At 30.1% G+C, this 112,898-nt stretch carries 139 protein-coding genes, 9 tRNA genes and 1 pseudogene (2 of these 149 running past the window's edge); 87 read left to right on the top strand and 62 right to left on the bottom strand.

The window, feature by feature from the left end; genetic code table 11:
- The 13 genes from B6F84_RS07800 to B6F84_RS07860 all read left to right on the top strand — a co-directional run.
- Positions 1-107 carry the 3' end of a 50S ribosomal protein L32e gene (locus tag B6F84_RS07800; RefSeq protein ID WP_148691721.1) on the top strand. 292 nt of this gene lie to the left of the window's left edge, so the window shows 107 of its 399 coding nt (coding positions 293-399); its start codon lies beyond the left edge, outside the window; the stop codon is at positions 105-107.
- A gap of 5 nt (positions 108-112) precedes the next feature.
- A complete protein-coding gene (locus B6F84_RS07805; RefSeq protein WP_148691722.1) occupies positions 113-568 on the top strand; it encodes a 50S ribosomal protein L19e in 456 nt (151 codons plus the stop codon).
- A 5-nt stretch (positions 569-573) separates the two neighbouring features.
- Entirely contained in the window at positions 574-1,164 is a 591-nt protein-coding gene (locus tag B6F84_RS07810) for a 50S ribosomal protein L18 (protein WP_148691723.1), read from the top strand.
- A 2-nt stretch (positions 1,165-1,166) separates the two neighbouring features.
- Positions 1,167-1,811: a 30S ribosomal protein S5 gene (locus B6F84_RS07815; RefSeq protein ID WP_148691724.1), complete on the top strand. Its 645-nt coding sequence runs from the start codon at positions 1,167-1,169 to the stop codon at positions 1,809-1,811.
- Positions 1,812-1,817: 6 nt separating this feature from the next.
- Positions 1,818-2,288: a 50S ribosomal protein L30 gene (locus B6F84_RS07820; protein ID WP_148691725.1), complete on the top strand. Its 471-nt coding sequence runs from the start codon at positions 1,818-1,820 to the stop codon at positions 2,286-2,288.
- 1 nt (position 2,289) lies between these two features.
- Positions 2,290-2,724 (top strand): uL15 family ribosomal protein, encoded by a 435-nt coding sequence (locus tag B6F84_RS07825; protein WP_148691726.1) that lies wholly within the window; start codon positions 2,290-2,292, stop codon positions 2,722-2,724.
- Positions 2,725-2,741: 17 nt separating this feature from the next.
- Positions 2,742-4,127: a preprotein translocase subunit SecY gene (gene secY / locus B6F84_RS07830; protein ID WP_148691727.1), complete on the top strand. Its 1,386-nt coding sequence runs from the start codon at positions 2,742-2,744 to the stop codon at positions 4,125-4,127.
- Between the two features lie 2 nt (positions 4,128-4,129).
- Entirely contained in the window at positions 4,130-4,717 is a 588-nt protein-coding gene (locus B6F84_RS07835) for an adenylate kinase (protein ID WP_148691728.1), read from the top strand.
- Positions 4,718-5,193: 476 nt separating this feature from the next.
- Complete coding sequence (locus tag B6F84_RS07840) at positions 5,194-5,457, top strand: 50S ribosomal protein L34e (RefSeq protein WP_148691729.1); 264 nt, start codon at positions 5,194-5,196, stop codon at positions 5,455-5,457.
- On the top strand, positions 5,454-5,987 hold the full coding sequence (gene cmk, locus B6F84_RS07845; RefSeq protein WP_148691730.1) for a (d)CMP kinase: 534 nt from the start codon (positions 5,454-5,456) through the stop codon (positions 5,985-5,987). The genes B6F84_RS07840 and cmk overlap by 4 nt, the downstream gene beginning before the upstream one ends.
- Before the next feature lie 67 nt (positions 5,988-6,054).
- A complete protein-coding gene (cedA1, locus tag B6F84_RS07850) occupies positions 6,055-6,291 on the top strand; it encodes a DNA import protein CedA1 (RefSeq protein ID WP_148691731.1) in 237 nt (78 codons plus the stop codon).
- A 4-nt stretch (positions 6,292-6,295) separates the two neighbouring features.
- Positions 6,296-7,078, top strand: coding sequence for a DNA import protein CedA (gene cedA / locus B6F84_RS07855; protein WP_148691732.1), 783 nt, complete (start codon positions 6,296-6,298; stop codon positions 7,076-7,078).
- A gap of 276 nt (positions 7,079-7,354) precedes the next feature.
- A complete protein-coding gene (locus B6F84_RS07860; protein WP_148691733.1) occupies positions 7,355-7,771 on the top strand; it encodes an archease in 417 nt (138 codons plus the stop codon).
- Here the strand turns inward: B6F84_RS07860 and B6F84_RS07865 are convergent.
- Positions 7,768-8,097 (bottom strand): hypothetical protein, encoded by a 330-nt coding sequence (locus B6F84_RS07865; RefSeq protein ID WP_148691734.1) that lies wholly within the window; start codon positions 8,095-8,097, stop codon positions 7,768-7,770. The genes B6F84_RS07860 and B6F84_RS07865 overlap by 4 nt on opposite strands.
- 179 nt (positions 8,098-8,276) lie before the next feature.
- Here B6F84_RS07865 and B6F84_RS07870 point away from each other — a divergent pair.
- Both B6F84_RS07870 and B6F84_RS07875 read left to right on the top strand, forming a co-directional pair.
- Positions 8,277-8,350: transfer RNA gene (locus tag B6F84_RS07870), tRNA-Phe, on the top strand.
- A gap of 847 nt (positions 8,351-9,197) precedes the next feature.
- Positions 9,198-9,815: a hypothetical protein gene (locus tag B6F84_RS07875; protein ID WP_148691735.1), complete on the top strand. Its 618-nt coding sequence runs from the start codon at positions 9,198-9,200 to the stop codon at positions 9,813-9,815.
- A 670-nt stretch (positions 9,816-10,485) separates the two neighbouring features.
- Here the strand turns inward: B6F84_RS07875 and B6F84_RS07880 are convergent.
- Positions 10,486-10,562 (bottom strand) — tRNA-Gly (locus B6F84_RS07880).
- A gap of 238 nt (positions 10,563-10,800) precedes the next feature.
- On the opposite strand from B6F84_RS07880, the gene B6F84_RS07885 reads away from it, so the two are divergent.
- Positions 10,801-11,295, top strand: a complete 495-nt coding sequence (locus tag B6F84_RS07885; protein WP_148691736.1) for a zinc ribbon domain-containing protein — start codon at positions 10,801-10,803, stop codon at positions 11,293-11,295.
- Positions 11,296-11,313: 18 nt separating this feature from the next.
- Here the strand turns inward: B6F84_RS07885 and B6F84_RS07890 are convergent, their stop codons facing one another.
- A complete protein-coding gene (locus B6F84_RS07890) occupies positions 11,314-11,853 on the bottom strand; it encodes a hypothetical protein (protein ID WP_148691737.1) in 540 nt (179 codons plus the stop codon).
- 118 nt (positions 11,854-11,971) lie between these two features.
- On the opposite strand from B6F84_RS07890, the gene B6F84_RS07895 reads away from it, so the two are divergent.
- The 4 genes from B6F84_RS07895 to B6F84_RS07910 are packed head-to-tail and all read left to right on the top strand — an operon-like array spanning position 11,972 to position 15,047.
- Complete coding sequence (locus tag B6F84_RS07895; protein ID WP_148691738.1) at positions 11,972-12,871, top strand: DUF1464 family protein; 900 nt, start codon at positions 11,972-11,974, stop codon at positions 12,869-12,871.
- The gene (locus B6F84_RS07900; RefSeq protein WP_148691739.1) at positions 12,835-13,740 is read left to right on the top strand and encodes a nucleotidyltransferase domain-containing protein; all 906 of its coding nucleotides are present in this window, start codon (positions 12,835-12,837) and stop codon (positions 13,738-13,740) included. The genes B6F84_RS07895 and B6F84_RS07900 overlap by 37 nt, the downstream gene beginning before the upstream one ends.
- On the top strand, positions 13,712-14,614 hold the full coding sequence (locus B6F84_RS07905) for a triphosphoribosyl-dephospho-CoA synthase (RefSeq protein WP_187152658.1): 903 nt from the start codon (positions 13,712-13,714) through the stop codon (positions 14,612-14,614). The genes B6F84_RS07900 and B6F84_RS07905 overlap by 29 nt, the downstream gene beginning before the upstream one ends.
- On the top strand, positions 14,553-15,047 hold the full coding sequence (locus B6F84_RS07910; RefSeq protein WP_236748922.1) for a hypothetical protein: 495 nt from the start codon (positions 14,553-14,555) through the stop codon (positions 15,045-15,047). Before B6F84_RS07905 ends, B6F84_RS07910 begins: the two co-directional genes overlap by 62 nt.
- Here the strand turns inward: B6F84_RS07910 and rimI are convergent.
- Positions 15,027-15,530: a ribosomal protein S18-alanine N-acetyltransferase gene (rimI, locus tag B6F84_RS07915; protein WP_148691741.1), complete on the bottom strand. Its 504-nt coding sequence runs from the start codon at positions 15,528-15,530 to the stop codon at positions 15,027-15,029. The genes B6F84_RS07910 and rimI overlap by 21 nt on opposite strands.
- Positions 15,531-15,562: 32 nt before the next feature.
- Here rimI and coaBC point away from each other — a divergent pair, with 32 nt between their 5' ends.
- The 3 genes from coaBC (at position 15,563) to B6F84_RS07930 (ending at position 17,608) form a co-directional block, all read left to right on the top strand.
- Entirely contained in the window at positions 15,563-16,813 is a 1,251-nt protein-coding gene (gene coaBC / locus B6F84_RS07920; protein WP_236748923.1) for a bifunctional phosphopantothenoylcysteine decarboxylase/phosphopantothenate--cysteine ligase CoaBC, read from the top strand.
- Positions 16,814-17,087: 274 nt separating this feature from the next.
- Positions 17,088-17,161: transfer RNA gene (locus B6F84_RS07925), tRNA-His, on the top strand.
- A gap of 373 nt (positions 17,162-17,534) precedes the next feature.
- A tRNA-Met gene (locus tag B6F84_RS07930) sits at positions 17,535-17,608 on the top strand.
- Here B6F84_RS07930 and B6F84_RS07935 read toward each other — a convergent pair.
- Positions 17,606-18,022, bottom strand: coding sequence for a hypothetical protein (locus B6F84_RS07935; protein WP_148691742.1), 417 nt, complete (start codon positions 18,020-18,022; stop codon positions 17,606-17,608). The two genes, B6F84_RS07930 and B6F84_RS07935, sit on opposite strands and share 3 nt — an antisense overlap.
- Positions 18,023-18,194: 172 nt before the next feature.
- On the opposite strand from B6F84_RS07935, the gene glmM reads away from it, so the two are divergent.
- Genes glmM through B6F84_RS07950 form a run of 3 tightly spaced genes read left to right on the top strand, consistent with a single transcriptional unit; the run spans position 18,195 to position 20,405 of the window.
- On the top strand, positions 18,195-19,562 hold the full coding sequence (gene glmM, locus B6F84_RS07940) for a phosphoglucosamine mutase (protein WP_148691743.1): 1,368 nt from the start codon (positions 18,195-18,197) through the stop codon (positions 19,560-19,562).
- On the top strand, positions 19,559-19,939 hold the full coding sequence (locus tag B6F84_RS07945) for a Trm112 family protein (RefSeq protein WP_148691744.1): 381 nt from the start codon (positions 19,559-19,561) through the stop codon (positions 19,937-19,939). Before glmM ends, B6F84_RS07945 begins: the two co-directional genes overlap by 4 nt.
- Positions 19,940-19,991: 52 nt before the next feature.
- Positions 19,992-20,405, top strand: coding sequence for a DUF2153 domain-containing protein (locus B6F84_RS07950; RefSeq protein WP_148691745.1), 414 nt, complete (start codon positions 19,992-19,994; stop codon positions 20,403-20,405).
- Positions 20,406-20,447: 42 nt separating this feature from the next.
- Here B6F84_RS07950 and B6F84_RS07955 read toward each other — a convergent pair whose 3' ends face one another.
- Positions 20,448-20,930, bottom strand: a complete 483-nt coding sequence (locus B6F84_RS07955; protein ID WP_148691746.1) for a hypothetical protein — start codon at positions 20,928-20,930, stop codon at positions 20,448-20,450.
- A 14-nt stretch (positions 20,931-20,944) separates the two neighbouring features.
- Complete coding sequence (locus B6F84_RS07960) at positions 20,945-21,622, bottom strand: orotidine 5'-phosphate decarboxylase / HUMPS family protein (RefSeq protein ID WP_148691747.1); 678 nt, start codon at positions 21,620-21,622, stop codon at positions 20,945-20,947.
- An 89-nt stretch (positions 21,623-21,711) separates the two neighbouring features.
- Between B6F84_RS07960 and B6F84_RS07965 the strand changes: the two genes are divergently transcribed.
- Positions 21,712-23,304, top strand: coding sequence for a CTP synthase (locus B6F84_RS07965; protein WP_148691748.1), 1,593 nt, complete (start codon positions 21,712-21,714; stop codon positions 23,302-23,304).
- Here the strand turns inward: B6F84_RS07965 and B6F84_RS07970 are convergent.
- Positions 23,269-23,583: an ArsR/SmtB family transcription factor gene (locus B6F84_RS07970; protein ID WP_148691749.1), complete on the bottom strand. Its 315-nt coding sequence runs from the start codon at positions 23,581-23,583 to the stop codon at positions 23,269-23,271. The genes B6F84_RS07965 and B6F84_RS07970 overlap by 36 nt on opposite strands.
- A 106-nt stretch (positions 23,584-23,689) precedes the next feature.
- Here B6F84_RS07970 and B6F84_RS07975 point away from each other — a divergent pair, with 106 nt between their 5' ends.
- Both B6F84_RS07975 and B6F84_RS07980 read left to right on the top strand, forming a co-directional pair.
- A complete protein-coding gene (locus B6F84_RS07975; protein WP_148691750.1) occupies positions 23,690-23,953 on the top strand; it encodes a U6 snRNA-associated Sm-like protein LSm6 in 264 nt (87 codons plus the stop codon).
- Positions 23,954-23,984: 31 nt separating this feature from the next.
- Positions 23,985-25,199, top strand: a complete 1,215-nt coding sequence (locus B6F84_RS07980) for a methionine adenosyltransferase (protein ID WP_148691751.1) — start codon at positions 23,985-23,987, stop codon at positions 25,197-25,199.
- On the opposite strand, the gene B6F84_RS07985 is transcribed toward B6F84_RS07980, so the two are convergent.
- The 3 genes from B6F84_RS07985 to B6F84_RS07995 are packed head-to-tail and all read right to left on the bottom strand — an operon-like array spanning position 25,173 to position 29,633.
- Entirely contained in the window at positions 25,173-27,005 is a 1,833-nt protein-coding gene (locus B6F84_RS07985; RefSeq protein ID WP_148691752.1) for a DUF460 domain-containing protein, read from the bottom strand. The two genes, B6F84_RS07980 and B6F84_RS07985, sit on opposite strands and share 27 nt — an antisense overlap.
- Positions 27,002-27,868, bottom strand: coding sequence for an RIO1 family regulatory kinase/ATPase domain-containing protein (locus B6F84_RS07990; protein ID WP_148691753.1), 867 nt, complete (start codon positions 27,866-27,868; stop codon positions 27,002-27,004). Before B6F84_RS07990 ends, B6F84_RS07985 begins: the two co-directional genes overlap by 4 nt.
- Positions 27,869-27,899: 31 nt before the next feature.
- The gene (locus B6F84_RS07995; protein ID WP_148691754.1) at positions 27,900-29,633 is read right to left on the bottom strand and encodes an Rqc2 family fibronectin-binding protein; all 1,734 of its coding nucleotides are present in this window, start codon (positions 29,631-29,633) and stop codon (positions 27,900-27,902) included.
- 48 nt (positions 29,634-29,681) lie between these two features.
- On the opposite strand from B6F84_RS07995, the gene B6F84_RS08000 reads away from it, so the two are divergent.
- Genes B6F84_RS08000 through B6F84_RS08020 form a run of 5 tightly spaced genes read left to right on the top strand, consistent with a single transcriptional unit; the run spans position 29,682 to position 32,517 of the window.
- On the top strand, positions 29,682-29,930 hold the full coding sequence (locus tag B6F84_RS08000) for a hypothetical protein (protein ID WP_148691755.1): 249 nt from the start codon (positions 29,682-29,684) through the stop codon (positions 29,928-29,930).
- A gap of 3 nt (positions 29,931-29,933) precedes the next feature.
- A complete protein-coding gene (locus tag B6F84_RS08005) occupies positions 29,934-30,473 on the top strand; it encodes a Mut7-C RNAse domain-containing protein (RefSeq protein ID WP_148691756.1) in 540 nt (179 codons plus the stop codon).
- Positions 30,370-31,038 carry a TIGR00296 family protein gene (locus B6F84_RS08010; protein WP_148691757.1) on the top strand — a complete coding sequence of 223 codons (669 nt, stop codon included), beginning with the start codon at positions 30,370-30,372 and terminating at the stop codon, positions 31,036-31,038. The genes B6F84_RS08005 and B6F84_RS08010 overlap by 104 nt, the downstream gene beginning before the upstream one ends.
- Positions 31,039-31,077: 39 nt before the next feature.
- Positions 31,078-31,779 (top strand): protein disulfide oxidoreductase, encoded by a 702-nt coding sequence (gene pdo, locus B6F84_RS08015; RefSeq protein WP_148691758.1) that lies wholly within the window; start codon positions 31,078-31,080, stop codon positions 31,777-31,779.
- A gap of 57 nt (positions 31,780-31,836) precedes the next feature.
- Positions 31,837-32,517 carry a CopG family transcriptional regulator gene (locus B6F84_RS08020; protein WP_148691759.1) on the top strand — a complete coding sequence of 227 codons (681 nt, stop codon included), beginning with the start codon at positions 31,837-31,839 and terminating at the stop codon, positions 32,515-32,517.
- On the opposite strand, the gene dcd is transcribed toward B6F84_RS08020, so the two are convergent.
- Positions 32,489-33,022, bottom strand: a complete 534-nt coding sequence (dcd, locus tag B6F84_RS08025) for a dCTP deaminase (RefSeq protein WP_148691760.1) — start codon at positions 33,020-33,022, stop codon at positions 32,489-32,491. The genes B6F84_RS08020 and dcd overlap by 29 nt on opposite strands.
- A 146-nt stretch (positions 33,023-33,168) precedes the next feature.
- Between dcd and B6F84_RS08030 the strand changes: the two genes are divergently transcribed.
- A complete protein-coding gene (locus tag B6F84_RS08030) occupies positions 33,169-34,968 on the top strand; it encodes an ATP-dependent DNA ligase (protein ID WP_148691761.1) in 1,800 nt (599 codons plus the stop codon).
- A gap of 32 nt (positions 34,969-35,000) precedes the next feature.
- A complete protein-coding gene (locus B6F84_RS08035) occupies positions 35,001-35,984 on the top strand; it encodes an MBL fold metallo-hydrolase (protein WP_148691762.1) in 984 nt (327 codons plus the stop codon).
- Positions 35,985-35,987: 3 nt separating this feature from the next.
- Here B6F84_RS08035 and B6F84_RS08040 read toward each other — a convergent pair whose 3' ends face one another.
- Genes B6F84_RS08040 through B6F84_RS08110 form a run of 15 tightly spaced genes read right to left on the bottom strand, consistent with a single transcriptional unit; the run spans position 35,988 to position 50,180 of the window.
- Entirely contained in the window at positions 35,988-37,094 is a 1,107-nt protein-coding gene (locus B6F84_RS08040) for an NAD(P)/FAD-dependent oxidoreductase (protein WP_148691763.1), read from the bottom strand.
- Between the two features lie 6 nt (positions 37,095-37,100).
- Positions 37,101-38,492: a bacterioferritin-associated ferredoxin gene (locus B6F84_RS08045; RefSeq protein WP_222703205.1), complete on the bottom strand. Its 1,392-nt coding sequence runs from the start codon at positions 38,490-38,492 to the stop codon at positions 37,101-37,103.
- Positions 38,461-40,083 (bottom strand): alkaline phosphatase family protein, encoded by a 1,623-nt coding sequence (locus B6F84_RS08050; RefSeq protein WP_148691764.1) that lies wholly within the window; start codon positions 40,081-40,083, stop codon positions 38,461-38,463. The genes B6F84_RS08045 and B6F84_RS08050 overlap by 32 nt, the downstream gene beginning before the upstream one ends.
- Positions 40,084-40,095: 12 nt before the next feature.
- Entirely contained in the window at positions 40,096-40,350 is a 255-nt protein-coding gene (locus B6F84_RS08055) for a hypothetical protein (protein WP_148691765.1), read from the bottom strand.
- A gap of 6 nt (positions 40,351-40,356) precedes the next feature.
- Entirely contained in the window at positions 40,357-41,025 is a 669-nt protein-coding gene (locus tag B6F84_RS08060; protein WP_148691766.1) for a uroporphyrinogen-III synthase, read from the bottom strand.
- On the bottom strand, positions 41,006-41,893 hold the full coding sequence (hemC, locus tag B6F84_RS08065) for a hydroxymethylbilane synthase (protein ID WP_148691767.1): 888 nt from the start codon (positions 41,891-41,893) through the stop codon (positions 41,006-41,008). The genes B6F84_RS08060 and hemC overlap by 20 nt, the downstream gene beginning before the upstream one ends.
- The gene (hemL, locus tag B6F84_RS08070; RefSeq protein WP_148691768.1) at positions 41,893-43,167 is read right to left on the bottom strand and encodes a glutamate-1-semialdehyde 2,1-aminomutase; all 1,275 of its coding nucleotides are present in this window, start codon (positions 43,165-43,167) and stop codon (positions 41,893-41,895) included. Before hemL ends, hemC begins: the two co-directional genes overlap by 1 nt.
- A complete protein-coding gene (gene hemB / locus B6F84_RS08075) occupies positions 43,140-44,150 on the bottom strand; it encodes a porphobilinogen synthase (protein ID WP_148692875.1) in 1,011 nt (336 codons plus the stop codon). Before hemB ends, hemL begins: the two co-directional genes overlap by 28 nt.
- Entirely contained in the window at positions 44,074-45,327 is a 1,254-nt protein-coding gene (locus tag B6F84_RS08080; RefSeq protein ID WP_148691769.1) for a glutamyl-tRNA reductase, read from the bottom strand. The genes hemB and B6F84_RS08080 overlap by 77 nt, the downstream gene beginning before the upstream one ends.
- A complete protein-coding gene (locus B6F84_RS08085) occupies positions 45,311-45,979 on the bottom strand; it encodes a precorrin-2 dehydrogenase/sirohydrochlorin ferrochelatase family protein (RefSeq protein ID WP_236748924.1) in 669 nt (222 codons plus the stop codon). Before B6F84_RS08085 ends, B6F84_RS08080 begins: the two co-directional genes overlap by 17 nt.
- Before the next feature lie 46 nt (positions 45,980-46,025).
- Positions 46,026-47,081: a flap endonuclease-1 gene (gene fen, locus B6F84_RS08090; RefSeq protein ID WP_148691770.1), complete on the bottom strand. Its 1,056-nt coding sequence runs from the start codon at positions 47,079-47,081 to the stop codon at positions 46,026-46,028.
- Positions 47,082-47,101: 20 nt separating this feature from the next.
- Positions 47,102-47,338, bottom strand: a complete 237-nt coding sequence (locus B6F84_RS08095; RefSeq protein WP_148691771.1) for a hypothetical protein — start codon at positions 47,336-47,338, stop codon at positions 47,102-47,104.
- Positions 47,339-47,343: 5 nt separating this feature from the next.
- On the bottom strand, positions 47,344-49,644 hold the full coding sequence (locus tag B6F84_RS08100) for a CDC48 family AAA ATPase (RefSeq protein WP_148691772.1): 2,301 nt from the start codon (positions 49,642-49,644) through the stop codon (positions 47,344-47,346).
- A gap of 52 nt (positions 49,645-49,696) precedes the next feature.
- Entirely contained in the window at positions 49,697-49,972 is a 276-nt protein-coding gene (locus B6F84_RS08105; protein WP_148691773.1) for an elongation factor 1-beta, read from the bottom strand.
- Between the two features lie 10 nt (positions 49,973-49,982).
- Entirely contained in the window at positions 49,983-50,180 is a 198-nt protein-coding gene (locus tag B6F84_RS08110) for a zinc finger domain-containing protein (protein ID WP_148691774.1), read from the bottom strand.
- Positions 50,181-50,240: 60 nt separating this feature from the next.
- Here B6F84_RS08110 and pth2 point away from each other — a divergent pair, with 60 nt between their 5' ends.
- Positions 50,241-50,600 (top strand): peptidyl-tRNA hydrolase Pth2, encoded by a 360-nt coding sequence (pth2, locus tag B6F84_RS08115; RefSeq protein WP_148691775.1) that lies wholly within the window; start codon positions 50,241-50,243, stop codon positions 50,598-50,600.
- A complete protein-coding gene (truD, locus tag B6F84_RS08120; protein WP_148691776.1) occupies positions 50,591-51,697 on the top strand; it encodes a tRNA pseudouridine(13) synthase TruD in 1,107 nt (368 codons plus the stop codon). Before pth2 ends, truD begins: the two co-directional genes overlap by 10 nt.
- Here truD and aspS read toward each other — a convergent pair.
- Both aspS and B6F84_RS08130 read right to left on the bottom strand, forming a co-directional pair.
- On the bottom strand, positions 51,694-52,983 hold the full coding sequence (aspS, locus tag B6F84_RS08125) for an aspartate--tRNA(Asn) ligase (RefSeq protein WP_148691777.1): 1,290 nt from the start codon (positions 52,981-52,983) through the stop codon (positions 51,694-51,696). The two genes, truD and aspS, sit on opposite strands and share 4 nt — an antisense overlap.
- On the bottom strand, positions 52,984-53,490 hold the full coding sequence (locus B6F84_RS08130; protein WP_148691778.1) for a transcription elongation factor NusA: 507 nt from the start codon (positions 53,488-53,490) through the stop codon (positions 52,984-52,986).
- Positions 53,491-53,559: 69 nt separating this feature from the next.
- On the opposite strand from B6F84_RS08130, the gene B6F84_RS08135 reads away from it, so the two are divergent.
- Positions 53,560-53,730 carry a 50S ribosomal protein L40e gene (locus B6F84_RS08135; protein WP_110380245.1) on the top strand — a complete coding sequence of 57 codons (171 nt, stop codon included), beginning with the start codon at positions 53,560-53,562 and terminating at the stop codon, positions 53,728-53,730.
- Here B6F84_RS08135 and B6F84_RS08140 read toward each other — a convergent pair.
- A complete protein-coding gene (locus tag B6F84_RS08140; protein WP_148691779.1) occupies positions 53,717-54,280 on the bottom strand; it encodes a nucleotidyltransferase in 564 nt (187 codons plus the stop codon). The two genes, B6F84_RS08135 and B6F84_RS08140, sit on opposite strands and share 14 nt — an antisense overlap.
- Positions 54,281-54,343: 63 nt before the next feature.
- Between B6F84_RS08140 and B6F84_RS08145 the strand changes: the two genes are divergently transcribed.
- Both B6F84_RS08145 and B6F84_RS08150 read left to right on the top strand, forming a co-directional pair.
- Positions 54,344-54,455 (top strand) — tRNA-Cys (locus B6F84_RS08145).
- A gap of 45 nt (positions 54,456-54,500) precedes the next feature.
- Complete coding sequence (locus tag B6F84_RS08150; protein WP_148691780.1) at positions 54,501-56,123, top strand: thiamine pyrophosphate-binding protein; 1,623 nt, start codon at positions 54,501-54,503, stop codon at positions 56,121-56,123.
- Between the two features lie 588 nt (positions 56,124-56,711).
- On the opposite strand, the gene B6F84_RS08155 is transcribed toward B6F84_RS08150, so the two are convergent.
- The 3 genes from B6F84_RS08155 to ahcY form a co-directional block, all read right to left on the bottom strand.
- On the bottom strand, positions 56,712-58,133 hold the full coding sequence (locus B6F84_RS08155) for a hypothetical protein (protein ID WP_148691781.1): 1,422 nt from the start codon (positions 58,131-58,133) through the stop codon (positions 56,712-56,714).
- Positions 58,134-58,341: 208 nt separating this feature from the next.
- Positions 58,342-58,439, bottom strand: a tRNA-Ile gene (locus tag B6F84_RS08160).
- 48 nt (positions 58,440-58,487) lie between these two features.
- Complete coding sequence (gene ahcY, locus B6F84_RS08165; protein WP_148691782.1) at positions 58,488-59,738, bottom strand: adenosylhomocysteinase; 1,251 nt, start codon at positions 59,736-59,738, stop codon at positions 58,488-58,490.
- Between the two features lie 99 nt (positions 59,739-59,837).
- On the opposite strand from ahcY, the gene B6F84_RS08170 reads away from it, so the two are divergent.
- On the top strand, positions 59,838-60,536 hold the full coding sequence (locus B6F84_RS08170) for an FKBP-type peptidyl-prolyl cis-trans isomerase (protein WP_148691783.1): 699 nt from the start codon (positions 59,838-59,840) through the stop codon (positions 60,534-60,536).
- Here B6F84_RS08170 and B6F84_RS08175 read toward each other — a convergent pair.
- Positions 60,526-61,572: an NAD(P)-dependent glycerol-1-phosphate dehydrogenase gene (locus B6F84_RS08175; protein ID WP_148691784.1), complete on the bottom strand. Its 1,047-nt coding sequence runs from the start codon at positions 61,570-61,572 to the stop codon at positions 60,526-60,528. The genes B6F84_RS08170 and B6F84_RS08175 overlap by 11 nt on opposite strands.
- 83 nt (positions 61,573-61,655) lie before the next feature.
- Between B6F84_RS08175 and B6F84_RS08180 the strand changes: the two genes are divergently transcribed.
- Positions 61,656-63,572, top strand: a complete 1,917-nt coding sequence (locus B6F84_RS08180) for a beta-CASP ribonuclease aCPSF1 (RefSeq protein WP_148691785.1) — start codon at positions 61,656-61,658, stop codon at positions 63,570-63,572.
- 38 nt (positions 63,573-63,610) lie between these two features.
- A tRNA-Val gene (locus tag B6F84_RS08185) sits at positions 63,611-63,685 on the top strand.
- Here the strand turns inward: B6F84_RS08185 and B6F84_RS08190 are convergent.
- Together B6F84_RS08190 and B6F84_RS14265 are read right to left on the bottom strand one after the other, a co-directional pair.
- A complete protein-coding gene (locus tag B6F84_RS08190; RefSeq protein WP_187152659.1) occupies positions 63,667-63,873 on the bottom strand; it encodes a putative integrase in 207 nt (68 codons plus the stop codon). The two genes, B6F84_RS08185 and B6F84_RS08190, sit on opposite strands and share 19 nt — an antisense overlap.
- Before the next feature lie 229 nt (positions 63,874-64,102).
- Complete coding sequence (locus B6F84_RS14265; protein ID WP_148691786.1) at positions 64,103-64,279, bottom strand: putative integrase; 177 nt, start codon at positions 64,277-64,279, stop codon at positions 64,103-64,105.
- A 94-nt stretch (positions 64,280-64,373) separates the two neighbouring features.
- Between B6F84_RS14265 and B6F84_RS08200 the strand changes: the two genes are divergently transcribed.
- On the top strand, positions 64,374-64,655 hold the full coding sequence (locus tag B6F84_RS08200; RefSeq protein WP_148691787.1) for a hypothetical protein: 282 nt from the start codon (positions 64,374-64,376) through the stop codon (positions 64,653-64,655).
- Positions 64,642-65,439, top strand: a complete 798-nt coding sequence (locus B6F84_RS08205; protein ID WP_148691788.1) for a carbohydrate kinase family protein — start codon at positions 64,642-64,644, stop codon at positions 65,437-65,439. Before B6F84_RS08200 ends, B6F84_RS08205 begins: the two co-directional genes overlap by 14 nt.
- Here B6F84_RS08205 and B6F84_RS08210 read toward each other — a convergent pair.
- Together B6F84_RS08210 and B6F84_RS08215 are read right to left on the bottom strand one after the other, a co-directional pair.
- Positions 65,393-66,256, bottom strand: coding sequence for a hypothetical protein (locus tag B6F84_RS08210; RefSeq protein ID WP_148691789.1), 864 nt, complete (start codon positions 66,254-66,256; stop codon positions 65,393-65,395). The genes B6F84_RS08205 and B6F84_RS08210 overlap by 47 nt on opposite strands.
- 25 nt (positions 66,257-66,281) lie before the next feature.
- Positions 66,282-66,593, bottom strand: a complete 312-nt coding sequence (locus B6F84_RS08215) for a hypothetical protein (RefSeq protein WP_148691790.1) — start codon at positions 66,591-66,593, stop codon at positions 66,282-66,284.
- 67 nt (positions 66,594-66,660) lie between these two features.
- Here B6F84_RS08215 and B6F84_RS08220 point away from each other — a divergent pair, with 67 nt between their 5' ends.
- Positions 66,661-66,903: a hypothetical protein gene (locus B6F84_RS08220; RefSeq protein WP_148691791.1), complete on the top strand. Its 243-nt coding sequence runs from the start codon at positions 66,661-66,663 to the stop codon at positions 66,901-66,903.
- A 193-nt stretch (positions 66,904-67,096) separates the two neighbouring features.
- Positions 67,097-67,171 (top strand) — tRNA-Val (locus tag B6F84_RS08225).
- Here B6F84_RS08225 and B6F84_RS08230 read toward each other — a convergent pair.
- Complete coding sequence (locus B6F84_RS08230) at positions 67,131-67,364, bottom strand: putative integrase (protein ID WP_148692876.1); 234 nt, start codon at positions 67,362-67,364, stop codon at positions 67,131-67,133. The genes B6F84_RS08225 and B6F84_RS08230 overlap by 41 nt on opposite strands.
- Positions 67,365-67,680: 316 nt before the next feature.
- Here B6F84_RS08230 and hxlB point away from each other — a divergent pair, with 316 nt between their 5' ends.
- Together hxlB and cedB are read left to right on the top strand one after the other, a co-directional pair.
- Positions 67,681-68,268: a 6-phospho-3-hexuloisomerase gene (gene hxlB, locus B6F84_RS08235; protein WP_148691792.1), complete on the top strand. Its 588-nt coding sequence runs from the start codon at positions 67,681-67,683 to the stop codon at positions 68,266-68,268.
- Positions 68,269-68,308: 40 nt separating this feature from the next.
- On the top strand, positions 68,309-70,099 hold the full coding sequence (gene cedB, locus B6F84_RS08240) for a DNA import protein CedB (protein WP_148691793.1): 1,791 nt from the start codon (positions 68,309-68,311) through the stop codon (positions 70,097-70,099).
- On the opposite strand, the gene B6F84_RS08245 is transcribed toward cedB, so the two are convergent.
- A complete protein-coding gene (locus B6F84_RS08245; protein ID WP_148691794.1) occupies positions 70,091-70,513 on the bottom strand; it encodes a hypothetical protein in 423 nt (140 codons plus the stop codon). The genes cedB and B6F84_RS08245 overlap by 9 nt on opposite strands.
- A gap of 56 nt (positions 70,514-70,569) precedes the next feature.
- Between B6F84_RS08245 and argC the strand changes: the two genes are divergently transcribed.
- The 12 genes from argC to B6F84_RS08305 all read left to right on the top strand — a co-directional run bounded on the left by argC (position 70,570) and on the right by B6F84_RS08305 (position 78,622).
- Positions 70,570-71,619: an N-acetyl-gamma-glutamyl-phosphate reductase gene (gene argC / locus B6F84_RS08250; protein ID WP_148691795.1), complete on the top strand. Its 1,050-nt coding sequence runs from the start codon at positions 70,570-70,572 to the stop codon at positions 71,617-71,619.
- Positions 71,619-72,413 (top strand): [LysW]-aminoadipate/[LysW]-glutamate kinase, encoded by a 795-nt coding sequence (locus B6F84_RS08255; RefSeq protein ID WP_148691796.1) that lies wholly within the window; start codon positions 71,619-71,621, stop codon positions 72,411-72,413. The genes argC and B6F84_RS08255 overlap by 1 nt, the downstream gene beginning before the upstream one ends.
- A complete protein-coding gene (gene lysM / locus B6F84_RS08260; protein ID WP_148691797.1) occupies positions 72,406-72,831 on the top strand; it encodes an HTH-type transcriptional regulator LysM in 426 nt (141 codons plus the stop codon). The genes B6F84_RS08255 and lysM overlap by 8 nt, the downstream gene beginning before the upstream one ends.
- A gap of 66 nt (positions 72,832-72,897) precedes the next feature.
- On the top strand, positions 72,898-73,068 hold the full coding sequence (gene lysW/argW, locus B6F84_RS08265) for an alpha-aminoadipate/glutamate carrier protein LysW (RefSeq protein WP_148691798.1): 171 nt from the start codon (positions 72,898-72,900) through the stop codon (positions 73,066-73,068).
- Positions 73,065-73,916, top strand: a complete 852-nt coding sequence (gene lysX, locus B6F84_RS08270) for a lysine biosynthesis protein LysX (RefSeq protein ID WP_148691799.1) — start codon at positions 73,065-73,067, stop codon at positions 73,914-73,916. Before lysW/argW ends, lysX begins: the two co-directional genes overlap by 4 nt.
- Positions 73,913-75,076 carry a [LysW]-aminoadipate semialdehyde/glutamate semialdehyde transaminase gene (gene lysJ / locus B6F84_RS08275; RefSeq protein WP_148691800.1) on the top strand — a complete coding sequence of 388 codons (1,164 nt, stop codon included), beginning with the start codon at positions 73,913-73,915 and terminating at the stop codon, positions 75,074-75,076. Before lysX ends, lysJ begins: the two co-directional genes overlap by 4 nt.
- Complete coding sequence (locus B6F84_RS08280) at positions 75,024-76,067, top strand: N-acetyl-lysine deacetylase (protein WP_148691801.1); 1,044 nt, start codon at positions 75,024-75,026, stop codon at positions 76,065-76,067. The genes lysJ and B6F84_RS08280 overlap by 53 nt, the downstream gene beginning before the upstream one ends.
- Positions 76,049-76,822: a polyprenyl diphosphate synthase gene (gene uppS / locus B6F84_RS08285; protein ID WP_148691802.1), complete on the top strand. Its 774-nt coding sequence runs from the start codon at positions 76,049-76,051 to the stop codon at positions 76,820-76,822. The genes B6F84_RS08280 and uppS overlap by 19 nt, the downstream gene beginning before the upstream one ends.
- A gap of 41 nt (positions 76,823-76,863) precedes the next feature.
- A complete protein-coding gene (locus B6F84_RS08290; protein ID WP_148691803.1) occupies positions 76,864-77,250 on the top strand; it encodes a 30S ribosomal protein S8e in 387 nt (128 codons plus the stop codon).
- The gene (locus B6F84_RS08295) at positions 77,247-77,519 is read left to right on the top strand and encodes a signal recognition particle subunit SRP19/SEC65 family protein (protein WP_148691804.1); all 273 of its coding nucleotides are present in this window, start codon (positions 77,247-77,249) and stop codon (positions 77,517-77,519) included. Before B6F84_RS08290 ends, B6F84_RS08295 begins: the two co-directional genes overlap by 4 nt.
- Positions 77,520-77,553: 34 nt before the next feature.
- Positions 77,554-77,644, top strand: a tRNA-Lys gene (locus tag B6F84_RS08300).
- A 135-nt stretch (positions 77,645-77,779) separates the two neighbouring features.
- Positions 77,780-78,622 carry a CBS domain-containing protein gene (locus tag B6F84_RS08305; RefSeq protein WP_148691805.1) on the top strand — a complete coding sequence of 281 codons (843 nt, stop codon included), beginning with the start codon at positions 77,780-77,782 and terminating at the stop codon, positions 78,620-78,622.
- Here the strand turns inward: B6F84_RS08305 and B6F84_RS08310 are convergent.
- From B6F84_RS08310 to B6F84_RS08330, 5 genes are all read right to left on the bottom strand, one after another.
- The gene (locus tag B6F84_RS08310) at positions 78,605-79,294 is read right to left on the bottom strand and encodes a DUF3834 domain-containing protein (RefSeq protein ID WP_148691806.1); all 690 of its coding nucleotides are present in this window, start codon (positions 79,292-79,294) and stop codon (positions 78,605-78,607) included. The genes B6F84_RS08305 and B6F84_RS08310 overlap by 18 nt on opposite strands.
- A 59-nt stretch (positions 79,295-79,353) precedes the next feature.
- Positions 79,354-79,593, bottom strand: a complete 240-nt coding sequence (locus B6F84_RS08315) for a hypothetical protein (RefSeq protein WP_148691807.1) — start codon at positions 79,591-79,593, stop codon at positions 79,354-79,356.
- Positions 79,594-79,596: 3 nt separating this feature from the next.
- Positions 79,597-79,794, bottom strand: a complete 198-nt coding sequence (locus tag B6F84_RS08320) for a hypothetical protein (RefSeq protein ID WP_148691808.1) — start codon at positions 79,792-79,794, stop codon at positions 79,597-79,599.
- Between the two features lie 72 nt (positions 79,795-79,866).
- Positions 79,867-80,835, bottom strand: a complete 969-nt coding sequence (locus B6F84_RS08325) for an alpha/beta hydrolase-fold protein (protein WP_148691809.1) — start codon at positions 80,833-80,835, stop codon at positions 79,867-79,869.
- An 82-nt stretch (positions 80,836-80,917) separates the two neighbouring features.
- Positions 80,918-81,244: a hypothetical protein gene (locus tag B6F84_RS08330; RefSeq protein ID WP_148691810.1), complete on the bottom strand. Its 327-nt coding sequence runs from the start codon at positions 81,242-81,244 to the stop codon at positions 80,918-80,920.
- A 49-nt stretch (positions 81,245-81,293) separates the two neighbouring features.
- Between B6F84_RS08330 and B6F84_RS14180 the strand changes: the two genes are divergently transcribed.
- From B6F84_RS14180 to B6F84_RS08340, 3 genes are read left to right on the top strand one after another with little or no spacing between them, the layout of a single operon-like run.
- Positions 81,294-81,428 (top strand): hypothetical protein, encoded by a 135-nt coding sequence (locus B6F84_RS14180; RefSeq protein WP_257788600.1) that lies wholly within the window; start codon positions 81,294-81,296, stop codon positions 81,426-81,428.
- A 28-nt stretch (positions 81,429-81,456) separates the two neighbouring features.
- Complete coding sequence (tpiA, locus tag B6F84_RS08335; protein WP_148691811.1) at positions 81,457-82,143, top strand: triose-phosphate isomerase; 687 nt, start codon at positions 81,457-81,459, stop codon at positions 82,141-82,143.
- Positions 82,136-82,585 carry an alanyl-tRNA editing protein gene (locus B6F84_RS08340; protein ID WP_148691812.1) on the top strand — a complete coding sequence of 150 codons (450 nt, stop codon included), beginning with the start codon at positions 82,136-82,138 and terminating at the stop codon, positions 82,583-82,585. The genes tpiA and B6F84_RS08340 overlap by 8 nt, the downstream gene beginning before the upstream one ends.
- On the opposite strand, the gene B6F84_RS08345 is transcribed toward B6F84_RS08340, so the two are convergent.
- The 3 genes from B6F84_RS08345 to purE are packed head-to-tail and all read right to left on the bottom strand — an operon-like array spanning position 82,568 to position 84,448.
- Positions 82,568-82,909 (bottom strand): winged helix-turn-helix domain-containing protein, encoded by a 342-nt coding sequence (locus tag B6F84_RS08345; RefSeq protein ID WP_148691813.1) that lies wholly within the window; start codon positions 82,907-82,909, stop codon positions 82,568-82,570. The two genes, B6F84_RS08340 and B6F84_RS08345, sit on opposite strands and share 18 nt — an antisense overlap.
- A complete protein-coding gene (locus tag B6F84_RS08350; RefSeq protein WP_148692877.1) occupies positions 82,906-84,000 on the bottom strand; it encodes a 5-(carboxyamino)imidazole ribonucleotide synthase in 1,095 nt (364 codons plus the stop codon). The genes B6F84_RS08345 and B6F84_RS08350 overlap by 4 nt, the downstream gene beginning before the upstream one ends.
- Positions 83,978-84,448, bottom strand: coding sequence for a 5-(carboxyamino)imidazole ribonucleotide mutase (gene purE, locus B6F84_RS08355; protein ID WP_148691814.1), 471 nt, complete (start codon positions 84,446-84,448; stop codon positions 83,978-83,980). The genes B6F84_RS08350 and purE overlap by 23 nt, the downstream gene beginning before the upstream one ends.
- 93 nt (positions 84,449-84,541) lie before the next feature.
- On the opposite strand from purE, the gene B6F84_RS08360 reads away from it, so the two are divergent.
- Complete coding sequence (locus B6F84_RS08360; protein ID WP_148691815.1) at positions 84,542-85,414, top strand: FAD-binding protein; 873 nt, start codon at positions 84,542-84,544, stop codon at positions 85,412-85,414.
- A 13-nt stretch (positions 85,415-85,427) separates the two neighbouring features.
- Entirely contained in the window at positions 85,428-86,357 is a 930-nt protein-coding gene (locus B6F84_RS08365; protein WP_148691816.1) for a nucleoside hydrolase, read from the top strand.
- Here B6F84_RS08365 and B6F84_RS08370 read toward each other — a convergent pair.
- The 3 genes from B6F84_RS08370 to B6F84_RS08380 all read right to left on the bottom strand — a co-directional run bounded on the left by B6F84_RS08370 (position 86,354) and on the right by B6F84_RS08380 (position 88,044).
- A complete protein-coding gene (locus tag B6F84_RS08370; protein WP_148691817.1) occupies positions 86,354-86,632 on the bottom strand; it encodes a helix-turn-helix domain-containing protein in 279 nt (92 codons plus the stop codon). The genes B6F84_RS08365 and B6F84_RS08370 overlap by 4 nt on opposite strands.
- A gap of 88 nt (positions 86,633-86,720) precedes the next feature.
- A complete protein-coding gene (locus B6F84_RS08375; RefSeq protein ID WP_148691818.1) occupies positions 86,721-87,725 on the bottom strand; it encodes an MFS transporter in 1,005 nt (334 codons plus the stop codon).
- Positions 87,726-87,744: 19 nt separating this feature from the next.
- Positions 87,745-88,044 carry a hypothetical protein gene (locus tag B6F84_RS08380; RefSeq protein WP_148691819.1) on the bottom strand — a complete coding sequence of 100 codons (300 nt, stop codon included), beginning with the start codon at positions 88,042-88,044 and terminating at the stop codon, positions 87,745-87,747.
- Positions 88,045-88,078: 34 nt separating this feature from the next.
- Between B6F84_RS08380 and B6F84_RS08385 the strand changes: the two genes are divergently transcribed.
- From B6F84_RS08385 to B6F84_RS08395, 3 genes are read left to right on the top strand one after another with little or no spacing between them, the layout of a single operon-like run.
- The gene (locus B6F84_RS08385) at positions 88,079-89,347 is read left to right on the top strand and encodes a M20/M25/M40 family metallo-hydrolase (protein WP_148691820.1); all 1,269 of its coding nucleotides are present in this window, start codon (positions 88,079-88,081) and stop codon (positions 89,345-89,347) included.
- 53 nt (positions 89,348-89,400) lie between these two features.
- Entirely contained in the window at positions 89,401-91,368 is a 1,968-nt protein-coding gene (locus tag B6F84_RS08390; protein WP_148691821.1) for a protein kinase domain-containing protein, read from the top strand.
- A 31-nt stretch (positions 91,369-91,399) separates the two neighbouring features.
- A complete protein-coding gene (locus B6F84_RS08395) occupies positions 91,400-91,774 on the top strand; it encodes a RidA family protein (RefSeq protein WP_148691822.1) in 375 nt (124 codons plus the stop codon).
- Here the strand turns inward: B6F84_RS08395 and B6F84_RS08400 are convergent.
- Together B6F84_RS08400 and B6F84_RS08405 are read right to left on the bottom strand one after the other, a co-directional pair.
- Entirely contained in the window at positions 91,771-91,953 is a 183-nt protein-coding gene (locus B6F84_RS08400; protein ID WP_148691823.1) for a hypothetical protein, read from the bottom strand. The genes B6F84_RS08395 and B6F84_RS08400 overlap by 4 nt on opposite strands.
- An 89-nt stretch (positions 91,954-92,042) precedes the next feature.
- Entirely contained in the window at positions 92,043-92,762 is a 720-nt protein-coding gene (locus B6F84_RS08405) for a CBS domain-containing protein (protein WP_148691824.1), read from the bottom strand.
- Between the two features lie 307 nt (positions 92,763-93,069).
- On the opposite strand from B6F84_RS08405, the gene B6F84_RS08410 reads away from it, so the two are divergent.
- From B6F84_RS08410 to B6F84_RS08435, 7 genes and pseudogenes are all read left to right on the top strand, one after another.
- Positions 93,070-93,396, top strand: coding sequence for a hypothetical protein (locus B6F84_RS08410; RefSeq protein ID WP_148691825.1), 327 nt, complete (start codon positions 93,070-93,072; stop codon positions 93,394-93,396).
- Positions 93,397-93,435: 39 nt separating this feature from the next.
- Positions 93,436-94,104 carry a DsbA family oxidoreductase gene (locus B6F84_RS08415; RefSeq protein ID WP_148691826.1) on the top strand — a complete coding sequence of 223 codons (669 nt, stop codon included), beginning with the start codon at positions 93,436-93,438 and terminating at the stop codon, positions 94,102-94,104.
- A 110-nt stretch (positions 94,105-94,214) separates the two neighbouring features.
- A complete protein-coding gene (locus B6F84_RS08420; RefSeq protein WP_148691827.1) occupies positions 94,215-94,598 on the top strand; it encodes a CBS domain-containing protein in 384 nt (127 codons plus the stop codon).
- An 84-nt stretch (positions 94,599-94,682) separates the two neighbouring features.
- Positions 94,683-95,252: a class I SAM-dependent methyltransferase gene (locus tag B6F84_RS08425; RefSeq protein WP_148691828.1), complete on the top strand. Its 570-nt coding sequence runs from the start codon at positions 94,683-94,685 to the stop codon at positions 95,250-95,252.
- 144 nt (positions 95,253-95,396) lie between these two features.
- A pseudogene (locus B6F84_RS14270) lies at positions 95,397-95,492 on the top strand (acetyl-coenzyme A synthetase N-terminal domain-containing protein); the annotation flags it as partial.
- A 39-nt stretch (positions 95,493-95,531) separates the two neighbouring features.
- Positions 95,532-97,160, top strand: a complete 1,629-nt coding sequence (locus tag B6F84_RS08430) for an acetate--CoA ligase (RefSeq protein ID WP_236749112.1) — start codon at positions 95,532-95,534, stop codon at positions 97,158-97,160.
- Entirely contained in the window at positions 97,150-97,908 is a 759-nt protein-coding gene (locus B6F84_RS08435; RefSeq protein ID WP_148691829.1) for a CoA transferase subunit A, read from the top strand. The genes B6F84_RS08430 and B6F84_RS08435 overlap by 11 nt, the downstream gene beginning before the upstream one ends.
- Here the strand turns inward: B6F84_RS08435 and B6F84_RS08440 are convergent.
- Positions 97,886-98,602: a CoA-transferase gene (locus B6F84_RS08440; RefSeq protein WP_148691830.1), complete on the bottom strand. Its 717-nt coding sequence runs from the start codon at positions 98,600-98,602 to the stop codon at positions 97,886-97,888. The two genes, B6F84_RS08435 and B6F84_RS08440, sit on opposite strands and share 23 nt — an antisense overlap.
- A gap of 39 nt (positions 98,603-98,641) precedes the next feature.
- Between B6F84_RS08440 and B6F84_RS08445 the strand changes: the two genes are divergently transcribed.
- Positions 98,642-98,962, top strand: coding sequence for a hypothetical protein (locus B6F84_RS08445; RefSeq protein WP_148691831.1), 321 nt, complete (start codon positions 98,642-98,644; stop codon positions 98,960-98,962).
- Between the two features lie 26 nt (positions 98,963-98,988).
- Here B6F84_RS08445 and trm10 read toward each other — a convergent pair whose 3' ends face one another.
- Together trm10 and B6F84_RS08455 are read right to left on the bottom strand one after the other, a co-directional pair.
- The gene (trm10, locus tag B6F84_RS08450) at positions 98,989-99,864 is read right to left on the bottom strand and encodes a tRNA (adenine(9)-N1)-methyltransferase Trm10 (protein WP_148691832.1); all 876 of its coding nucleotides are present in this window, start codon (positions 99,862-99,864) and stop codon (positions 98,989-98,991) included.
- The gene (locus B6F84_RS08455) at positions 99,861-100,949 is read right to left on the bottom strand and encodes a VWA domain-containing protein (protein WP_148691833.1); all 1,089 of its coding nucleotides are present in this window, start codon (positions 100,947-100,949) and stop codon (positions 99,861-99,863) included. The genes trm10 and B6F84_RS08455 overlap by 4 nt, the downstream gene beginning before the upstream one ends.
- Positions 100,950-101,012: 63 nt before the next feature.
- On the opposite strand from B6F84_RS08455, the gene B6F84_RS08460 reads away from it, so the two are divergent.
- Genes B6F84_RS08460 through B6F84_RS08470 form a run of 3 tightly spaced genes read left to right on the top strand, consistent with a single transcriptional unit; the run spans position 101,013 to position 103,696 of the window.
- Positions 101,013-101,732: an FHA domain-containing protein gene (locus B6F84_RS08460; RefSeq protein WP_148691834.1), complete on the top strand. Its 720-nt coding sequence runs from the start codon at positions 101,013-101,015 to the stop codon at positions 101,730-101,732.
- Positions 101,732-102,538 (top strand): metallophosphoesterase, encoded by an 807-nt coding sequence (locus B6F84_RS08465; RefSeq protein WP_148691835.1) that lies wholly within the window; start codon positions 101,732-101,734, stop codon positions 102,536-102,538. The genes B6F84_RS08460 and B6F84_RS08465 overlap by 1 nt, the downstream gene beginning before the upstream one ends.
- A gap of 9 nt (positions 102,539-102,547) precedes the next feature.
- Positions 102,548-103,696, top strand: a complete 1,149-nt coding sequence (locus B6F84_RS08470; protein WP_148691836.1) for a VWA domain-containing protein — start codon at positions 102,548-102,550, stop codon at positions 103,694-103,696.
- On the opposite strand, the gene B6F84_RS08475 is transcribed toward B6F84_RS08470, so the two are convergent.
- The gene (locus tag B6F84_RS08475; RefSeq protein ID WP_148691837.1) at positions 103,680-104,222 is read right to left on the bottom strand and encodes a hypothetical protein; all 543 of its coding nucleotides are present in this window, start codon (positions 104,220-104,222) and stop codon (positions 103,680-103,682) included. The genes B6F84_RS08470 and B6F84_RS08475 overlap by 17 nt on opposite strands.
- A gap of 454 nt (positions 104,223-104,676) precedes the next feature.
- Here B6F84_RS08475 and B6F84_RS08480 point away from each other — a divergent pair, with 454 nt between their 5' ends.
- Positions 104,677-104,838 (top strand): AbrB/MazE/SpoVT family DNA-binding domain-containing protein, encoded by a 162-nt coding sequence (locus B6F84_RS08480; RefSeq protein ID WP_148692878.1) that lies wholly within the window; start codon positions 104,677-104,679, stop codon positions 104,836-104,838.
- A 14-nt stretch (positions 104,839-104,852) separates the two neighbouring features.
- Here B6F84_RS08480 and B6F84_RS08485 read toward each other — a convergent pair whose 3' ends face one another.
- Entirely contained in the window at positions 104,853-107,270 is a 2,418-nt protein-coding gene (locus B6F84_RS08485) for an aconitate hydratase (protein ID WP_148691838.1), read from the bottom strand.
- Positions 107,271-107,304: 34 nt separating this feature from the next.
- Here B6F84_RS08485 and B6F84_RS08490 point away from each other — a divergent pair, with 34 nt between their 5' ends.
- Complete coding sequence (locus B6F84_RS08490; RefSeq protein WP_236748925.1) at positions 107,305-107,934, top strand: hypothetical protein; 630 nt, start codon at positions 107,305-107,307, stop codon at positions 107,932-107,934.
- Between the two features lie 32 nt (positions 107,935-107,966).
- Complete coding sequence (locus B6F84_RS08495) at positions 107,967-108,428, top strand: DUF2258 domain-containing protein (protein WP_148691840.1); 462 nt, start codon at positions 107,967-107,969, stop codon at positions 108,426-108,428.
- A gap of 8 nt (positions 108,429-108,436) precedes the next feature.
- Here the strand turns inward: B6F84_RS08495 and B6F84_RS08500 are convergent, their stop codons facing one another.
- On the bottom strand, positions 108,437-108,739 hold the full coding sequence (locus B6F84_RS08500; protein WP_187152660.1) for a hypothetical protein: 303 nt from the start codon (positions 108,737-108,739) through the stop codon (positions 108,437-108,439).
- An 84-nt stretch (positions 108,740-108,823) separates the two neighbouring features.
- A complete protein-coding gene (gene lrs14, locus B6F84_RS08505) occupies positions 108,824-109,204 on the bottom strand; it encodes an Lrs14 family HTH-type transcriptional regulator (RefSeq protein ID WP_148691841.1) in 381 nt (126 codons plus the stop codon).
- 234 nt (positions 109,205-109,438) lie between these two features.
- Between lrs14 and B6F84_RS08510 the strand changes: the two genes are divergently transcribed.
- Together B6F84_RS08510 and B6F84_RS08515 are read left to right on the top strand one after the other, a co-directional pair.
- Positions 109,439-109,756: a transcriptional regulator gene (locus B6F84_RS08510; RefSeq protein WP_148691842.1), complete on the top strand. Its 318-nt coding sequence runs from the start codon at positions 109,439-109,441 to the stop codon at positions 109,754-109,756.
- A gap of 91 nt (positions 109,757-109,847) precedes the next feature.
- On the top strand, positions 109,848-110,432 hold the full coding sequence (locus B6F84_RS08515; protein ID WP_148691843.1) for an FAD-dependent oxidoreductase: 585 nt from the start codon (positions 109,848-109,850) through the stop codon (positions 110,430-110,432).
- Between the two features lie 95 nt (positions 110,433-110,527).
- On the opposite strand, the gene B6F84_RS13860 is transcribed toward B6F84_RS08515, so the two are convergent.
- Positions 110,528-111,757: a hypothetical protein gene (locus B6F84_RS13860; RefSeq protein WP_187152661.1), complete on the bottom strand. Its 1,230-nt coding sequence runs from the start codon at positions 111,755-111,757 to the stop codon at positions 110,528-110,530.
- A gap of 183 nt (positions 111,758-111,940) precedes the next feature.
- Here B6F84_RS13860 and B6F84_RS08525 point away from each other — a divergent pair, with 183 nt between their 5' ends.
- Positions 111,941-112,888 (top strand): mechanosensitive ion channel family protein, encoded by a 948-nt coding sequence (locus B6F84_RS08525; RefSeq protein WP_148691845.1) that lies wholly within the window; start codon positions 111,941-111,943, stop codon positions 112,886-112,888.
- On the opposite strand, the gene B6F84_RS08530 is transcribed toward B6F84_RS08525, so the two are convergent.
- Positions 112,873-112,898: the end of a hypothetical protein gene (locus B6F84_RS08530; RefSeq protein WP_148691846.1), read on the bottom strand. It continues 751 nt past the right edge of the window; the window shows 26 of its 777 coding nt (coding positions 752-777); the start codon falls outside the window, past its right edge; its stop codon occupies positions 112,873-112,875. The two genes, B6F84_RS08525 and B6F84_RS08530, sit on opposite strands and share 16 nt — an antisense overlap.

Raw genomic sequence — 112,898 nt, forward strand, 5'->3', positions numbered from 1 at the left:
AAGCTAATGTTATAATAAGTATTGCTAGTAATGTAGGCTTAAGAAAAAGGTTAGATATAATAAGAAAAGCTAAGGAATTAGGTTTAAGATTGACTAATGGAGAGTGAATTAAATGCCTGAATTATATTTACAAAAAAGATTAGCAGCAAAAGTAAAGGGCGTAGGAATAAATAATGTGAAGCTACCAGAAGAAAATTTAGATGAGATTAAGGAAGCATTAACCACTCAAGATATTTCTAGATTAATTAAAGATGGAAAGATAATAATCGAGAAAGGAAAAAGAGTTAGTAGAGGCAGAGTAAAAGCAAGGAGAAAAAATAGAAGACTAAAAGGAGAGAGAAGAGGATATGGAAGCAGAAAAGGTAAAAAAGGTGCAAGATTTGACCCTCATGAAAAATGGGTTAACGGAATAAGAAAAATTAGACTTTATCTAAGAATATTAAAGGCAAATGGTACTATTGATTCTCATCTTTATAGGCAACTATATAAGAAAGCTAAAGGAGGTTCATTTAGAAGCGTAAATGATGTAAGAAATACTCTAATTCAAATGGGTAAGATTAAGAGGTGAATAAGTTGGCTCAAGGTCCAAACTATAAAGTAAAATTCAGACGTAGAAGAGAAGGTAAAACTAACTATTATAAACGTTATACTTATGTGAAGAGTAAGACTGACAGATTAGTAGTTAGGATAACTAATAATTACGTTATAGTCTCATTGATGAGATTTAATCCTAAAGGAGATGAAACACTAGCTATGGCTCATTCAATTGAATTATCCAAAAAATTCGGATGGAAAGGAGATTTAAATAATACGCCAGCTTCTTATTTAACTGGATTCTTATTAGGTATTAGAGCTAAAAAATTAAATGTACAAAAAATAACTGCTGATATTGGATTATTTACTCCTTCTATTGGTGCTAGAGTATTTTATGTAATAAAAGGAGCTATTGATGCTGGTTTAGAAATACCAATGGGAGACGTAGAAATTGATAAGGATAGAATTTATGGAAAGCATATAGCAGAGTATGCTGAAAAACTAGAACAAGAAAATCCGGAAAAGTTTAATAAACAATTCTCAAAGTATCTGGCTAGAGGTTTAAATCCTAAAGATTTACCTTCTCACGTAGAAGAAGTATTAAATAAAATTAAAGCTTCGGGTGAATAAAAATGGCAGAATCAGTTCCCCTATCTAATGTAGAAGAGTGGAAGCCAAGAACAAAAGTTGGGCAATTAGTAAAAGAGGGTAAAATAACATCACTAAAAGACATTTATGAAAAAAACCTGGTGATTACAGAACCAGAGATAATAGATACATTACTACCTAACTTAAAATATGAAGTTGTAGATATCAAAATGGTTCAAAAACAAACTGATGCTGGTGAATTATCAAGATATAAAGTTCTCATAATTATGGGAAATTATGATGGTTATGTAGGTATTGGAATCGGAAAAGCAAAGCAATTAAGAGTAGCTATTCAAAAATCTATAAGAGATGCTAAGATGAATATCATTCCAGTAAGAAGAGGATGCGGCAGCTGGGAGTGTACTTGTGGCGAGCCACATAGTTTGCCATTTACTGTAGTTGGAAAAGCTGGAAGTGTTGAGGTAGAACTAAAGCCTGCACCTAAAGGTACTGGCTTAGTTATTGGTGGTGTATTAAAGACATTACTAACATACGCAGGAATAAAAGACGTATGGTCATCTAGTAAAGGAGAAACTAGGACTACAGAAAATTTTGTAAGAGCAGGATATGCAGCATTATATAATACATATAGGTTTGTTACACCTGTAGATTGGAGCAGGAAAAGGTGAAAATTAGTGGCTGGAAGTTTATTAATTATAAGGATAAGAGGTTACGCATCAACCCCATGGAATATTCAAGAGACTTTAGAAATGTTAAGGTTACCTAAAAGGTTTAATGCCATGGTTTATCCGAACGATAATAACATAAAAGGCATGTTGATTAAAGTTCAACCTTATATCACATGGGGTGAATTAAATGAAGACGGAGCAGAACTTATCTTATCCAGGTTAAAGACTCTAGATCATAATGGATTAACTGATGAAGTTGCAAAGAAATATTTTGGAATGGATAAAGGTGAATTAAAGCAAAAGATTGTCTCTGGAGAACTAAAAATAAATAAGTATTCTTCTATATTTTCTTTGCCTATTAGATTACATGCGCCATCTGGTGGATTTAAGGGAAAGATTAATTCGCCATATAAGAATAAAGGAGAATTCGGCTATAGAGGTATAGAAATAAATAACTTGTTGAAGAGGATGGTATAAAATGGTAGTAAGAAAAGAAAAGAAAACTAGAAAATTAAGAGGACATAGAACAATGGGATGGGGTACTAAAGGGCAACATAGAGATAGGGGTACAGAAGGAGGAAGACAAATTGGTATGCATAAGCACAAATGGTCTTGGGTAGTAAAATATGGTAAGGATTGGTATGGTAAGCATGGTTTCGTGAATCCAACTACTAAAAAAATTAGTGCTATAAGTTTAAGAGCTCTAGATCAATTATTGGAGTCTGGTAAGATAAAAATTGAGGAAAAAGATAATAAAAAAATAATAGATTTAACTAAGTATGGCTATGAAAAATTATTAGGTAGTGGCAATATATCATTGCCAATAACGGTTGTTGTAAATTATTGTAGTGAAAAAGCTAAAGAGAAACTTAATAAGATAGGTGGAGAAGTTATTTTAACCCCTAATACTTAATCCTTTTTTGAGATTAAATGTCATTTACTGATGCTTTAGCTAACCTTGGTAAAGTTCTTCCTGCAGTAAGGAAACCGTCTGTTAAGCCTAATTTAAATCAAAAGCTTTTATGGTCAATTATAGCTGTGGTAATTTATCTCGTGATGTCATCTGTTCCATTATATGGGATTCAAGTAAGTTCAATTACAAATTTTCTGTTAGAACAAGTAGTTTTTGCATCTACCGCTGGTACATTGGCGCAATTAGGTATAGGACCTATAATAACGGCTGGTTTAATAATGCAAATTCTAGTTGGATCAAAGTTACTTAACTTAGATCTAAATAACGAGGATGATAAAGCTAAGTTTACAGAAGCACAAAAGGGTTTAGCTTTTATATTTATAATAATAGAGGCTGTATTATTTGGTTATGTTCTCACTAGAGGTGCTGCAGTTAATCCCTTAGAACTTGGAGGTATAGTTGCCGGTCAATTAATTGTTGCTACGTTCTTTATATTATTACTTGACGAAATGATTCAGAAGGGCTGGGGTTTAGGTTCTGGAGTAAGCTTATTTATCCTTGCCGGAGTAATGAAAATAATATTTTGGTATATGTTTGGAGTAGTTACTGTTAGTTCTCAAAACTTACCAGTAGGATTCTTTCCAGATTTAGCTTCGATAATTATATCTCATGGTAATATATTGTCAATAATTGTAAATACATCTGCTGCATTTAAGCCTGATTTAGTTGGGTTAATTACTACTATTGGATTAGTAATTCTTATAGTATATTTAACTTCTATAAATATTCAGATACCAGTTACATCTCAAAAGTTAAGAGGAATAAGAAGAACTATTCCTCTTAATTTTCTATACGTAAGCAGCATACCAGTAATTTTTGTTAGTGTTTTGGGTGCAGATATACAATTGTTTGCGACTTTCTCGTCATATGCATCATCGTCGGCTTCTGGAATACTTACACAAATAGCAGATGTATTTGATTATCCACCTCCAAATGTACCTCATAGTGTATATGCTTTAGTTGTTGATCCTATAGGTGCAGTAATATATGCTGTAGTATTCATTGTCTTAGGAATATTATTTGGTCTGGTTTGGGTTGAAGTAGCTGGATTAGATCCTGCAACTCAAGCTAAATACCTAGTTGAGGCTGGAATTGAAATACCTGGAATGAGAAGTAATACAAAAATGATAGAGGCAATTCTAGCTAAATATATTTATCCATTAGCTTTCTTTAGTTCTGTTATTGTGAGCCTCATTGCTGTATTTGCTACTTTTCTAGGAGTTTATGGAACTGGAGTAGGAATATTATTAGCAGTTACGATAGCTGTACAGTATTATAGTTTATTAGCTTACGAGAGATCTATAGAAATGTATCCTCTATTAAGAAAATTAGTAGGTGAATAAGATTGAAAATGGGTATTGTAACAGGTATTCCAGGTGTTGGAAAAACAACAGTATTAAATAATGTAGCTGAAATATTAAAGGCAGAAGGTAGAGTTTTTAAGATAATGAATTATGGAGATTATATGTTAAATACTGCTATAAGAGATGGATATGTTAATAATAGGGATGAGATGAGAAAACTTCCATTAAGTAAGCAGAAAGAATTGCAGACAATTGCTGCAAAGAGGATAGTTGATGATGCTTTAAGTTTGGGAGATAATGGTTTAGCGTTTATAGATACTCATGCTGTCATAAGAACTCCTTCTGGATATTTACCGGGTTTACCTAAACATGTTATTGAAGTTTTATCGCCGCAAGTTATTTTTGTTTTAGAAAGTAATCCACAAGATATTTTAAATAGACAACTAAAAGATAAGGATAGGATTAGATCAGATTATTCGGATATTAATGTAATTACTGAAACAATGAATTTTGCAAGATATGCAGCTATGGCATCTGCTGTGTTAGTAGGAGCTTCTGTAAAAGTAATCATAAATAAAGAAGGAGATCCTAAAATAGCATCAAAAGAAATAGTTAATTCAATGATGTAAAAATGATTTTAAGCTTTTTTCTAATTTTGTTAATTTCATTTTTTTCTAATTTTGTTATTTTCTTGATATATAAGTTTTTTATAGGAAAACGGTTATCTTATGTAATGAGTATTCTAAAACAGTACGATGATAGGATGAGTAGAATTTCCTCGAATAAGCGCAAGGAAAAAATATATAAGAAGGTTTCCAAACAGATAAAATCATATAATTCTAGTTTGTATTTCTATTCATTTTTGCAATCTATTCTGCTTTTAGTGTTCTATTTTGTTGATTTATTCGTTATCTTGGATTATATTTCTATTCAAGTATTTTTGCCATTTTATGTGCCTTTATTAACTATTAATTTGAACGGAAAGTATGAAATCCTAGGAAGTAATCTTATATTATTTATTCTTTCTTTTGTATTATTTACTCCTTTATCATTAAAGCGTCCGAAGGATATTTAAACCATTCTGAAAATTAATTTTTGAGGTAGGATGGTAAGCCCTAAATTAAGGAGTAAATCTTTTAGAAGGACTTATGTTAAGTTACCTAGTGGGAAATCTAAAATTCATTATAATGAAAAAAAGAATGGATCAGCTAAATGTCAGATATGTAATAGGCCATTACAAGCCGTTCCTACGAATAAGGTTAATAATCTATCAAAATCTGAAAAGAGACCACAGAGAGTTTTTGGAGGAGTTTTATGCCATGAATGTGTTGAAAATTTAATAAAGCAAGCAGTGAGAGGAAACTCATGATTATAGTTGTCAGTGGTCCATCAGGGAGTGGAAAGACCACTATTGCTAAAAGTTTATCTGAAAAATATAATTTACGTTTTATTTCTGCTGGTACTCTTTTTAGAGATTTAGCCAAAAAATCTGGAAAGGACCTTATAAGCATGAACAAAGATGCTGAAAAGAGTTTCGACGTAGACAAATTAATAGATACTAGAATTCTAGAAGAGTCAAGAAAGGGAAATGCTGTAATAGAATCGCATATTGCAGGTTGGCTATTAAAGGATATCGCAGATTTATCTGTATATCTTTGGGCTCCTCTTGAAGTAAGAGCTAAGAGGATATCAAACAGAGACAATTTATCATATAACGACGCATTATTAAAAATTATAGAAAGAGAAGAGAGTCATTACTTTAGATTCTGGAAATATTATGGAATTGATCTTTTTGATTTAACGCCATTTGATATTGTTTTAAACACGTCTAAAATAAGTGTGAATGATATTATATGTATTATTACTAAATACTTGGATAATTTTTCTTCTAACAACTAGACTAAATAAATTAGTTTCGATCTACAGTCCATAATATAAATTTTAACTAAATACTTGAGGGTAAAATATGTCTGGTTTAGAGGGGCTTATTCAAAGTCTTACTACGCAAGTTACAGAAACTGCATGGAGTATATTTATTTTATCTTGGGCTATTGGATGGGCTTTAAGAGGTTCTCCAATACCTATATTTAGGCTAAAAAGAGGAGGCCAGAGCATAATAGAAGATGCGATCATTGCAGCATTTTGGTTAGCTATTGGATCTACCGTATTTAGTTTAGTTTCGTATTTGGCATCTCAGGTGTAATTGTATGATAAATATTGGGCAAATTTTGCTTTTATCTTCTTCTTTAGCTTCATTAACATATTTTTTAGGCACATTAATAATGGCATTACCTATCCCACTATACGGTATAAAAAAATGGGGAACAAGATTAATAACAGATGGAATTTATTCTGCAATATGGATTAATATATATGGTACTATCATTTCTGTAATGCAGTATATTAATAGTCTTCTAGGAGTTAGTTGGAGTTACTATTACCAATGGATATATGCTGTTTTAGTGGAAGAAGTAGACTTATACGCAATTATTAGAACTGTATATGTAGCCGCATCCATTTCTCAAGATCCTGCTTTAACAGTGTTTCTGGCTCCTTTATCATTTATATTTTCATTTTTAACAGGACTAATTACTACTACTGAGACATTATTAGTTATATCAAATGTTGTTTATGAATATGCGCCAGTTTTTGTTGTGTTAGGAATTTTATTTTTATCTATCCCATTTAGGATAGGGAGAAGTGTAGGAGGTTCTTTAATAGCTTTTGGAGTGGTTTTTTATTCTGCATTACCATATTTACCTCAATTTTTGACATCATTAGGAATTAATATTCTGAATATTTCAGTATCAGGAAATGATATAACTAATACGGTTAATTTTCTCATAACACAAGCAATACCATTACTGGTAGAAGGGACTTTAGTTTTTCCTATAGCATATTTAATAATTTTAAGCGGAATTACAATAGGTTTAGGTTCTGCAATAACTGGATATTCATCTAGAATGCCAATTCCTATAGAAATATTTTAGGTGATGTAATGAAAAGCTATACATTAATAATTATATTATTATTAATAAACTCAATAATAATATATAATATATCAAAAAATTTTCTATATTTCTTAATCGATATTGCTATAGCTTTGTCTATATATACTGTGATACGATTTATTTTGAAGAAGTTTGCTGACCAGTAGTTGATCTTTTTTCTTTTCTTACTTCCTTTGTCATGAATAACGTTGTTTTTTGTCTTCCACCCATTATTTATCACTAACGTTAAATTGTTCCTTAGCTAAAAATCTTTTTATGAAAAAATTCGAGTTCTTTGATAACACAGCAGACGTAGGGATCAAAGCTTATGGAAGAACCTTAGAAGAGGCTTTTGAAAATTCAGCCCTAGCAGTTTTTGAAGTAATGACTAATACATCTCAAGTAAAACCTATTGAGGAAAGAGAAGTAGAAATAGACGGAATAGATTTAGAGAATTTACTTTATAAATGGATAGAGTCACTACTAATTTTCTACGATTCTGAGCTCTTAGTTTTTAGCAAATTTAAAGTAGATATAGATCAGGTTAATATGAAATTGCACGGTATTGCATGGGGAGAAAAATTCAGAGATCAATTTGAAAGGCGTACATTAGTAAAAGCAATGACATATAGTCTATTATCTATAAATAAAATAAATGATCAATACGTAATAACATTCGTAGTAGATATTTAATCGATATTTTTTAGTAAATCTTCAATATTATATGCTTCTTTTTTCTTTTCATTCAATAATATTATTTTATCATCTATTTTGCCAATAATCTGTTCACATATCTCTAAATTAGAGAATACTACGATATACTTAGCAGGATATTGGTTAAATCTAGACTTTATAATATGTAAAATTTTATCTAATTTGTAGCAGTTATTATTCCAATCAAAAGCAGATAACGGTATGTGAATAATTTCTGGAAACAAATCTCCATTAACATGATTAATTATATTAAACAAATAGTCTTTATTTCCTATGCTGTTTACTATTACAAATAACAACTTCATCTAAAATCTAGATAAGACTATTATCATATAAAAATAAACTCTATGTAAATGTTGGGGCCGCTGGAGACCCTATTTCATGGATTCCCATAAAGGGTACTCCTAGGGTGTCGCCAGGCCCCTATAATAATAAAAATGAAACAAAAGTTTTAAGTTTAAGGAATAATATTTTATTATCGAACGCCGCCGTAGCTCAGCTCGGGAGAGCGCCCGGCTGAAGACCGGGCTGTCGCGGGTTCAAGTCCCGCCGGCGGCATAGGTTAGAGTAAATACGCTGAAATTATATTTCATTCCGTATTATTAGCTTGCTTCTTTATTATTTATCGATAGATCAAGCTTATTATATTAGTTTTTGTTTAATGAATATTTTAATTATAATAACTATTAGTTAGCAAAAATCTAATTTTAATATTAGAAAATATTGCGACTGCCGGGATTTGAACCCGGGATCATGAGCCTGGGAGACTAGAAAATGTTTCATGAAAAACGGAAAAAATTAACGTATTATGTTACATGTTTAAGCAAATCTACAATATTAGTTGAAAATAAAAGTAGAATAAAGCTATATCAAAATTCCTGGGACTGTTGGAATGCAGTCATGAAAATTACTATGTAATACGCAAAAATTTAAAATATAAAGAAATTATATACACAAAAAAGTTATTTCACATAAATATAAAGATACTAACACTTGTATTAATTTAGCGATTATTGTAAGATATATAGAAGATTTCATGAACTACAATTTAGCTGTATTATTTGTCGATTTTTTATGACTTCAATTCAACACATCCGAATCCCTTAATCGTTTTATTTACTAGGAAGTAAATTCTATTGTGATTTAAAAATTTTTATTTGTAAATATACTTTAATTCGTCACTTAAGTGGTAGATGCAATGAGCATAATATCTGATTTAGGTGCAGCCAGAGGCATTATTTCCTCAATAGCCTTAAGCATTTTCAGTATATTATTCTCAAAAGCAAAATAAAGCCTTAGAAAAACAAGTTGAGGATTTAAAACCCCCTCAATATTAAGTTTGAGGGATGGGTATCTAAATTTTGCAATGTTAATGTTTATTTGCTTATAATATAAATGTTACATAATGATAAGGCAGTTTAATCTAAAATCTGGAGAAATTATTCCTATTAATGATCTTGTGCATTATCGTCAATTAATCTCTAGCAAAGGAATAGCAGTAATAAGGGGCTTATATTTTGCAGCTCCCGATGGCATTTACATTGCCAAAAATAGAGGTAAAAGAGCTGGGAAAGTATTTGGTGAAATAGGTGGAGTTTTTGCAATACTATTTTTATTGATAGCAGTGGCTTTCGGCTTTTTCACAATTGGAGTTTACTGGATTAGTGATGTCCCATTATATGCTAAGATATTTGGTAGTGTAATAGGGATTGCAATAAGTGCTGCTGCTATATATGGTATAATTAAGATCGCGAAAAAGATGATAAAAATAGCTAGAGAGCCAGACATAATAGAAGGTGAATTAGTAGCCCCTTGGAGTATGATAAAGAATATTGTAGTAACTGACGTCACTACTGAAAATACTAATCCCACACTCGCTGGGGCTATAAATCCTCGCCTTATGGATGTTGGAATGTTCAGAGTTTTACTGTTCAATGGAGGAGAGATAGACATCTGGCCAGTTTTCGATCCTTATAATAAATTGAATTATATAAAAAATAAATTCAATTTAGCTTTTTACTGACTTACTCCCCCCTACAATAGTCCTTAAAATCACCTCCTTAAAAATAAATCAAAAATAATAAAAAGCAGTTCCATAACTTTAATTAATCTTGATATAAATTCATTTTCTATCCCATTTACAAAAATTAAGACCAGAATATGCTTCCAACTCACCAAGATTCTTTATCTTATCTGCCGATTAGACTTCAGCAATCTTTTTCTGAAGATAGAAATAATCTTCCTTTGTCCTAGTACTACGATATAATAGCCAAGTACCAAGATCTTCTTTCTTTTTCCGTTACTCTTCTAATAGTGTGTGGTGGTGATGTTTTTCACATTGTTTTATCAACTAGAAAAAGGACGACTAAGCTTCATTGTTTTTCTGAATGATTGCTTATGCATTAACTTTTAGTGTATTACTATGTTTGTTTTAAGCTGGGTAGTTTTACTAGTATTGTAGGAGTGGGTGTCGGCTCCTGCTCTCATCCGTTTTTAAGTTGACCAGTAGAAGTGCCCAGTAAGAAAAGGATTTTAGCTTTAAAAGCGTTACCCTGTCTCAGAGAAGCTGGATTTGTTGCTTACTTTAATCACTCTACTTATAATAAACTGACGCTATTCCAAAAATAAGTTCCACTGTTCTATTTACGCCTTTATATAGAGAACGTAAAAGTCATCAATTTAATATAAAATATTGCGGCCGCCGGGATTTGAACCCGGGATCATGAGCTTGGGAGGCTCACGTCCTAAATCCAGGCTAGACTACGACCGCAATATTATTTGTGTAAGCAAAAATTTAACTTTTTCCCACGCTTTATCATGAAGATTCTCTAAGACATTTTATAAATAATTTTATTTTAAACTTTAATACAAATAATATCTCATAAATCTAGATAGCAATTAAATAACAATATTATTTGTATTATTTTTACCTTCTAATCTAGATTTAATCGATAGTTATCATTAGAAATATCATAAGAATTTATTATCTATGATTTGATATATCTCATATGCAAAAGTTATATTCAGGCAGAAATATAAATTTGCAAGCATTAGCTCAAGAAATAAATAGTATTTTATTAGAGGAAGGATGGGAATCAAGTGTTCAACCTAGCATGATGAATCCACAATACCAAGATTTTGTAATTAGAGGGCTCAAGAAAGGTCATTTACACCATGCTGAAGAATTAATAGTAAGACTAACCGGAAATCCTACAGAGTTTAGGATAATAATAGAAGAAGAGCATATAGGTCCTTTAGGTAGAGAATTAATAGATAGGAGGCTTATAAAACAAATTGATAAGGAAATTAATGATGGTTTATTCGATATGGCTACTTTACAACCTTCATTTCAACAACCGGTGCAGTCTATGCCTATGTCTACACAGCCTACTGTTCAACCTTCACTTCAGCAAGGCGGTCAGCAGATAAGATGCCCAGCATGTGGTGCCTTAAATCCACCAGGTTCAAAATTCTGTTCCAATTGTGGAAGTAAATTAATGTAATTAATATCCCATAGTATTTTATTCTAAGTTTACCTTTATTATTCCATATTGTTTTTCTACTTTTATATTAAAATCTACTATCTCTCTTATTCCATTTATCATTTCTACTATAATGTCTTGTAATTTTTCATCAGCAAATAGTGGTGATCTAGCTTCTAATATATTCGAACTAATATTTACGTCTGCTATAAAAGATAAGAACATAAATAATGTTGATATAATAGTAGAATATTTATCAGTAGAGAATTGAAGTAAATATGCTATTATTTCCTTACCAAATTTTTTCCACTCTGTTTTATCAGAAAACTTATATGTAGAGAAAGGCGCTAAAATTAATAGGCCCTTATAGTTCTCCATCATTTTAGTTAAAAGTAATATCTGATCTCTAGCCATGCTTAATTTTATTCCATTTTTTTCAAGTTCTATCGAGGCTTCTAGTAGTTCATTTGTGTATTTATAAATAGATATTCCATTAGCACTAGCTAAATTTTTCAATTCCTCATAAATATCTTTTCTCATAAAACAAGGTTGTCTTTCTGAACTTTCGTCATTAATCATAGTATACAGATGTATATATTAATATTTAAAATCAGTGGCTGCCCACTAACATCACTAATCTGTTCTTAAATTCTTCATCATCTAATAGTTTTATAATTACGTAACTTATATTTCTTAAGTGTTATTTGCTGGTGTAGATCCTGGTAGTGAAAGCTATGCTATAGCGATCGTAGATGAACTAGGAAAAATAAGACAATATTTTGAAGTTCCAACAGATGTAGTAGTCCATGAAGCTAGCAATATAGCAAAATATATCTTTAATTTTAAACCTAAAATTATAGCACTACCATCAGGACATGGATTACCATTTTTTAAATCTTCTAAAATATCTGATAAGGAAATATTTCTTCTAACTCTAGCGGATCCAAATAAAGAAGGACCATTAAGAAGTCTATTGTTAAATTTAAAATCAGAAAACGCCTATACTATCCCATCCGTTATAGAATTAGATAGTGTAAGCTTGTATAAAAAAATTAATAAAATCGACATGGGTACTGCAGATAAAGTATCTGCAGCCTTCTTTTATAGGACAATGTTTGATTCATTTGTATTACTTGAGGTTGGTAGACATTTTTCATCAATAATAGTAGTCAAAGATGGATCTATAATAGACGGATTTGGAGGAACAGAAATTCCAGGTTTAGTATCACCAGGATGTATTGATGGAGAAGTAGCATATTTGTTACATAAATTTTCCAATATAACCAAAAGTACAATATACACTAATGGAAATGAAGAAAGAAGCATAGAAATAGCAAGGTTAATAGCTGAATGGTATAGTTTTACATATAAAATACCAATAATTGTATCAGGAAAGGGTAAAAATAAAATTCCATTTGGAATTAAGATGGAATTTGAATTTAAAGAAGTAGCTATAGGTGCTGCATATATAGCAAATGCATTAGGTGGAGGAGTTTTTAGAAAATATATTAGCATGCTTAATAGTCATGGTACTGCTATAGATTATGTAAGGCTTGAAGGATGGGAAGACGCTATTTCTTGGATAAAGACATTGTAAAAGATAAAAATAATAATATATACGTAGTTCTAACAAATTATAACCCTCCTGGTTATATATTTGCCTATTTAAAATATTATTATTCGGGTAAAGGACTATGGAAGGGATATGATAGAGTATTTAAATATTATGGTGTGAAAAATTTACTAGAAATTACACAAGAGTTTCAGTATGAGCCGTGTTATGGAGTGAAATATCCAATTCTTAGCCTATCTAATATAAAAAATCACTATAAACCAGATGAAAAAATATTGGAGATAATAAACAAATCTCATAATACTGATCTAGAAATTATAATGCTTGAGATTTTATCGAAAATAAAATTAAATTTAAGGATTGGAATAGGCGGTTCATTACTTTTAGGGATAAATCACGAAAAATCAGATATAGATTTTATTATTTATGGTAAAAAGTCAATTTTAGACTTTATAAACAATTTCGACGGATTTGAAGAAGACAAAGATTGGATATATGAAACAGCACAAAATTATTCTTTACCACTAGATTTAGTTAAAAAAATATACACTAAAAAAACAAGAGGAACGTATAAGAACATTAAATATTCATTTCTGTTTGTAGATGATATACCTTGGAAATATTGCGAGATGACTTGCGAAAAGGTAGGAAAAATAGAGGTTGAAGGAATCATAGAAAATGAAGGCGCTAAATCTTTAGTCTATCCGTCCACTGGACTATTACACACTTCAAACTTAACGTATAAAATTATATCCTACGAAGGAATATTCAATTATATCATATATGAAGGAGGTAACGTTAAAGTAAGAGGAATGTTAATGAAATGTAACGATGAAAACGTTATAATTATAGGTGACAGAGAAGTTGGAGGATATATTAAACCAACTTTGTAGTGAAATATCATCATTATTATCCTTCTCTACAGTTTTAGAATCATCAGTATTTAAACCAGGAAATGCATCCAGATATCAAGATTTACAAACAGTAAGTTACAAAGATCTTATATTATCTTCCATTGTAGCAAAAGATTCATACAAACTAACCTGTATTAAAGGCTATAAAGAATCTAATGTAATATATGATGAGCTTTATAACGCTATACAGAAAAGCAAAAAACTAAATGTTAACTACTCTATATTAGGTACGCAATTACTACTATTGCCAATAGCATATGCTAGCTTACTAAGTTATGATATCACTTCATTAAAAATCAAATTAAGTCAAATAGTTAAATCACTAGGAATTGAAGATGCTAAATGGTTTACAAAGAGTTTAGAATTACTTCAACTTAGTTATTTAGGGAAGATGGATAAATTAGATTATCGAAAAGTAAATAGTTATACATTATACGAGGTTCTAAAATTTTCATCAAATATGGACTCAGTATCTAGAAACATGATATTAGATTATCATTATTCACTCTTAGCTTATAATATATTAAAAAAGAATGCCAAAGATTTAGATAGAGCAATACAAATAGCGTATCTTACTATACTATCTGAAGTACCTGACGGTTTGATTTATAGGAAACATGGAGCAAGAATAGCGTTAGAAGTATCTAAATTGGCCTCTGAAATTTTAGAAAATATATCAGAAAAAAAATTGAACGATTTCAATTCATATTTAGTATCGCATAAGTTTAACCCTGGCTCAACAGCAGATATTATAGCTTCAGCAATATCTTTATACTTACTTGATGAGTGGTATGACAAAAATCGCAATAATATCAAACTTCCTTTGCCAAGAGGATGCGATAGAATTTATTAATAATTTCGATACTATAATAGGTCTGGGCGACGTTGAATGCCCTCAATATCTTAATAACTATCATGGAATTTTAGGTGAAATGGAAAGCGTTTATATTCAGAAGTACCTTAAAAAGAATAATAGGATAATTACTAATTATTTAGATTTCTCTACTGACTTTTCAACTAATATATATATAACCCATTTTCCTCCAAAAGGATTTGATTCAGGAATTACGTACAGAGTAAAGATAGGCAGGAGCGATATAACATCCTTAATATTAGAAAATAAGGCTAAGATTAAAATAGTACTTCATGGTCATTCTGAAGAGCAGAAAATAGTTGATAAATTAGGAATAAAAATTATCTCAATAGGTTCATTTTACAAAGGATATTATGCAGAATATAATGAACATACAAAAGAAATTAAATTGTTAAAGTGGAGCAGCCATTAAATATGCATCCTCCCCATCAGCATAATATCCTCTTAAGTCTTTTATCCTTCTAAAACCAAGCTTCTCGTAGAGACTTATAGCAGGATAATTGCTTACTCTAACTTCTAAATAAACTTCTTCTGCGTTGTAAACTTCTTTCATGCTTTTCATTGATGCTTTTAGTAATTCAGTACCTATTCCTTGATTTCTATATCCTTCTAAAACTGCTATAGAAACTACATGTCCTTTTTTACTTAATGTAGGTATACTCTTTAGATTACTAAATCCTAATTCAATTCTAGGCATTATATATCCAACTATTCTACCTTTTTCTACTTCAGCAACATAAAAAGCGTCAGCATATTCTTTAGCATGTTCTACAAAAAAATAATATGGATAATTTTCCGGTAAAGTTTCACGATTAATTCTAATAATTTGATCAATATCATCCAACCTAACATTTCTAATACTATAAGATTTTGACTTATCTATCGCTTGTTCCATGCTATAATATTTTTATTAAAGAGTTTATATAGATGCGTGAAAAATTTATGTCTCATCCTTCAAAGAGGATTATAGGTGAAATTTCTGACGAATTAAAAGATAAGAAACTTTTACTTGCAGTAACTGCAAGCGTATCAATATACAAAAGCATTGACCTAGCAAGAGCACTAATGAGAAGAGGATCAGAAGTACATGTAGCAATGACTAGAAGTGCGGAAAAAATGATAAATCACGTGCTATTTGAATGGGCTACAGGAAATAAAGTACTAACCAAAATAACTGGACAATTAGAGCATATAACAATTCCAAACTCATTTGACAGTATGATTATAGCTCCAGCATCAATGAACGTTATGGCAAAATTAGCTAATGGAATTACAGATAATAGTATTACACTTTTGGCTGTAAATTTTATCCAGAAAAGTAAAAAAGTCTTTATCGTTCCAGCAATGCATCTTGAAATGTGGAATTCCATATTTATGAATGATGTACTTAATAAACTGAGAAAAATACCAGAAATAGAAATAATAGACCCCTATATAATTAGAGATGTAGCGCATTATCCAGATATAGAATATTTATCAAGCAGAATAACTTCAGTTATACTTAGAGGAAAGGATCTTCAAGGTATGAAAATCATAGTTACTGCAGGACCAACAAGAGAATATTTAGATCCAGTAAGATATATATCAAACCCTAGTAGTGGAACAATGGGAATAGCTATAGCAAATGAAGCATTATTTAGAGGAGCAGACGTAGTTTTAGTACATGGTCCATTAAATAGTGACATAAAACCCTATTCAAAAGAAATTAGAGTAGAAACTACTGACGACATGTTAAATGCTATACTTAACTTAATGGAAAAAGAAAAATATAATGTAGTTATTTTAGCTGGTGCTCCAGCAGACTACAAATTCAAAGAAATAGCAAAAGAAAAAATAGATAGCCATACAGAAGTACCAAAAGTAGAACTAGAGAAAACACCTAAATTGTCAGAATTTATAAAAAATAAGGGGTTTATAGTAGGATTTTCAGCAGAAACAGTAAATAGCGATGAGGAACTAATACAAAAAGCTAAGATAAAAAAACAAAGACATGGATTTAACATAATAGTAGCTAATAACGTTAAAAGAAAAGATATAGGTTTTTCATCTAATTACGATGAAGTTATAATTATTACAAATAATAACATAGTAAAAATAGATAAAACCTTTAAGACTATAATAGCTAGAAAATTACTTGATGTTGTTAGAGAAGAGTACATGAAATATAATTTCCAATAATTTTGGAGTTAATAGGAAAATATAAATATTTTCCTATAAAATAAGATTCTTGAGTCCAATAGTTGAAAATTAGAAGTAAATAATAAAGAGATAAATTAAGAAGAATCCATGTTAATTAGATAAATAATGCCTATTAAGAAGAATAAATAATGAATATTTAGAATTTATATCAAGTTAACTATTTTTAACTTAAAGATCTGATAAATTAGTTATTAATATTGAATCTATTATCATGAAGAAGAGTTTATAAAAGTTAAATTCCAAATTTGTATTGGCTCGGATAGCTCAGCTTGGGAGAGCGCTGGGCTGTGGACCCAGAAGTCCCGGGTTCAAATCCCGGTCCGAGCCCTAATTTACGATAATTTTCAGTGAACTGGGTCGGTTTTATTCCCATTGCATAACGTATAAGAATAAAGTAATATAATGTAAAACTAAACTGTAATAAAATCAAAATCTATTTTTTATGAGTAGAAAAACGAGAGCCTAACAGAGACAAAACTTAATTAAAAATAGAGAAACACTGACAAGCAGAGTAAACTAAAGTAATAATACTAAATTTTTTAATTGTCATTTGATTTAGCATATTATTTTTACATTAATGTAATATAAACTTAGTCTAATGAATACGTCTACTAAAATGATAATAAAATTATATGTTGTAACTAGCGTATAGAAAGCTTTAATTTTAGAAAATATTAATGTTAACTAGGCGGGATAAAGCAGCGGCGTGGGGCAGCCTGGTAGCCCGCAGGGCTCATAACCCTGAGGTCCCTGGTTCAAGTCCAGGCGCCGCTATTCTTGTCTCCCGCCTCCATTTATCTGTTCTTTAATATCTTCTTGATATTTTCTTAGTATTTCAAATGATATCCTATTTAATTCATTATTTCCTTCAAAAAATGGTATAATGAAATTATCTAAGTGCACTATGAAAATTGCTGAAATTGGATGCCCTTTAATCTGTTCTAATCCTTCTTCTAATAATGTTTTATCACCTATGTATTCGTTTATGCTTTCTAGCTTGTACTTCTTAAGTATGGTGATGCATTCAGAAAGTTTTCCAACGCAATACTCAGTATTAGTTTTTATTACGATTTGATCTCCATTTATATCTATATTTACTAGTGTGTCTTTGTTTACTAAAACTTCTTTATGTATTATTTTTCCTGATTTGTCTATTCCAGTAATTAAAGGTGTTATTTTATTTGGCATTAACAATAATTTTAGCAAAATTAGATCTTAAGCCTTATATTTAATAACTTTTAATATTTATTAACTATATATCTTCTTTTAGTGATGAGAAGAGGGTCGTATGATATTATGATTAGCGCTGGAAAAACTGAGCTATAGAATAATTTAAATTGTAATCATGGGTATATTATTTATGGGAAAACTTTTCGGTACTGATGGAGTAAGGGGTAAAATAAATTCTGAATTATCATTAGAACTTTCTTTAAGATTAGGTAAAGCAATAGGTACTTTCTTCGGTAAGGGTTCTACGATACTAATTGGAAGAGATGCTAGAGCTGGAGGAGACATGTATGCTAGAGCTGTGGAAAGTGGATTATTGAGTGCTGGAGTGAAAATTTATGAAGGTGGATTTGCTCCAACTCCTGCTTTGCAATTTGCTGTAAAAACTTTAGGTTATGACGCTGGAGTAATAATAACAGCTAGTCATAATCCTGCTGAGTATAATGGAATCAAGGTAATAGATCATGATGGAGTTGAAATTTCTAGGGAAAAAGAAAATGAGTTAGAGGATATTTATTTTTCTGAAAAATTCTATTCAGTAGATTGGAGAGAGTTAACTTTTGATGTAAAGAAGGAGGATAGAGTAATTGATAATTATGTTAGAGGTATATTATCTCACGTTGATGTAGATAAAATCAGAAAGAAGAATTTCAAGGTTTTAGTTGATGGTGCAAATAGCGTAGGATCTATCACATCTCCTATAATTGCAAGGGAATTAGGATGTAAAGTTTATGGTGTAAATACTAATCTTGATCCTTTATTTCCTGCAAGGACTCCTGAGCCTACGTTTGATAGTTTAAAAGATACTGCAGAAATTGCAAAAATTCTTAAAGTTGATTTAGGTATTGCGCATGATGGAGATGCAGATAGAGTAATATTTATTGATTCTGAGGGGAGAGTTCAATGGGGAGATAGAAGTGGTGCTTTACTATCTTACTGGGCGTCAACTAAAGAGAAAGACTATCCTAGAAGAATATTTACTGCAGTGTCTAGTTCTAGTCTAGTTCAAGAGTATCTTAAACAGTATAATATTAATGTAGTTTGGACTAAAGTTGGAAGTGTTGATATAGCACATAAGTTAATTGAAGAAAAGGGTATAGCTGGATTTGAAGAAAATGGCGGATTCATGTTTCCAGCTCATCAAAATGTTAGAGATGGTGGAATGTCGTTTGCATTGATGTTGGAGATGCTAGCATCAGAAAATATAACTTCTGCTGAATTATTTGATAGATTACCTAAGTATTATTTAGTAAAAACAAAAGTAAATTCTACTCCTAAGACTGATTATGAAAAGATCTATTCAACTCTTAAGGAAATGTACAAAGATAAAGGGGAAGTAATTACTATTGATGGCATAAAGATAATTTCAAGTGATTATTGGTTCTTAGTTAGAAAAAGCGGAACAGAGCCAATAATCAGAATTTTTGTAGAAGCTAAAGATCCTGCTAAAGCTGAGAATTTAAGCAATGAAATAGTTAAACTAGTAGGTAGTATGGTATGAAGTATAGACTAATGGATTTATTAGCTTGTCCAATATGTAAGCATTTTCCATTAGAGTTAACTGTAATTTCTAGTAAAAAAATGGAAAGAACTACAGACGAAAAGAAACCTTTATGCGAGTTATATTGTGCTTACAAGCAAGGTAATGTTAAAGATATACAAAATCCTCCTTGTGATGAATGTATAACTTATGAAATAGAAGAAGGTGTATTATATTGTCCATCATGTGGTAGATGGTATCCTATAATTGACGAAATTCCTAGAATGTTACCAGATAACTTAAGAAATAAGGATGAAGATATAAATTTCCTAAAAAAGAATAAGGATAAATTATCTAGTAAGATAGTGGAAAAAGGGTTGCCATTTAATCTTTCTTAGTTTAAAATGAGCTTATTAATCTGATTGTACAAGATTATTTTTGGTGTAAATAGTGGAGAATTCATTCTTATCTAATTTAGACGAATGGATAAAGATGCAAAAAAGTTTGCTAGAAACGATAAAAGACATGCAGAAAAACGAGAAGGATATGGATAGATTAGATTTGATCTTAGCTTCTAGAGTAGCTTTCCAACATATGATGAGGACAATAAAAGCATTCGATCAGTGGCTACAAGATCCTATGATAATAAAACATATGCCAAAAGAAATGCTTGAAGACGTTAAAAATACTAGCTGGAATATATTGCAACAACTTTTAGAGTTGGATATTAGGCATACTAGTGAAGCACGTGAACTTATAACCAAATTAGGCAAAGAAGGAAAATTAGATCCTTTAATATGGTCTAGATCAGTAGTAGAAGAACAGCAAAATCAAAATAGAAGAGTAACTTTTACAACAATGTAAGAAAAAAGGTAAATAAATGATTAAAAACATATAGTTTTTGATTTATCTTCTATAAAAGTTTCTTTTGTTTGATCTAAGTTTTAACGTATATTCTTCATCTAAAGCTGTTATTTTTGCTTTTAATTCGCTTAATATTTGATTGAGTTGATTTTTGAAATTATCATCAATATTAGTTTTATTTTCTTCTAATGCTTCTTCTCCATTACTTGAGATTTTTAGTTTTTTATTTGCAGGATCTGTTTCTATATATCCTAAATAGAGAAGTGAAGTTATATCTTCTTTTAATGTTGGACTGAATACGTTATTTCCTATTACGTTAAATTCATAACCTAAATTTAATCCTTTTTGTGAAGCATCATATAAAAGTGCAATTATTGCTCTTTCTGATATGCTTCCTATTGATTTAATTATATATAGTAACTGAAGTTTTCTTTTATCTTCTTTTAAAACTGTTGGACTAATGACTTGTTTGCTAACGTTTTTAAGTTCTTTAGTCTTTGTAGAAGATGGTCCAGATTGAGACAATTTATTCCCCGATATTACATTTTCCCTTCTATTATATTAACTAAACGTTTTGTTGTAATAGTCGGATTAGGGCTTTTTGTTATTGCTCCGCCTACTACGAAAATGTTTATAGGAAGGTCGATTAAATCTTTTATATTATTTTCATTAATTCCACCAGCTACTGAAACTAAGGAGAATTTAGATATTTCTTTAATTTCGTTTTTTAATGATGTAACGCTAATTCCGCGTTCTTTTTGAACGTCTAAACCTACGTGTAAACCTATTATATCTACTCCTAGTTGTTTTAGTTCTTTAGCTCTTTCTACTGGATTTGGAACATTTATAAGATCTGATTGAACTATCATGTCTAATTCTTTTGCCTTGTCTACTGCTGATTTAATAGTAGAATTGCTCATTATGCCTAATACAGTCATTATATCTGCATTTCCTAGTTTAGCTATTTGAACTTCTACATCTCCTGCGTCTGCTGTTTTAGTGTCGGCTAGTAAGATTTTGTCTTTAGCAACTTGTCTAAGTTTTTTCATGCCTTCTATGCCTGCTGATTTAACTAATGGAGTACCTACTTCTACTATTCCTGCTCCTCCTTCTATTGCTTGTCTAGCAACATTTAATGCGTCTTCAATTGATATGAAGTCTAAGGCAACTTGTAATTGTTTTACTTTTGAAATCTTGTCTAGAATTTGGTCTTTCATATCACATAAACGGATATGGTAATAATTAAATTAATCTATAAAAGAATTTTTAAACTTCTTTTACGAGTCTATTCTACTGTGATTATGTAGTGACAAAATTCATCATAGTCACAGGCGGAGTAATGTCAAGTGTAGGAAAAGGAACTGTAGCAGCTTCGATTGGTTTGTTGTTGAAAGCTAGAGGATATAAAGTCTCGGTAGTAAAAGTCGATCCGTATATAAATGTTGATGCTGGTACTATGAATCCATATATGCATGGCGAAGTTTTCGTTACTGATGATGGAGCAGAAACTGATCTAGATTTAGGGCATTATGAAAGATTTTTAGATATTAATATGTCAAAATATAATAATGTAACTGCTGGTAAAGTATATTTTGAGGTAATTAGAAAGGAACGTGAAGGAAAATATCTGGGTCAAACTGTTCAGATTATACCTCATGTTACTGATGAGATAAAATATATGATAAGGCGTGTAGCAGATGTAGATAAAGCTGATATTATAATTGTTGAAATAGGGGGAACAGTAGGAGATATTGAGAGTTTGCCATTTCTTGAAGCAGTAAGGCAAATGAAACTAGAGGAAGATGAAGGTAATATAGTATTTGTTCATATTGCACTAGTGGAATATCTTCATGTTACTGGAGAATTAAAAACTAAACCATTACAGCATAGTGTTCAAGAACTGAGGAGAATAGGAATACAGCCTGATATAATAATAGCCAGAAGCATAGTTGCGTTAGATGATGATACAAAGAAGAAGATCGCATTGTTTACTAATGTTAAGCCGGAAAATATATTCTCTAGCTATGATGTATCCTCGTCTTACGAAGTACCTTTAATTCTAGAAAATCAAGGGCTACCTCTAAATTTACTTAAGAAGCTAAATATGAAATACGATGGCAAGGCTAATTTAGACAGTTGGGTAAAATTTGTTAAGTCTATTCATGATGGAAATAAAACAGTAAAGATAGCGTTAGTAGGAAAATATACTAAATTGAAAGATAGTTATCTTAGTATAAAAGAAGCAATATATCATGCCGCAGCCATGTTAGATATCAAGCCTGAACTAATATGGATAGAGTCTACGGATTTAGAGAATTCTAGTGTGAATGAAAAACTTTATGGAGTAAATGGAATTATAGTTCTACCTGGGTTTGGAAAAAGAGGTGTAGAAGGTAAAATAAAAGCTATACAATACGCTAGAGAAAATAATGTTCCTTATTTAGGCATATGCTACGGTTTACAGCTTGCTATAGTAGAGTATGCTAGGAATGTGTTAGGACTAAAAGATGCCAATACTACTGAAGTGGATCCTAATACTCCATATCCAGTAGTGACATTATTAGATGATCAAAAAAGGATGACACAAGTTGGTGGGACTATGAGGTTAGGAGCACAAAAGATAATTCTTAAAGATGGAACAATAGCGTATTCATTATATAATAAGTCTGAAGTGTATGAGAGACATAGACATAGATATGAAGTTAATCCTACTTATGTTGACAAATTGCAAAAATCTGGATTAGTAGTTTCGGGTGTTAGCGAAAATGGTTTAGTTGAAATGATAGAATTGAAGAATCATAAATTCTTTGTAGCAACTCAAGCTCATCCAGAATTTAAAAGTAGACCTTTGAGGCCTTCTCCATTATTCCTTGGATTCTTGAAAGCTATTATTAGTTGAATCTGAAGATAATAATATTATAATTTTATCATATTTGCTTTTAATTATTTTTTTAATTCCTTTTTCTCCGTTCTCATATTTTATTTCTATTAGTCCAGCATGCTCTAATTCTGATACTTGCGAGCTTATATTACCTTTTGTCATCATTAATTCGTTACTTAGTTCTGTTATGCTTTTTGGTTCTAATGATGTAATTTTTAATATATTAATTCTAGTCATAGATGAAAATGCGGAAGAAATCTTTAGTATATCTTCAGGATCAGAAATCACTAAATCCATGATTATTTAGCTTTAGCATAATATAGTATTCAAAAGACTTTTGCCTAAATTAATGTTAGTCATTCTTTTATATGAGTTTAATAACTCTTAAAAAGAGGAGATTATTTTGCAAGCTAAAGTTGAAAATCCCTTAAAGAACATTAAATCTGCTATTAATAAGATAGTATTAGTAAAACTCAAAGATGGTTCAGAATATATAGGAAAATTAGAACAAACTGATGGAACTATGAATTTAGTACTTAGAGACTGTACGGAGTTAAGAGAAGATACTACTGAGCCAGTAGCTAAGTATGGCAGAGTACTAATAAGGGGTAGTAATGTTCTCTTTATTAGTATAGATTATGAAAGTGTTATGAGTAAAGAAAAATAAGTTTAAAATACTGTACAAAAGTGATAACACAATGAAAAATATAGTTGTTGAACCAGCTAGAACGCAAGATATGAATGCATTACCAGTAGAGTTAGTAGAAAGAAAAGGAACTGGACATCCAGATTATATTGCCGATTCTGCTTCAGAAGAAGCTAGTAGGAAATTATCTTTATATTACTTAAAAAAATATGGTACTATATTGCATCATAATTTAGACAAAACTCTAGTAGTAGGAGGTCAAGCTCAGCCAGAATTTAAAGGAGGAGAAGTAATTCAACCGATTTATATTATAGTTGCAGGTAGAGCTACAACAGAAGTAAGAACTGAAAGTGGTATAGATAATGTGCCTGCTGGGACTATAATAGTAGAAAGCGTAAAGGATTGGATAAAGAACAATTTCAGATACTTAGATGCAGAGAAGCATGTAATAGTAGATTATAAGATAGGTAAAGGTTCTACGGACTTAGTTGGCATTTTTGATAAGGGAAAGAAATCAACTCCTTTATCTAATGATACTAGTTTTGGTGTGGGATTTGCTCCTTTCTCTATATTAGAGAATTTAGTATATCAAACAGAAAGATTCCTTAACTCAAAGGATATAAAGTCGCAATTACCTGAAATAGGCGAAGACATAAAAGTTATGGGATTAAGAAAAGATAAGGACATTTATCTAACTATTGCAATGTCTACAATAAGCCAATTAATTGAAGACATGGATCATTATTTATCTATAAAAGATGAAGTAATGCAAAAAGTATTAGATCTAGCTAATAAGCTTGCGCCAGATTATAATACTAATGTATATATAAATACTGGAGATAAAATTGATCAAGGTATTATTTATATGACTGTTACTGGAACATCAGCAGAACATGGAGATGATGGAATGACTGGTAGAGGAAATAGAGGTGTAGGTTTAATAACTCCTATGAGACCTATGTCACTTGAAGCAACTGCTGGTAAAAATCCAGTAAATCATGTAGGGAAGATATATAATATAATGTCTATGCTTATTTCAAAGAAGATTTTAGACGAGAGTAAAATAAAGAATGTCCAAGTAGAGATATTAGGCCAAATAGGTAGACCTATTGACGACCCATTAGTTGTTAATGTAGAAGTAGTTCCAGAAAATGGTAAAATAACAGACGAAATAAAGAATCAGATTAATGGTATTGTAGAGGAATATCTAGAATCATTTAGTAAGATTACAGAAATGATTTTAGACGGAAAAATATCTATGTTTTGATTTTCTATATTCATCTACAATATTTTTAAGGTCATTAATTGAGATATTTTTCTGTATTTCCTTTTCTTTTTCAAGAATAGTTATATCTTTAATAAAATTCTCTGGGTTGTCTATAATAAAATTCTCTCCTACATATTTGAATATGCTACTATTTATTTCCTCATCTAATACTTTAACCTTATAATTCTCTATTTTTATTAAACTATTACTTTTTATTACGTTTAAATTTCCAGAAACTAATTCCTTTAGTATATTTTCTAAATATATAATTTTATTTTGATATTCTTTCAACAAATTTTCTAAGTTTATTATAGTTTTATTTCTTTCAGTTAGATCGGTTTTAAGTCTATAGATAGTTCTATCTTTTTCTACTTCAAGTTTAGTTTGATTTTTTATTTCTTCTATTCTTTTTTCTAAATTGTATTTTTCGTTTATTAGCTGTGCTATATCCCTTTTTAGTCTTAAAATTTCATGTTTTAATTGTAGATTTTCTTCGTATATTCTATTATAATTTTTCTGTAACGATTCAGGAATATTCTGTTTATTAGTATTAGAAACTGTAATATTCTGTTTATCAATTTTTTTCTCGATCTCTTTTTCTATGCATTCTGATATTGTTATACCTTCCATTACGCATCTGTATATTGCATTTTCTTCTAAGTCTAGATCAAATTTGCGCATTATAGACGATGCTTGTCTTAATTTTTTCTCTAATTCTCTATATGCTTTAAGAGCTGCAGCAAGGGAATCTCTTATGTGTGGGTCAGTTATATTAAGTTGAAATCTGTTTGAGAATTCGTTTACTAATTCTTGTTTTTCATCGACACTTAAAGATTTATCTGGAATAAAAATTTTAGTTTTTAACTGAGAAGCTATCTTTTTTACAGCATCTGGTACCGGATTTACGTCTGTAGCAATAATTACTGGTAATCCTTTTTCTGAAATTATTGATATTACTTCATCTCTATCTATTCCTCTTTTTGTAACTAGTAATTCTGGAGCTCCATGCACATTAAGGATAGATATTCCTACGTCTAATCCTGGATCAATGCCCACTATCAATGGTTTCTTCTCTATAGTCTTATTTGATTCGAAATCTATCTTAGTTTTAAATACTGGTCTTATTTCAAGATTTATATCGTGTCCACTCATTTTTTTGACTATTCCGTATAAGCTCTCTCTAGGCGCATAAACTATAAACGTAGCATTCTCTATTCCTGACTTACTACGTTTAACTATAACATCGTAATCAAAATTATGTCTATCTAATTCTTCCTTTACTTGTTTAAATACACGTAATATCAATCCTCTTATGTGTCTCTTATATCTATTAGCGCTCATACCTCCAGGTCCCATATGTCTACCTCTAGAAATTATAATTTTTGTTTTATTTTCTATTAATTTTATTTTACTTCCTGCACCTTTTAGTGCTAATATTGCAGCTAAATATGCGGTTCTACTGGGGCCTGGCTTACCTTGAACTTCAATTCCAAGTTTTTTAGCTACTTCTCTGATATCTAGAAATTCTCCATTATTATATGTAACTTGAGTAATTTCTATATTATCTGGCATTAAACTTACTAATTTGATAATTTCTCTATCAGTTTCACCTAATTCATAGATATTATCTGTAGCTATTATTGAAATATTATATTCCCATGTTAATCTTATTATTCTAGGTATAGATATCTCATCATATTTTTCAATTATGTTTCCATTCTCATCAATAATAACTACAGCATATTTTGCCTGTAAAGTAGACGAAGGGCTACTTCTCGGTTCGATATCTATACCCATTATCTTCATATTTCTCCCTTTACAAATTTTGATATTTCATCTATGTCTTCTATAACATTATATTTATTCTTAAAAAACGTTAATATTATATTTAAATCTCTATTTAGGAGATTTTGGTCTTCTTTTTTCCATTGAGGCCAATCTATTATATATGGTATTTCGTTTTGATCTATTATTACATTATATTGACTTAGATCTCCATGAACAATTTTGCAATTTGTGTATGCTATTCTTACTGTTCCTAGTATGTTATCAAGTACTTTTTTGGGGTTAGAAAGTTTTGATTTAGCTAAGCTTGTTCCTTCAATATATTCCATTACTATAGCATTAAAACTGTATCCAAATAATTTTGGTACAAGAGCATAATTTTCGTTTAGGCATTTTAATGCCTGGTATTCCTTTTTTGCATTATCCATGGTGATAGATATCCAACTCTTTTTTTCTGTGTATTCTCTTAGTTTTCTGATATTTTTATAACTAGATTTTCCTACTCTATGAAATTTTACTACTATAACGTTATCATCAAAGTCATAACCATAATATACGTTACTTTCTTTTCCTTCACCTATTATCAACCCTAGATTCTTAAGAATTTTATTTACATATAACATTTTTATGGCTAAAATATCAAGTCCACTAAATGTTATTCTATACGCTTTTTTACCTTGTATTCTCTCTTCAGATATAGCTTTCATATTCAATAATTTTGTAATTGATATAGTGAATTCTGAATCTATGAAATTAAGTTTACTTCTTAATATATCTTCAGACATGTAATCGTATTTGTCTCTTGATTCTAATAGTGTTTTCAAAATAATATATTCTGAAGGAGAAACAAGAGATGCTTTTTCAGCTAATGTTAATGATGGCATAATTACATTAAACTATTAGATTTAAGAGTTATTATTGCTTATCGTTACCTAATTTTACAACCTTAATTATTTTAGATTTTCCAGGTAATATGGATAATATCTCATTTTTTAATTCCTTTGTAGCTTCAATACCTAAATTCTCTGATAAAATTTTAGATATTCTTTCTGCAGTCCTTTCTAGCTCATCTCCAGGCGAAATAATTATATACTGTTTTACTTTATTTGATATTGAATTTTCTGAACCTACTATTACTCTTATTCCTTCATCACTATATTCAATACCTAATGCAAGCATTAAAGGAACGTTTTTGATATAATTCTTCTTCCCATATATCATAAATGAGCCTTTTGGTAGATATTCTCCAGTAGGAGGCGATTTAGAGACTTGATTCCCATAAACCCAAAAAACATCTACTGTTGCTAAGCCTAATTTCCACGCTTTGGAATAGCTTGCTGCTAATACCGCAGCATCAAAAATATCTTGGTCTTGAATATTAACTGGATTTTTTATTATAGTAGTTGAAGCTCCTTGAATATCAGCATGTAAAAATATATCTTTGTCTTCTAGCATTTTTCTAACTAAACTTTCATTTTGGTCTGCATCTTTTCCCGAAATTACAAGAAATCCATTAGTTGTGATACTCCATCTATATTTTTCATACCAGAATTTTTTTATCAAACTGAATCTTGATGCTTCTGTTCTTTGATTAATTTTGCTGTTTAAGTTCTCTAATTTTTTAGAGAACTCATCTAATGTTTCTTTTGCTTTCTTGGCTTTGTTAGAATACTCCTTTGCTTTTTCGAAGAAAATTGATGCATTTTTTGTAGGTGTCAATTTAGGGTCTAACTCTATTTCAATTCCATCAATATTGATTGATTTTTGCTTATTTTTTATTGCATTCTCTACTTGAACATAATTTTCCATTATTTTTTTACCTATATTTCTTAGCTGTTCTGCTTGTAGTTCATAATTATCTATACTATTTTTTATTTCTTGGACTGTCTTTTCTAGTTTTTTCCTCTCAGCCTCTAACTTTTCATTATTTTGTTGTGTTACTCTTTCTCTTTCTATATCTATAAAATACTCATCTATTACTGCATTAAAACTACTTAACTTTTCACAGTTATCGAAATGAAATGGCATGAATAATTTTCCTTTTTGTATACATGGTTCTATTTCCCCTTTCTTTAATTTTTCTTTCAAATCTTCTATGTTCTTTTTTAATTCATCTATATTATCTGAATTTAGATGTAAATTATCAATTATTTCTTTTGGTACTCCTAAAGATCTTAAGGGATTTTTTGAATCAAATTGTGGCTTAGGGGGAAGCGTATATGCTATTCCTGGTTTAATTACTCTATCTTTAAATGTTTTATATTCAGTGGAAAATATAATTTTGTCCTCTTCATTTAGTATAATTAGAGATCCTCTTGGCAGTAGTTCAAGAATAATTTTTTTATTATTACTTAGATATATTTTCAGTATTCTCTCTTCATCTAAGATTTCAATATTAGTAATATATGAATCTCTTATTAAATCTCTTAATATTCTTATTTTAGGATTTATAGATTTTTGTCCTTCATATTTTGTAAAATTTATTCTAACTCCTGGTTCTAAAATAAGATTTTTATCTTCATTTAGGCATCTAAGTTTAAAGAAAAATATATTGTTTAAATCCCCAATAGAATATATATTATTTATTCTACAATTTATTATTAATGATTTATTTTCTGTAACCCAAGCTAATAAATCAAAGTAGTTCATTGAGTTTTTTCGTGACAACTTTATAGCCATCTTATTGCATTAACTATTGTGAATATAGAAGATAAAATTCTATTGTATCGTGGAATAATAGGTATAATAGCTGGAGCTATATCTGCATTCACAAATTCAGTTTTTATTGCTCTAACAACAATAATTTCTGGTTATGTGATAAGTCTAATAATAGTCTATTTGTTATTTAAGGTATCAAAGTTGAGGGTTTTAATTATCAAAGGATCGTTGATAATGATTATAGCTTGGTTTTTAATGCTAGTTGCAGTCTATAATATACTTGGTTAGAAAATGCAGCGTACTAAGTTCATTGTTGATGCTATGCTTGGTAAGTTGGCAATTTGGCTAAGAATACTAGGATATGATACCTTTTATAGCAATGATATAGAAGACTGGAAAATATTGAAGATAGCTAATAATGATAAAAGAGTAATTCTGACTAGAGATCGTGGTTTATACATTAGGGCTAAAAAGAAAAACTTAGACTGCTTTTTAGTTCCAGTTGATTCTGATATAATTGATATATTAGCATTATTATCAATTAAATATGGTATAGATCTTACTGCTGATATTAATGTTTCAAGGTGTTCAGAATGTAACGGAATTTTAATGAAAATCTCAGATAATAAATGGAAATGTACTAAATGTGGGAAAGAATATTGGAAAGGCAAACATTGGCGTACAATAACAGAGATACTTATAAAGGCAGAGGCAAAGAAAGAACAAGATGAGCTTAATTTCAATTCAAGAATTAAGCAGAGAGGAAGGGAAGATATTAATTCAGATAGCAAGAAGAGCAATACAAAGGAAATTAGGATTGATCAAAAATGAGGACGTTCAAATTGAAGATGAAAAACTGAATAAAAAGGGTCTAGCTTTTGTAACTTTAGAGACATATTATGGTTCTACTACTTCTTTAAGAGGATGTATAGGTTATGTTGAGGCTGTAGCACCATTAGTAGATATAGTAAGGAACGCGGCTATCGCTGCAGCGTTTTCTGATCCAAGATTTCCTCCAGTAACACCATCAGAAATTAATAATATATTAATAGAAATAACAATTTTAACTAAGCCAGAAGAAATCAATATTGAAAATAGAAAGGAATTACCTAAAGCGATTAAAGTAGGAAGAGATGGTTTAATAGTAGAAAAAGGATTATTGTATAGTGGTCTTCTTCTTCCTCAAGTTCCTATGGAATATTGTTGGGATGAAGAGACTTTCTTAGCTGAGACATGTATAAAAGCTGGACTTTTACCAGATTGTTGGCTAGACAATAAAGTTAGAATAAAAAGATTTGAAGGAATTATATTTAGAGAAAAATATCCTAGCTCAGAGGAGATAGAGGTAATTAGACCGTCTGATATAAAATGTAAAAAATCAGAATTACTAGAATAGCTTTTTATGGCTGTTAAAAAATATAACTAAGTGATTAATATGTCCTCAGAAGAAGAATATGCAGAGCTTTTTACTAACGAAGTAAAAGATGCATTAAAAGATGCATTAAAAGATATGAAAGATCCAGTTGATGTTTACGTATTTGTTGATTCTAATGATAAATCATGCAATTATTGTGATCTTACGCAAAAGCTCTTACTATTTGTTAGCGATGCTGCACCTACCAAAGATGGCAAAAGTTTACTTAATGTTCATATAGTAGATAGAGCTAAAGATGCGAAAGAATTTGAAGAATTTCAAGTAACTAGAGTACCTACAGTAGCATTTTTAAAGGGGTATATAAGATGGACTGGTGCTCCAGTAGGAGAAGAAATCAGAGCATTAGTTGAAACAATAGTAAGACTTTCACAAGGAGAAAGTGGATTAAGCCAAGAAACATTAAATGCAATAAAAGAAAAACTTAATGGAAAAGTAAAAGTTGAAGTAGTTGTTACTCCTTCATGTCCTTATTGTCCTTATGCTGCACTATTATCTCATATGGTAGCCTATGAAGCGTGTAAAGCTAATAAGTGTGATATAATATCTGAGGTTGTAGAAGCATATGAGAATCAAGATATAGCAGAGAAGTATCAAGTTATGTCAGTACCAGCAGTAGCTGTTAACGAATCAGTAGAATTTATAGGAGTTCCAAACGAAGAGAATTTCGTTAATACCATTTTAGAAAAGCAAAAGGTAAATTAAGACCGCCTTTTTTAATTAAACTTTTATCTTCTAAATCTATAATTTTTACTCGAAAACATGAAAACTATTATTATAAAACTTACTGATGATGAGTACAAGCAGTTAGAAGAAGAGGCAAAAAAGGAAGGTTATGTATTGCTTAGTTCATATGTTAAATTTAAGTTACTATCTTCTAATTCTTTGCCGGAATCAAATGTATCAAATGCTAATACTGATGATATAGTTAGAAAAATAGAAAGAAAAGTTCAAGATATGGTTAATCCTTTTACTGCTGAAGTAGATAATTTAAAGAGAAAAGTTGCTGAACTATCGGAAAAACTAGATAGTTTAACTGAAATGCAAAAAGAGAATTTAGAAAAAGCCAAAACTGAAGTTAAGCCAAAAAAATTTGGAAATGCACAACAGCAACAAGGTCATAAGAAAACTGTAATGGAGATATTAAAGGAACAAGGCGTAATATATGAAAGCGAAATTAAATTAAAAAATCCTGATTTGTTCTTCGAGAAGATTGAAAAAGAAGGTGGTAAAGTATTATATACAGAAAAAGAAAGGATAGCAGTAGATCAAGAATTTTACTCTAATTTTGTAAAAAAATTAACGGATATACATACATCCGATGATGTAGAAGCTCAAAAATTCCTAAATAAACAGGAGCATAAGCTATTCCAAAAATTGAGATCCTTAGGAATAATTTACTTTGATACTAATACTAAATCGTGGAAAATATCTGGGTTATAAATCTAGGTAATGTTACTCCTTTTTGACCTTGATATTTTCCGTGATATGGATTCTCTACTGGAGTTAACGTTTTTGCGAAAATTAGGTGTAGGAATCTATCTCCTCTTTTTAGCTTTATTGGGAATGCGGATCCAATTATTTCTATCGTTATCTGTCCTTCAAATCCTGCATCTACAATAGTTGGAGGGATGAAAAGACCTAATCTAGCAAAACTTGACCTAAGATTTACGAAGGCCATTATATCGTGCGGTAATGCTACTATTTCTTCTGTTGTTAAAAGAACGTGCTCCTGAGGCTTTATCAAAAATTCTTCCCCTTTTTCTACATCATAAAATTCTTTGATGTTAGAAGAATCGAATATTTTATCAGTTTTTTTGAATCTTGCAATTTCTCCTCCTATTCTTAAATCTACTCCATTCTCTCTTATTGTGTCATTTTGTAATGGTTCTATTTTTATCCATCCTTTCTCGAGGTAATACTTTAAATCACGATCTCCTAGAATCATATATTTATATTATTATTAGTCCTCTAATATACAAAATGGCTCAATAATATCCTTCGAATTTAGTCAGAGTAACTCTGAGACTTCATCTATCGGACTTGCCGGTTTTCATCATCAAATATATTATATTGCTATATAATCTTTTATTTATGGAGTTTAAAGTTATAGCAGAATACTTTGACAGATTGGAAAAAATATCATCTAGGATTCAGTTAACCTCTCTTTTATCTGATTTATTTAAAAATACTGATAAGGATGTTATAGATAAGGTTGTCTATCTTATTCAGGGTAAGTTATGGCCAGACTTTTTAGGCATGCCAGAGTTAGGTATTGGAGACAAATTCTTAATTAAGGCATTGTCAATAGCTACGGGAGTTAATGAAGATGAAATAGATAAATTATTTAAAAACATAGGTGATCTTGGCGAGGTAGCATTTGAAATTAAGCAGAGACAACAAGGTTCTAATATTTTAAGTTTTCTTGGTGCACAAAAAAGCACTACACTAACTGTTGAAGAGGCTTATGAGGATTTAACTAAAATAGCAACGTCTACTGGAGAGAGAAGTAGAGATATAAAGATAAGATTATTAGCTGGATTATTAAAGAAAGCTTCACCTTTGGAAGCTAAATATCTTGTAAGATTTATCGATGGACGGCTTAGAGTAGGAATAGGAGATGCTACGGTATTAGATGCATTATCTATTACTTTTGCGGGAGGACAGAATTTTAGACCTTATGTAGAAAGAGCATACAATTTAAGAGCTGATTTAGGTAATATAGCGAGAATTCTAGCTTTTGAAGGAATAGAAAAAATAAAGAACATAAAACCTGAGCCTGGTATTCCAATTAGACCAATGCTAGCTGAAAGACTTTCAGATCCTGCGGAAATTTTAGATAAGGTAGGTAAAACAGGATTAGTAGACTATAAGTATGATGGAGAAAGAGGTCAGATTCATAAACATGGAGATAAGATCTTTATTTTTTCTAGAAGATTAGAAAATATCACATCTCAGTATCCAGATGTAGCAGAATATGTATCTAAATTTGTAAATGGTTCAGAGTTTATAATAGAAGGAGAAATCATACCAGTTGATCCAGATACAGGGGAGATGAGGCCTTTTCAAGAATTAATGCATAGAAAGAGAAAAAACGATATTCATGAGGCAATTAAAGATTATCCAGTAAACGTTATGCTATTTGACATTATGTATTATGAAGGTGAAGATTATACAGTAAAGCCATTACCAGAAAGAAGGAAAAAATTAGAATCGATAATAACTGACAATGATAAGGTTCATATAGCAGATCATATAATTACTGACGATGTAAATAAACTAAAGGAATTCTTTTATCAAGCAATTTCTGATGGAGCAGAAGGTGTTATGGTAAAATCTCTAGCTCCAGATTCTATATATCAAGCTGGATCTAGAGGTTGGTTATGGATAAAATTTAAGAGAGATTACCAAAGCGAAATGGCAGATACAGTTGATTTAGTATTAGTAGGAGCATTTTATGGTAAAGGTAAAAAAGGTGGAAAATTTAGCTCATTTTTAATGGGAGCATACAACCCTGACAAAGATGTATTCGAAACCGTGTGTAAAGTGGCCTCTGGCTTTAGCGATGCAGAATTAGATGAATTACAAAAGAAGATTGCAGAGCTAAGAAGAAACGAACCACATCCTAGAGTAGTTTCAAGTATGGTACCTGATGTATGGTTAACTCCATCATTAGTAGCGGAAATAATAGGAGCTGAGATAACTATATCTCCTTTACATACATGCTGTAAGGATCAATATGCTATAGGCGGATTATCAGTGAGATTTCCAAGATTTATAAGATGGAGGCCAGATAAAAGTCCAGAAGATGCTACTACAAATACTGAGATTTTAGAAATGTATAAGAATCAACTAAAGAAGATCGAAGAAAATCCTACAGATAAAGGAACATAAGTTTTTATAAAATTTCAACGAAAAATGTTTCTATGTTTGTTGATATACTTAAAAGTGGTGCAATAACTGTAGGAGATAACTTTACTATTGATGGTCACGCAGAAAGAAATTTTAGAGTAGTAACGCATTTTCATTCAGATCATTTATTACAATTAAAGAAGAGCATTCAATCTTGTATAGGTATTATAGCTACTCCACCTACATTAGATGTTTTGGAAGTTTTAGATTACGACATACCGAAAAGAAAAAGAATAGGAATTAATTATAATATTCCTTTAAAAATTGAAAATGAAAAAGTAGAACTTTTTCCTGCAGAACATATATTTGGTGCATCGCAAGTAGTTATTAGCAATGATAAGAATGAAAAAGTAGGATATACAGGCGATTTTAAAAATCCGGGAAATGGAACACCAATATTAGATGTTGATATTCTAATAATAGATTCTACGTACGGTAAGCCAATCTTTAAGAGAAGATTTAAGAATGAAATAGAAACTTTATTTTCAGACTATGTTAATGACTCATTAATTAGTGGTCCAGTACGAATTTATGCATATCACGGTAAAGTTCAAGAAGCAATGAAGGTATTACGGAAAAATGGTATTGATGCACCGTTTATTGTTGATGGAAAGATAAAAGAAATAACTGATATAGCAATTAAATATGGACTAAATGTAAAAGATGTTTTTTCTACTAAAGATGAGGAAGCTAAACAAATAATTAAAGATGGGTGGTATATAGAATTTAAGCATTATAACGAATCTAAGAATAGAGATAGTAAGTTTTCCAATTTTATTTTATCTGGATGGGAATTTAATGAACCTGTAAAGCAATTAGATAAAAAGACTAAAGTAGTAGCATTTAGTGATCATGGCGATTTTGATGATACAATCTATTATATAGATTCATCTCCAGCATCATTAATAGTAGTCGATGGTGGAAGAAAAGGCTATTCTAAGGAGCTAGCTGAATATGTAAGAAAGTATTTAAAAAGAAAGGCAATTACTCTACCTTAAACTTTATATTACCATTTTCTCATCTATTAATTTTTTCTTTTGAAATCTTTCTGGTGAGAAAATATCAATAAATTTACTTTTTCTATTGTCAGCTATTAAGTCTGCCATAATATGTCCGGAAAACGGTGCAAACATCATTCCATGCCCGCTATATCCGGCATCAACATAGAGACCTTCTGGCCATGAATTTGAATATCCCATTACATGGGAATGATCAGGAGTCATCTCATAATATCCACTCCATCCTCTCATAATTCCAATTCCATCTATATCTTTTATTAAGTTTCTAATTGATTTAAGAAAATGAATAGTATTTTGTAAAGAAATTGAAAAATGCTGGAATTGAGTTTTTTCTGCTTCGTCTTCTACTCCACCTATTATTTCTCCTTTTAAAGTCTGGGAAAAGTAAATTCTATCATTGAAGTCTATTATTAGTGGTTTTATTTTAAATTTAATGTCTTCTGTTATATATATTTCCTTTTTATCTGGATATATGGGTAAATTAATATTCATGGTTTTAAAAATTTCGCCAGACCATGCTCCTGCAGTTACAACTACTGTATCGTCTTTTATTTCTGTTCCGTCTTCAAGAATTACTCCTTTAATTCTATTATTTTCTACATGAATTTTTGACGCTTTAGAAATAATTATATTATATTTGTCTCTTATTTTTTCATAATAACTATAATTTATATAATCATGATGAAAAGCTCCATCTTGAGGAGCAAAATAGCATAGTCCGTCTTTTTTTAGATATTCAAATTCATTACAGTTAATGAATTTTCCTTTAATATTGTATTTTTCCCATAAAGAATCTAGTTTTCTAAATGTTTCTACGTATTTATCATCAAGAAGCCATAAGTAGCCGGTTCTATAAAGTAGAGGGTTATATTCTAGGTCTTTTGCTTCTTTATACAGATATTTAATTCCTTCTATTGCAAATTCTATATTGTCTTTACTATAGAAGTGATATCTATATCTACTTGCATTTCTTCCACTAGATCCATAACCTATTCTCTTTTGTTCTATAATAGTTATATTAGATATATCTTTTTTAAAAAGATGATATGCAAGACTTAATCCATGAGATCCTGCTCCAATAATTATAATTTGTATTCACCATAATGTATATAAAGGTGATCTGAAAGTTATTAATGTATCGCTTTTTGTAACGCTTCCAGTTAAATAGCTACATATTTTTCCTTGGCAGAGTCCAGTACAAATACCAGTAACTCTTTTTAAACTTTCTACATCTTTATATCCTTTATTAATTTTCTGCATGATTTCTTTAAATTTAATATCCTCACATTCGCAAACATATCCATTGCCAAAAAGATAAGGCGAGTCTATTAATTTCCAATTATTTCTATTATAGAAATTATATATAGAAGAATTCTTAATTTCTTCAGTAAATTTATCTATCTCTTTGCCAAATATTATTTGTCCACTTAAATATGATGTTAATTCATCATAAATTCCTCTTGCTCCACCAACTATTTTAACGTTCTCGGATATATTTCCATAAATATCGTGTTTTGGAATGTAAATGTTAAGATTAGGATAAAAAGTATACTCATAACCTAAGTTAGATACAGTTTCTATTCTAGGTTGTTTAACTATAGAAAATACTATACCATCAACTATTTTTTCTTGGTCTAGATAATATATTTTTAGCTTCTTCCCGAATTTTTTTACATTAATAGAATCTACTTCTATAATTTCTATACCTTTATCCCTTGCTTTTTCTATCCATTTTTTAGAAAAGTTTGATGTTCCTGATTTAACAAGTAAGGTAGAGTTTGTTATTACTGCCGTTCTTATAGCTAAATCTGTGGATCCTATAACTATTATATTCTTAAATAAATTTCTATGTCTCAAAAATAAATTTCTAGAAACTATACCAGGTAAATCATTGTTAGGAAAGATTGGTGGAATATATCTGCTTCCATTAGCCAATATTAGATTATTAAATGAAACAATATAGTATTTGTTATTTATCTTAAATAACAGACCCTCATCAAATTTTCCCATAAAAGTACCTAGTATAATTTTTTCTGATTTCTGTTTAATTATATCTTTTATAAGGTTAATTACAAAGGTATCAGCTAACGGATCATAAAAAAGTTCATCATCTATACTATCTGTTATCATCATGCAAGAATTACAGTGTTGTAACGCTGATATTCCTCCAATACCTGAACCTAATATTAATGTTTCTATGTTGAGTTTTTCAATAATTATATCTGACTTTTCAGTATATTTTGAAGGTACATTAAGAAATCTAGGTATCATATTCAATATATATTGATTTCGCAAAATTTTCTTATGGATAATATTAGAATTTATAGCTAAACTAAACTTTTTAGATTGAAAAATTATAGAACTCAGATTTTCGCAAGTATCTATTCTTTTTCCATTTACAATTATTTCTGTATAAGGTAATCCTCTTTCACAGTCTTTTGGGGCTCTTATTCTTTTATGCCTTTTGCTTACTATTTTGTAACTCATCTTTTATCATCTCCAGATATGGTATTCCATCAGTTTTCTTTGGAGATATTCCAAATAATTTTAATATAGTTGGAACTATGTCAACAATCTTTAAATTTATTTTTCTACTATTTTTAATTATATTTTTGCCATAAGCAAAAAATATTCCATATAGGTCGTCTTTTCTATAATAACCATGATCTGCTGTTATTGTTTTATATGGTATTACGTCTTCTATTTCGTTTTCTTTTTCTATATCGGTACTTATAGAATAAAATCCGTCTATGCCTATTTCTATATCACCTTCTCTATCTCCTGCAGGTTTCTGTTTTTGGTAAATTCTAGTGAATATTTTTTCTTCTCCATCAGTTATTTTTTCTAAGTTTCTTACTATATAATTAACTAATTTTGGAAATTCTTCTATTCTTACAATTCCATTTTCTTCTCTATCTTTAAGATTTATCCTTATTATTCCTCCTCCACCATAGTAAGCCTTAGTTTTCCTCCAATCTATTCTATTATTATTTATCTTTAATACATTAATTCTCTCTAAAATTTTATTTATATAAATTCTTTTTTTAACTTTACTTATTCCATGATCTGAACAAATAAATATATTATCAGTATAATTCAGATTCATTTCAATAAATTTATCTGCGTATTCATATGCTTTGAAAATATAATCTAATGATTTAGAGTCATCAATTCCATATAATAAATGTTGGAAATTATCTACTATAGGCAGGTAAGTGATAGCAAAATCCCATTCAAAATTAGCTAAAAGATATTTTGTATATTCATAAAAAAAATTAAATGCTAACTCAGCAGTTTTCAAATATTCTTCAAATGTAATTATACCAGAATTTAAAGATTTATAGTCACCATCTAATATCATTCCATATTTCAAGACTATATTATCCCAAACATTTTGTAATACATCTTTTCTATTACTCCAATCAGTTAAGAAAAGAGGGGGTGTAATATAAATATTATCTTTTCGAGCATGCAAAAATGTAATAGCTTTAATTTCTTTTTCTTTTATTTTAGCAATAAATTCTAATTGATCACTCCACTGATCAGTTTCAAGCTTTATTTCTGAGATTTTAGTTCCAGGAAAAGAGACATAGAAAGCATTATCGTTCTTTTTTACTATCCATTTACTTCCTGCTACGTTATTTTCTCCTTCAGTTAAAACATATCCTCTACTAAATTTTTTAATTTTTGACCTGTAGGGATCAAATAATATCAAGTTATCTAGTTTCCATCTATCAGGTAAAGCTTGAGGAGCAGAGGTTACTATTACCTTATATTTGTTTTCTGCTAATATGGTCCAAATAGGATCTGCAATTAAAGAATAACTTGTATAAGCTAGTAATGGAGAGTATAATTTTCTCCCTTTTAAATACATTTTAGGCGCAGTGACTCCATTATTTTTTGGTAGCAATCCAGTAAATAGGGATGCAAGAGCTACTGGTGTAATAGATGGATAAGAACTTTCTAAAGAACCATAAATTCCCTCTTTTGAAATTTTATAAAAATTAGGTAGATTATATAAAAAATTATTAATTAAGTGATAGGAGGCTCCATCTATTACTGATAATATTACTTTCAAAAGCCCACCTTTTTATTCTCTCATTTTTTTCTCTAGTTCATCCCTAAATTTCGTTGTTTGAATCATGTTAATGTGTTGTCTATATATTTTTCCCTTATTATCAAAGCTTAATGCAAATTCGTAAATTCCCTTATCATCTTTAAATTGACCAAAAGTATCATATCTATTTTTATATTCTTGAACAAATTTTATATCTAAAGAATTTTCATCAAAGTTAGGATCAATCTTTTTAAGAATTTTAATTAACATGTCTCTTATATCTAACACTGCATATCACACTCTAGCAATCTCGTTAATTAATTCTACTATTCCATCTATATCATATTTTCTACTTTGATAAACATGAATATCACTTCTTATTTGACTTAAAGTTTTAGTAGTCATAGGGCCTATACTAATTATTTTATAGCAATCATTTTTAAGATAGTCAGCTACAGTCTTAGCTATCTCTGAACTGCTTAATACTACAATATCAACCTTACAATTAAGTAACTCTATTGCCTTGATGATATTTTCTTTATCTAAAACTAAATCATAATCGTAAATTTCGTCGTAATTTATCTCCTTGGATAAAATATTACTCATATCTCTTGAAGCTTTTTTACTACGAATAGCTACTACTGACTTAACTTTTTCATGAAGTATTAGATAAGCTAGATTTATACTGTCATAATTATCCGGAAACTCTGAAATAATTCCTTTAGATTTTAGTTCATTGAATGTAGATTCTCCAATAGAAAATACTTTTTTATTTTGTATCTTATCAAAATCGTTAAAACATTTTACAGCATTTATACTTGTAAATGCGATACTTTGATATTCTTGTATTTTTTTGTTGTCATATTCAATACAGACTGGTTTAAATAATGGTATATTAATAACTTCGTGATTTGGAATTATTGGTATTTTACTCCCTTCTGGTCTAAGGAATAATATTTTCATTTTTCATCTCCATCAGAAGCATTTTTCCAAGCTTAGCTCCTAACTCTTCTGGTTTACCTTTACCTTCTAAACTTATGGTGATTTTTTTCTTTGAATCTGAAAAACTTGCTATCCCTAGAAATTCATTAGTATCTTGTTTTTTAAAAAAGACTCCAAATGGTGAATGACATCCACCACCTATAATTTGCATTGCACTTCTTTCAGCTATTGCTTCATCTAGAGAATTTTTATCATTAATACCATTAAGGATATTTTTCATTACCAAATCTGATTTTTTACCTACAATAGCAATTATTCCTTGATTAGCTTCTGGAGTAAAATTAAAAGGATCTAACTTAAAGTATGTCATTGTATACCCTAGCCTAAGTATTGATGCTTCAGCTATAATTATACCATTATATTCTCCTTTTTTGTATTTTTGTATTCTTGTATCTATATTTCCTCTTAAATCTTTTACTATCAAATCATTTCTTAAAAATTTAATAAAATTCTGTCTTCTTATACTACTTGTTCCTATTATACTTTCCTTATCTAAATCATAGATATTCTTATCAGATACTAAAACATCATATGGAGAATCTCTCTTAGTCACTGCTATAATTTCTAAATTAGGATCTATTATAGTAGTTAAATCTTTCATACTGTGTACTGCTATATCTGCGAGTCCTTTTAGTACATATTCGTTAACTTCTTTTTCGAATACGCCTTTACCTAATTTATATAATGGTTCATTGTTGAATAGATCAGCCTTAGTTTTTACTTCTATGAACTCAGTTTCATATCCATTATTTTCTAAATATTTAGATACTATACTAACTTGAGCTAAACTTAATTTACTACCTCTAGCTGCTATTCTTATTTTAGTCATTAAATTCCACTTCTAGATTTCTTTATCGCATCTATTGTCTCATTTATTACATAATCATCATAATGAGCTAGTGATGTAAAAATTGATTCGTACTGACTAGGCGGTATGAATACTCCATTATTTAGCATATTTATGTGGAATTTAATATATTGATCTTTATTGGCTTTTTTAGCTTCAGTAGCATTTGTAACTTTACTTACGCCGAAGAATATCTGGAACATATTTTGTACTCTATTTATTACATGAGGTACTGGAATATTATCTAACTCTTCTGCTATACTCTTAGCAACACTTACTGTTTTTTCTATTACATTCTCTCTTTCTAAAACTTCTATAGTAGCCAAGCCAGCAGTCATAGAAACTGGATTAGCGTTAAATGTTCCTGCATTGAATACTTTTCCACTTGGAGTAAACATATCAATAATTTCTCTCTTTCCACCAATAGCACCTATTGGAAATCCTCCACCAATAATCTTTCCTAACGTGGTTATGTCTGCTGATACGCCATAATATCCTTGAGCTCCAGCAAGTGATAATCTAAATCCAGTAATAACTTCGTCAAAAATGAGCAAGCTATTATAAGTTCTTGTTAACTCTCTTAGGCCTTTAAGAAAATTTTCATTTGGTGGTACAACACCCATATTCCCCATTACAGGCTCTACTATAACGCCTGCTATTTCTTCAGTTTTTAATTTCTTTTCTACACAGTTTAAATCATTATATTCACATATTACTACAGTATTTAACACTTCTTTTGGTATACCTTCAGAATCAGGAACGCCGAATTCTGTTGCAGCACTTCCAGCGTCTATTAAGGCGTAATCATGTGCACCATGATAATTTCCATTAAATTTTAGTATTTTTTCTCTTTTTGTAAAGCCTCTAGCTAATCTTATTGCATTCATAGTTGCTTCAGTACCGCTATTAACAAACCTTATCTTTTCTACAGAATTCATGTGAGATGTAATCTTTTTGGCTAGTTCTACTTCACTCTTAGATGGTGTTCCGAAAATCCATCCTTTTTCTATTTGCTCTATTACTTTATTTTTTACATATTCGTTTTCATGTCCTAATATTAATGGTCCATAGCCAAGTACGTAATCAATGTATCTTTTATTATCTTCAGTATATATGTAAGCTCCTTTTCCAGAAAGTGAATAGAATGGGGAAGGCTTTACAGCTGCTCTTACTGGGCTATTTACTCCTCCAGCGAAGTATTTTAGGGCATCTTTCCAGATATTTTCACTCAAAATGGAAGTCCCTCCTTTAACCATTTTGCTATGTCGTTAGCATAGTATGTAATAATTAAATTCGCTCCAGCTCTCTTTATTGCAGTAGAAATTTCTAATACTGCTATCTTTTCATTTATCCATCCATTAATAGCTGCAGCTTTTATCATTGAATATTCTCCGCTTACGTGATACGCAGCTAATGGGTAATCAGGAAAGTTATCTTTAACTAATCTTATAATATCTAGATATGTATGAGCAGGTTTTACCATAATAATATCTGCTCCTTCTTCTATGTCTAAGTTAACTTCTTTTAATGCTTCATATGCATTTCTAGGATCCATTTGATATGATTTTCTATCTCCAAAAGCAGGTTTAGAGTAAGCAGCATCTCTAAAAGGTGAATAGAATGTAGATGCGTATTTTGCACTATATGACATTATTAATGTATTCTGGAATCCGTTTTCATCAAGTATTTTTCTAATAGCTCCTACTACTCCGTCCATCATGCTTGAAGGAGCTACTATATCAGCTCCTGCTTCTGCTTGTGATAATGCTATTTTAGCATGTATCTTTAAACTTTCATCATTATCTACATATGCTTCTCCATTGTTTTGTACTACAATACCACAATGTCCATGAGAAGTATATTCGTCTGTGCATTCATCAGTTATTACAATTAGTCTATCATCGAAAGTTTCTTTCAGTATTTTAGTAGCTCTTTGTATAACTCCATTTTTATCGTATGCAGAAGTAGCTATATCATTTTTATATGCTGGAATTCCGAAAAGAATTACATAATTTATTCCATTATCATAACTTTCTTCAACGTATTTTATTAGTTTATCGTTAGGTGGATAACGATATACAGATGGCATACTTGGAATTTCTTCAATATCATTTATATTATCTTTAATAAATATAGGTAAAATTAAATTTTTCTCACTTAAACTAGTTTCCGCTATTAGATCTCTTATTAATTTGTTCTTTCTTAATCGTCTTGGTCTCGTTACTGGGAAGTTTGTCATAATTGAATAGTTCGAGAACCAAGTTAATGTAGTTTTTCTCATCTTCTCTTATATAATCTTTGATTTTTAGAAGCATTGGGGAGAAAATTTTCTTTATCATTGATTTAGTCATTGCATCTAAGATTTCGTTAATATCATCTTCATTGCTATTTATTTCCTTTAATGCTCTTTGGATTTCTTCTTTTCGTATCTCATCAATCTTATTCATTATATCTGATACGATTTCATTATATTTAATATTTCCATAATCTATTATAAATTCGTCTATACTTTCTTCTATAATTTTTTCTGCATCAGTAATTTCTTTTGAACGTTTTTCTAAACTTTGAGACGAGATGAATTGAAGATCCTCTAGTCTATATACATTATTTCCTTGGAATACTGAAGGATATGAAAGATCTATGACCAACTTATTAGTAGATATCTTTGAAGGATAAAATATAGCAGAAAATATGACATCATAATCGTTAATTTTTGATAAATCAAATGAAGTATACGAATATCCGTATTTTTCTGCTAATTCTTTTGCTTTTTCAATTGTTCTGTTCATTATTGTAATATTGTTTATGTTTTCAGATTTTAACATGGATATAATTTTGCTTCCTATATTTCCAGCTCCTATAACTAAAATTTTAGCATTTGATATATCTATTTTTGTTTTAGCAAGGTCTATAGCAAGAGAATATAATCCAACTTTTCCCCTAGAAATATTAGTTTCTTTTCTTACTTTCCTTCCTATTTTTATAGCTCTTTCAAATAATGTATTAATATACTTGCCAGAAATTCCTAGTTTTTTAGCGTTATCTAGTGATAACTTTACTTGACCTAAAATCTCGTATTCTCCTATTGATAAAGAATCTAGACCAGAAGCTACCTTAAATAAATGCTTAATTGCATCATATCCTTTTAGTATTGTTGCATCTTTACTTATTTCTTTTTTATGTATATTGTCTAAAAAATGCAATAATGTCTCGACTTTACTGTAATCATCTACATATAAATACAATTCTACTCTATTACATGTTTGAATTATTGCCATTTCGGTAGATACTATATTATGCAATAATTGTACTTCATTATCTCTTAAATAATGTGATGAAAGATTACTAAATCCAACTGTCTTATACGTATATAAGATTGCATAATATTTTTCATTTATTTCATTTGTTATACTCATTTATTATCTCCTCCGCTCTTTTTATTGCATATTCATAATTATTATTTTGAATAAAGTTCTGAAAATTAACATCATAAAAAATTTTATGATATAGTTCAAATCTTAAACTAGGATTTTGAATCTTATTTTTCATTAAATTTTTTACATCACCCATAGTTTTTATCAGTAAGTAAAGATAATTTTGATCTTTACTTAAAGAATTCAAGATCTTGTCTAGGATAAACTTTGAAGCAATACTAGATTTGCCAAGTGTAGTTATTGCAATTTCTATATTATCATCAGCATAAAAAATTGGTACAATAAAAGATGATTGAGAGGGATTTGTTGGATTATTGCATAATTTACCTAACTTTTGCGCTTTTTCACAAATTTTAGAATTTATTTCATGATCATTTGTTGCTGTTATTACTATATTAAATCTAGAAATTAATTCCTCATTTATCTGATTAGCATCCATTTTAATTTTATCTATTCCATTATTTTCCAATAATTCTTGTGCAAACTCAAGGCTTACTACAGTTACTTTGGCTCCATAATCTGCAAACTTTATTGCTCTTTTGCTTCCTACTTTTCCTCCTCCTACTATAAGAATATTCATTTTGCTTAGATTTGCAAATAATGGGAAGTAATATTGTGAGTATGAATTTGTCACAACTAATTTTTACCTATGTAACATTTAAACCTAATTATCTAAATGTTTAGAACCATTGATCTAGTCCCGTTTGTCTACTTAAACCCTTAGTATCTTTAATTCCTTTAATTAACCTTTCTATTCCATTATTAACTCTATCTGCATTGAAATTATGTTCGTTTACCAATATATTTATTATTTCATCCTTATTTGGATCTGTTAATTCCAAAGACCCTTCTGGATTATTAACATCAGGTTTTAGGAATAATGATCTTATTTTCTCCAGATCTAAATCTAGGATATATTTAGGTACTTCACCCTTTTCTACTGCTTTCTCTATCGTACCATATTTTTTTATTATTCTTAATGCTGTCTTACTTCCTATTCCTTTGATTCCCTCTGGATCATAATCAGTACCAATTAGAATGCCAATATCTACTAATTGTTCTCTATTTATTCCGTATTTATTTAATAAATCATTTAACTCTATTATTTCTGGTTTAATTTCTACGTATATATCTTTATTTGGAAGTTTTCTTTTTCCTGTTAAAGTTAAATTTCTTACTAAGCGTTTAGCTCCAAATAATAACGAATCATAATCTTGACTAGCTGAAGCCCATGTATAACCAGAAGAGCATAAATATGCAGCTTCTGCTTCTCCTTCACTAGGTGCTTGCACAATAGGTATCCCCATTGCAGTAAGCAATTTTTTACTTTCTTCTGCCATGTCATTAGTTAACTTTGTACTCATTTGAGAATATTTTTTTAATTCTCTTGTACTACCTTCTTCTTTAGCTTTTTGCAACTTTTTTTCTGCTTCTTCCTTTATTTTCCTTCTTCTATCTAATTCTTGACTCTTCATTTCTGGAGGTTTGCCATCAAATACATATACTGGTATTACGCCTTCTTCTAAAAGGCTAATAGTTCTATAAAAAACTCCACTAAGATGGCTTGTCACGCGTCCTGAGGAATCCATTAATGGCGTTCCATCAGGTTGCCTAATCGCAGTTAAAAATTGATATATTGCATTATATGCATCTATACTTATTTTTTTACCTTTAATTTCTGACAGTTGAATTTCTCTTTTTATTTCGTCAACTAGACTAGATAGATCAACGCCTATTTTTCGTCACCTTAAAAATTTTAATCTAATTCGTTATTTTTAAGATATGTTATCATCCTATTATTTTCTTTAATTAATGAGACTGAAATATATCCTCTAATTTCTAAAGACATTAAACTTCTTAGAAAGTCTGAAAAAGGTACTTCATAATCTAGATCTTTTTTAACTTCGGAATATAAATCATCGTCTTTTATTGGTCTATCTATTTTTCTAAGTTTTTCCAGAACTGCATAGGTTAAAGGTATTTCTCTCCACATATACATCACGTGAAAGTACTAGGCTTTAATACTTGTCTAGGTAGTTGTTGTCTTGCTTTCTCTACCCAGGTCTGATAGAATTGTAACATCTCTTGAGATACTGATGGCTTTACCTTCTTTAAAGCATCTTCGAAGTGTTTCATTTCTACCTTTATGCTGGTATTTCTCATACATTCTCTCATTTTAGAATCACGGCAATCCTTATCTAAAGGTTGGCATTCGCTAGATATTTTTTCGATGCAGTCTCTCATTCCTTCTCTTATTGCTATCATTGCAGCTTCTCTAACTAACGCAGCCAAGTCTGCTCCGGTATATCCTTCTGTTCTTTCTGCTAAATCTTCTAAATTAACATCCTCTCCTAAGACGACTTTCTTTGTGTGGACTTTTAATATTTCATATCTTGCTTGTTTATCTGGTGGTGGAACATATATCAATTTTTCGAATCTACCTGGTCTTAGTAATGCTGGATCTAATATATCTGGTCTATTTGTAGCTGCTATTATTACAACATTATCTAGATTTTCTATTCCATCCATTTCTGCTAATAACTGGTTCACTAATCTTTCTGTAACTCCAGTATCTGAAGATATTCCTCTACTTGGTGCTATAGCATCAATTTCATCGAAGAATATTACTGAAGGAGCATACATTCTAGCTTTTCTAAAGATTTCTCTTACTGCTCTTTCGCTTTCTCCCACCCATTTTGATAATACTTCTGGTCCCCTTATTGCTATGAAATTAGCTCCGCTTTCAGTTGAAACTGCCTTGGCTAGCATTGTTTTTCCAGTACCTGGAGGTCCAAATAATAATATGCCTCTAGGTGGCTCTATTCCTGCTATATCATAATACTCTTGGAATTTTAATGGATATTCTGCAACTTCTCTTAATTCCTCTTTTATGTCATCTAGTCCTCCTATGTCTTCCCATTTTACCTCTGGTACTTCGATATAAATTTCTCTCATTCCGCTAGGTACTATTTCCTTTAGTGCTGACATGAAATCTTCCATTTTAACTTCCATCATTTCTAGTATTTCTGGAGGAATTTTATCTTGTGTTATATCAATTTTTGGCAAATATCTTCTTAATGCATTCATTGCAGCTTCTCTTACTAGTGAAGCCAAATCTGCTCCAGTATATCCATGGCTTATATCACTTAATTTCTCTAAATCTACATCTTTAGATAATGGCATATTTCTAGTGTGTATCTGCAAGATTTCTAATCTTCCTTGCTTATCTGGTAATGGAATTTCTATTTCTCTATCAAATCTGCCAGGCCTTCTTAATGCTGGATCTACTGCATTAGGTCTATTAGTAGCAGCTATTACTATTACATTACCTCTATTTTCTAAGCCGTCCATTAATGTTAATAATTGGGCTACTACTCTTCTTTCAACTTCTCCTATAACTTCATCTCTTTTAGGGGCTATCGCATCTATTTCATCTATGAAAATTATTGATGGAGAATGCTTCTTTGCATCTTCAAATATTTCTCTTAATCTTTGTTCACTTTCACCATAGAATTTGCTCATTATTTCTGGTCCATTTATGGAAGTAAAGTAGGAATCTGTTTCATTGGCTACAGCTTTTGCTAGTAATGTTTTTCCTACTCCTGGAGGTCCATACAATAATATACCTTTTGGTGGTTCTATTCCTAATCTTTTAAATAACTCTGGATGCCTTAAAGGTAATTCAACTAGCTCCCTAATTTTTTGTATTACATTTTTCATTCCGCCTATATCTTCGTAAGTAACTCTTGGATATCTAGTTTGTTCTAACGGCTTATCACTTATGTTTATGCTAGTCTCATCAGTTACTGTAACTATTCCAGCTGGTCTTACTTGAATTACCGTAAAAGGAATTGCTTGGCCTAATACAGGGATTAATACCGTATCTCCTTCTACTATAGGGAACTCTTTTAATTTCTTTTTAACATATGCTACAAATCCAGGATCTACAGTAATTGAGAAATTAGAAGGTGCTAATTTAACAGAAGTTGCTTGTTTTACATTTGCTTTTCTTACTATTACTTTATCTCCTATAGATACTCCAGCGTTTTTTCTAGTTATTCCATCCATCCTTATTATATCTTTTTCTTCTGCTATGTCATCGGCAGATAAAGGCCAGGCTATTGCAGCAGTTTTTCTTTGACCTTCAATTTCTATGATATCTCCTGGGCTTACATCTATTTGTGATAATAAGTCTAAGTCTATTCTTACTTTTCCTCTTCCTACATCTTTTTGTCTTGCTTCAACTACTTTTAATATAAGCTCACGTTTTCTAGGTTGTTCAGTAGAATTCGCACTCAATATTAATCTCCATTAAAATATATGGCAAACTAAATAAAAGAGATTAACCTATTTAAAAACCTAGTCTCGTTACTCCTACTACTTCTGCGTGACTTACGCCTTCTACGTTAGAGGCTATTTCTTCTAACGTATCTGTTCCTCCTTCTGTTTGCTCTGGCATTTTTATATACAATACTAAAGCTTTTAATCCAAAAGCTATTGGTTCAGTATCTTTTCTCATTACTGAATATCCTTCAGGTAATTTTCCTCCTATAGTATTAGCTAATTGATCTAGGTCAATTTCATCACTATCTGGATATACTTTTAATACTACTAGTACATCTGTCATAATTTACACCTTAAGGTCCTGTAAATCCGCATTTAGGGCATGTGTATTCTACGCCTTGTAATCTGCAATATTTATCTCTTAAAATTAATATTTCTCCACAGTTTGGGCAATAAAATTCTACTCCTTTTTCTCTTGGATGAATAATTCTTCCACAACTACTACATACTGGTGGTTCTATTTCCTCTTTTAAGCTAAGTTTAATTGACAATTTTATTCCCTTTTATAACAACTCTGCAGAGTTTATAAAAGTGTCAGATTATTGACCAGTATGAAAATGGTAATAGTTGTTAGATCAGACGTAAAGATGGGAAAAGGAAAAATAGCAGCTCAAGTAGCTCATGCAGCAGTAAGTTTAGTTTTAGATATTTTAAATTCAAATAATACTAAATGGAAATCATGGTTATATGAATGGATAGATGAAGGTCAGCCAAAAATCGTCGTAAAAGTAAATAATTTAGAAGAATTATTAGATAGAATTCAAAAAGCTAAATCAAATGGGTTACCAGTTAGTATAATATCTGATGCAGGTAAAACTCAATTACAACCAGGTACAATAACATGTGGTGGGATAGGTCCATCTGAGGACTCAGAAATAGATCCAATAACAGGTGATTTGAAATTACTTTAAATTATATTGATAATATTGTAGGAATAGAATCGCATTATTATGACTGGGAAGAAATAAATGCTGAAATACCAAGACCAGACGGTTTTAAAGTTACGGAAGAGATATCGTATAAATCATGCGAAGAATGGAAAGGAAATTCTTCTGGCAAGTATGCGGTATACATATTAGAAAAGAAAGATATAGATCATTTTACTGCAATCAGCATATTAAATAAGGTATTAAGAAAGAAAGTTCACTATATAGGAATTAAAGATGCAAATGCAATAACTAAGCAAATAGTATATATTAATTCACCAGCTGAAATTCAAGAGTATGAGAATTCTGGATTAAAACTTACCTTTATTGGTTATGCTAATTCTAAATTCAATCATACTGGGAATATTTTTGAGATAACTCTAAATACAGATTCTGTGAAAGAGATAGAAAACAGAATAAGTATAATCTCTAAAAATCCTTATCTACCTGCATTTATTGGATATCAAAGATTTGGCACTAGAAGACCTATTACACACGTGGTAGGATATTATATAGTTCAAAGAGATTGGTACAATGCAGTAATGAGTATAATTTCATTTCCTTTTTACACTGAGTCAGAAATAATGCGAAAATCTAGGAAATTAATTCAAGAACATAAATACGAAGAAGCATTAGAAATAATGCCAAAGAAGTTTAAACAAGAAAGAATAATACTTAGAAATTTAATAAAATTTGGAAATTATTATCAAGCATTAAAAAGCTCTTTTATACCTTTGAGTTTTTACGTTGAGGCTTATCAGAGTTATTTATTTAATAAACTTTTATCTAGGACAATGAAAAAAATTGAGGATAAAGAGAACTCATACTTAGGAATATATTCTGACTTAAGTAAATGCAGTCAAGAATGTAAAGAAATTTATAAAGAAGAAAATTTGAGCGATAATGCGTTCAAAATAGACGAGCTTAAAATAAATAAGCCTAAACTAGAAAGAAAAGCGTTTATGAAAATAAGAAATTTAAAAATAAATAAAAATCAGATAACTTTTGCCCTTGATAGAGGTATGTATGCAACAGTATTTTTGGTTGAGTTATTAAATATAGATGCAAGAAAAATAACTTAGGGTACTAATCTTTTCTTATCTCTAGGGAATAATGCTATTTCTTTTACGTTTTGTATTCCAGTAAACATTATCATTAATCTTTGTACACCTATTCCTACTCCAGCGTGAGGTGGCATACCATAGTCAAACCATTTTAGGAAAAATTCAAAATTAACAGGATTAAGTCCTCGTAATTTCAGCTCCTCCTCTAACGTTTCTCTTCTGTAGTTTCTACTACTTCCAGATGCAATTTCTACAAATCTATAAATTAAGTCGAAACTTTCGCTCAATTCACTATTGCTTTGTTTTCTTCTAGTATAGAAAGGTCTAGCAGATGCTGGCCAATCAGTTATAAAATACAAGTCTTCTCCTAATTCCTTGTTTAATGTTCTTAATTCTGGTGTACTTATATCATCACCAAATTTTATTTTTACTCCAGATTTCTGTAGTAATTCTATTGCGTCTGAATATGTAATTCTTCTTATCGGTTTTTTAATATTAGGCAATTCGTAATTTAATATCTTTAATTCTTCTACATTTTTTTCCTTTACTTTATTTATCATATTTATTATTGTGTCTTCTACTATATTCATTACATCGTTATAATCTGCAAATGCCATCTCTATATCAGCGCTTAAAAACTCAGACAAATGAAATGGTGTATCAGATTCCTCAGCTCTCCATGCAGGAGCTATTTCAAAAACTCTTTCTACTGCACCTGCTAATAATTCCTTGTAAAGCTGTGGACTTTGAGCAAGAAATGCTTCCTTTCCAAAATAAATAACTGGAAATAATTGGGCTCCTCCTTCTGTTGCAGTAGCAATAATTTTTGGAGTAAAAATTTCTACAAATCTTTGAGAATATAAATACTCTCTAAATCCTTTTATTGCTTCTGACTGAATTTTAATTACTGATTCCATTTCTAACCTTCTTAAATCTAATAATCTTTCTCTCAATCTAGTATCAATATCAGCATTAACTTTGCCTGATACATCTAAAGGTAAAGGAGTCTTTGCTGTACTTAGTATTTGTATTTCTTTAGCATGTACTTCTACCCCTCTAGGAGCTCTCTTATCTGCCTTTACTATTCCTTTAACAGTTAATGTTGACTCTAGAGTTATATCTTTAGCAATCTCAAAAGGCTCAGTTCCTTTTTCAAGGACTACTTGCCCAATACCAGAATTATCTCTAAGTAGTATGAATTTCTTTCCTCCTAGATCTCTAACATTATGCACCCATCCTGCTAACGTTACTTCTTTTCCATCTAACTCTGGCGTAATATCCGATACGAAGTGACTTTTGAGCATTTACTCTACCCTTATCCTTACTCTAGTATCATGTATTTTTGATAAAATTGATTCTAATGACACAGCATCAGCTGGCAATAATCTTCTTTCATTCCTTGACACTCTTATTACGTACTGTACTGATCCATCAGGTAACCATACAGTATTAACTCCTAAAACTCTTGCTGGAGATAATAATTGGACCGCACTACTTTTAATATTGCTTGACTTTTCTATTATTCTTACTTTCATTCCTAATTTATCTTGCAAAGCTTTAGCAACTTTAATCCATTTTTGTATAGTCATAGAAGGACCACTACCAACTAAAAGAATTAAAAGATTGTTAACTTTGATACTCTTATAATAAGTGGAATCTTTTAGCTCCTTAAATTGTGTATCCTCTAACTCCAATAATGCTTCCATAACTTTAACCTCAAAAGGGTCAACTTCACCACTGTCTACAAGACTTTGACATCTATTACAAAGCAACCCACTTTTAACACATAAATAATCAAGCGGAATTTTCATCTAAACTTCACGCTCCACTTTACCGCAATATTTATGAACTAGTTAGATATATAAGTAGCGGATATATAAATGCCTCTAACAGATCCTGAAAAAATAAAAATTGTACAAGAGAGAGTCTTCCTAAAAAAGGTATGCAGAAACTGTGGAGCATTGAACTCATTAAAAGCTACTAAGTGCAGAAGGTGCCATAGTAAAAACTTAAGACCAAAGAAGAAAGAACTACCAACTAAGAAAGCGTAAAACCAATATCTTTAAGCCTTTCTTTTATACTACTACTGTTTTCTTCAAATAGATTTATATGACATTCAAGATATTTTTTATCTATTTTTATATTTTTCTTACCTATAATATCTAGAAGATCCTTTAGCTCTTTCTCATCTTCTTCTCTATACGCATTAGCTTTAAGTAGAATATAATCTTCTAACCGTATAACCTTAAATTCATATTTTCCAATTTTTGTCTCTTTCGCATTCGAAATAATTTCTGGTGGAACAAAGAAATCTTGAATATTATCATATATATCTATCTGTAATTGTCCCTCATTTAATGGAACTATTAATCTAGGTGTATCTAATGGAGTAGATCCATAATCCCATCCGTTTTCGTTACAAAACTCTCTAATCTTATCTTCCTCAGCAAAAACACTTGTATCTACTGGAAAAATATCAATATCACTATCAGTTCCTTTTTTATTTAAAACTAGTTCCACTACTGTATCTCCTATTATTACAAAATCTATAATTTTTCTTAATTTTTCTAAAGCTTCTCCTATTGAACTAAAACTAATCAAACCAATTCACAGACATATGAAATGCAATTACTTTATAATTTTTACCGTTAATATTTATTAAATGCCGGGGTGGCCGAGTGGCTAAGGCGGCACTATCCCATCGATAGCGCTAAGGGCCGCAGTGCATGGGTCGTAGAGACCCGTTATTCCACGGGTTCAAATCCCGTCCCCGGCTCTTAAATTTAAATTTTTTAAGTAACCTATAATTCTTGGTGATTATTTGAGTCAACCCAAAAGAAAAGAAGAGACAGTAGGAAAAGAAATGAACGGCATTGAAGCACTTGCTTACGTTCTCAAAGAAATAGGCACAAAAAAGATATTCTCTTCTATAACGTTACCAGAAAACGTAAAAGAAAGATTAGAACAATATGAGATTAAGCAAGATATTTCTCTTAATGCTAGAGACTCTGTAATGTTAGCTGAAACATATGCAATGGAAAACAATATGCCAGGCGTAGTTATTCAAATACCTGGAACTCAAATTTTCGAAGCTTTAGATGTAATTTCTCAAGCCTATATGGATTCCATTCCTCTTTTAATAATTTCGAGCTTACGATCATATAGAGATACAGGAAGAGCAAGAGTTGGAGAACTTAGAACTCCAGATGATTTATCTACAACTTTAAGTCAAATCACTAAATTAAGAGAAAAAGTAGTAAGTATTGAAGAAATAACAGTAACAGTAGAAAAGGCAAATAAAGAGGCTTTAAGCAATAGACCAAGACCAACATTAGTAGAAATAGCAGAAGATCTGTTTAAACTAAAAGCATATCCTCTATCACCAGCAGAACAAAAACCTGAAAAAAGAACACCAGACAAAAACACAGTAGCAAAAGCAGCCGAAGTATTAAGCAATTCTAAACTTCCAGTAATAGTAGCAGGATATGGAGTTATCTCCTCTAGCAGTTATAAAGACCTTATAGAATTAGCAGAATTATTAGATATTCCAGTAATAACTACAATAAAAGGTAAAGGTAGCTTTCCAGCATCAAATCCATTATATGCAGGAGAAGGATTAGGATTAATAGGAACAGAAGTAGGAAATAAGATATTTTCTGAAGCAGATTCAATATTATTATTAGGTACTAGATTAACTCAACTATCTACTGGAGGATGGAGTATGAAATATAAAGGATTCGTAATGCACAATAACATAGATGGAGAAGATATAGGAAAAGTATTAATGCCACACCTTCCAATAGTTGCAGATACTGGATTATTCCTAAAAGAACTAATTACTATACTCAAACAGAAAGTAAAAGAAAAAATTGATAGAGGAATACAAACTGAAATAAAAGTAAATAAAAAACCAATAACACTAAAAGGCCACGTAGACTTATGGCCTTATGATATAGTAAGACTATTACAACAATTTAAGTTTAGTAAAATATTTGTGGATATATCATCTACAACATTCGATATGATAAGATATCCAATTGATGCTCCAGTATGGTTTACAAGCGAAAGCATATTAGCAAAAGGAATAGGAATAGCAGGAGTACTAGAAGCTGAAGATTCAAATGCGCTAGGAATAACAGATATATACTCAGTTTCTAAAAACCTTAGCTTGCTTTACTCAAGGCATAAATCAGCAAAAGGAACAATTATTATATTTAATGATGAAGGAGCAACATATTTAGATACTACAAAAGCAGACGTGCCAACTATAGGAAAATCTAAATTTACAGTAAATTTAGATAAAGAACTAGAAGCATTAGGAGCTTATACTATATATACTTATTCAGATCTTAAGAGTGCCCTAAACGAGAAAAAAGAAAATCTAAAAATACTAAACGTAAAGATCGATCCAGAGTACGAATCAGCAGTTCTTTCAAGGTTCTAATATACTAAACTCTTTATTTTTATATTAAATTAACTAAATTACTAAATTAAAACTTTTAACTTAACAATTTATTATTTTTAGATAACATACCTAGTATGTCCAATCTCTTTCAACGAGAACCTCTTAATAGTAAATAATAAAAAAGAAATTATTTGCTAGTATACTATAATCTTATAAGCATTTAACTTTAGTCAATAAGAAAATTTATTAAATTTTACAACTATCCATATTCTTATGACTATTAACTTAAATAACCTACTATTTGAAGCATTAAAAAGTTAAGGTTTCACATTCCTAATAACTTAACTAGATTCTAAAATATGAAGAGAAAAGTATTTAAATTTAAAAATAAAAATTCATTATTTACAGATATTCTATAGATGCTGAAATATTACTTTGTATATTCTGGACTTAGCATGAACAATTATAAAGAGAAAAACGTTAATTTACAAATAACTCATAAAGTTATAACGATAAAAATAAAATCAAAACCCCTTTATCTACAACGTCTTTTTGTCTAATTTTTAGTTCATCTTTACAATTTCAGTATATCTAATGCATTCTTTTGGTAAATATTAAGGAAATCTCTTAAAGAAAACCTTTAATCATATTGTAAATATCTGTAGCAATATTTTCAGTACCTCTCTCTATAACCTCCGGTCCAATTTCAATATCCTTAGCAATATCACCTAATTCCTCTTCAGTAGCACCAATTTCTTGTGCAACTTTCCTTACAGCATCTTGGATAATTGCTATAGCATCTACAGCAGTACTTAATGCTGAAATATCCATACCTTGAGTTTGGGCCCACACCAAAATATCATCCCAGTTATAAGAGCGAGGCGGTGGAATTAAAATATCATATTTAGATTGAAACTTCTGCCATGCACTTGGAACTGGCAATTCAGGTAATAAATTATCGCTGAGAAATCCGATCAAACCTTGAGAATTATTGCAATCATTACTACAGATCATAGAACCTAAAACTGGTGCACCAACAATTATCGGAAAGTTATCTAACTTATAACCTTCCTGAACTACTCTATTAAAAGAATCAATAGCTGAGGATAAGCTTAGCGTAGTAACATAATTAAGGGTAGAAGGAATGTTAGGAAATGTGATTAATGTAGGTAAATTGAATACGTCTTCAAGTTTTCTTGCAAGCTGAAATCCTGGAGTCATTGAAGGCGTCATTGAAGAAATACCTTCCAGAGATCCTTGTATATCTGAGTCTAAATTCCAGTATTTTGCTGTTTCATTATATACTATTACAGAATCGGTTGGTACACTATATTTCATAAAATTAAGAAATAAGAAAACTTGAATTTGTAGAATATAATTCATTATTCCAGCAAAATAAACTACGTTTATATTCTTTGAAAAAGTTTGAAATGATTGACTAATTTCTCCTATAGCATTTTGCCATACAGATTGAAGCATTGAGTCTATAAATAATTGTTCACCTTGTTGGAAAAGTTGCTGTTGGCAGACTTCTTGTATTGGATTTCTAAAATTAACCCAATCATCTGGTCCTTTATTTGTAGTAGGAATAACAATCAATCCAGTATTAGAGTTAAATATTCTAGGTGCTAATTTGGAAGAGAATTTTGTCCTATAGGCATTACCACCATTATATATTTTGATGGAAAAAATAGAATTTGTCCATCCTTTATCATAACCTCCTATAAAGGCTAGGAAAGTTCTTTCTCCTTTAGTCGTTTTTACTAATATTCCATGTCTTATAATGTGACTTATATCGTTATAATAAGATCTCATATTTCCAACATCTAGCTTTACTGCTCTAGTAACGAATTCATATGGCGATATTAAAGAAGGGTATACTTGGTATACTTTATTAGAACCGCGATTTTTGCTGATTAGGTTTTTTGCATACTCCATTGTACATTGTTCTTGTTTCACAATTTGATAAGTAGTATTTCCTAGATAGCTTAGTAGCCCTAAATTCTCTATGACTGAATCTATTATAGATTGTCCTATCTCTATTGCCATATTTGGAATTTCGCTATATGTTATATATATTTTCCCTATATAGTTTATATTCTATATATATTATTATATAATATTAAAACTGTTATAATTACCTAAAGCTATGTTATTCAATTAATTAATAAGAATAAGTTTAAGAATAAATTTCTGTTTACGACATAATTAAAATTTTTATATAAATGGAGATGAAAATGGTCATATATTTAATTCATGGGCCCGGAGGGATTTGAACCCTCGACCACCCGGTCTCTCAATGAACTCCACCAAACTTTATGAGCCGGGCGCTCTACCTAGCTGAGCTACGGGCCCACGTTACAATATTAAGAATTAATCATTTTTAAGACTTACGTAAAAAAATCACGTACCATATTTCCATTGTTTCATGTAGTCTTTCTGCTCTTCTGTCATTGTTTCTATTTCTATTCCCATTCCTTTTAATTTCAGAAATGCTACTTTTTCATCTATTTCTTGTGGGACATTGTAAACTTTTTTCTCTAATTTTCCTTGATTATTAATTAAGTATTCTACTGATAATGCTTGATTTGAGAAGCTTAAATCCATGACTTCGCTAGGATGTCCTTCAGCAGCTGCTAAATTTACTAGTCTTCCATCCGCTAATAGATATACTTTGTTTCCATTAGGTAGAGTATATTCGTCTAAGAATGGTCTTATATTTCTTACAGATTTTGCTATTTCTTTTAGTCCTTTAACGTCTATTTCTACATTAAAGTGCCCTGCGTTAGCTAGCACTGCTCCATTTTTCATTTTTTGAATATGTTCTTTGCTTATTACGTTTATATTACCTGTTGCTGTTACAAATATTTCTCCTAATTCTGCAGCTTTTGACATTGGCATTACGTCGAATCCATCCATTACTGCTTCTAATGCTCTTAATGGGCTTGCTTCTACGACAATTACTCTGGCTCCCATTCCTCTCATTCTAAGTGCTATTCCTCTTCCTACCCATCCATAACCTACTACTACTGCTACTTTACCAGCTATTAATATGTTTGTAGATCTTATTATACCGTCTATTGCACTTTGTCCGGTTCCAATTCTGTTATCGAAAAGATATTTAGTGAATGCATTGTTTACCGCTATAACGGGATATTTTATTACTTTATTTTCTTCCATTGCTTTTAGTCTTATGACTCCTGTTGTGGTTTCTTCTGTTCCTCCTATGATATTTAAATTAGAGTATTTTTCATGAATAAGCGCATGTAGATCTCCACCATCATCCATTATTATATTAGGTTCATATTTTAGTATTTCAGTCATATTATTATAATATTCTGTATCATTTTCTCCTTTCCACGCGAATACTTTTATTCCATCGTATTTTACTAGTGCAGCAGCTACGTCGTCTTGAGTGGATAATGGATTACTTCCTGCTAATGCTATTTCTGCTCCTGCTTCTTTTAATGTTCTGACTAATGCTGCAGTTTCTTTAGTTACGTGAAGTACTGCTGAGATTCTAATTCCTTTTAGGCTTTTTCTTTGTGATAATTCTTGTCTGACGTTAATTAGGGCTGGCATGTGCATTTCTGCCCATTCAATTTGTTTTTTGCCTTGTTCAGCTAGTCCTATATCTTTAATATTATAGTCCATATGAGTAGATTTTTTTCTACATAAAAAAACTAAGTATTTTGGTCCTACTATTGGATAAGTAAATTTAAAGCTCACTATCATAACAGTCATTAGAGCGTTATGTTTAAGGATAATGATTTTCTCTATATAGACTATACTAGTAAAATAAAAGATACAGGTGAAGTAATAGATACAACAAATGAAGAGGAAGCTAAGAAAGCTAATATTTATAATCCTGAAAAGAAATATAAGCCTTTGTTAGTTATTTTAGGAGAACATAGAGTAATACAAGGATTGGAAGAGGCTTTATATAATTTCAATGAGAATGAAGAAAAGGATTTTGAGGTACCACCAGAAAAGGCATACGGTGAACGTGATCCTTCTAAAGTAAAAATAGTCTCTCTGGGAGAATTAAAAAGACAAGGCGTAAATCCGTATCCTAATATGTTAATAAGACTGCAAGATGGAAATTATGCTACAGTAAAAAGCGTGAGTGGTGGTAGAGTTATTTTGGACTTAAATCACCCTTATGCTGGTAAAACTATTCTATATCACGTAAAGGTAGTAAAGGTAGTAAAAGATGATGTTGAGAAACTAAAATCTTTATTGGATAGGTGGTTTGGGGAGAATAATAAAATAGGTCTAGAATTATCAGAAGATAAGAAATCTGTAAAGATAAGCATTCCTAAGGAATACTTCTTACTAGAGGATTTGCAGACTAGGAAATATATCTTAGCTAAAGATATTTTGACTTATGTATTACCAGAAAGTGCAGTAACGTATACTGAAACATATAATAAAGAAACTTTTAAGGGATAACTCCAGTTTCTTTAGCTACTTTTTCTGCAGAAGCTCTAGTTAGACCTCTATCTCCTAGTATTGTGTATCTTTCTGGTCTTATAGTATGGGCAATAGTTAATGCTTTTATTATAATCTCATCAGGTACTCCTAATTGTTTTGCATTAGTTGGAGCTCCTATTCTTTTTAATGCCTTTTTTATTTCTCTCCAGTTTATGCCATGAATGTAAGCCATTATTATAGTTCCTACTCCAACTAATTCACCATGTAATGGCCCTTCTGGATATAGCATTTCTACTGCATGAGCAAAAAGATGCTCAGATCCGCTAGCTGGTCTAGTACTTCCTGCCATAGCCATAGCGACTCCACTGCTGATTAGTGCTTCTACTAATAATCTAACCCCATAAGTAAGATCCCTATTTATTATTCTGGTGGTATTCATTGCATGTCTAGCTGAGAGTAATGCTAAAGATGCTGTATAGTCTCCATAGTATTCTCCTCTAAGTTTAGCTGCAAGTTTCCAGTCTCTAACTGCTACTATTTTGCCTAATGTGTCTCCGATTCCAGAATTTATTAATCTTTTAGGAGCGGAACTAAGTATATCTATATCAGCAATTATAGCTACTGGCTCTTTTGATTTCATTGATACTGGTTTTCCTAAGCCTTTAATAGCTGCAAAAGGTGATGTTATTCCGTCATGAGATGGCGCAGTTGGTATGCTTACAAATTTTCTATTTAAGTTAAATGCTGTAAATTTTGCTACGTCGATTGATTTGCCTCCTCCTATTCCTATAATTACGTTTGATTTCAATTTTTTAGCTAATTCCTCAACTTTATTTGCCTCATCTAAATTAGCATCTTCTACTTCAATAATATCATAATCTTTAAATTCTTTTGTAATTTTATCTACTATTATCTTTCTTACGTGTTTTCCAGTTACTATAAGGTAAGGTTCTTTAAGGCAAATTTGATCAAAATATTCTGGAACCTTTGAAATTATTCCATTACCAATGTAGATGCGTTCTGGTAAGTCTATCACGTGAGTGTTAATTTCCATATTGAATTAACAAGATTTAAATATTAATAAAGTATATGTTATATCGTACGTTCTGCTTCTAATCAAAATATTTGGTGATTTATGTGTCAAGTAGAATAGAAATACTAACTGCAATATATAATGGAATACCAAAAGATGCACAAATAACAAGAATAGAATTTGAAGGACCTGAAATAGCAGTCTATGTTAAGAATCCAAATTTTATAATTAATGGTGTAGATATTATCAAAAAGATTGCTAGAGAAATTAAAAAGAGAATAGTAATAAAGGCAGATAAAAGTGTTAGAAAGGATGAGAAAGAAACTATAGAAGTGATAAAGCAAATAGTTCCAGCAGAGGCTGAAATTGCTGATATTAAGTTTGACGAAGATTTAGGCGAAGTTCTTATAAAGGCTAAGAAGCCTGGCCTTGTTATTGGAAAAGGAGGCGCTATTCAACAAAAAATATTTTTAGAGACTTTTTGGAAGCCAGAAATAATAAGAGAACCACCATTAAAATCAAAAACTATTGAAAGAGTAGTAACTCAAATATATAATGAAACAGCATATAGGTCTAAGATTCTTAAAACATTTGGAGAAAGAATTCATAGAGACTTAATTTTCAAAAACAGATATGTAAGGATAACTGCATTAGGTGCATTTCAAGAAATAGGAAGATCGGCTATTCTAGTAGAAACTCCAGAAAGTAGAATACTTTTAGATGTGGGAGTAAATCCAAGCGTTAATTTCGGAGAGAGAATGTATCCTAAATTAGATATAGATCAATTAAGGTTAGAGGATTTAGATGCAGTAGTAATTACTCATGCTCATTTAGATCACTGTGGAATGGTTCCATATTTATTTAAATATGGCTATGAAGGTCCAGTCTATGCCACTCCGCCTACTAGAGATATAATGGCATTGATGCAATTAGATTTACTAGATGTAGCAGAAAAAGATGGAAGACCTTTACCTTATTCTGCCAAAGAAGTTAGGAAAGAGCTATTACACACTATAACTTTAGACTATGGAGAAGTTACAGATATAGCTCCAGATGTAAGGCTCACTTTCTATAATGCTGGGCATATTCTAGGTTCTGCGATGGCTCATCTTCATATAGGAGAAGGACTACATAATGTTGTCTATACTGGTGATTTTAAATTTGCAAAGACAAAATTGCTTGATAGAGCTGTTAACGAATTTCCTAAAGTTGATACTTTAATAATGGAAACAACATATGCTACTAAAGAACAAACTAATAGAGAAGAATCAGAAAAATTGTTGATTGATACTGTAAATGAAACAATAAATAGAGGAGGTAAGGTTTTGATACCAGTTTTAGCTGTAGGAAGAGCTCAAGAAATGATGTTAATAATCAATGAGGCAATAAAAAATAAACTAATACCCGAAGTTCCGGTATATATTAGTGGTTTATTAGATGAAGTAACAGCTATTCATACTGCATATCCAGAATGGCTTAGTAGAGAAGTTAGAGATTCAATATTATACAAAGACGAGAATCCATTTATCTCAGATGCGTTCAAAAGAATAGAAGGATATAATGAAGATATAGTTCAAGATGGACCATCTATAATCTTGGCAACGTCTGGTATGTTAAATGGAGGTCCTGCAGTAGAGTTCTTCAAAAATATGGCACCAGACGAGAAGAATACTATAATATTTGTAAGTTATCAAGCTGAGGGAACATTGGGCAGAAAAGTTAGGGATGGAGCTAAGGAAGTTCAGATAATTAATAGAGATGGAAGAATAGAGAATATTCAAATTAATATGAAGTCAGTTCCAATTGATGGATTTTCAGGGCATTCTGATAGGAGGCAATTATTAAGATTCTTGCAAACTATGTCTCCAAAACCTAAAAATATAATTCTAGATCATGGTGAGGCAAGTGCAATTAGTATCTTTAAGAAGTATATAAGTAGTCCCAAAGAGAAGGAAAGATTAGGTATAAAAGAGGCTACCATATATGATCCAGATATCTTAGATAGTATCAGAGTAGTTTAAGTTTAATTTTTTAACTAATGACATAGTAAGTATTTCATGGGCCCGTCGTCTAGCCTGGTTAGGACGCTACCCTGACACGGTAGTAATCCTGGGTTCAAATCCCAGCGGGCCCACTGTGGGGGGTCAGCCCCCACACCCCCAATTTCAATTTTTCGTAAGTTTCAACTATGTCAATTAAGGGACCGACGTAATGTTCCTTTATCTCACCGTTTATCGTTTCCAATTTATAGACATAATACCGACCTTTTCTTTCACGTAAAATTATGTCGCCATACTTATATCTCGTCTTTTTCTCGTTCATTTTTTCGTCAATTTTACGTTTGCTAATTTTGATTTATAAGCAGTTGGCAAGCGTTAAATTTTGCCAAAATTTACGTAAAATTGAAAGTAGACAGTCAAAATCCCTCAGTGTAGAGAAAAAATGAATAAGCTATATAGATATAGCAATATATAGTTAGCTACATAGTACTATGTAACTATTAATAAATAAAGAAAAATTATCCATTACGCTAGTAATAGTTCAAATTCAGTTAGCCTACTTTGGGAGGTACTCCATATCTTAAACTATTATATTTCATTTTAAGATATGATTTTATTATGTCATCTAAAGAGTTGACGTAACGCTTCTTTCCGTCAGTACTCGACGCTCTCGATAAATAGACATAATACCGACTTTTAACTTCACGTATGATTATATTAGTGTTCATATTATTCTTTTTGGTGTATCATGAACATCACTTTATTTTATCTTTGGTGTTAGTTATTTAAACGAATTAAAATAAAGGAATATAATTGGTATTTATGAGTACTAGATGGTTGCCAAAATGGAAGATATTGAAAGTCAACGTTAAAGGAAAAGATGTAGATGTTTGTTATGACGATAACTTAAAGATATATGCTTGTCCAAAATGTAATCCAATTTGTTTGCAAGGAGGAATTCCAGACTACAGTACATATTTCTATAATAAAGAAGATTTAATTAATCATCTTATAGCTCATAAGTATAGTTTATGGCTTAAGAAAAGACCTACTGAAGTGATTGAAGAAGATGAGGATAAGGTAGAAGAAAATGAAGAAGATTAGTGTGGGAGTTTTAGGCGCTTATACTATAGATGAGATAATAAATGGTAATAATTATTTTCAACGAGCTGGAGGAGCTCCAATATATTCTAGCCTTGGAATATATTTAGCTGGAGGTATACCGTATGTTTTTACCATTAAAGGTAAGGATTTTACATTTAATTCACCAGAGTATGTATATGGAGAATACGTAGACAATGTAGAAGAGAATCTTAGATTTGAGATAAGATTAGAAGAAAAGGGAAGAACGTTAAAACTTAAGAAGAAAATCAGGAAAATGAATATAGATTATACAATTATAAACAATCTTGATGGAATAATAATAAATCCTGTGTGCAATGAAATAGATATGAAAGATGTAATTAATATTTCTGTCCCAATTGCTGTGGATATTCAAGGGTTTATTAGGAATTGTATAGAAGGAGAAGAGATTAAATATGAAAAAGTCTCTTTTCCTAGTAGTTCAAGGTATTTAGTTATCCATGCTAATCATGAGGAGCAAAAGAATTCTGGATTATCTATAGATGAGTTATTCAAGTTAGGATTTAAAGAAATAATAATAAGTTATGGAGAAGATGGATTCTCTGTCTATACAAAGGAAAAAACATACACAATGAATAATGATGTGAAAGGGAGCTTTGAAATTGGTGATGGTGACTTTCTTTTAGGGTATTATTTTACTTTAAGACTAGGCGGAATAGATATAGAAAATGCAGTGAAGAAAGCTCATCAGATGTCAGTTAAATTTGCAAGCTATGGGCCAAATTTATCGATTCTTCTAAAGTAAAATTTTTCCATAAACCTAGTCTACCACAGTTAATGATTCCGTTATCTTCGGTTCTTCCATAAAGTATAGCATCTTTTATTACATGACTTCTAAACGCTAGTATATTTTCTGGAGGTATGATTTTTAGCCTTTTAAGTTCACTAAGGATTTTTTTATTATCTGGAAGTTTTTGTGAGAAAAATGCATATATATAGTTAACATAAATATTATTTCCAATTTCTTTACGAATTATAAATGAAATGGTAACTCCTGAATGTCCATTTATGTAAACATTCCAATCTTGATTATCGTTCGTTAAAGCAATAAGAAGAAATAGAGATTTCGAACTAATATTTTCTTTTATACCTAGGAGTTTATCTATATAAATTCTGGAAGCAGTATTTATAATTTTGTCGAAATTAATAATATTTCCCTTATTAGTAATTATTTTTGATTTTAGAATAGATGTTGGGTATTCATGAATAATATGTAATCCTTTTGATAAATTGTTTATATAGTCATCTATATTTTCTATCCAATAACTATTTTTGAAATATAGCCATTGAGGTAATTCTGGACATTCATTACAAATTTTTTCTTTCAAGTACTTTTCCTTTTCTGCTACTATGTTTGGTGTAAAAGTCGAATATTTAACATTATATAGTTTCTCAAAGAATTCAATATTAGTTACTATAGGTGGTATTATAGTTATATTAAAATCTGCGATTTTATCGCTAGCAAAGGCTCCTCCTATTATAGGTTGCAATTCAAGGATTATCGAATTGAATCTTTTTCCTAAAATAAGCCCAGTTAGACCTCCTCCAATAACTACAGACACAAGTTGTTAAATGATACAAAGTAGTTTAAAACACTGCTACACCATCAGAGAAAACGTTATCTTGAAATAATTTTATTTTTGATGGTTTATTATCATCTATTAGTTCACCTTTTATTAATTTCCTTATTTTTTCTTTTGCTTCAGCTTCATTTGAATAATCAAAGATAACCCTTCTTCCGTTTATTTCAACTGTAGGAGATATATAATCATAAAGTAGATTTGTCTCTATATCTATATTGATATCATATTTATTAGGCAAGGAATTAATTACCTCATAAAGTAACGATGTTACTCCATTATCACCAAATGGACCAAATATGATTTTTACATTAGACATCTTTTAATCCTCGAATACATAGCTTATAATAAGAAAGAATATATAAGGCCTAAAAGATAGTAATATCATGAAGTCAGTATTTGGGACAATAATATTACAGTCTGCTGGAATATTCAGTATAACAAAAAATAGAAATCAAGCAGAAAAAGATCTTATAATTGCCAGAAAAATCTATCCTGATTTTAAAATTTCATTACTTGATTTGTCGATTATTGAAGATAAATTAAAGGTTATAGATATAGATCCAGATTTAGCAGATTTAAATGAAGGCTTTATAATACTTGTAGAAGTTCCAGATAATATAGGTTAATGAATGTTATTTCAGTATATCTAAATTAATTAGACCAGTAGAATTTACGCTTTATTTTATATAGATATTACGTTACTTCTAATATTTGATTTCAATATTATATATTAATCTTTCATAAAATTCTCTAGCTGCTAAACTTAAAATATTTAAGATTGAAGCTTACTACTTATATTAAAAATAGTAAGTATTTCATGGGCCCGTCGTCTAGCCTGGTTAGGACGCTACCCTCACACGGTAGTAATCCTGGGTTCAAATCCCAGCGGGCCCACTGTGGATGTGGGGGATACCCCCCACCCCCCCAATTTCAATTTTTCGTAATTTTTAAAGACGTCGTCTAAAGGACCGATGTAATGTTCCTTTCCGTCAGTACTCGACGCCCTCGATAAATAGACATAATACCGACTTTTAACTTCACGAATGATTATATCACCAAACGTATAAGTCTTTTGTTTTTGCGTCATTTTCGCCCTAAATTTATGGTTAACAAAAAACGGTTTATAAGCTTTGTTAATATGTTAAAAATTAATATAAATGTAAATACCATTTTTAAAAACTATATTGCAAAATATAGTTAGTGTAGTTATTTTGATCTAAAGGAAATAAGTTAAACGAATAACGATAAGTATTTTGAGTTTATATAATTTAGAGGGATAAAGTATTCGTGATACTTAACGCTCCTTAAACAAACTTTATAAATAAGGAAATTTAAATTATGTTGGCTGAAATCTGTTGTCATCATCTTCTCCCGTCCTAAATTTGCCCCTAAGTTTAAAAACTATGTATGACTTAGCTGATTTTGTAATTAGGGCAGCTCAAGTTATAAAGCCTGAGCAAGTAAAAAAAATGGTAGATACTTTAGAAGATTTTTATAGAAATAATAGAAATGGAAAAGTTTTAGTTATGGGTGCTGGAAGAAGTGGATTAGTTGGAAGAAGTTTTGCAATGAGATTGCTTCATTTGGGTTATAATTCTTATGTATTAGGTGAAACTATTACTCCAGCTATAGGAAAAGGAGACTTAGCAATAGCTATTTCTGGTTCAGGTAGAACTAAGTTAATATTAACTGCCGCTGAAGCAGCTAAAGAGACTAAAGCTAAATTAATAGCAATAACAAGTTATGCAGATAGTCCGATAGGTAAAATAGCTGACGTAGTTGTGGAGGTTCCTGGAAGGACAAAATATACGCAGTTTGAAGACTACTTTGCTAGGCAAATTTTAGGTATTACTGAACCTTTAGCGCCTTTAGGCACGTTATTTGAGGATACTACACAGATTTTCTTAGATGGTATAGTTGCAGAACTGATGATAAGATTAAGTAAATCAGAAGAAGATTTAAGGCAAATTCATGCTAATATAGAATTATAGATTCGTTTATCTCTCTTTTTTAAAAATCTTGATTCTTTATATGGAAGACAAAGATAATTATGCAGCTATATTTATGGTAGTTCTCACGATAATTCTAGCTGTAATATTTAGAAATTTATTATTTTTACTTTTGCTATTGCCTATAGGTTTTGTATTGTATAGAAATAAATTTATTGATATAAATCAAATACAAAAAATAATAAAGTTTTTAAATACTAAAAACTCTACTCAAGCTATTAAAATAGAAGACGGTTACATAGAAAAATCAAACGAATTTATTGCTGTTTTGCTAGTTTATGATATTCCAGTAGATTATAGAGATTTAAGTGAAGAGGGTCTAAAAACATCTATAACATCATTTTATAAAATATTACAGATAGGATCGCAGATAGATATATTATTCAAGAAAAAATATGTTAATGTAAATAATTATAGAGATATGTTATTAAATAGATCCCAAAATCTAAGAGTAGTTATAGATTCTGATCCTTCTAATGCTAGAGCTAAAAGAGAGTTAGAAATAATAAATTTCTTATTAGATAGATTATCTGAAGGAGAATATCCGTTCAAATACGAAATATACTTATTTATTCATGGAGATAATAAAGATAAAGTAATTCAATCTGCTGAAGTTATAAGTAGAGGTTTAGAAGGTTTAAATATAAAGTCAAGATTGGCTAATAGAAAAGAAATAGAAAATGCTATATTTTTTAATCCTTCTAAGGCAAATAAAGTTACAATTCCTTCTCAAGTCCCTTTTTTAACTCCTTTTTCTATAGATAAGTTACCTTCCTTAGAGATAAGAAGTGATGGGATATTATTAGGTAAAGATATGATACATAAAACTTCAGTATTTTGGAATATAGATACAGTTGAAAATCCTCATATGTTAATTATAGGTCCTACTGGTGCAGGAAAAACGGAATTTTTAGTTAATATTGCAATAAATTTCTCTATATTAAAAGATATTCCTTTAGTGTTATTTGATACTAAAGGTGATATAAAGGAAAGATTAAGGAAGAAGAACCTGGAATTTAAAGTTTTAAATCCGTTATTCCATGGAATATCTCTACTGAATAATGATAGATTGCCTATACAGATTAAGGCTATGCAGATAGAAAAAATACTGACAAATTCATTTGATCTTAGCAAATTGGAGAGCTCAATATTTTTTAAAATAGTTTATGACTCATTAGAGGAGTATTCTAAAGGGAAACTTGATCAATTAAATTGGGATATCATAGAAAATAAATTGAAAAATCAAGTTGATTATTCAACTTATCTTCTAATATCTAAAATTATAAGATTACTAAGATCAATTGATTTTGGATCAGAAATATCTAGTTTATTAATGAATGGTTTAAATGTTATAGATCTAACTCTAGTTAAGAGTGAAACATTAAGAAAATTAATAATATATTCCATTATTCTTGACATATACAATAAATATTCTTCATCTGTAGATAACGGCATCAAAATAGTTTTGGTTTTAGATGAAGCATGGAGTATAATAAAAAGTGAAAAAAATGATTATCCAATAGTTGCAGATTTAATAAAGAGAGGTAGAGGTCATGGAATAGCAATACTAATGGCGACTCAAAATATTGAAGATCTAGGTAATGAGGAAAATATATACTTAGATAACGTTGGTTTGCTTGTTGCAATGAATAATGGAGATAAAAATTTCTGGAATAATGTGATTAAAAGATTTGTAAATATAGATGATAAAGAAGTTAAAGATTTCCTTTCATTTTTAGGTAGGGGTGAAGCTTTAGTGCGTTTCATAGGAGATCCAAGGCCTATTATAGTAGAGTTGTCTAGATTAAACTGATGCTCTTTCTAGAATTGCTTGTAAAGCGAATTTGACTTTATTATAACATAAATCATCTTTGATATTATTTAAACTAATTTCTTTCAGATCGTCTTTATCAAAAATAATATTATATTCAATATTATCAGAATTTTTACTATCTTCTAAAATTTTACTTAGCGCATTCATATACGCTTTAGACATAGTTAGTTTTTTCTTAACTATTATTTTCATATATGGAGGAGTATAGTATATTTCCGCAATAATTTCGCCTTTCCTACTTTTAATATAGTCTATACTACCCTTATTTCCTTTTACTGGAGAAAATCCTGATTCCAATAAACTAAGTAAATATTCATAATATTCTAACTCTTTTTTAAGACTTGATATTTTATTTTCCAGAAATTTCTTTAGCTCGTCAGTATTTGACTCCATTACATAGATTAACATATCATAAGTATTTATAAACAGAGTCTCTTCTCTCTTCTATAATGGTTAAAATAGCAGTAATAGGCGGTTCGGGTTATACAGGAGGAGAATTACTAAGATTACTAGTAATGCATCCAAAGGCAGAATTAACCATGATAACATCTAGGGAATATGCAGGGAAACCAATATCACTTGTTCATCCAAACCTTAAAGGTATATTAAATACTAACTTTACACAGTTCTCATTAGATAAAATAGGCGATAAAGCAGAAACAGTATTTTTAGCATTGCCACATACGGTATCATTAAATTATGTTCCAAAATTGCTTGAAATAGGATTACAGGTAATAGATTTAAGTGCAGATTTTAGGTTAAAAGATCCTTCAGTATATAAAAAATGGTATGGCATTGAACATCCATATCCAGATTTACTAGAAAAATCAGTATATGGATTACCAGAATTGCATTATGATGATCTTAAAGGTGCAAAATTGGTTGCATCGCCAGGTTGTAATGCAACTGCCACTATATTAGCCTTAGCTCCAGCAATAGCAGGAAAGTTTACAGACGATTTAAGATTTGTAAGTGACGTTAAAGTCTCAAGTAGTGAAGGAGGAATGAAACCTACTGAAGGAAGTCATCATCCAGAAAGGCAAAACGCAATAAGACCTTATGAAGCCGAAGGACATAGACATGCTGCAGAGGCAGAACAAGAATTAAGTAGAATAGCTAATTCATCAGTGAAAGTAAGTATTGTACCTCATGCTATAAGCAGTGTAAGAGGGGCACTTGCTTCAGCGCATATGTGGACAAATACTGATTATAGTGATATGGATATATGGAAAAAAATTGCAGAATATTATCGTGGTAAAAAGTTTGTCAGAATTATAAGGGGCAACATACATCCATATCCTGATCCAAAGTATGTTATAGGAAGCAATTTTGCAGACATAGGTTTTGCGCAAGAGAAAAGAATAATGAGATTAACTATGTTTTCAGCGATAGATAATCTAGTAAAAGGAGCAGCAGGACAAGCGATACAGAACTTTAATATATCTAAGGGATTTCCAGAAGATGAAGGTTTGAAAATTGCACCATTGAGGCCGGCATAATGATTGTAGTAAAAGCTGGTGGAAGAGTAATAAAGAATGCACTACAGAATGTTATATCTAGCATTTTACAATATCAAGGTAAATTATTTTTTGTTCATGGAGGTGGGGATATAGTTAGTGATTATTCTAAGAAAATGGGTATAGAGCCAGTTTTTGTTACGTCTCCAGAAGGGATAAAAAGTAGGTATACTAGCAAAGAAGAGTTAGATGTATATGTTATGGTCATGAATTTTATTAGCAAAACTATTGTGAATAGCCTAGTTAAAAATGGGAAATATGCCTTAAGTATATCTGGAGTCGATTATGCTTCAGTGAAAGCAGAAAGAAAAAAGAGAATAATGATTATAGATGAAAGAGGGAAGAAAAGAATAATAGATGGTGGATATACTGGAAGAATAACTCAAGTTAATTCTGAATTTTTAATAAAGATGTTAGATTTTATCGATTATATAGTTATTTCTCCTATTGCGGTAGATATTAATGAAGGAACAATGCTAAATGTTGATGGAGATCAGATGGCATTTAATATAGCTAAGGCTACTAAGGCAGATGCATTAATACTACTAACTGATGTAAAAGGTGTAATATATAACGATTCAGTTGTTTCTAAATTAACTTCAGAGGAAGCTAAAGAATTATCAAAAAAAGTAGGAGCTGGAATGAATAGAAAACTATTAATGGCAGCAAGTGCTATAGAATCTGGAGTCAGAAAAGTAGTAATAGCCTCTGGACTTGATTCTGACTCTATTAATAATGCATTAAAAGGTTATGGAACGGTGATATCTAATGAGTAGTAAAATAGACTCAAATGATTTAAAAATTTTAGAAACATTAAAAAGAAATGCTAGGACTCCATATACGTTAATAGCAAAAGATTTGAAAATCAGCGAGGCCGCTGTAAGGAAAAGAATAGAAAAACTAATCAGATTAGGCGTAATTAAAAGATTTACAATAGATTATGAGTTAGAAAATGAAATAAAAGCTATAGTTATGATTAAATCTACTCCACAGATTTCAACACCAGAAATTTCTAAGAAAATAGTTAAGATTCAAGGAATAGAAACTGTTTTTGAAACTACTGGAGATTACGATATTATAGCAGTAGTTAGAGGAATTAATATCTCAGAAATTAATAAAACAATTGATGAAATCAGAAGTGTTCAGGGCGTAGTAGGTACAACAAGTACTATAATTCTTAGAACATGGTATTAACTTCGAACCATTGATTATCATATAAGCTTTTGAACACTGAACTTGTATATTTTATCTCGACCATAAATGGTAACCTTAAAATGTCCTGTATGTGGAGGCCAAGTTACAGTAGAAGACGATGCATTACCAGGAGAAATAATAGAGCATGACTGTGGAGCACAATTAGAAGTATATAATGATAATGGAAGACTAGCGGTAAGACTAGCAGAACAAGTTGGTGAGGACTGGGGAGAGTGATCCTAGGAGTAACATATGACCTCCTCAGATGGGAAGAAAAAAACTTAATTCAAGAAGCAAATAAATTAGGACATAAAGTAGTACCAATATATACTAAAGATTTTTATTATATATCATCTGAAGATTTTCAAATTCAAGGATTAGATGTAGTATTACAACGTAATACATCTCATCAAAGAGCATTATCAACTTCAGCAATATTTGAAGGATTAGGGTATAAAGTAGTGAATGACTCTAGAACATTAGTAAATTGCGAAAATAAATTAATAACGACAATGTTGCTATCAAGTCATGATATACCAATACCTAAGACTGGGTTTGCTTTTTCAAAAGAAAAAAGCATAGAATTAGCAAACAAATTAGGATATCCATCTGTAATAAAACCGATAGAAGGAAGCTGGGGCAGAATGGTAGCAAAAGTTACTGATGAAGATACTTTAAGAAGTTTTATGGAATATCAAGATTTTACAACACTGTCAGCAAAATATATTTATTATATTCAAGAATTTGTTAAAAAACCGGATAGAGATATTAGAATATTCGTAATAGGAGATGAAGCTCCAGTAGGAATATATAGAGTAAACAGTAAAAACTGGAGAACAAATACAGCACTAGGAGCAATAGCTGAACCATTAAAAATTGATGAAGAATTACAAGATTTGGCATTAAAAGTTAAAGATATAATAGGGGGATTTTTCTTAGGTATCGACGTTTTTGAAGATCCTGAAAGAGGATATTTAGTAGATGAAGTAAATGGAGTACCAGAATATAAAAACACTGTAAGAGTAAACCAATTTAATGTTTCATCTTATCTTATTAAGAAGATTGAAGAGTGGATTAGAAAATGAAACTAATAGAATTCTATAAAGGAAGAGGAATAAACATAGTAAAAGGAGAAAACCAATACGTATGGGACGATAAAGGAAGAAAATACTTAGACTTACACGCAGGTCATGGAGTTGCATTCTTAGGGCATAGAAACAAAATAGTAATGGAATATTTGCAAAAACAAATGTCAGAAATAATTACGCTCACTACTGCCTTTGATACTCCAATAAGACAAGAAATGCTAAAAGAATTAGATACAGTAAAACCAGAAGGATTAGATAATGTATTTCTACTAAATTCAGGTAGTGAAGCAGTAGAATTGACATTAAAAATAGCAAGAAAAATAACAGGAAAAAAGAAAATTATAGCATTTAAAAATTCCTTTCATGGAAGGACATCAGGATCATTATCAGTAACCTGGAATAAAAGATATAGAGAACCATTCGAGCCATTATTAGGTCCAATAGAATTTCTAGATTTTAACAACATAGAAGAATTAAATAAAATAGATGAAGATACCGCAGCAGTAATTGTCGAGCCTATACAAGGCGAAGGAGGTGTCATTCCAGCTCATCAAGATTTTATGAAAGCCCTAAGAGAAGTTACGCAAGAAAAAAACATACTATTAATAGTTGATGAAGTACAAACAGGATTTGGAAGAACAGGAAAAATTTGGGCTCATCAACATTTTGGAATAAAAGCAGATCTTATGACTGCAGGAAAAGCTATAGGCGGAGGATTTCCAGTAAGTGCTACCTTTATGCCAGATTGGATTGCAGAAAAACTAGAAGAAGGAGACCATGGAACTACATATGGAGGAAATCCATTTGCAGCTGCTGCAGTAACTGGAGCTATAAAAGCATTAAAAGCAGATAACGTAACAGAACAAGCTAGAATAAAAGGTGAGATATTTATGAAAATGCTTAATGAAGCATTATCAGATTTCAAAATAGTCAGAGAAGTAAGAGGTATGGGGCTAATGATCGGAGTAGACTTAAGATTAAATCCAGGATTAGCTATAAAAACATTACAAGATGAAGGTATATTATCGTTAAAAGCAGGAGTATCTACAATTAGATTTTTGTCACCATACATGATCACACAACAAGACATGGAGGAAACAGTAAATGCTACCAGAAAAGGAATATCTCTTACAGAAAGCAAAAAACTATCTTCTTGATTTAGCATCAATTTATACTCCTTCGGGAGAAGAAGGAAAGGCTTTAAGTTTTTTCGAAAAAGCATCTAAAGAATTAAATCTAGAATTGGAAGTCACAAAATCAAATTCATTTTTACTTGGAGATAAAAACGCTAAAATACTTTTAGCATCGCATATAGATACAGTACAACCTTTTGTTCCTCCAAAGGAAGAAAAGGATTCGATTTATGGCAGAGGCGTAGTTGATGCTAAGGGTCCACTTATTGCAATGCTATTAGCTACGTGGATTACTAAAGAAGATTGCAAAGTAATGTTTGCTGCATTGTCTGATGAAGAAAATAAAAGTGCCGGAGCAAGAGAATTAGTTAATTCTGGTAAAAAATTTGACAGTATAATTATAGGAGAGCCTACAAGTACTAAGAATATAGTTGTTGAATATAGAGGTGTAATTCATTTAGATATAGAATGTGAGTATCAACCTCAACATTCATCTTCAGCTCAAAACAATCCCATTATTGATATTTCTAAAAAAATTCTTCAGCTATCAGTATTACCAACATCTTATGACAAACCTTCTATTGTGCCTACAATTATAAAAGCTGGCCAAGTCATTAATGTTACGCCATCTAACGTATATCTACATTTCGATATAAGATATCCATATAATTATGATATAAATTCTATATTATCAAATATAAATAATGAATTTAACGAATGCAAAATAAAAGTAGTAGAAAGTGTTCCTCCAGTTAAAGTTTCTGCTAATGATCCTACAGTAAAATCATTATATAGAGCCTTATTACTTCAAGGAATAAAACCATCTTTAGTGAGAAAAGCAGGTACTAGTGACATGAATATATTAAAAGATATAACAAAAAGCATTGCAACTTATGGACCGGGAGATTCTAGATTAGAACACACTTTGAACGAAAAAATAACTCTGGAAGAAATATTTATAGGAATCAGTACTTATACAAAAGCTATAGAAGAAATATGCTCAAGACAGTACTAAAACCAGTATATCAAATTTACGAAAGATGGCTTTGGTATCAAATAAAGAATGGCCCAATTCCAAAGCATGTAGGCATAATACCAGATGGAAACAGAAGATGGGCTAGACACAGGAATTCCAGTGTTCATGAGGCATATCTTCAAGGATATAAAAAACTTAAAGAAGTACTAATTTGGTTAGCTGAGTTAGGAGTAAAAGACGTAACTGTTTTCGCATTATCTACAGAAAATTGTGATAAAAGATCTTCAGTGGAGTTAAATACTATTTTCAAATATATAAAGAAAGGAATAGACGAATTAATAACTGATGAATACATATATAAATACAAAGTAAAAGTTAGAACTATAGGAAAAATAGAAAAATTACCTGATGATCTAAAATTATCAATAGATAGAGTGATAGAAAAATCATCAGCATTTAAGGATAGAAGTTTAACTTTAGCTATATGCTATGGAGGAAGACAAGAAATACTTGATGCAGTAGAAAAACTACTTTTAGAATATAAAAAGGGAGAACTAAAAAATATAATGTTAGATGAGGATAGCTTTAAAAAATATTTTTATGATGAAGAAGTAAGTGATATAGATTTAGTAATAAGAACATCAGGTGAGATGAGAATAAGTAATTTTCTACTTTGGCATTTAGCATATTCAGAGCTATTCTTCTGTGAAGCATATTGGCCTGAATTTAGGAAAATAGATCTTTGGAGAGCAATAAGGTCCTATCAAAGAAGAAAAAGAAACTTTGGAGCTTAATTTTTTATTTAACTCTCTTGAATAATGTAGAGTGAGGATAAATGGGAGTTTACCAAGGCAACGATTTTAAGAAGATAAGTGGAGGATTAAAAGGTTCATACAAGGATAAAAGAAAGTTTGAAATGGGAGAAGCTCCGTCAGAAACAAAATTACATTCAGAAGATATTAAAGAGAAAGTAAGAACACTAGGTGGAAATATAAAAATAAAATTAAAATATGCAGCGTATGCTAACTTGTTAAATCCATCAGATAATACATATAAGAAAGTAAAGATTCTCGAAGTATTAGAAGTTCCAGCTAATAGAGAATATGCAAGAAGAGGTATAATAGTAAAAGGGGCAAAAATAAGGACAGAAGCGGGAGAAGCAATAGTCACATCTAGACCTGGACAAGATGGAATTATAAATGCAATACTGATACAGAAATGAGCTTAAGAGATTATGAAAAACAAAAAGTAGCGATATGGTTAGCATATTTTACTGCAGATAGTAGAAGAAAAGGTAGAAAAACTAAAAAGTTGAAAATAACTCTTGAAGATTTAATAAATTCTGCTAATTCTCTAAATCTAGAACCAGAAGTTTTAGATAAAATTCATCCAGGAAGTAGAATAAAAGGAGTAGTAATGGTTAATAAAGTTCAAGGCAAGTATAAAATTATAAAGATGATATATTCATCATTAACTCAAAAGAAGCAATAGTTTTATATATATTGCGTAGTTATCTAGTTTATATGGGCCCGTAGCTTAGCCAGGAAGAGCGACGGGCTCTTAACCGCTAGGGAGGTACCCGTAGGTCCCGGGTTCGAATCCCGGCGGGCCCGCCACACCTAAGCAATTATTTCAAATCATATCGTAAAATATATTTTTAGAGTATCATTTACTTTATTTACATTTATAATTTTATATCCTCTTAAAAGAATAATCTAAGTTTTTAATACCTCTTTCAAGAATACTTTATTATGATAGTAAAAACTTTAGAGATAACTAAACCACCTATAATATCTATAGAAGATAATTTGTTAACAGCTTTTAAGAAAATTAATGAAAGAGGAATAGGAAGAGTAATTATCGCCAACAATAAAATTGAAGGAATATTATCGACTAGAGATCTTCTTTATGTATTCTTAGGATTTTGTCCTAATGGTTGTACTCAAGGTGATTTGTTTAAACTAGGTAATTCTTTAGCTTCAAATTATATGACCCCTAATCCTGTCGTAGTTTATGAAAAAGATGATATTTTAGAGGCAATTACTCTTATGGTCACACGTAACTTCGGTGCATTACCAGTAGTAGATGAGATAGGTAAACCTACTGGAATAGTTACTGAAAGAGAGATGCTACTTCAATTTCAGGACTTAGAACCTCTTTTTCCAGTCGGTATGTTTATGACTAAGAGAGTAACGACAATCACTTCTGATATTTCATTAGAGCAAGCTACGAGACAAATGTTACGTAGAGGTTTTAGGAGGCTACCAGTAATTGATGAAGACGGAAAAGTAATTGGTATTATAACTGCAGCAGATTCAATTAAAAATGCTGCTAAATGTGTTGAAAAAATGGATCCTGATTATTTCTTTAGCAAAAAAGTAAAAGATGCAATGAAAAATCTAGTAGTTACTATAGAAGAAGATAGAGCTATAAATGAAGCTGCTGCTATGTTAATAGATAAGAATATAGGCTCATTACTTATTCTTGATGATTCTGGAAAGCCGAAAGGGATAATAACAGAGAGGGATTTGCTTTTGGCATTACATTATCAATTGCATTTACCTTATGTATATGGGTTAAAATCTCAGACTTGAAATTTCTGGAATTATCTCAGAATATATTTTTACTGACTTACTTATCTCATCTTTTGATGTAGTTAATTGGTGATTATAGTGAGATATTATCTTTTCCATTATGTCTAAAGGATAATAGTTAGAAGATGAGGAAATTACTATGGATGAATCTTCAGGTCTTTCTTTGATTAATTCTATTCCTCTTGAATATTCATTTAGAAAATTCGTATTGTTTTCTAATTCTGAGTAAATTATACAAGAAGGAGATTTTATTCCAATTTTTTCAAATTCTTCCTCTAAACTATCTCCTAATTTAGTTTCTATACCAACTATTGCAAGATTGCCTTTTTCTGCCATTTCTATTGCAGTTTTTGCATCAGTGTTTATTACTTCTTTTTTAGTATATTTTGCATATAATCTAGCATTAATATCTGCTAATGTTCCTTTTCTTATAGTGTATATTTTATTAGAATTTTTATTTCCTATAATGCTATACATTTTGATATATACTGCCCCTATTATTCTATATCTTTCATTTTTTATTCTAACTATATTACTTATTGCGTCTAAAACTATATTTCCTATTTTGTTTGACGTACATGAATTTTCTAAGTCAAAATCTGCTTCTTCTAATTTCTTTTTTACTAGTACAGGAAAAGCTATAGGTCCAGCAAAAGGTGCAGTAACCAACATATACTAAAAATAGTTTAAATATATTAAAAACATACTTATTTAAAACTCTGCAGTTGTTTTTACATAAATTTGCATGATTTACATTGTGGAAATAATCTTAAAACTAGTTCTTCTAGGCATTCGTTTTCCTTTTTATTGCATTCAAATATTTTTAAATTATTTTCTATAGCATAGTTGAGTAAATCTGGTGATAGCTTATCAACAATTAAAATATCTGGTTTTAAATTTTGAAATTTGCTTATACTTCCATTTTCTGAGAGCAAGAATGTGTCTCCGTTTTCAAATTTAGCTATAACCATAGGTTATAGTATAATAAATGAGATAATAAATGACGCTAAAGCTACAAATATTAGGATAGTAGATAAAGTTATTGTATTTTGCTTATCTAAATTTGGTAAATTAAATTTTACTAGTATAATGTATCCTACTCCGAATACTGCAGTAACAGTTCCTATAATTGTTAATATTACTTTCATCAAAATTACTATATCTATTACCATAATATATAATTAAGATTATGAAGATAATAAAATAAGTTGAATACTACTATAGTAAAACGACGTAATAATTATCTACTGTATTATTTCGTATAGCGACTTTTCTACGAACGATAAGGATATATCTAATCTATACGAGGTATTTAAGTGTCCATCATTATATTCTTCATAATTGTGTTCTATTCCTAGTTTTTTCATTTTACTATGTAATATTCTCATACCATATTGTATGTTAAATTCATCTTTAATTCCTACATCCATAAAAATTTTAGTTCTACTTAGATTTTCATGATATTTTTCTATCATTCTAACCGGATCTTTTTCGAGCCATTTTTTCCAGATGCTATCAATTATTTCTCCTGTATCTAAATCAAAAGGTAAAAGTATCTTTCCATCATCAGATGGAGAATAGAAAGCTGACATTCCTATTATGTTTAGTGTATTTAGATCTTCTTTTCTTTTCTTATTATCTTTCTTCCAATATTCATTTAACCAGTCTTCTGGGGAAGAGTATTTTCTTAAATTATTTATTACTCTAGGAAATTCAGGTAGATATACATATTCAAAATAAGAATCTGCTGAGTGAACAGCTATGCTATCTACTTTATGTTTCATCGCTAGTACTATAGATCCATATCCACCAGATGATTTGCCGATCAAACCTAATGCTTGCGATTTATATTTGTCTTTAAAAAATGGAATTAATTCGTTAAAAAGAAAATTTTCGTAATTTCCTACTGCCTTAGAATTAATATATTGATTTCCTCCTACCTTTGTAAACATATCTGGCAAAACTACTATTGAACCTTTTATTTTAGATTCAGCCATGAGTCTAGATATTCTACTGAATAAATCTTGGGATAGAGGATCGTAGTTTAGCATAGATAAAGATGAAGAAAGATATCCGCTAAGATAAAATATAATAGGTTTACCTATTGGATCTTCTGGTTCTATTATACCTATTTTTCTTATAAATGGATCATTTAATGGATTATCTTTTAATTCTGAACTCTCGAAATTCACGAATTTTAAACTTAATTCCATAGAAGAAAGTAGAGATCTAAAATAATTTATAATATTTCTACATAAGTTACGGGAAGTACTTAGCATGAATATAGTACAAAAGTTATTTCTTAAATTTAAAGAAATACAGATTATTTGCTTTGTCTTTTGTTATACTAATGTTTTCGGGCAAAAGGTAGATTTTCCCATCAATCGCAGATATTTCTTCTGCTACTCCTAGATCGTATGAATATGCTGTTAATGCACATATTATGGCATCTACTTCATCTTTTATATTAGAGAAGTTTTTCCAATTTATTTTAAGTTTTTTTAACGATGATGTAGGATGAGTTTCTATTACTTGTTTAAATTCAGTTTTTATTCTTATTGCTCTTTCTACAAGGCTTCTCATGAAAGAAGGTGGAAGTACTCTATAACCTTTTCTAATCATTGCTTTATCAACTTCCCTAAACCCCTGCGAAAAAGATAGTGGTGAATTTATGGCTACTATTTTACTTTCTTTGCAATATTCTATTATTTCATTATCGCTAAAAAGAAACAAATATTCTATTTTTCCTTCAAAAAGTTTTGCTACAGCAGTTTTTCTCTTTACTGCTAAATCTATTCCGCAATAAATAAAACCAACTCACCTATTCTATTCTTATGAAAAAGCCAATATTAATAATAAATTTCAAAGCATATGACAACGCCTTTGGAAAAAAAGGGATCGATATTGCTAAAAAAATAGAAAAAATTTCAATAGAATATTCTACGGAAGTAACTCTATCAGTACCTGCAACTATGATATCTACTCTATCCCAAGAAGTATCACTACCAATATATGCACAACATATAGATGACGTAGATCTTGGTGCTCATACTGGAGCAATAACAGCAGAGATGATAAAAGAGGCTGGAGCAAAGGGAAGTCTATTAAACCATAGTGAAAAAAGAATTAGACTAGACCAAATTCATAATGCACTAACTAAAATGAAAAAATTAGGATTAGAATCTGTAGTTTGTATAGATAGATATGAACTAGTTAATCCAATTGGTTTACTTCAACCTGATTCCATTCTAATAGAACCTCCAGAATTAATAGGATCAGGAATTTCAGTTTCTAAAGCTAAACCAGAAGTCATAACGAAAGCTGTTGATGAAATAAAGAAGACTCCAAGCGTATATCTTATAGCAGGAGCAGGAATAAGCAATGGAGATGACGTCTATACTGCTATAAAGTTGGGTTCAGCAGGTATAGGAGTAGCAAGTGCAGTCATGAAAGCAAAAGAACCAGAAAAAGTTGTAGAAGAATTTATAAAAGGTGCACTAAGGGCAATAGAAAATGGATAGTATTGAGATAAGAACACATAGTGCATTACATGTTTTAAAAGGCGCATCGAAAAAAATCCTAAATGCTAAATGGACCGCTAGTACATATGTTAATGGCCCTCATGGTAGGTTAACATTAAAATTTGATAGAAAGCCTAATGAAGAAGAAATTTCACAGATCTTTAAGGAAGCTAACAAAAAAATTTTAGAGGGGGCTTCGTTTATAGTAGAAAAATTGCAAAGAGAAGAAGCAGAAAAGAAGTACGGAGATGAAATTTATGATTTGTTCCCTATACCTCCAGATATAAAAGAATTATATATCGTCATAATTCCTGGCTGGAATATAAATGCTTGCAATAAACAACATGTTTCTGACACCAGAGAAATAGGAGAAATAAAATTAGATCACTGGAGATATAGAAATGCTAAGCAATTACTTGAGATTTCATTTAACGTTATTTAACTCGTCAAGTTTTTTAGAATATTTATCTAATATCTCTTGAATTTCCTTTTCTGCATTTTCATATATTTCTACAAGTTGTTGAATTTTATCAGATACTATAGTACCACCAGTATTTTTACCTCCCTTTTTAGGTTCTAATCCTCCTATAGTACCTTCTATCTTCCTAGAATATTCCCAAGCGAACTTGTATGACATGTTTAAATTGTCTGCAGCCTTAGCTATGGAGCCTGTTTTAAGAATTTCTTTGATTAGTTCTACTCCTCCTTTTCCAACTATGGCATTTCCATTTTCATCTTCTATCCAGATTTTAAATTTAAATTTCATAAGCTATATCCTTGTGGATATATTAATTTTATAACATTATCAATTTTTTGCTTAACGTCTTCAAGATCATTACCTATAATATTTACATGTCCCATTTTTCTTCTCTTTCTAACTTCATTTTTACCGTACCAGTATACTTTACCGTAATTAAGAAGCTCTTTTGGTAAGTTATCTGTGCCCAAAATATTAACCATACCAAAGAATTTTGATACACTAATAGATCCTAAAGGAAGTCCAGATATTGCTCTTATGTGCTCTTCAAACTGTGATATCGATGCTGCATCAAGAGTATAATGTCCAGTATTATGAACCCTAGGTGCAATCTCATTAATTAATACTTGATTTTTTCTCACAAAGAATTCAATTCCAATTGTTCCAACATAATCTAATCTTCTAGTTAAATTATCTGCAATTTCTATCATTTTATCATTATAATATGGTCCATAGTTATAAACTAATATTCCTTTTTCATTATAATTATAGGAAGGAGTATAATATTTGAACTCATTTTTGCTCCTCACAGCTATTATTGATGCTTCAAAATCGTAATTTACGAATTCTTCAACAACGAATTTACACTTCATATCTTTAATAAACTGATATTTATCTACATCATTATGAATAAAATATTGTCCCTTTCCATCATATCCTCCCTTAGATGTTTTGATTACTCCCTCATTATTGAACTCTTCCTTTAGTATTTTTAATGCTTCATCTCCATCTTCTGCAACGTAAAATCTAGGTACTGGAAAACTGTTGTCTCTAAGAAATTCTTTCTCCTTATATCTTTCTCTCTTTAATTCTACATTGTTTATTCTTGGCAATAGTTTCTCTTTTTCTTCTGCATATTCTAATGCATTTTCATTTACATGCTCAAATTCATATGTTATTATATCACTCGAATCTATCATTTGCTTGTATTCTTCCTCTGAGAAGCATTTGTCAGCTATTTTACATGCTGGATCTTTTTCTTTATCTCCTAGAACGTAAAATTCAAAAGGGTACTTTTTTCCTTCTAATATCATCATCCAGCCTAGCTGTCCGCCTCCTAGGATTCCAATCTTTAATTTAGATAGAGGTTGAGAGTACATCATTTTTCATACTCTCCATGAATTTCTCAAGTTTTTCTTCCAAGTCTTTATGTTTTATTGATAATATTCTTATTGCTAGTAAAGCAGCATTTTTTGCTCCACCTATGGCAACTGTAGCTACTGGTATACCGTATGGCATTTGAACTATTGAGAGCAAGGAATCTAGTCCATTTAAATTCTTAGATGGTATTGGTACTCCTATAACTGGTAATGTAGTTAAAGAAGCTGTCATTCCTGGTAAATGCGCTGCTCCTCCAGCTCCTGCAATAATAACTTCTATACCTCTAGATTTTGCAGTTTTGGCATATTCTACCATAAATTCTGGAGTTCTATGAGCTGATACTACTTTGGCTTCATAACTTACTCCAAAATCTTTTAAAATATCTATACAATCTTTCATATATTCTAGGTCACTCTTACTTCCCATAATGACTCCTACAAGTGGCATAATTATATGAAGATGTTTTTTTAAATAAGGTTATGTTTTAAAGAAAATGATATGTCATATACGTTTTAAACTTTTTTAAATAAGCTATTAGACGTGCCTGAAGTATATAGTGAAAAGGAACTTTTTAATGAATTAAGAGATGCGTACATTAGTAATAAAAAAGTTATGATGTTAGGATATGGAAGGCATTCTGAACTTAGGAAAGCTGATATTTATCTTCACGTAAAAATGGATGAATATGAGATTCATGAGAATTTTGTAATAGCTTATGCTGGGGCTTCTGTATCGAAAATAAGGGAAGATGCTTTAAGTAAAGATCTTTTATTTCCCTCATTTTACGACGGCTCAATAGGAGGACTATTAGCTAATAATGAAATTTCTCCTTTATCTACTAGGTTTGGTAAGCCTTCAGAATTTACAGAATGGGTAGATTTTGTAACTCCTTATAAAATGTTTAGATGGAAAGGTATTATAGGTTCAAAAGGACTTTTTGGAGGTATAACTAAGGCTAAAATAAAACTATTTGAAAGACCTAGTAAGGTATATACGTTTGAATCTACAATAGAAGATACTTCATATTTAATTTCTAGTATAGACAGATTTTCTAAATTTAATCCGTTAGTTTTGCTTATAGAATACTTAGAAAATGGCAAATACCAATTTCATGCGACATTAACTGAAAATATAGATACAACTGGTTTTAGTAAAGATGAAGGAGTTCCTAATATTGAAGAAAGTAATAAGAATAGTTATTATGTTAGAGTCAATAATGTGGAAGAATTCGTAAATGTTATGAAAAAAATAAACCCAATTTATGCATATACAGTGCTAAATACTGGATATGCAAAAATATATGTTACTGACGAAGATTTACTTGCTAATTATGAGTATTTTAAATCTGAAGAAGCTTCAATGATTCATAAAAAGTTAAAAAAGATATTTGATTTCAAAAACATATTCGTATAAAGGTAAATATTCTATGTCAAGATATTTTATAATTGACTGCGATACAGCAGAAGACGATATAATGAGTCTATTTATGTTACTTCGATATGGAATTGACGTTAAAGGTATAACTATAGTTGAAGGAAATATAGCTTTTGATCAAGAAGTAAATAATGCGCTTTGGGCGTTAGAATTCATAAATAAGGATATACCAGTATATCTAGGGAGCAGAAGGCCAATAGTAAAATCTTATAGAACAGTTGAAAATGTTCATGGAAAAGGAGGAATAGGAGATTTAATTCCAGAGCCAAAAACGCTTAAAGCTCAAAATAAAAGTGCAATTGATGCTATAATAGATTTAGCTAATACATACCCTGGAGAATTGGAATTTCTAGCAATATCTCCTTTAACTAACTTAGCTTTAGCATATCTTAAAGATAATTCAATAGCTAAAAAAATAAGGAAAGTATGGATAATGGGAGGTACTATATATGGGAGAGGAAATATAACTCCAGTAGCTGAATATAATATCTGGGTTGATCCTGATGCAGCAAAAATTATCTTTAATTCTGGAATGGATCTAACTATGGTTGCATGGGACTTAATAACTAATTATACAATTGATGAAAAAGAATGGAAATATATAATGAGTATGAATACAAAAATGTCAAACTTTTATATCTCTATTTATGAACATTACAGAAAATTTGCTATGCAGTATCAAAAAATGAATGGAAATCCGCATCCTGATTTAATAACAACTAGTATTGCTATAGATTCTTCAGTAGCTACAAAAGTTGAAAAGCAATATGTCGATATTGAAAACTGTGATTGTTTAACTCGAGGCATGACTGTAATAGATTATCTAGGAGTATTAAATAAGAATCCTAATACTAATGTAGTCTATGAAATAGATAAGCAGAAATTTATTTCAATGCTCTATAATTTACTTTCTTGGTTTTAACAATCAAATCTATTGCATAATGTAAATTCCATATCATCCAATAATTTTTTTATAAATAAGTAATTTCTATATAATTCTTCTAGCCCAGCATCAGTAATTGAATATATTATATCTTTTCCTATTAAAGCTCTCTTTTCAACATATCCTTTATTCTCTAGCATAGATAAGGATTTTGCAATAGTTTTCTTAGGAGTTCCTATGTATTCTGAAAGTTCTTTTATACTCAATTCTCCCTCAGCTAGATTTGTTAAAATTGTTAATTGTATTAGATTCATCAATAAGTATTTTGATTTCATGGTTTTAAATGATAACTTATGAAAGCTAAGATAACTGACTTTTTTTATTAGTGTAAAATCACTTACTTCAATATTTTCTTTTTATAATTGGTAAAAGTAATAATGATAAAATGGATGCGAATATGATAGAAGTATAAGGATTAGCTATAAATGTAGCTATAGTATATCCTAAAATCCAGCCTACTATTTGCATGGTTGTAGCATATGTAAAATCTACTACTGATTTTCGCGATTCTATCGATATTGGAATTATAGCTTCCCAAATTCCAAAACATACAGCGAAAAATGGATTTATTAATGCAAATATCTGCATAGAGAAAATAGAGAAGGATAAATACAACGCCTTTTTAGGCTCAACATAAGATAATAAATAAGTTGTAATCATACCAATTATCTCGGCTGTTGTAGCAATTATGCCGACAATTTCAAGGTTAAGATTATATAATTCTTTTATAACTAAGTAGATAAATTGCGACGATAAAGCAATAGGAACAATAGTAAAGATAATTACAAATGGTATTTTTTGCTTGACTGATAGCTTTTCTTTAGTGAAGGAAAAATTAAATGATAGCAAAGGAATTATTGAGAATAATATAGAAATTCCTGAAATTAAAAATAAAAATAAGTATCCAAAAGAGGATATAATAATTCCCCCTATTGTAGGCATTATTATAGCGGGGGAAACAGAAATTGCCCAAACTTTAGTAATTACACTTTCTCCTTGGATTCTCATTATGGCATAATAGTTGGGTAATGCTATGTAAAAGCATTCATTTAGCATGATAGAAATAAGTAACTCTTCAAAATTTTTTGAAAATGGTAATATTATGAGACCTAATCCGCTGAGTATCATTCCAAAAAATATTGAAAATTTTATTCCGAATCGTTTTGATAAAATATTTCCAATACTAGGGAAAGGCAAAGCTACAACTTCAGAAAGTAGGTAGAAAAGACCTAAATCATTAGGAGAGATAAATTTTATGAGAAATATAGATAGAAATGGTTGAAATAAATAGTATCCAATTCCCCATAAAATCCAACTAATACTAAAGATTATGGTATTATTATTCATATAGAATCAAATACATTAATTATAAATTATCCAATAATTTGTCAACTTCGCTTTGTTCTCCATAAATTATTAAATCATCTATATTTTCGTCATAATATTTTTTTATTAAACTCAAAACATTATCTATTTTACCTTCTAACATATCAGAAACTTCTCCTCCGCTTAATTTATCATCTTCGTATACTGTTATTACCTTATCCTTATATAGCATAATTCTAAACGCCGAGACAATTTTTCCATCTTCAACCTTTTTGTATATATACACAGTCATTTTAGGTTCAGTAAGTCCATGTCTGATGTACTCTATGTGTTTAAGCATAACTTAAAATCTTACTTTTTATTTTAAAAATGTAATGGATTACTTAGATGATTTGTTCGAATTTTTAAAAATAGATACTACATCAGCGAAAGGTAAAGGAGAAGAAGGAGCAAAATATCTAGTAGATTACATGAAATCTAATGGCATAGACGCTAGACTAATACGTGATAAGTCTAGAAATCCTTATGTTTATGGAGAAATAAATGTCAAAGCCAACAAGACACTATTAGTTTACAATCATTATGACGTTCAACCTGTAGAACCTTTAGATAAGTGGAATTCTGATCCATTTAAACCTAAAGAAAAGGATGGGAAAATTTTTGCTAGAGGAGTAGGAGATGACAAAGGTACTTTGATGGCTAGACTTCAGAAAATTATTTCTCTTTATAAGGAAAATAAATTAAAAATAAATATAAAATTTATATACGAAGGAGAGGAGGAAATAGGAAGTCCTAATATAGTAAGTTTTCTTAATAACTATAGAGACTTGCTTAAGAGCAATTATATACTTTGGGAAGGTTCCGGTAGAGGTCCAGATGGATCTCCAGAAATAGTTTTAGGAGTAAAAGGATTACTATACGTAGAATTAAGAGCGTCCACAGAAAAAGATTTACATTCTATGTACGCTCCAATAGTTCAAAATCCAGTATGGAAGTTAGTATACTTTATTAATAATTTGCGTGATCAATCTGGAAAAGTTAAGATAGAAGGATTTTATGATGATGTGAAATGGTTAACTGAAGAAGAAACTAGATATCTTAAAGCTGATAAAGAAGAAATGGAAAAAGCACTTGGTCAAAACGTACCTGATAATTTCATGAAAAAACTAGTTGAGGAGCCTACATGTAATATAGCAGGAATTTTTGGTGGATATACTGGTGAAGGATCTAAGACTGTAATACCTTCCTATGCTTTTGTAAAAATTGATTTTAGATTAGTTCCTAATCAAGATCCTGAAAAAATATTAACTAAGTTAAAAAGCATAGCAGACAAGGAGAATATAGAAGTAGTAGTATATGGGAAAGTAAAGCCTTATAGGACTTCAATTTCTAGTGAAATAAGTAAGGCGTTAATTCAATCAGCTAAGGAAGTGTATAAAATAGATCCAGTAGTATTACCTAATAGTCCAGGTACAGGACCAATGGAGTCATTTGCTAATATACTTAACAATAATCAAGTTGCTGATGGTATAGGAGTAGATAATGCTGGTTCTAACATTCACTCATTCAATGAGAATATATTTAAAGATGATTACTTTAAAGCAATGGATTGGCTTCAGTCATTTTTAGAGAAAATAAGTTAGATAGTATTATTAAGCCTTAAGTTAAAAAAGGTTTTACCTAAAGCTAAATAAATGTGCAGTTCGTCTTTGTTACTAACGATAACAAATATATTTATGATAACGGCATACTTAAAGAATATAATGGCAAAATTAAGGTTAAAGATAATATAAAAGGATATTTAGTCTCCATAGAGAACGAAAAAGTGAAATTAACTAAAATACCTGTATATGATTGTAATAAAATTGAATTTGAAGGTATATTTTCTGAAAAGATGAAGTTCGGTTACATTTTTGAATCCAATAACTCTTTGTGCATACTAGAGAAAAATGAAGTAGGAGAAAAACTACTGCAAGGCTTTCCATATGCAATAATTTACGGGAAAATTATACCTAAAAACAACAAGCATCAGTTATTGAAAATGATGGATGATTATGAAGTGATAAAATATGCTTTAAAGACCTATCCTAATGACGAAGATATAATACGTAATTCAATAGTCCAGCTTTCAAATATGAATAAATGTAATGAAGCAATATCATTATATGAAAAATTAGATAAGAAGTTTCCGGAGGAGTCATTAGCTGTAGCTGAATGTTATGAGAAAGAAGGAAAAGAATTAGAAGCACTGAAAATTTATTCGTTTTTCTCTGATGATAGATATAAACTTTTAGAAGAAAAATTAAGGAAAAAAGCAGACAATTTATTGGAAGAATACGAACAAACAGGAAATGTTAAACTATTGAACGAAGCTGTTAACGTACTTCCTACTTATGATGCACCATTAATAAAATTAGGATGGATTCACTTAAAGAAAAATCCAAATGAAGCTATTAAGTACTTTGAAGAAGCCATAAAAAGATCCAGAACTTATCAAAACTTACTAATGCTGGCTAATGCTTATGCTAAAGCTGGAAAATTTATGGATGCGTATAAAACTATTGAAGAAGTAGAAAAAATAAGACGAACTGCAGGGTCAGCATATATAAAAGCTTATGCATTAGAAAATTTGAATTCTCATAAAGATGCAGAAAAGGAATATTTATACGCATGTAGAGAAGGATTAGTAGAGGCTTGCGATAAAGTAAGAGCAAGTATGCTTTATTTTCCAAAGGAATTTTATCCAGAACTTTGGTTAGGCTATGTTATATATGGATATGAAGTAAAGAGAGTAGCAGGAAATGGTGGAATGGGCTATGTATTATTAGTAGAAAGATTAGGTAAGCAATACGCAATGAAAATTATGAAAAAAGAGTACAATTTTGGCGAAATGTTATATGAAGTTGCTAAAATGCAAGAAATATCCAAAAATTCTAAATATATGGTAAGAATTTTAGCAAGTTTTATGGATGAAAACTTTATAGATTATTATAGTTCTCCCCCAGCAATAGTAATGGAATATATGGAAGGGGGAGATTTAAGAGACATTTTAGTTAAAGAAGAATATTCTTCATTAAGGCATTCATCACTATGGCCAGAAATTGTTTCTATAATATTTTCCAAAATTGCTCAAGGTCTTATATCTATACATAAAGAAGGATATGTACATTGTGACGTAAAACCATCTAATATTTTATTTACAAAACAATTGCCCAAATATGGAGAAGACACATTAAACACTTTAGTTAATGAACAAAGTATTCCTAAGCTATCTGATCTTGGAAGTGCAGTAAAAATTGGGGTGCCAGTTATCCATTATACTCCCTATTATGCTCATCCATTACAGAGATTTGGACAGAGAGCTTCAAATGAAATGGACATATATTCTTTTACAGTATCGCTCTACGTAGCTTTGACTAATAATTTTCCATTTCCAGAATGGTTAGAAAGAGAATTGGAAGAAGCCGTAACTAATCCTAGTAAAAGAGATCAAGCGTTGAAGGACTTTTATAATACTGAACCTAGAATGGATTATGTTCCTGAAGAGTATAGAAATATAATATATAGAGGCTTAAGAGGAGAAATAACTATGGAAGAACTATCAAGAGATTTAAGAGAAATTGCATTAACTATCTACGGTATACCGCAGGAAGCCTTAATATAGAATTTAAAAGCTTTTGTGTACTGTTAAAAGTATGAAAGAAGTAATTTTCTCTAATAAAGCTCCAGCTCCAATAGGGCCTTATTCTCAAGCTATAAAAGTTGGAAATCTTATTTTTATATCTGGTCAAATTCCTCTGGATGCATCAAATAACATAAAGGGTGATGATATACAAACTCAAACAAAACAAGTTATGGAAAATATTAAATCTATTTTAGAGCAAGCAAATTCCAAAATTGATAATATAGTTATGGCATTTGTATTCTTAAGGAATATGAACGATTTTACTAAATTTAACGAAATTTACTCTACATATTTTCATGAAAAACCTCCAGCAAGAGTAACAGTAGAAGTTTCTAAATTACCTAAAGACGTACTAATAGAAATAGCTGTTATAGCTGAGGTTTAAGAAAAAACCTTCTTTAATAGTTTTTCTACATGGGGGCAGTTTATATCGAACATCACATGATTTCCATGCTCAATACATGAAGCTGCTATAGGCTTTCCTTCCAAAAAAACTATTGATGCTTCATCATCTTCTATTATTGTATATGCAACCCCTTCAAAGACTTTTCTGTATTCTGCCATTTTTGGTCACTTATTCCATAATGATATATTTTTCCATTTATAAACTTTTCTACTAATTATGATATGCTAATAAGGTAAAAAATAAAAAATTAAATTGAAAGTACAGCTAATAATTCTCTTTCGCTTATGCTACCTAAGGTAGATCTTGAATCTACTACGGGTAAGTAACCAATGTTCTTCTCTGCCATTAAATATCTTGCAGTTTCTAATGTGGAGTCTGGGGTAACCTTATATACATTGTATGTCATGAATCCTCCTACCTTAGTTTTATTTAAATCTCTTTTAGCTAAGATAGCCTTACCTATATCTCTTACTGAAATTATTCCATATGGCAGACTATTTCGTATAACTATTGCATGTCTAATATTTTTTTGTTTCATAAAATCTACTATTTCATTTAATGCTGTATCTTCTGTAGTCATTAAAGGATCTACATTCATTACATCGCCTACATAAGAATTAGATTCTACTTTACAATATCTGACCAGGTCTCTTTCCGTTATTATTCCTTCTATTTTTTCTCCGTTGCCTATAATTAAAGATCCTATTCCAGATGCAGTCATTATTCTACATGCTTCTAGCAAACTAGCATTTTTATCAATAAATTTTAAGTCTGTACTCATTACTTTTTCTACTGGTGAATTAATATCTTTCCAATTGTATACAATATCTCTTATTGTTATTATCCCTTCATTGCCTATTACTAGTCTTCTGATATTATTTAATATCATTACATTTAATGCTTGATATAGGCTAGCACTTTTATCTATTGTAATTACATCAGGTGTCATAACATCTTTTACTAACATTTTCACACCGGTTTAGTTATATTTAATGACTTACATCTGTTTAAGCATTCAGCTACTGATACATATTTCCATGATGAATTAGGCTCAAAACACTCTTGTACACAAGGATCTACAATTTGGGTTTCCATATTATTCACTAATAATTCTATATAACGATAAGGAAAAAAATCTTTGTGTATATCATTTAATAAAAGATAGTTAATGTCTGTTTAAAATATTCAGTTAAAGTATATAAATGCAGGAAATATAAAGTAGAATTGAAAAGGAAAACTTAAAAATGTGTATAATTTAATTAAATTGATTAAAAATGTCAGAAGAACTTATGAAATCCGGAGAAAGAGAGTTAATGGATGCAAGAACATATTTTTTTGATTTACTAGATCAGTTAAATTCTTTAGAAGAGAATAAAAAGGATATTTTAGAAAAGAATGGTATAAACAGCGAACTCCTTGTGACTTTAGGTATACTCACTATGCATAAATATTATCTCGATGTAGTAATAAAATATTATTGGAATAACTTAGAGGAGCTTATTAATAAATTAAACTCTATCCAAGAGCTAAAATCTGAGTTAAATGCTATAAATGAAGATTTCGCTAAAATAAAAGATGCAAAAACTAGAGCCAAACTATAAAAGGTAATGTTAAAAATTCTGAAGAATAACTTTCTTAAAATGTTAGAAATCAAATTCTTTCATGATGTATTATGTCCATTTTGCTTTGTAGCCACTAGAAGACTACTTAACGTAGCAAAGGACTATAAAGATCAAGTTATAGTTAGACATAAGTCATTTATGATGATATCTTCATTAGACGACCTTAAAGAAATTGCTCCTACAGTAGAGGATGCTAGAGAAGTTTTTAAAAATGAATTTTCTATTTTAAAAAAATATATACCAGATTATGATCCTGATAAAGTGATTAGTAAGGGCAAAATAGGTTATGTTTGGTCTCTTCCACCTCAAATGGCATGCAAAGCTGCAGAATTCCAGAAAGGCGATGAAGGACACTGGTTATATTATAGCAAAGCTCAAGAAAAGTTCTTCCTTGAAGGCGAAGATATAACGTCTGATGATGTACTAATAGGAATAGCAGAAGAAGTTGGTTTAGATATTGAAAGATTTAAAAAAGATTTTAAGTCAAAAAAAGCTAAACTTGCAGTTATAGAAGATGAAGAGGAAGCTCATGCTATGGGAATTAGGGGAGTTCCTGCAATAGTAGTTAATGATAAATGGTTAATTAGGGGCGTACAATCAGAAGATTATTATAGACAAGTTATTGAAGATTTGCTAAAGAATGGGGAGCCTAAAAAAATTGAATTAAAAACTTATTGGGAGCAATAATCTATTTTTAATATATTTAGTTTTCAATTATATATTTTCTAAGATTGAGTCTAATGTAAAAGTAGATAATAAAAAGTTTTATTTACCTAGTTTAAGATAATTCTCTTGCTATGAAGAAAGTAAAAGATTATATGATAGTTCCAGTGTTTCAAGTTGAGGCTAATACTAGTTTACAAGAAGTTTGTAAGTTAATGCTAGAAAAAGGAATAGGATCAGTCTTAGTTACAGAAAACGGAGAGCCAAAGGGAATTTTCACAGATAGAGATGCGGTAAAAGCTATAGCGTCAGGCTATTCTCCTTCAGACGAAGTTAGAATAGCATCTACTATGGGCAATTTGATTTCAGTGTCCTCAGAAACTGATATCTCTGAAGCAGTTAGCCTCATGATAAAAAACAAGATAAGGCATCTTCCAGTTAAAGATGAAAAAGGTCAGGTAATAGGCATATTGTCTATAGTAGATGCTTCTAAAGCTATAGAAGATATATATAAATAAATTAACATCTATTTTTAAGTTATTAATGATTCTAAAATACGTATAAAGGAAAATATTTATGGAAGTATACATTACTCTTTATTCATGAAGATTGCAGAACTAAAAGACATGAATGATAACGAGACATCATTGCATGAAGCACAAAAGCTTATTATTATAGATGGTAAAAAAGAAGAGATAAGTTTAGCTTATGGAAGAATTTCAAACTTTCAAAAAGTAGATTTTTTGATATCTAAAAATTTATTATATGGTGAAATAAATTTTTTACAATATATATCTGATTTTATAATAAATGGAGAGAAAATTGTAAGAAAAGAGGACTCTAAGTATATACCTTGTAAATATGATCTATGTATAGGTAATAGTGAAATTTCTTCTGGTATACTAAAAGAAAATAACATAATATTCTTTTATCCCTTTCCATTTAGAGAAAATAGTATTTCTTCTGTTTTAGTTTTTGAAATTCTAGACTATGATTTAATGCGTGAATTGTATAGAGTAATGAAAAAACATGGCAAATTAAAAGTGATGGTTAGAGATAACTTTTCTGGAGGACTTACGGCAAAGGATATATTAAAATATATTATAAAATTTAAAATAGATAAAATCTCATGGGAAAACGAATACTGGATAATAGATGCCAGAAAACTTTAGGTTATGTTATTATACTCATAGGTAGATCAAGGAAAACTTATTTTAATGCTTCTAGTTATATTTAGGAAAATGAATGAGATTTTAGAAAAATTAAAGAATATTTATAATAATTCTATCAGTAATAGAGAATAATTTTGGGATAAAGTAGCTAAAGAACTCTTCTGGTTCAAATATTACGAGAAAATCTATGATAGCTCAAATTTTCCATATGTAACTTGGTTTAAAGGCGGTAAAATAAATATCACATATAATACATTAGATCTAAAAAGAAGTGATAAAATAGCTTTATTTTGGGAAAATGAAAACGGAGAGCATAAAGAATTAACTTATACTCAACTTTATGAAAAAGTAGCTTCTTTTTCTAACGCATTAAAACAATTAGGTTTCAAAAAGAGAGATGTAGCAACAATCTATATGCCTATGATACCAGAGGCAATGATTTCAATGCTTTCTGTAGCGAGAATTGGAGGCATACATAATGTAGTATTTGCAGGATTTGGAGAACAAGCATTAAGAGAAAGAATAGTTTCATCTAACTCAAAAGTTATTATAACATCAGATATAGGCTATAGAAGAGGAAAAGAAATAAACTACCTTAATACTGTTAAAAACGCAATAAAGAATCTAAAAATAAGTATAATTACAGTTCCTAGAGCAGGTGAAGCTTTAGGTTATAATTTCTATGACCTTTTAGACGCTAAGTATTCGGAAGCAGAAAAAACCAATTCTGAAGATCCATTATTTATCTTATATACATCCGGGACAACAGGAAAGCCGAAAGGTGTAGTTCATGCTTCTGGTGCATATACTGTTTGGGCATATTTTCACGTTAAATGGTTATTTAATTTTGATCAAAAAAGTGTATTTTTCTCTACTCCAGATATAGGATGGATAAATGGACATTCGTATAGTACGTATGGACCACTATTAAATAATTCTACCTTACTATGGTATGAGGGAGTTCCAGATTATCCAGATAATTTAATATGGTGGAAACTAATTGAAAAATATCACGTAACAGACGTTTGGATAGCTCCTACTGCATTAAGATTATTGATGAGATATAAAACTGAGCTTAAGGATATAAATATCTCAAGTCTTAGAATGATTGTTAGTGCTGGAGAAATATTAGGAGAAAAAACATGGAAATGGCTAAAAGAACTATTAGGTAATGTTTACGTTATAGAAACATGGGGACAAACCGAAAATAGTGGATTTATCGCTTCTCCAGGCGGTTTCTATATTGGAGGAATTTATTATAAGAATGGATCAGTCGGTCATGGATTACCAGGTATAGATATAGCTATATATGATGACAATTGTAAAGAATTACCACCTTATTCAAATGGTAATATTGTAGTAAAATCTTCTGCACCAGCTTTTATGTCATCCTTATGGAATGATGATGAAAGATATAAGAAATATTATGAAAAATGTGGAGTATATTATACTGGGGATTATGGTTATATGGATAATGATGGATATTTATATATTTTAGGAAGATCAGATGATGTAATTAAAGTTGCAGGACATAGAATAAGTCCTGCAGAAATAGAGAATGTAGTATTGCAAATTCCTGCAATAGCTGATGTTGCAATAGTAGGTAAATCAGACGAACTAAGAGGAAATGTATTAGCTGTATTTGTATCTTTAAAACAAGGATATATATGGTCAGAAGATTTAGAAAAGGAAATACGAAATACAATATTAAATAAATTTGGAAAAATTGCTATAATTGATAAAATATATTATGTTAATAAATTACCAAAAACTAGAACAGGGAAAATAATGAGAAGAGCATTAAGAGCTCTTGTAAACGGTAATGAAATTGGAGATATCTCTACATTAGAAGAGAAAGAAGCAATAGAAGAATTAAAATCTATGTTAGGTGATAAAAATGGAAAATAAAGTAGTTGATATTAAAGACGCTTTATCGTTAATTAAAGAAGGAGATACTATAACAATAAGTGGAATGTCAATACATAGAAATCCAATAAAATTTATTCAAGAGCTAATCAATGAAAATATACGAAATCTGAATTTCGTAGATAGAGAACCTGGCTTAGGTTTAGAATTATTGCTTAAAAATAATGTTCTTAAAAAAGTGAGAGTAGCTATGGCTACGTTAGAGTGGTTTGGAATGCTACCATCATTTAGAGAAAAGATAGAAAATGGAGAAGTAGAAATTTTAGAAGACACTTGTGGAGCATTTATTGCAGGAATAAGAGCAGGAGCTTTTGGTGTACCGTTTATGCCAGTAAGAGGGATAATAGGTTCTGATTTGGTAAAACTTCATGAAAAAGCTAACACGTGGAAAGTTTCTCTTGATCCATTTTCTGGCGAGCATATAATCTTAGTTAAGGCAATAAAACCAGACGTAGCAATAATTCACGTAAATAAGGCAGATAAAGAAGGAAATGCAGAAATTATTGGTCCAGTATATGAAGATGAACTTAAAGCTAGAGCTTCTAACCAAGTAATACTTACTACAGAGGAAATAGTAGATTCCAGATATTTTACTAAGAAGAGACCTAATATATATTCCGAGCATGTAACAGCTATAGTAAAAATTCCAAGGGGAGCTGAACCTACTAGCATGTACCCTCTATATGATGCTGATTATGAAAAAATACTTAGTATTCTAGGGCAAGCCTAAGATTATATGGATCTACACTTTGGATAAATTTCTTTTCTTCCTCATTAATATCTATTATTCCAGATATTTTTGGATATACACTAAATGCTGTATTATCTCTTATAATTTCGAAGTTACTCCATGGATAAACGTAATTAACATACCACTTTTTCTCTTCTCTGCAATAATTTAATACACCTAGATTAGTTACGACGAATATTTTATTATTTGAGAACTTTGATGTGCCAGTAATGAAATCAACTTTCTTAACTAATGAACTCTTTGAATGCCTAAGATTCCATAATATTCCTTTCTTGACTAAAGGAAGAATATACGCTGTTGCTGCTCCGCCAGGTAATCTAACTTTAGGTGAATTATAGTCTCCTATAACTGATAGGTTAACGTTAGTTTCTTCATCAATTTGAACTGGACCAAGAAACATTACATCTAATTTTCCTTTTTGAGCTAAATCAAAAGCCTCTGTTGTAGGTAATATGCTACTTCCCTCTATAAAGAATGGACTTCCAGTAGAAGGAGATATCTCAATTTTATCAGGATTATATGCTTCAGCTACGCCAAGTATTTTGATATCCTTTTTATAAAAATCTCTTGCCATAAAAGATCCTATTAATGCAGGAATAGAGTTTAGTCCTACATATACTCGTTCTTTATCTTGAATTAATTGAGCTATAGCTTTAATGACGTGATCAATCATAGAGATAAATCCAAATACTTGTTTTAATAGTTTTTACCCATGAGCAATCTAGTGTATAAATACGAGAATTATTACATTGCTGGAGTAATGCATGTAGTACCTGGATACTTGCAGGATATTTTGATTATATATAAAGACGGGAATAATTGGAAAGCAATTTCAGCGGAGAAATTTAATTCGAGCGATAATACTTTAAAGACAATAAGAGATGGCGTAAAATTTGCAGTACATGAAGATGATTTAAAAGACGCTATAAATAAATTAAGAAGCAAAGGAATAAAAATGGAAGACGTAAAATCTTTCCCTTTCCCTAAGAAATTCTTAGAGGGTAGAAAGAAAATTCAAGAAGAGTTTGATTAACACTACTGTTTTAAAATGTATATAACTTATTGATGAGTAGATTTTTTTAACCTATTTAGTACTTTATCGTTTGGCTTAAGAAAATCTATTGCCTCATTTAGATTTCCTCTATTTGCCTCCATAATTAATCGAGAAAACTTATCTGCATTACTTTGAGTTTCTAATATAGCATCTTCTAATTTCTTACCAGAAATTACCTTTAATATAATTTCTATAATTTTATTTATTCTATCAGGCACGCCAATTACACTTCCTCTCAAAGTTATCTTTACCTGAGGGAAGGAATCATACTTAGCAATTCTACTTAGTTCAGTAGTAGCATTTTTCCATCCTGATCTGTCCACGATTCCTCCTATGATAAAATACTTAGTTTTTCTTATCAGATCTTCATTAGCTTCTATTTCGCCATATGGATTTAATACTATTGTATTCTCTGAAGAAGGTTCAACATTATATCTTATTTTATTCTTAAAATTAAACAAGGAACCTTTTTCCGGAAAATTGTTTATAACTAAATTATAATCCCATAAATAATTTCTTATGGTATTTAAAGAGCATCCTAATTGAATTAAAAGTTTATTTTTATCCTCGTCTAAATGTCTATTCCATAAACTAAGGTCTATTATAAAGACTGGATATTTAGGATAATCTAAAGTTATTTCTTCTCCTAGGTTAGAAATTTCATACTTTGTTCTGTAATTTCCTTTTCCAGAATACAATTTAATATTAAGTTCATCAGAAATTTCTTTTCCGTAATTTTCCTTTTCAATAAGTTTTAAATCGTTTAATAAAATATTAACGGCCAATCTTTGTAAAAACGGCTTTTTCTTTAATTTTCTAACATAAACTTCTTTAATATTCCTTTCCTTAAGAAAGTTTGCTAGTATATTAGCAAGTATCATGATGATCTCATTTTCTTAGTAACTTCTGATAAATCTGTCTTTGGATCACCTGTAAGTTTTTGTGTAGCTTCAATAAGGCTAGCCTTCCTAGTCTCCTCTGCTACTTGCATTAATTCTCTAGTTACTCTTGTAGTATCCTTACCTCTTTGTACTAATTCTCCATATTCCTTTAGAAGTCTATAGTATCTTATCTCTGCTAAAACGTCTCTATTAATATTAGAAGTAATTAATTCTTTATTTTCAGTCCTATAGAACGTTAAATTATATGTTAGCGTTTTTATTTGATTATCTACTGGGTCTTGGTATCTCGCTACAAATGTAATTTGATAGTTATCATTACCTGGAGGAATTATGATGGTACCATAGATAGCTAGTAACCTATCTACTACTGGTATATTTATTGGTAAATCATAATTTAATGGGGAAAAGTTATTAGGAACTTGTAGAGCAAAATTAGTTGCAAATACATCTGAACTCTTTTGTTCTTCTAAAATTAAAGGAAGTTGAGATGGATCTTCAATATGATAGAAGAATCCTGCTGTTTTATCAGCTAGGCTTTTCAAAATAATCTCATTATAATCTCTACCTATACCAATAGAAATGAAACTTAAATTAGGTGGTATCTGTAGAGCTTCGTAATCCTTAACATTTCCCTTATCTTTTGGCTTTCCATCAGTCAGCAATATTGCCTTAGTTGGTATTCCGTCGCTAGTAATTTCTATTATTTTTCTTATAGTTTCATGAAATCTTGTAGTTCCACCAAATTCTAAATTTTGCAATTTATTTTCTAATTCCTCATTTTTTCCTCCATAACCTTGATAAATGATCTCAGGATGATTTGAAAATAATATCACGATAACTTGCTGAGAAGGCGGAATCTTAGATAAGAGCGAAACAGCAGAAGATATTGCAGTATTGAACTTATCCCCTTTCATTGATGGGCTGTTATCTATAGCTATTATATATCTTATATTAGACGCTGTAGAAGCGTTTTCTGGAACTACATATATAGAAAGTCCTACTTCAGTATTATCTTTATTACTTATATAATTATGAGACGTTTTAATTTTTAGTGATATAGTCATATTTCAACTGGTTTAAGAATTAGTAAGAACGCTTATTAATGTTTTCTTTTGTATAATATATTTATGACATGGAAATGCCCATATTGTGGTTATGAAAATTCAGATGATGCTAATTTTTGCATAAATTGTGGTGCCAAAAAACCAGAAATGAATCAACAACCTCAATCAAGTGTAGAAACACAACCAACAGTTGCATCTGAAGAAAACGCACAAACTATGCCAGAAGCCAATCCTGGAGAACCTATAGCTACTGCTTCAAATAATGCAAATGCTATATCAGATCAATCTACAGGTCAACCTCAAGAAGGACAAGGTATAGTAGCAGAAAGTCAAGGGCAGTCTTCTCAAGGTGCAGCAGTAGAGGAACAAGTCCAGCCAGTAGATCAACAAGAAGCTCAATCAACTCAACAAACCGTTGAGCAAACTAATCAGCCCCCTGCCCAGCAGGAAACAGCTAGTAAATATTATATTTTATTTATTGCAACTCCAGCTACTGCATTAAATAAGAGTAAAGTTCCTTTGGATTTTGATATATTTGAAAATATTTCTATTGGAAGAAGTCCAGAGAATGTTATAGTAATACCAGATCCAGAAGTTTCTAGAAGACATGCGATAATATCGTTAGAAGGAGGGAAACTGTATATTGAAGATTTGAATAGTACTAATGGAACATATATTTATGATGGAAAAATATTTAACCCAGTTAAAGGGAAAATTGAAATTCAAGCTGGTAGTCTAATAAAATTAGGAAATAATACAATAATACGATTAGTGACTGAATAATGTCGTGGAACGAAGAACAGATAAATGAGGCTATAGAGTTAGTAAATAAGGCATACGATTATTTTTCATCATTACCATTATTATTAGAACTACCAGAAACAGACTCAGTTATTTTTGTTGGGGACACTCATGGTGCGATAGATGTTACAGAAAAAGTGTTTGATGAATATTATAGTAAAGTAGATAAAATTATCTTTTTAGGGGATTATGTAGACAGAGGATCTCAAAGTCTTGAGAATATTTTATTAATATTACGTAAAATGTTAGAAAATCCTGATAAAGTTTACATGATTAGAGGAAACCATGAAAGTCCTATTACAAATGAGTATTATGGATTTAAGGCAGAAATAAAACAAAAACTTGGAGATGAAGAAAATTATGAACCTTTTGTAAGAATGTTTTCAGTTATGCCTTATGCAATTACGATAAATGGATATTTCTGTGTACATGGTGGTATAGCTAGAAATTTAGTTGATATAAAGCAAATAAATTCCCTTCCTAAACCTGATATTATTCCAGATAACGAAATAGCCTTTGAAATGTTATGGAATGATCCAAGAGAAGAGCTAGATGGATTTATACCCAATGTAAGAGGAGAAGGTACATATTTCTATGGGAAAGACGTTACGTTAAAGTTTTTGGAGAATAATAATTTAAAAGGGATAATAAGAGGACATGAAGCTGTAGATGCATTTAGATTTGAAATGGATAATCGTGTCATAACTGTTTTTTCTAGTAGGTATCATGGATACGGAGCCGGAGCCTTAATACTTAATAAGGATAATATATGCAAAGTATTACTATAGGTGTTATAAATGACCATATCTCTTAAAGTCGATGCCAGTCATAAGTATTCCTTTAATACAGACGTAAGGATGGTATTTAGGATAGTATTAGTTCCAGAGAAAACTTCTATAGCTACTGGTTTTCATTATATAATACTTTTAGATACTAGTGGGTCAATGGAAGGCATTAAGATTGAAAAAGCTAAAAGTGGTGCAATAGATTTATTCAAAAAAATCCCTTCAGGTAATAAAGTAACATTCATAACATTCTCTTCTCAAGTAAACGTAGTAACAGAATTTAATGATCCAGCAGACTTAAGTGAAAGAATTTCAAATTTAACTGCTGAAGGTCAAACTTCATTATTTACTGCCTTATTAAATGCAATAAAGATTGCAAGCAAATATGAATTACCTAGCTATATAATTTTATTAACTGATGGAAATCCTACTGATGTTACAGATTTTAAGAGCTATGAGAAAATTGGTTTGCCTAATAATGTTCAGATTATTCCTTTTGGTATTGGAGATGACTATAACGAAGGTTTATTGAAATTACTTAGTGATAAATCCGGGACTAACTTCTACCATATAGAAGATGCATCAGAAATTCCTGAGAAACTTCCTAAAGCTGCCAAAACTACCATAGCTGGTAAGAATATTACCGTAGATATCATCAGCGAATCTAAAATTTCATTATTGAACTATTCCTCCTTACCTGTTAAAATAAATGCTTTGGAAGGGGTAGTAAAGATATTAGGTGAAACTATAATACCTCCTAATTTCTCTGGAAATTTTATGACAGTTAAGGTGAATTATGAAGATCCAGTAAGAAATAGACAAGATAATTTAATGGCTATAATATCATTAAAACCAACTACTGATAATAACTTATTTATATCTAGCACTAATAAGGATATTATATTGGAGTATGAATATTATTCTACATTACAGAAATATTCACAAGATGTTACTGCAGGTAATCTAGTTGAAGCAACAAGAACTTTAAAGAAAATGGAAGACTTAGCTCAGCAAACAAGAAAAATAGAGTTAATAGAAACTACTAGAAGATTATCTACAGATTTAGAAACAACAAAAAGAATTGGCTCAGTAGAACAAACTAAAAAATTATCAAAAGAAGTTTCTAGTGAAGTAACTAGAAAACTCAGAGGGGAAGGGTAAGATAATCTATATCGATTATCTTTGAATTAATACTAGTTTCCTCTTTATCTCTGATTACAATTCCAGGTATATCTTCTATCTTTGAATTCCATTCTTTTAGAAATTCTTGAACTTGAAGTAGTAAATCTTTCTTGTCTTTAGCTATTATAGGCACGTCATGAATTATTAAAATCTTTTCTAAATTTCCTTTTTTGAAACCAAAAAATCTTAATTGTACAGTAATGGCTTTGAGTTTTGCCATTTTCTTTGCTTTAATACCCAAAATTATCTTGTCACACTTAGATAATGAGTTTAACTTTCCATCACCTTTACTTTCAATACTATATTTATAACCTTCTTGAATTGTTCTACCTTTCAAATGTGATTGTTTTATGAATATTAATTCCCTTAATACTTTTCCTTCTGAATTTAATGAAATTATTGCAGGATAGGTTTCTGCAAGTGTATCTACAAAATATTTAGTACTTATGACATATTTAACTTCTGGAGTCAGGACTGAATCAATGTTATATCCGAAGAGTTTCATATGCTATTTTTAGATTTGTAAAATAAGTATCTTTTATTTAGATATACTTAAATCTGTAAGATTTATAACTAGACAATCTATAATGTTTAAATTTTTGTCATTTAATATACTAAGTATTTCACGAGAATATAAAAAATACTCGAATATCATATTAAAAGTGTTCATATTCTCTTTTTAAGAGATATATCAATAGACTAAAAAGTTTTTAATAGTTTTTATTATGTCATAAATAATATTCTTGCATAGCAAAAATTATAGTCATTAATAAATATCAAACTCCATAATACCAACGTATAACTATGAAATAAATTTATATAGAAAATAAAACATTTTTTTCTAACATTGGAATTACTCTTTATACTGTATCTTATTATTACGTAAATAAATCATTTAAATAATATGATACTGCAAAAGATTTAATATATATTCTGCATTATATGGAATTGTGGGAAAAATGGCAACGGAAGATATTGTTAAAGTTAGTAGAAACTATCAAGTAACTATACCTGCAAGGATTAGACAAAAGTTCCAAATAAAAGAAGGAGACTTAGTTAAAGTAGTTTTTGATGAAAAAGAAAATACAGTAAAAATAATACCAGCAAGTAAAGAAAGTTAATTTTTTTCTCGTTTTTATTTAAATTTATCTATTACATGGTTAAATATTCCTCCATTAGTTAGGTATTTTATTTCTACCTTAGTATCAGCTCTAAGTATTCCTTCAATTTCTTTCTTTTCATTATTTCTTTCAATTATAATTTTAACCTTAGCTTTTGGTTGTAAATTATCAAAATTGATTGTAATTTCTTCATCTCCGTGTATTCCTAGTTCTTTCCAGTTTGGAATTTCTATAGGTGCTATTCCCATAGCAACTAAGTTACTTCTATGTATTCTTTCAAAAGATTCAGCTAAAACAGCTTTGACTCCAAGAAGTGACGTAACTTTAGCAGCCCAATCTCTAGAACTGCCTGATCCATATTGCTTTCCTGCGATAATTACTAATGGTATACCTTCTTCTTTATATTTCATTGCTATTTCATATATTGTTCCTTCTTTCATATCTGGAAAATGTACAGTATATCCACCTAGTTTGTTTACTAAGTAATTCTTAAGTTTAGGATTACTAAATCCTCCTCTTAGCATAACTTCATGATTGCCTCTCCTTGCACCAAAAGTGTTTAGGTCATTAACACCTAATGAAATAAGATATTTTCCTGCATCGCTAGATGGATCTATAGGTCCTGCTGGGGAAATATGATCTGTGGTTACTTTATCTCCTAAAAGGAGTAATATTCTTGCCTTTTTAATCTCAAGTTTTTGTTTTTCTTTAAACCATGGAGGTTCAACAATATATGTAGATTTTGGCCAATTATAAGTACTTGAAGATGTTACATCTAATTTTTCCCAATTTTCATCTCCTTGGAATATACTGGAATATTGATTAATGTAAAATTCTGGATTCATTGCTAAGCTCATATATTCAGAAATTTCCTTTAATGTTGGCCATATATCTTTTAAGAATACTTGATTTCCATTAGGGTCATACCCTATTGGATTACCATAATTCATATCTATTTTTCCATATATTGCATATGCTACAACTAAGATCGGTGAAGCTAAGTAAGTTCCTTTAAGTAATGGGTTTATTCTTCCTTCAAAATTTCTGTTTCCACTAATTACTGCATAAGTTTCAATATTATTATTTCTAATGTCATTCTCTACTTCTTTTATTAATGGACCTGCATTTCCTATACATGTTGTACATCCAAATCCAACTACGTCAAACCCTAAAGCTTCCAAATATGGAAGCAATCCAGATTCTTTAAGATACTTAACAACTACTGGAGATCCAGGAGCTAAACTAGTTTTTACATATGGTTTAGTTCTTAATCCTAATTCTACTGCTTTTTTAGCTAGTAGACCAGCTCCTATCATCACAGTAGGATTAGAAGTGTTAGTACAACTTGTTATTGCTGCTATTACGACTGATCCATCTTCTATGATGCTTCCTTTCTTTTTATTTTCTATTTTTATTGTTCCAAATTTTACTCTTTCATCAGGATTTTTAGGTCCTGCAATTGATGGTTCAATATCATTTAGATTCACATATACAATATCAGAATATTTAGGCTCTTCTTTATAGTATATTTGTAATTCCTTAGCTTTTTTAGCTACATAATCTCCATCTCTGCCTGTAGCATTTAAGTACTTTATAGTTTGTTCATCTATAGGGAAATATCCTACTGTAGCACCATACTCTGGAGCCATATTAGAGATAGTAGCCCTATCTGGCACTGTTAATTTAGAAACTGAAGGACCAAAAAATTCTACATATTTTCCAACAACTCCTTTTTTCCTTAATAATTCAGTTAAATATAATACTATATCGGTTGGTGTTACTCCTTCTTTTATATCACCTTCTAATCTAACTCCTATAACTTCGGGAACTACTGCATAATATGGTTCACCTAACATTACTGCTTCAGCTTCTAATCCTCCTACTCCCCAACCTAATACGCTCAGTCCATTTATCATTGTTGTGTGAGAATCAGTTCCTATTACTATCTCTGGCTGATCATTATGAATAACTTTAGATAAGTATTCTAAATTTATTTGATGAATAATTCCTTTGCCTGGCGGAATAATTCTTAAATTTTTAAAAGATTTCTGAGCCCATTTTAAGAATGTGTATCTCTCATAATTTCTTTCAAATTCTTTCTTCATATTTAGTGATAAGGAATATGAAGTTCCATAATAATCTACTTGAATTGAATGGTCGATTATTAGATCTGATTGTATCTTAGGATTAATAATTAGAGGATCTTTTCCTCTCTTTTTTATTTCACTTCTCATAGCTGCTAAATCTACTAGTAATGGAACTCCTGTATAATCTTGCATCACGACTCTAGTAGGCATAAATGCTATATCTTTTCCTACCTTCCAATCTAATATAGTATTTAAATCGTCCTCTGTTATACGTTCTCCATCAATATTTTTTGAAATGTTTATAGATAATATTCTAAGACTATATGGAAGATTTTCCAGATTCATAAATTTTACATATTACATTCAAACATAAATAATTATGTATAATTTACTTGATTTATGTAGCAAAGCTAAAGCTCTAGGATATTTTGGATCTTACACTAGGGAAGATTATGTAGAAGATTTATCAGATATCAATGTGTTTGCAATATCATCAGATAAATCACTAATTTTGGAATTGGGTAGTTATGGATTATCTCCTTTGGTAATATCTGAAGAATCATTTAAGGATTTATGCTTAAAGGGAGATCCTATATGCTACTATATTTTATATGATTCTAAAATAGTATGCGGAGAATTACCTAAAGTAGACTTTATCTTTACTGATTATACTTGTGAAAGATTAGAAAAATCTGCAAAATCTTATCTCAAATTATCATATGATGCGTACTTTAGACAAGACGAAGTAGGTTCTCTAGTAAATTCTGTAAGAGCTTTAAGAAGTTTAATACAATTTAAATCTTGTAAAGATAAGAAAATCATACCAATAAGCGATAAAGATGTGGAAAAAACATGCAATGAACTAAATCTTAAATATTGTGATTCCTTGTCAGATTTATTACATCTAAAAAAGTCTAAATTACCTATAACATTATGGAGTATTAACAAATTATATGATATAATTAGTTCTGAGATAGCTTTAGATTTTCCTAAACCAGCATCTGAATAAAATTTAAAAGTAATTTTACATAAGATTATCTTATGGCAGAGAATCAAAGAGATATAGAAAGAGCAGAAGAATATGAACAAATGACACCTAGGACAGTTATCTTAGGCGAAAATAAATTCGAAATTTCTACTGGTCTCATAATAGCTGCAAGATATGCCGATAAACTAAGGCGTGTAGCTTTAGTGTCACTAAGCAAGATTGTACCAAAAGATATAATAATAAGAGATATTTCAGAACTTAATAAACAATTATACGATGAAATAGTAAATAAACTTAAATTAGATAAATTATCAGTTATAAGAATAACAGTAGAAGCATATTATAACAGTCAAGAAAAGAAGATAGTTTTTAGCAATCTAAAAATTAACAGATATTATACAGAAGACGAATGCAAAAAGGAATATGAAAATGTTATAAAAGAAAATCAGAAGTTAAAAAATGAAATAGAAGAGATCAAAAAACAACTAGCAGACCTTTATAGTAAAGTTGAATAATTTCTTTTTTAACCTTTTACTAAGCCAATTACAAATCCAATTATAAATGTTATTGTATTGTATGGTAATAGCTTAATATATGTTGAAGCTTCTCCTTGGGCCTTTGATGCTTCTTGGCCCAGAGTAATTAATGCATGTTCTACTGTTGATGGGGATATTGCACCAATAGCTATCAATATTATTATAATTGCAAGAATTATTAACCCTACTTGTATCACTTTTCGAATTAATAAACCTATTAATAACCCTAAAACAAATGATACTATAATAGATATAATGTCTGTTGATGTTATTGAAGATAAATCTATCATATTTAATAAAATGGAAAACTAGTCTTAAAAAATTTTTGTACTTATATTATTTCGAAAAATCTGAAATTATATACTTTACAAAAATCATGCTTCTACTGGTACTGCTATATGAGTTTTTAATCCATCTTTAACATTGTTTACTAGTTTTTGTAAGTCATCTGAAATCTTTTTGTATAAAGCGTCATTATCTATCCAATAAACGTAGCTAGGCCTTCCTTTTTTCTTATCTTCTTCTAATTTATCTCTAAATATTAAACCTTTATAGATCAAGTTATTAATAGATTTACTGATTGAGGCTTTAGTTACTTTTAATGACTCCGCCAATTCATCAGTTGTTACTTTTCCTTGCTTTCCCATTATTACGTGTAATACTTCTATGTCACTCTTAGACAAGCCATATAGAAATGCTAATACTTCATGGATGTCTACTTCTCTACCGTCTGGGAATTTTATTCTTTCTATCATTTTTCCTCTAATCTATATATGCTGTTTTTTAAACTTAAAAAAACTATGTAATTTTAAATAGTTAAAATAACATACTTACTTATATTTATTCATCTTTATGATCAAATGTACACAAATTTTTATATAAAATTAAGTATGCACTGTTAATCACTGTTAAATAATTAACCCTGTTAATTATGTCATGAATATGCTTATGTAAATTTAATATTTATTTTTGGAAAAAAAACTTTCTCTATGAAATGGGAAACACAATGCGAGATCGCATACGTTAAAGTAGTCCCGTTTATAAGATCTGCTATAATTAAGAAACTAGTTGAAAAGGGGATGCCTTTAAGAAAAGCTAGTAAAAGTGTAGGATTATCAATAACATCTTATGAAAAGCATGTAAATAGTAAAAACATAGAAGTATTAGAGAAAGATGATAATATAAGTGACATGATAGATGCATTAGCAAATAGGATATATTCTGGTGAAAAAATAGATCCTATAACATTCTGCATTTTATGTTCTAGTTCTAGAAAACTTCTTGGATTAGAACCTTGTAATTTCTAAATTTTAACTATAACTTATATTATAAAATAAAAATTTGTAATACTATCTATTTTTTCGAAAATCATTTTAGTAGGCTTACAATAATAGTACTATGGCGAAAATCATAAGCAAGGAAATAAAAAGAGATATAATGATATTGAAATTTGATCAGAAATTGCAATTTAATCCAGGAAATACAGTTGATGTTGTAATTGACAAAGATCGAAGAACATTTTCGATAGCAAGTACTATCTGGGAGAATTTTATAATGATAGCTACAAAAATTCGAAATTCTCCTTTTAAGCAGAAATTGCTAGTTATGAAAGAAGGTGACGAAGTAAATATAGAAGGTCCATTTCAAGATGAGTTTGTTATTAAAGAAGCCCCATTGCACGTTTTTATTGCTAAAGGAATAGGGATAACACCAGTCAGATCAATGGCTTTATATTTAGCTAAAAATGGGAAGAATGTGAAAATATATTATCAACCAGATGAAGATAATATAATTCCGTTCAAAGAAGATTTGCGAGATATTCTAAATATTTCGACGTTTTCAGAAAAAATATTTACAGAGAATAAAGATGCAATGTTTTATGTAAGTGGAGCACCGGAATTTACCAAAGATATTACTAAAATTGCAATGAATGCAAACGTAAAACCAGGCAGATTAGTAGTAGAACCATTTACTGGATATTAAATCAGACACTGAATATATTTCATCAAATTCAAAACTCGGCAAATTCATCACTACTAAAAAAGAGGTTTTATAGGTTTTAAGTTAATACGGTATTATTATATAATAAATGCATTGAGCCATCCTTTTCTTTTTAGTGAAGCAAGTATATCCTTCCTTAGACTTACTTTATCTTTTAAAGGACAATCTATACACTCTCTTATGTCTTCATTATTACTAGAATAGTACCAGTATGAAATAGGATCAACTATCTTTATTTGATTGTTTGAAATTTGTTCGGAAAAAGGTAAATCTATCATCATGGAGTGTATTTCTATTGCATCTTTTAATATACTACGTCCATCTGATTTTGCTAATCCTAAGTTAAGAAAATTAGAGAATAGTTTATCATAATCAGCAAAATTTATCACACAATTTTTTGCAGTTTGAGCAAAAGATGCAAATAAGTAAGAATTTAAAGTTAATTTTCCAGATTCGTGCAAATCTACTATACTCATGCCACTTAGTTTAAGTATTTTTTCATTTTTTCTTATAAATAATCCGACATAAAGTCTTCCCTTATTAAGACTATCAAAATCTAGGAATTCTATATCAGTAGTTTTTAATCCTCCTTTATATGTTCCAATAAAAAATCTTCCTAACCTCTTATTAACGTTTTTTCCATTAAAATCACCTTTTCCTTTATCGCCTAAATCTATAAATGATGCAGTAAAGAATGTAATATCATTTATTGTTGTAAAAGGATTACCTTGATGAGGATCTAATTTATTACTAAATAATGTCAAATATAACTGCTTGAAATCCACATTAGCAGGCGATATTTTATCATCTATAATACTAACGCTTTTTGTAATAAAGTCAAAGCTACTTATTGTGGATATCTCTGGTACATATGCTATTAACTTACCTTGATCAGTTAAAAGCGGTATAACATGAAAAGGTTTCTCAATAATTCTCAGTTTTTGTATTTTATCTGTAATATTTTCTTCCTCTTTTTTCTTTTCTATTTTTCTTTTTGGTTTTTCCTCTTTCTTTGGAATACAATCAGTAAATAATGCTGCATCAGATAACTTCAATTCGGTTATACTAGTGCCTAAATATGCGGATACTTCATCTATAAAATCAAGAATAGCTCTATGAAAGGTTGTCCGATCAAATTCTTTAAATATACTCTTGACTTCTCCGCTATGCAAACAGATGTAAGAAGTAAAAGAATACTCATTATTTTTAATTATTAAAATTGGAACATTGTCTTCCGTAGTTAAAGCTGCTACTGAGCCATTATCTGCATGTTCAATTAGATAGCTTAAAACATCATAAGCTTTCATGGGCTTTCATTATTTAAAAATGAAATTAAAGGTTTTCTTATTATATGGTTATTCAAAAGATAGAATAAGACTAAATAAAATAATATTCGTTTTTATAAATAATAAAAAAACAATAGATTAATTTTGATTGTTTGGTACTATTTTTATTTAACGTTTAAATATCTAGATGCATTAATCATCTTTATGGCCAAACTGTCTATAAGACAAATTATAGCTATAATACTATCAACAATAATTACAGCTATTTTAGTAGGAATAGGAGTCTTCTTATTGGCTAGCTTTAAAATAATACCAGCTAATTTTACGGCGTATTTTTACGCTGCAATATGGTTCGTAGCAGCTATAGTAGTTACATATTTGATTTCTAATATTATAAAATTAAGATTTTCCCATATAATAGGTGAAGCCAATGCTGGAAATATATCTTTTATCGCTAGGTTACTTGGATATGTAATAGCTTTTGTAGGATTCTTTGCTTTGGTAAGGGTTAGTATAGGTGCAGCTCTAGCTGCAGGTGGATTTGCTGGCTTAGTTTTAGGTTTAGCATCACAAGACGTATTAGCTAATATCTTTGGAGGGATAATGTTAGTGTTCTCTAGACCTTATAAGCTTGGAGATAGAATAACCGTGTCTACGTGGCAATATGGATTAGAAGCTCCAACTTATCCTCCAAAATTTTTCTCGAACGATTTTTTAATTCCAGGGTATACAGGAGAAGTTATTGATATTTCTTTATTATATACTACAATTTATACTGATGACAAAGTCCCCGTTAAAATTCCTAATAGTATAATGATTCAAGCTGCTATATTTGTACATAATCAAGAAGAAAAGAGGCAAGTTAGGACAAAATATGAAATTTCTAAAGACTTAGAACCAGAAATAGTTATAAATGCATTGAAGGAAAAAATTAAAAAATTAGATTATGTTATAGGAGAACCTTCTTTTAAAGTACTTGAAACTACTTTTAATACATATATTTTAGGAATTGACACGTTGTGTAAAACTATATACGAGGAGCCAGTGAGAGACCAAATATTAAGAATAACTATGAAAACAATGAAAGAAATTCAGGAAAAGCAAAAACAGATGCAAAATAATGGAGGCAAGCAAATTCAAGCATCTAAATGAGCTTTTAATA

It is taken from the genome of Acidianus manzaensis, assembly GCF_002116695.1.
Taxonomy (GTDB): Archaea; Thermoproteota; Thermoprotei_A; order Sulfolobales; family Sulfolobaceae; genus Acidianus; species Acidianus manzaensis.

Bases quoted from the DNA above. Each gene is read 5' to 3' on its own strand.
- B6F84_RS08350 (WP_148692877.1), bottom strand. From the start codon at position 84,000: ATGTACTCTCAACCTCTATCTAAATTAAAGATTGGAATCCTAGGAGGC.
- B6F84_RS07995 (WP_148691754.1), bottom strand. From the start codon at position 29,633: ATGAACTACTTTGATTTATTAGCTTGGGTTACAGAAAATAAATCATTA.
- purE (WP_148691814.1), bottom strand. From the start codon at position 84,448: ATGCCACTTGTAGGAGTCATTATGGGAAGTAAGAGTGACCTAGAATAT.
- B6F84_RS08310 (WP_148691806.1), bottom strand. From the start codon at position 79,294: ATGTTGGTTACTGCACCTTTTGCTGGACCTATAGCTTTTCCTGTACTA.
- B6F84_RS07970 (WP_148691749.1), bottom strand. From the start codon at position 23,583: ATGGATTTAGTGATTTCTGATCCTGAAGATATACTAAAGATTTCTTCC.
- lysJ (WP_148691800.1), top strand. From the start codon at position 73,913: ATGAAACTAATAGAATTCTATAAAGGAAGAGGAATAAACATAGTAAAA.
- B6F84_RS08325 (WP_148691809.1), bottom strand. From the start codon at position 80,835: ATGGAATTAAGTTTAAAATTCGTGAATTTCGAGAGTTCAGAATTAAAA.
- tpiA (WP_148691811.1), top strand. From the start codon at position 81,457: ATGAAAAAGCCAATATTAATAATAAATTTCAAAGCATATGACAACGCC.
- B6F84_RS07865 (WP_148691734.1), bottom strand. From the start codon at position 8,097: ATGAAGTTGTTATTTGTAATAGTAAACAGCATAGGAAATAAAGACTAT.
- B6F84_RS08130 (WP_148691778.1), bottom strand. From the start codon at position 53,490: ATGAAAATTCCGCTTGATTATTTATGTGTTAAAAGTGGGTTGCTTTGT.
- B6F84_RS08220 (WP_148691791.1), top strand. From the start codon at position 66,661: ATGAAGTCAGTATTTGGGACAATAATATTACAGTCTGCTGGAATATTC.
- lrs14 (WP_148691841.1), bottom strand. From the start codon at position 109,204: ATGATAGAAAGAATAAAATTCCCAGACGGTAGAGAAGTAGACATCCAT.
- lysW/argW (WP_148691798.1), top strand. From the start codon at position 72,898: ATGGTAACCTTAAAATGTCCTGTATGTGGAGGCCAAGTTACAGTAGAA.
- hemB (WP_148692875.1), bottom strand. From the start codon at position 44,150: ATGACAAACTTCCCAGTAACGAGACCAAGACGATTAAGAAAGAACAAA.
- secY (WP_148691727.1), top strand. From the start codon at position 2,742: ATGTCATTTACTGATGCTTTAGCTAACCTTGGTAAAGTTCTTCCTGCA.
- B6F84_RS08440 (WP_148691830.1), bottom strand. From the start codon at position 98,602: ATGATTGATCACGTCATTAAAGCTATAGCTCAATTAATTCAAGATAAA.
- B6F84_RS08190 (WP_187152659.1), bottom strand. From the start codon at position 63,873: ATGAACGAGAAAAAGACGAGATATAAGTATGGCGACATAATTTTACGT.
- B6F84_RS08060 (WP_148691766.1), bottom strand. From the start codon at position 41,025: ATGAAAATATTATTCCTTAGACCAGAAGGGAGTAAAATACCAATAATT.
- B6F84_RS07990 (WP_148691753.1), bottom strand. From the start codon at position 27,868: ATGCCATCATTAACATTAGCTGAAAAAGCATCTCTTGTTTCTCCTTCA.
- B6F84_RS08405 (WP_148691824.1), bottom strand. From the start codon at position 92,762: ATGTTAGTAAAAGATGTTATGACACCTGATGTAATTACAATAGATAAA.
- B6F84_RS08245 (WP_148691794.1), bottom strand. From the start codon at position 70,513: ATGGAGTCAAATACTGACGAGCTAAAGAAATTTCTGGAAAATAAAATA.
- B6F84_RS08420 (WP_148691827.1), top strand. From the start codon at position 94,215: ATGAAGAAAGTAAAAGATTATATGATAGTTCCAGTGTTTCAAGTTGAG.
- B6F84_RS07815 (WP_148691724.1), top strand. From the start codon at position 1,167: ATGGCAGAATCAGTTCCCCTATCTAATGTAGAAGAGTGGAAGCCAAGA.
- hxlB (WP_148691792.1), top strand. From the start codon at position 67,681: ATGTATGACTTAGCTGATTTTGTAATTAGGGCAGCTCAAGTTATAAAG.
- B6F84_RS08425 (WP_148691828.1), top strand. From the start codon at position 94,683: ATGAAGATTGCAGAACTAAAAGACATGAATGATAACGAGACATCATTG.
- B6F84_RS08035 (WP_148691762.1), top strand. From the start codon at position 35,001: ATGTTTGTTGATATACTTAAAAGTGGTGCAATAACTGTAGGAGATAAC.
- B6F84_RS14265 (WP_148691786.1), bottom strand. From the start codon at position 64,279: ATGAACACTAATATAATCATACGTGAAGTTAAAAGTCGGTATTATGTC.
- B6F84_RS08435 (WP_148691829.1), top strand. From the start codon at position 97,150: ATGGAAAATAAAGTAGTTGATATTAAAGACGCTTTATCGTTAATTAAA.
- B6F84_RS07825 (WP_148691726.1), top strand. From the start codon at position 2,290: ATGGTAGTAAGAAAAGAAAAGAAAACTAGAAAATTAAGAGGACATAGA.
- B6F84_RS08205 (WP_148691788.1), top strand. From the start codon at position 64,642: ATGAAGAAGATTAGTGTGGGAGTTTTAGGCGCTTATACTATAGATGAG.
- B6F84_RS08280 (WP_148691801.1), top strand. From the start codon at position 75,024: ATGCTACCAGAAAAGGAATATCTCTTACAGAAAGCAAAAAACTATCTT.
- B6F84_RS07910 (WP_236748922.1), top strand. From the start codon at position 14,553: ATGACAAAAATCGCAATAATATCAAACTTCCTTTGCCAAGAGGATGCG.
- cmk (WP_148691730.1), top strand. From the start codon at position 5,454: ATGATTATAGTTGTCAGTGGTCCATCAGGGAGTGGAAAGACCACTATT.
- dcd (WP_148691760.1), bottom strand. From the start codon at position 33,022: ATGATTCTAGGAGATCGTGATTTAAAGTATTACCTCGAGAAAGGATGG.
- B6F84_RS08095 (WP_148691771.1), bottom strand. From the start codon at position 47,338: ATGTGGAGAGAAATACCTTTAACCTATGCAGTTCTGGAAAAACTTAGA.
- B6F84_RS08415 (WP_148691826.1), top strand. From the start codon at position 93,436: ATGTTAGAAATCAAATTCTTTCATGATGTATTATGTCCATTTTGCTTT.
- B6F84_RS07885 (WP_148691736.1), top strand. From the start codon at position 10,801: ATGCAAAAGTTATATTCAGGCAGAAATATAAATTTGCAAGCATTAGCT.
- B6F84_RS07890 (WP_148691737.1), bottom strand. From the start codon at position 11,853: ATGATTAATGACGAAAGTTCAGAAAGACAACCTTGTTTTATGAGAAAA.
- B6F84_RS07840 (WP_148691729.1), top strand. From the start codon at position 5,194: ATGGTAAGCCCTAAATTAAGGAGTAAATCTTTTAGAAGGACTTATGTT.
- B6F84_RS08375 (WP_148691818.1), bottom strand. From the start codon at position 87,725: ATGAATAATAATACCATAATCTTTAGTATTAGTTGGATTTTATGGGGA.
- cedA (WP_148691732.1), top strand. From the start codon at position 6,296: ATGATAAATATTGGGCAAATTTTGCTTTTATCTTCTTCTTTAGCTTCA.
- B6F84_RS08175 (WP_148691784.1), bottom strand. From the start codon at position 61,572: ATGGAAATTAACACTCACGTGATAGACTTACCAGAACGCATCTACATT.
- B6F84_RS07935 (WP_148691742.1), bottom strand. From the start codon at position 18,022: ATGCCAAATAAAATAACACCTTTAATTACTGGAATAGACAAATCAGGA.
- B6F84_RS07875 (WP_148691735.1), top strand. From the start codon at position 9,198: ATGATAAGGCAGTTTAATCTAAAATCTGGAGAAATTATTCCTATTAAT.
- B6F84_RS08105 (WP_148691773.1), bottom strand. From the start codon at position 49,972: ATGACAGATGTACTAGTAGTATTAAAAGTATATCCAGATAGTGATGAA.
- B6F84_RS08485 (WP_148691838.1), bottom strand. From the start codon at position 107,270: ATGAATCTGGAAAATCTTCCATATAGTCTTAGAATATTATCTATAAAC.
- B6F84_RS08315 (WP_148691807.1), bottom strand. From the start codon at position 79,593: ATGGTTATAGCTAAATTTGAAAACGGAGACACATTCTTGCTCTCAGAA.
- B6F84_RS13860 (WP_187152661.1), bottom strand. From the start codon at position 111,757: ATGAAAGCTTATGATGTTTTAAGCTATCTAATTGAACATGCAGATAAT.
- B6F84_RS08135 (WP_110380245.1), top strand. From the start codon at position 53,560: ATGCCTCTAACAGATCCTGAAAAAATAAAAATTGTACAAGAGAGAGTC.
- B6F84_RS08470 (WP_148691836.1), top strand. From the start codon at position 102,548: ATGACCATATCTCTTAAAGTCGATGCCAGTCATAAGTATTCCTTTAAT.
- B6F84_RS08525 (WP_148691845.1), top strand. From the start codon at position 111,941: ATGGCCAAACTGTCTATAAGACAAATTATAGCTATAATACTATCAACA.
- lysM (WP_148691797.1), top strand. From the start codon at position 72,406: ATGAGTAGTAAAATAGACTCAAATGATTTAAAAATTTTAGAAACATTA.
- cedB (WP_148691793.1), top strand. From the start codon at position 68,309: ATGGAAGACAAAGATAATTATGCAGCTATATTTATGGTAGTTCTCACG.
- B6F84_RS07985 (WP_148691752.1), bottom strand. From the start codon at position 27,005: ATGAAGATAATGGGTATAGATATCGAACCGAGAAGTAGCCCTTCGTCT.
- B6F84_RS08290 (WP_148691803.1), top strand. From the start codon at position 76,864: ATGGGAGTTTACCAAGGCAACGATTTTAAGAAGATAAGTGGAGGATTA.
- B6F84_RS08495 (WP_148691840.1), top strand. From the start codon at position 107,967: ATGGCAGAGAATCAAAGAGATATAGAAAGAGCAGAAGAATATGAACAA.
- B6F84_RS08500 (WP_187152660.1), bottom strand. From the start codon at position 108,739: ATGATAGATTTATCTTCAATAACATCAACAGACATTATATCTATTATA.
- B6F84_RS07860 (WP_148691733.1), top strand. From the start codon at position 7,355: ATGAAAAAATTCGAGTTCTTTGATAACACAGCAGACGTAGGGATCAAA.
- ahcY (WP_148691782.1), bottom strand. From the start codon at position 59,738: ATGGACTATAATATTAAAGATATAGGACTAGCTGAACAAGGCAAAAAA.
- B6F84_RS08480 (WP_148692878.1), top strand. From the start codon at position 104,677: ATGGCAACGGAAGATATTGTTAAAGTTAGTAGAAACTATCAAGTAACT.
- B6F84_RS07805 (WP_148691722.1), top strand. From the start codon at position 113: ATGCCTGAATTATATTTACAAAAAAGATTAGCAGCAAAAGTAAAGGGC.
- B6F84_RS08330 (WP_148691810.1), bottom strand. From the start codon at position 81,244: ATGATTAGAAAAGGTTATAGAGTACTTCCACCTTCTTTCATGAGAAGC.
- argC (WP_148691795.1), top strand. From the start codon at position 70,570: ATGGTTAAAATAGCAGTAATAGGCGGTTCGGGTTATACAGGAGGAGAA.
- B6F84_RS08295 (WP_148691804.1), top strand. From the start codon at position 77,247: ATGAGCTTAAGAGATTATGAAAAACAAAAAGTAGCGATATGGTTAGCA.
- trm10 (WP_148691832.1), bottom strand. From the start codon at position 99,864: ATGATACTTGCTAATATACTAGCAAACTTTCTTAAGGAAAGGAATATT.
- B6F84_RS08370 (WP_148691817.1), bottom strand. From the start codon at position 86,632: ATGAATCTAATACAATTAACAATTTTAACAAATCTAGCTGAGGGAGAA.
- B6F84_RS08465 (WP_148691835.1), top strand. From the start codon at position 101,732: ATGTCGTGGAACGAAGAACAGATAAATGAGGCTATAGAGTTAGTAAAT.
- B6F84_RS08320 (WP_148691808.1), bottom strand. From the start codon at position 79,794: ATGGTAATAGATATAGTAATTTTGATGAAAGTAATATTAACAATTATA.
- pth2 (WP_148691775.1), top strand. From the start codon at position 50,241: ATGAAAATGGTAATAGTTGTTAGATCAGACGTAAAGATGGGAAAAGGA.
- cedA1 (WP_148691731.1), top strand. From the start codon at position 6,055: ATGTCTGGTTTAGAGGGGCTTATTCAAAGTCTTACTACGCAAGTTACA.
- B6F84_RS07900 (WP_148691739.1), top strand. From the start codon at position 12,835: ATGGGAAGACGCTATTTCTTGGATAAAGACATTGTAAAAGATAAAAAT.
- B6F84_RS08030 (WP_148691761.1), top strand. From the start codon at position 33,169: ATGGAGTTTAAAGTTATAGCAGAATACTTTGACAGATTGGAAAAAATA.
- B6F84_RS08380 (WP_148691819.1), bottom strand. From the start codon at position 88,044: ATGCTTAAACACATAGAGTACATCAGACATGGACTTACTGAACCTAAA.
- B6F84_RS08200 (WP_148691787.1), top strand. From the start codon at position 64,374: ATGAGTACTAGATGGTTGCCAAAATGGAAGATATTGAAAGTCAACGTT.
- B6F84_RS08215 (WP_148691790.1), bottom strand. From the start codon at position 66,593: ATGTCTAATGTAAAAATCATATTTGGTCCATTTGGTGATAATGGAGTA.
- B6F84_RS08170 (WP_148691783.1), top strand. From the start codon at position 59,838: ATGTTTAAGGATAATGATTTTCTCTATATAGACTATACTAGTAAAATA.
- B6F84_RS08395 (WP_148691822.1), top strand. From the start codon at position 91,400: ATGAAAGAAGTAATTTTCTCTAATAAAGCTCCAGCTCCAATAGGGCCT.
- B6F84_RS14180 (WP_257788600.1), top strand. From the start codon at position 81,294: ATGGCTACTATTTTACTTTCTTTGCAATATTCTATTATTTCATTATCG.
- B6F84_RS07980 (WP_148691751.1), top strand. From the start codon at position 23,985: ATGAAAAATATAGTTGTTGAACCAGCTAGAACGCAAGATATGAATGCA.
- B6F84_RS08340 (WP_148691812.1), top strand. From the start codon at position 82,136: ATGGATAGTATTGAGATAAGAACACATAGTGCATTACATGTTTTAAAA.
- B6F84_RS08475 (WP_148691837.1), bottom strand. From the start codon at position 104,222: ATGAAACTCTTCGGATATAACATTGATTCAGTCCTGACTCCAGAAGTT.
- B6F84_RS08020 (WP_148691759.1), top strand. From the start codon at position 31,837: ATGAAAACTATTATTATAAAACTTACTGATGATGAGTACAAGCAGTTA.
- B6F84_RS08410 (WP_148691825.1), top strand. From the start codon at position 93,070: ATGTCAGAAGAACTTATGAAATCCGGAGAAAGAGAGTTAATGGATGCA.
- B6F84_RS08385 (WP_148691820.1), top strand. From the start codon at position 88,079: ATGGATTACTTAGATGATTTGTTCGAATTTTTAAAAATAGATACTACA.
- B6F84_RS08255 (WP_148691796.1), top strand. From the start codon at position 71,619: ATGATTGTAGTAAAAGCTGGTGGAAGAGTAATAAAGAATGCACTACAG.
- B6F84_RS08230 (WP_148692876.1), bottom strand. From the start codon at position 67,364: ATGACGCAAAAACAAAAGACTTATACGTTTGGTGATATAATCATTCGT.
- glmM (WP_148691743.1), top strand. From the start codon at position 18,195: ATGGGAAAACTTTTCGGTACTGATGGAGTAAGGGGTAAAATAAATTCT.
- coaBC (WP_236748923.1), top strand. From the start codon at position 15,563: ATGCGTGAAAAATTTATGTCTCATCCTTCAAAGAGGATTATAGGTGAA.
- aspS (WP_148691777.1), bottom strand. From the start codon at position 52,983: ATGCTCAAAAGTCACTTCGTATCGGATATTACGCCAGAGTTAGATGGA.
- pdo (WP_148691758.1), top strand. From the start codon at position 31,078: ATGTCCTCAGAAGAAGAATATGCAGAGCTTTTTACTAACGAAGTAAAA.
- B6F84_RS08155 (WP_148691781.1), bottom strand. From the start codon at position 58,133: ATGGCAATAGAGATAGGACAATCTATAATAGATTCAGTCATAGAGAAT.
- B6F84_RS08445 (WP_148691831.1), top strand. From the start codon at position 98,642: ATGAGCAATCTAGTGTATAAATACGAGAATTATTACATTGCTGGAGTA.
- B6F84_RS08515 (WP_148691843.1), top strand. From the start codon at position 109,848: ATGGCGAAAATCATAAGCAAGGAAATAAAAAGAGATATAATGATATTG.
- rimI (WP_148691741.1), bottom strand. From the start codon at position 15,530: ATGGAACAAGCGATAGATAAGTCAAAATCTTATAGTATTAGAAATGTT.
- B6F84_RS08510 (WP_148691842.1), top strand. From the start codon at position 109,439: ATGAAATGGGAAACACAATGCGAGATCGCATACGTTAAAGTAGTCCCG.
- uppS (WP_148691802.1), top strand. From the start codon at position 76,049: ATGCTCAAGACAGTACTAAAACCAGTATATCAAATTTACGAAAGATGG.
- B6F84_RS08045 (WP_222703205.1), bottom strand. From the start codon at position 38,492: ATGAGTTACAAAATAGTAAGCAAAAGGCATAAAAGAATAAGAGCCCCA.
- hemC (WP_148691767.1), bottom strand. From the start codon at position 41,893: ATGACTAAAATAAGAATAGCAGCTAGAGGTAGTAAATTAAGTTTAGCT.
- B6F84_RS08365 (WP_148691816.1), top strand. From the start codon at position 85,428: ATGTCAAGATATTTTATAATTGACTGCGATACAGCAGAAGACGATATA.
- B6F84_RS08345 (WP_148691813.1), bottom strand. From the start codon at position 82,909: ATGAAATTTAAATTTAAAATCTGGATAGAAGATGAAAATGGAAATGCC.
- B6F84_RS08455 (WP_148691833.1), bottom strand. From the start codon at position 100,949: ATGACTATATCACTAAAAATTAAAACGTCTCATAATTATATAAGTAAT.
- B6F84_RS08460 (WP_148691834.1), top strand. From the start codon at position 101,013: ATGACATGGAAATGCCCATATTGTGGTTATGAAAATTCAGATGATGCT.
- B6F84_RS08005 (WP_148691756.1), top strand. From the start codon at position 29,934: ATGCAGCGTACTAAGTTCATTGTTGATGCTATGCTTGGTAAGTTGGCA.
- B6F84_RS08400 (WP_148691823.1), bottom strand. From the start codon at position 91,953: ATGGCAGAATACAGAAAAGTCTTTGAAGGGGTTGCATATACAATAATA.
- B6F84_RS08490 (WP_236748925.1), top strand. From the start codon at position 107,305: ATGTATAATTTACTTGATTTATGTAGCAAAGCTAAAGCTCTAGGATAT.
- B6F84_RS08305 (WP_148691805.1), top strand. From the start codon at position 77,780: ATGATAGTAAAAACTTTAGAGATAACTAAACCACCTATAATATCTATA.
- B6F84_RS07960 (WP_148691747.1), bottom strand. From the start codon at position 21,622: ATGAAAGACCAAATTCTAGACAAGATTTCAAAAGTAAAACAATTACAA.
- B6F84_RS08080 (WP_148691769.1), bottom strand. From the start codon at position 45,327: ATGAGTATAACAAATGAAATAAATGAAAAATATTATGCAATCTTATAT.
- B6F84_RS08010 (WP_148691757.1), top strand. From the start codon at position 30,370: ATGAGCTTAATTTCAATTCAAGAATTAAGCAGAGAGGAAGGGAAGATA.
- hemL (WP_148691768.1), bottom strand. From the start codon at position 43,167: ATGGTTAAAGGAGGGACTTCCATTTTGAGTGAAAATATCTGGAAAGAT.
- B6F84_RS07945 (WP_148691744.1), top strand. From the start codon at position 19,559: ATGAAGTATAGACTAATGGATTTATTAGCTTGTCCAATATGTAAGCAT.